Origin of the sequence: Maricaulis sp. W15 (genome assembly GCF_001924955.1) — a bacterium.
Taxonomy (GTDB): domain Bacteria; phylum Pseudomonadota; class Alphaproteobacteria; order Caulobacterales; family Maricaulaceae; genus Maricaulis; species Maricaulis maris.
This window is the reverse complement of sequence record NZ_LQXG01000016.1, coordinates 114,814-224,001: the sequence shown is the minus strand read 5'-3', so window position 1 is coordinate 224,001 and position 109,188 is coordinate 114,814. Positions and strand designations below refer to the sequence as shown.

Genomic DNA, 109,188 nt, shown 5'->3' with positions numbered 1-109,188 from the left:
GCGGCGCCGGTTTGGGCGCGGCTTTGGGCTCACGGGCTTTGCGGGTCGAGGGTTTGCGGCTCATACTGACTTCCTAACGCTGCAAGTCTTCCCGGGCGGTAAACAAAGGTTAACGGCACTGCGACGCTCTGGCCGCTTTTCTCGCCTGTCAAAGCGCCTATTCTGCGGCCATGGACAAGACAGCATTTTTTGATGGCGATATCGTGATCACCGGCGGTGGTCTGGCGGGAATGACGTTGGCCCTGGCGATGGATCAGGCGGGCCTGCATGTCGCGCTCGTCGATGCATTGGAGATCGATGATCAGCTGGCGCCGACCTTCGACGGGCGCGCCTCGGCGCTGGCCTATACATCCTGGCGCATGTTTGAGGCGCTGGGCGTGGCCGAGCATCTCAAACCCTTCACGCAGCGCATCGAGCATATCCTGGTCTGCGACGGTCGCCCCTATGGTGGCGACAAACCCGGTGGCCCGGGGCCGCACAGCCTGCATTTCGACCGTCGCGAAATTTCTGAAGGTGATGATGGCGAGCCGCTGGGCTGGATGGCTGAGAACCGTCATGCCCGTTTTGCCCTGATCCAGGCGATCAAGGCTCGACCTGGCATCACGGTGATCGCCCCGGCCCGCGCCGAGCGTTATGAGACGCGCGGCGACGGGGTAGACCTGTATCTCGACGATGGCCGCATCCTGTCTGGCCAGCTCCTTGTCGCCTGCGACGGCAAGTTTTCACGCCTGCGTCGCCAGGCTGCGGTCCGGACAGCCGGATGGCAGTACGGCCAGAAAGGCCTGGTCGCCACGGTGCGACATGCTGAGCCACACAATGGTGTTGCCTATGAATACTTCCTGCCATCAGGGCCGTTCGCCATCCTGCCACTTCCTGACAATCGCGCCTCGCTTGTCTGGACCGAGCCGGATGCGATTGCCGATGCCCTGAAAGACGCACCGGACGCGGTCTTCCAGGAAGAGCTGGAAAATCGTTTCGGGGATTTTCTCGGCGATGTGCGGGTTGAAGGTTCGCGTTTCGCCTACCCGTTGGGGCTGCGCTATGCCGAGCGTTTCTGCGATGAGCGGATCGCTTTCGTCGGCGATGCGGCGCGCGGCATCCACCCGCTGGCGGGCCAGGGCTTCAACCTTGGCATTCGTGATGCGGCGGCGCTGGCCGAAGTGGCCGGCGAGGCCAAACGCGTCGGACTTGATATCGGCGCCTTGATCACGCTGCGTCGCTATGAAGATTGGCGCAAATTCGACAGCGCCACGCTGGCCGCCGGGACCGACCTGTTCAATCGCCTGTTCTCCAACGATATCGAGCCGGTCCGGCAATTGCGCGGTCTCGGCCTGTCACTGGTCAACAAGATCGGCCCCGCCCGCCGCTTCTTCATGCGTCAGGCCGGTGGCGAGACCGGCGATCCGCCGCGTCTCTTGCGGGGAAAACGCCTCGATGCGGCCTGAACGGGCGTCCAGTCAGAACGGGTTGAGTGTGTAGCCGTCCTGTTGCAGCAGGGCGTGTGCCGTCATCGCTGACAGGGCCATTTCAACACCGGAAAGCAGATCGTCGCGACCGACATCCTGATAGGCCGCGCTCTGGCCGCAAACGATGAGGCGGACACCGTGCGCCTGCAGGGTCGCGATGAGGTCGGCATTGGCGCCGGCAGCGTCGATTGTGACATCGTGCACGGCGCCGCCATGGATCACGACCGCCAGCCGAAGGTTTTCGGCCGCGACACCGTTGGCAACATGCATGTTGAGGAAGCGCGCGGCGCTGGTCAGCGTGCGATTGAGGCCATCGGCCTCGGACCGGGCGGCGCTGTCGAAGGTGACCTGGAAGATGGCGCCTTCGGGCAGGGGTGTCGTCATGTTCACGGTGGCGATCTGGCCATAATCCGGGATCAGCGTACCGGGACCGAAATCATCGGGACCGGCGAAGGCGGGCGCGCTGACGGCCAGGCAGACGGCCGCGATCGGGGCGTATCGGGCGAGACGAAGGAACATGATGACGGACTCCGGAGTGGCTTGATCCAAGCCTAACCGCGCCTGGCGGTCTTGTCCTGCCCGGTGGTCGCCCGTCAGCCGTTGCCGGGCACACCGCGAATGGCATCGACAGCGCGGACGGTGCGCAGGGCATTGGCGGCAAGGGACGGGTGGGCCGGGCCGCCATTGAGATGCGCGATCATCGCCTCGACGTGCGGCAATTGCACCGGATCGGGATTGTCGACCAGCTGGGAGAGGGTTTCGTCCTCCGCCTGGAGGATGACGGGCTCGTCTTCAAACACGGAAAAGCGGATCTCGCCGTGGGAGCCGAGAATCCGGACCTGGTCCTCTCGACCCGCCGCGGCGAAATTCCAGACGCCGGTGCCGGTGGCGCCATTTGCGTGCTGCCAGTTGGCGGAAAAAGCGCTGGGGGCCTTGTAGAGTTGATGTTGGTGCAGGGCTTGTCCGTGCACATTACTCAAGGGGCCGATGAGGTGATCGAACAGGTCGAGGCCGTGACAGGCGAGATCGTCGAAATAGCCGCCGGGTGCGACATCGGGATCAGTGCGCCAATTGTCTGCACCGGACAGGTCGGCGGAATTCGGAGCGCGTGTCAGCGACCAGTGAACATGGCGGACGGCGCCGATCCGGCCCGTCTCGATCCAGCCGGCAACCTGGCGGAAGCGCGGCAGGCTGCGGCGATAGAAGGCGACAAACAGCGGCAGGCCGCGGCTGGAAAACGCGTCGGCGATGGCCTCGGCCTCTTCCAGCGAGTTGGCCAGCGGTTTTTCGATGCAGCACGGCTTGCCCGCGGCGGCGACCTGTCGGGCGATGTCGGGATGTGCGGCGGGCGGGGTGGCGATGTAGACCGCATCAACCGCGTCATTGGCAAGCAGCGCGTCGAGGTCGTCATGCCAGTGATCGACACCGTGGCGGCGGGCATAGTCGGCGGCCTTGTCGGCGCGGCGAGAATACACGGCGACCAGTTCGCTGCCGGCTGCGATCCGGTAGGCCGGACCACTCTTGCGTTCGGTGACATCGCCGCAGCCGACCATGCCCCAGCGCCAGTTCTTGTGGGTCATGTCCGATCCTCCTGCCCCAAGGCGGATGCCCTAATTCATTGTCTTGTCGCATTTTCGAACCGCGACCCCGGTTCCCACGTTCGCTGAAAACGCTTTAGCGGGTCGCTTCGCCGAGCGCGTAGAGATAGTCCCAGGTGAAAATTCCGCTGTCATGACCATCATCAAAGGTGAGCCGGACAGCATAACGACCGACCGGCTCGGCCTTGGTGATACCGACATCCTGTTTGCCGGTGATCAGTTTCTTCTGGCCCGGGCCGTGCCCCTGGACCTCGGCGCTGGGGCTTTCCACGCGCAGGGTTTCATAGGGAATGGAGAAGGCGTTGCCATCGTCAAAGCGCGCATGCAGTGCCTTGTCGGCGCTGGAAAAATCCAGCTTTTCGGGCCAGGGGCGGGACATGCTCAATCCTCGATCTGACGGGCTTCTTCCGGCAACATGATCGGAATGCCGTCGCGCACCGGATAGGCCAGGCCGGCCCCCTTGGAGATCAGTTCGTGCGCATCGCGATCGTAATGCAGGGTTTCGCGCGTGACCGGGCAAACCAGGATTTCCAGGAGTTTTGGATCGACGTCTCGGGTTTCGGTATCGCTCACGATTCAGCTCCTCAGGAAAACAGGATAGCAGAGAGGCGGCGACGCCCGTCGCGGGCCACGTCCGAAGCCGGGCCGGCGGCATCGAAGACTTTCAGCAACAAGGTGCGCGCTGCCTGGTCATTCCATTCACGATCAAGCGCGGTGATGGCGATCAGCTGGTCGACGGCCCCCTTGTGGTCGCCGGCAGCCACCAAGGCTTCGGCGAGATCAAAACGGGCCTGAAGATTGCTGGCGTCCGCGGCGACGGCCTGTCGGAGTGCTGCGGTTTCCGCGTCGTCAACCGGTGCGCCGGTCGCCAGTTCAAGGGCGGCGCGAACGCCATCAATGGCGGGGTCATCGGCCCGGTCCTCAGGGACCTGTGCCAGGATCTGGGCGGCTTTTTCGGTGTCACCGGCTTTCAGCCAGACCCGGCACAGTCCGGCAATGGCGCCGGGGTGTCCGTCGTCGGCCTGCAGAACGGCGGCAAAATCCTGCGAAGCGCCGTTGAGATCACCGGCTTCGATTGCAGCAAGCCCGCGCTCCACAAGGGCGCGCAGATCGGCTTCGCTGGGACCCTTGCCGGAAATCCGCGCGATGAAGTCCTTGATCTGGCTTTCCGGCAGCGCGCCGGTGAAACCATCGACCGGCTGGCCGTTTTTGAATGCGAACACGGCCGGGATCGATTGTACCCGCAATTGCTGGGCGATGCCGGGGTTTTCGTCGATATTGATCTTGACCAGACGGACCGCGCCGCCGGCGTCGAGAACGCATTTCTCGATCATCGGACCAAGCTGGCGGCAGGGGCCGCACCAGGGCGCCCAGAAATCGACCAGGACCGGGACTTCGCGTGACGGCTCGATCACATCCTGCATGAAGGTCTGGTCGGAGCTTTCGCGAACCAGATCGTCTGTCGGAGTGTCCTGTCCGTTGGCGCCGCTGATCAGGGTCATGCCAGTTTCCTTGTCGTTTCCGGATATGTCATTTGTGAGTGTCTAAGTGGCCCCTGGCGCGGTTCGATGCAAGCGGTCACTGCGCCGCATCGGCTGCTGCAGCAAGCGCGCCGAGGTCAAGAATGAGCGGCTCGTGGCCCGTGTCGCAGGCAAAACGCACAAGGTCATCGGCGGAAACGGCGGTGGTGGCGTCATTGCCCAGCGGGTGAAAATTGACGATCTCGTGCGCCAGGAGCGCTGTATCGAGGACAAAGCGGACCTTGCCGCGGGTATCATTCATCAAGGCAAAGGCGGTCACCGAACCGGGTCGCACGCCCAGGGCTTCATGCAGCAAATCCGGACTGCCGAAGGACAGCCGACCGCAGCCGATTGCGCTGTGCAGGCGATTGATCCGGATCCGGGTATTCGCCTGCGCTGAGACCAGCACCAGTTGGCCCTTCTTGTCTGTCAGGAAGAGATTCTTGCTGTGACCGCCGGGCATGTCGTCTTTCATGCCCTCGCCCTCAGCGACGGTGAAGATCGGCGCGTGGTCATGGGTCGTGTGGGCGATGCCCAGCGCATCGAGGCGCGCAAACAGATCGGTCCGGCTGGCTGTCATGCCCCTGTTGAAGCCCGGCTGCAGCGCATGTGCAAGAGGACGGAAACAGACGCTTGCAATCTTCCAAGCTTTGCGCGATATACCCCGCTCCCCGGCGCGGCCTAGCCTCGCCAATCGTGAGCGGGCGTAGCTCAGGGGTAGAGCGTCACCTTGCCAAGGTGAATGTCGTGAGTTCGAATCTCATCGCCCGCTCCATTCTCTCCCCGTAATCAATCCGGCAGACGTCGATACAGGTATCGTCATGTCGCGCGCGTTGCGGCTTGTCGATCAGGACAGGCGGAGTTCGCGCAGGCGGGCATATAGTGCGTGCCGGGCATCAATGGCCGGCTGCGGTTTGCCGCGGCTGAACAGGAGATGGGGCAGCCCGATCCGAAGCGCGGCCGGGGCCTGGATCAACGGGCGGGTTGGTTTTTGCGGGCGGATCGTCATGTCGGCCTCCTCGTCGCTGAGGGGCCATGGTCGCGCCTGAGCAGGGCAAACACAGGGCATCGACAAGGCCATTTTCCGGCCATTGCGTTCATCGCACGATCAGGAAGCGCGGGCCTGGCGGTATCGGCAGGCGGGGCGGATCAGCGCCCGGCGTAGAAGGCCGGGCGCTGGACCATCAGTCTGCGAGAGAGCGCAGCAGGTCGATCACGCGGCGACGGACTGTCTGGTCCTTGATGCCGGCGAAAGCCGAGGCCAAGGCCAGGCCGTCCGGGCTGGCGATGAAATCATAGAGCGTGTCGGGGTCGCCGCCCTTGAGTTCGGATGACCCGTCTTCTTCGAGGCCTTCAAAGAAGTAAGCCACGGGAACTTCCATGACTTTGGCGACATGAAACAGTCGGCTGGCGCCGATCCGGTTGGTGCCGCGCTCATACTTCTGGACCTGTTGGAAAGTCACGCCGAGCTTTTCGCCCAGCTCCGATTGGCTCATTTCCAGAAGGCTGCGCCGCAGGCGCAGCCTGGCCCCGACATGTTGATCAATACTGGTTGGGCCTCGTGCACTCATTGCGTCCTCACGTCTGTGGTTTGATGACTTCCACGTCGCTAAACTCGCTCGGATGACAGAACTCTTCGCGGAACCAAGGATGGAGTCTACGGTTGAACAGTTCGGCAATCCAGTCAGCAACGCACTTTATTCTGGTTATTCCAAGGCTGCCGGGCGAATTCTTGAGCCAGAACCGGACGTCTTGATGGAAGTCGTAGTCAAGAACAACCAGTTCGTCCGGGTACAAGGACGCCAGGTAGGTCGGTGCCATCGCGATACCACCGCCATGACGTATGGTTTCAAATAGCACCGAACTAATGTCCGCAGTGAAGGAATATCTTACAACCTCATCAGTTGCCGTGGCTTTTCGCTGCCACAGGTGGAGCGAAGGGTCATATTGTTCGAGCCGCAAAAAGCGCAGTGTCAGGACATCTTCCAGCGAGCGCGGCGCGCCATAGGTTGCGATAAACTCGCGCGAGGCCATCGGCATGTAGTGCACGCTGCCAAGGGCGCGCGCTTCGGTATCCATCGACTTGTCCGGTGTGAAGGTCAGGCTCAGCGCCGCCGCGGTGTCGCTGGCTGCGGCCGAACGATCATTGATCAGCTTCAGAACAATTTCCGGGTTAACTCTCTGAAATTCAGGGATATGTCGGGCCAACCAATAGGTCGCGAGCCCGTCCGGCACGCGCAATGACACCTGGCCGGCCAGGCTGCGGTCCATGCCGGCAAGTTCGGTCTCCAGGCGTTGGGCCGAGCGCTGCATGGTGACGGCGTAGTCGAGCGCAGCCGAGCCGGCCCGGGTCAGGACAACGCCGTCGGCGCGTCGTTCGATCAGCTGTGCAGACAGGCGACTTTCCAACTGACGCATGCGTTTGGAAACGGTGGATTGCTGGCAGCCGAGCACGGTCGCGGCCGCGCTCATCGAGCCAGTCGTGGCAACGGCGTGGAAGATCTGCAGGTCGTCCCAGTCGAAGACATTACGGCGAAGGTCGTTGTCCAAGTCCCGACTACCCCCCATTCCAACTTTGCTGAAGAAGAGCTAGCCCGGCGGTGTTAACGAAGAATTAACGACTTGGCGGAGTGTGCGTAATGGTGGGTGATGAGCTGCAGTTCAGCTCGACAGAGACAGGCTTCGAGTTTCCACTCGACCGCCTCGACCAGGCCTTTGGTTCCTTGGACTTCAAGCCGGTGCAGCTGTCAGAAATCGATGAATTTCACGCCCTCGCCGACGAGTTGATCGATGGTGAGATCGCGAGTGCGGAAGATATTGGACGGGTGCAGGAATGGACCCGGAGATCCTTGCACATGCGCCGTTGGAATGGGCGACCTGACGGTTTCGTTGCATCAATCCCGCTTAGCGATTCCGGCGTTGCGGCGCTCCTGAGGGGCGAATTTGGTTTTGCCAATGCCCGTCGCGAGTGGGTCTGCGACACCACCGAGAAGGCCTCCGCCCTCCTGTCTTGGGGGCTGGCAGGCCGAACCCCGCACGCGCAAGCCGCCGCGCTGCGTGCGCTCTTGGTTGGTTGGCGTGGCTTCTACGCCGATGTCCGGGTCTATGCGCGGGCCCGCACCACGGAAGGCAAGGCTTTGATGCGACGCCTCAATTTTGAAATTTGTGCCTATCCGGATGGCGCAAGCCCGCTCTATGGCAGCACCGGCTTTCCGCAAAAGCTGGGCGACATGTTGTTGAAGCGCACCGTCCTTGGCGAATGGGAGTCCCGCTCGTGAAAAATGCGATACCCGATAGTCTCAAAGTGACCATCGCACGCACGCTCGACCAGGTCGTGATGGCGATGACGCTGCGCGGCGTTATCTATCTGGGCGAACAATTTGCTCCCTATGCCGAGGAATATGACGGAAACGACTTCGTGGGCGCCTCCCACCTGATCGCCTGGCGTGGCGCTGAACCCGTCGGCGTGCTGCGACTGCGCTTCTTCGCCGACTTCGCCAAGGTCGAGCGGGCGGCCGTGCTGCGTCAGTACCGTCGTTTCGGTGTCATGCGGGTCCTGATGCAGGAGGCGCAACGCTATTCGGCCCGGCGTGGCTACCGGAAAATGCTGGGACACGCTCAGCTCAACCGCGTCAAATACTGGCGCACGCATGGTTTTCGGGTCCGGGCAGATCGGCCGGAATTCGGTTTCTCCGACTATAAATATGTCGAGATCGAACGTGACCTGGTGCCGCCTGCCAATGCGATCACGATGAATGCCGATCCGATGGTGGTGATCCGGCCGGATGGCGAATGGGATCGGCCCGGCCCGTTTGACCTTTCGCTGGCGCGCATGCAAGAGGATGAGGGTGTCCGCAAGCCTGAGGAGGCCGCATGAGCTTCTCTGACCCCTGCCTGATCCTGCTGGATTGCCAGCGCGACCAGGTGACCGGCGCCAACGGCAAGATTGATCCGGACAACCGCCTGGTGCTGGACCGCATCCGCGACCTTCTGCGCCATGCCCGCCAGTCAGGCTGGCGCGTTTGCCACTGCCAATTCCAGGGTGACGGGCCGGCTTCCGGCCGGGCGCCGGTTGATGGACTTCGCCCGACGGCCCAGGAAGCGGTGTTTCAGCGCCGTGGTCTGTCGGCCTTTTCGGATCCCTATTTCCACCAAGTCCTGGCGCGCAGTGCCGGATCGACGGCCTTGCTGGTCGGTTTCTCGGCGCCCTTCTCGATCCTGGCGACCGTGTTCGACGACGCCAACCGCGACAAGGCGATCACGGTGGTGCCGGATGCGGTCGGCGCCCTGGCGGTCGAGCCGCGGGATGTCGCGGAAACCCGGGCCATGGCGTTTGACCTCGTCGGGCGCATGGCGCCACTGATGGATTGGGACAGCCTGACCCGCGACTGGCCGGTCGAGGCGCCGACGGTCTGATCCCGCGATGATGCCCAGCCGGTCGATCACAACTGGGTGATAATGCCGCACTCTGTGCGAATTCACGTGAAATCCACCCGCTCCGGGCTTTAAATCCGGGGCGGGCTTTCTACATGGAAGTCGTAGCGGCAATCCGGTCGGCGCGGTGTCCCCCCATAACCGCCCGTCCGGCTCCGCTTCGCGAAGATCAGACCTCAATGTGCGTCCCCCCAGCCTGCCTATGAGGTCTGCCAGGCGCCGCCGGGTTCCCCTGTCCCTACCCGGCGGCGCCGTTATCGCTACCTTTTTCAGCCCTGAGAAAAAGAATGGCACGTTTGCGTTTTCAACGGCGTAGGCGGGTTGCGCGCATCTCAAACAGGACTAGGGTCGGTGCATAAACATAACAGTCCAGGGAGCGCCACCATGGGGGCGGTCGTCGGAGTCGCGCACGCTTACAGCCGCGCAGATTTCATGGAGGCGGCGCGACAGCGTTGGCTCGAGGTTTTCGGCACCGAATGCGGTGAACCGGGAAACTCATTCTTCTCACAAATCTATGATGACGCGCTCGCCGAAGACCTCGAACGGGTCGGTCCGTGTGACCTGGCGGCGCTCAGCGTTGATTTCTGGCAGCACGGGCACACCCGGCCGGGCGAGGATATTCTCGTGCGGATGCGGACTGTGACCCGAGCTGATGGCGCTGATCTGCCGCGTGACGTGCTCGAGATCATCGGTCGTGACCGACCCTTCATTGTTGATTCGGTGATGGGCGAGATCGGGGCGCAAGGCCACGACATCATTGCCATGTTCCACCCCATCGTGCAGGTCCGTCGCGACAATGCCGGGTCACGGGTTGAGGAAGGCGGGCGGTGTCTCGCCGAGTCGATGATCCAGGTCCACCTCCCGCCGCTCGACGAATTGTCGCGCCGGACTCTCATCGAGGGTGTCACCGCGACACTGGACGATGTCCGCGTCGCGGTCGAAGACTGGACCGATATGCGGGCCCAGATGGATGAGGCGATCGCGCATTTGTCGGCCGCCCGCACCCACGCCGCGCCGGACGAGCTGGTTGAGGCGATGGAATTCCTGCGCTGGCTGCGCGATGACCATTTCGCCTTCCTGGGCTGCCGTGTTTACGACTTCGAAGTCGACGACGGCGGCTCGATGGCCCAGCGCCATCCGCGCGTCCGCCCGGAGACGGGTCGCGGTGTGTTGCGCGATCCCGATCGTCATGTCCTTCGCAAAGGGTCCGAGCCAGCAGTCCTGACACCGGCGATCGAGACTTTCCTGCGTGAACCGAGCCCGATCATTGTCGCCAAGGCCAATATGAAGTCGCGCGTGCATCGCCGCGTCTACATGGATTATATCGGCGTCAAACGGTATCGCGAGGACGGTGCGGTGATTGGCGAGGCGCGCTTTGTCGGGCTGTTCACGGCAGAAGCCTATGACCAGTCGGCCAGTGCCGTACCCCTGATCCGGCGCAAGGTGCGTCGTGTTCTCGAGCGGGCCGGCAAGACGCCGGGCACTCATTCGGCCAAGAAGCTGCGCAATACGGTCGAAAACTTCCCGCGCGACGAACTCTTCCAGATGGATGAGAATGACCTGCTGGAAATTTCCCTCGGCATTCTGCACCTGCACGACCGGCCCCGGACCAAGCTTTTTATCCGACGCGACCAGTTCGACCGCTTCGTTTCGGCCCTGCTTTTCGTGCCGCGTGATCGCTATAACTCGAAAGTCCGTGAACAGGCCGGTGAGCTGATCCGCGAGGCCTTTGGCGGTCGCCTGTCAGCTTTCTATCCGCAATTCGGTGACAGCTCGCTGGCGCGCGTCCACTACATCATCGGTCTCAATCCGTTCGATCACCCCGAACCCGAGACCGGCGAGCTGGAACGCAAGGTGGCCCGCCTGGCGCGGACCTGGGAAGACGATCTGGAAACCCATGTCCGGCGCAATGCCCCGGAGCCGATCCGCTTGCGCATGGGCGCCTATCACGATGCCTTCAAGGCCGGATATCGCGAGCTTTACGACCCCGAGGAGGCGCTCGCGGATGTCATGAAGCTGGAATCACTGGCGGGCTCGGACCGGGTTGCCGTGCGCGTCTATCGCGAGGCGGATGACAGCGACACCGACCTGCGTTTGAAGATTTACCGCATCGGCAGGCCGGTCTCCCTGTCGCGGGTCATGCCCGTACTGGAAAATCTCGGCCTGTATGTCGTCCAGGAGACCGGATTCCCGGTCGATCGCCGCGGCGCCAATGGCGAACCCTTCGACCGCGCCCATATCCATGATTTCGAGATGAAGTCGGAGGCGCTCAAGGGGCGTGATCTCAAGGATCTGGCCCCAAGCCTTGAAGATGCCCTGCTCGCGATCGCTGATGGTACGGCCGAGGATGACGGGTTCAACCGTCTCATTGTCGAGATCGGCGTGACCTGGCGCGAAGCGGCCTTCCTGCGCACCTGCGCCCGATACCGTCAACAGACCGGGCTCGATCCGTCGCAGGCAATCCAGGAGGAGGCGCTGGCGGCCTATCCGGACATTGCCCGCGGTCTGCTGGAGCTGGCCCGGGTCAAATTTGACCCCGACTTCACGCAGGACCAGAAAACCCGGTCGGATGCTGTCTGGGAAGTGTCGGACAAGCTGCGCAAACAGCTCGATGATGTCGCCAGTCTCGACCATGACCGCGCCCTGCGCCGGATCTTCCATCTCGTGGAAGCGACGCTGCGGACGAATTTCTACCAGACCGACGCTGACGGCCGGCCCAAGCCGCGTATCGCCATCAAGATTGCCAGCGAGTTGCTGGAAGAATTGCCGCTGCCGAAGCCTTATCGCGAGATCTTTGTCTGGTCGCCGGCGGTTGAAGGCGTGCATCTCCGCTTCGGACCGGTCGCTCGCGGCGGGCTGCGCTGGTCGGATCGTCGCGATGATTTCCGGACTGAAGTTCTGGGCCTGGTGAAGGCGCAACAGGTCAAGAATGCGGTCATCGTGCCGGTCGGCTCGAAGGGCGGTTTCTATCCCAAGGCCCTGCCACGCAACGGGTCCCGCGAAGAGGTCTTCGAGGCCGGGCGGGAAGCCTACAAAACCTTCATCCGTGGTCTCCTCGACCTCACCGATAACATTGTCGATGACGCTGTTGTCCATCCGGCGGCGACCGAGTGCTGGGATGATGATGATCCCTATCTCGTCGTGGCGGCCGACAAGGGCACGGCGACCTTCTCCGACACGGCCAACGGGCTGGCCACCGACGAGTTCGATTTCTGGCTCGGCGACGCCTTCGCTTCGGGCGGCTCGGCCGGTTATGACCACAAGAAAATGGGCATTACCGCACGCGGTGCCTGGGAATCGGTCAAGCGCCATTTCCGGGAAATGGGCAAGGATATCCAGACCGAACCCTTCACCGTGATCGGCGTCGGCGACATGTCCGGCGACGTGTTCGGCAATGGCATGCTGTTGTCGAAACAGATCCGGCTCATTGCCGCTTTCGACCATCGCGACATTTTCATTGATCCGGATCCGGGCGACCCGGAGACGATGTGGAATGAGCGCAAACGCCTGTTCGACCTGCCGCGAACCTCCTGGCAGGACTACGACAAGTCCCTGATTTCAAAAGGGGGTGGCATTTTCGCCCGGTCAGCGAAATCCATCCCGTTGAGTGCCGAGATCAAGGCGCTCACCGGCCTGGCCAAGGACAGTGCAAGCCCGGTCGAGCTGATCAATGCCTTGTTGAAAGCTGACGTTGAACTGCTCTGGTTCGGCGGCATTGGCACCTATGCCAAGGCAACCTCGGAACAACATTGGGAAGTCGGTGACAAGACCAATGACGGATTGCGGGTCAATGCCGATGAGGTTCGCGCCAAGGTGATCGGTGAGGGGGCCAATCTTGGCTTCACCCAGGCGGCGCGGATTGAATATGGCCGGCATGGCGGACGGGCCAATGCCGACTTCATCGACAATTCGGCCGGCGTCGACAGCTCTGACCATGAGGTCAATATCAAGATCCTGTTGCGGCCGATGGTGCGCAATGGCGACATGACCCGTGAGGCGCGCGACAGCCTGCTCGGTTCGATGACGGATGATGTCGCCAAACACGTGCTTCGTCACAATTACGACCAATCGCTGGCTCTGTCCCTGGCCGAGCATACGGCCGCCGCCGATCTTGATGCGCACGAGCGCTTCATGGCCCGGCTCGAGGAGTTGGGCCAGCTGGATCGTGATGTCGAGGGCCTGCCCTCGGTCGAACAGATGCGCAGCCTTAAGGCCCGAGACCAGGGCCTGACCCGGCCGGAACTCGCAGTCCTGAACTCCTACGCCAAGATCACCCTGTTTGATCAGCTGGTGGCGTCGGATGTGCCGGACGACCCGCATTTCACCTCGATGCTGGTCAATTACTTCCCGAAAGGCCTGCATGAATTCGGCGATGCCATGGACGGGCACCGGCTGAAGCGGGAAATCATTTCCACGGTGCTTGCCAACGAGATGATCAATCTGGGTGGGCCGACCTTCATTCACCGGGCCATCGACTCGACGACGGCGGCGGTTCCCGCGATTGCCCGCGCCTTCGAGGCGGGTCGCCAGATCTTCGGCTTTGCGGAAATCACTGCGGCCATCAATGCGCTCGACAACAAGGCACCGGCAAGCGTCCAGGTCCAGCTGCATGAGGAAATCATCCGTCTGCTGCGACGTCAGACCTACTGGCTTGTGCGGCGTGGCCGGAACCAGAAATCGTCCAAGCCGGATATGATTACCGACGTTATCGAGGCCTATCAGCCCGGCGTGCAGAAACTCCGCTCGGTCGTGCACGAGATCATCTCGACCCATGAGCGCCGTGGCGTGAAGGCGCGTCAGAAGCGCTTCATCGAGGGCGGGGCGCCGGAAGATATCGCGCTGGCGGTTGCGGAACTGCGTCCGCTGACCTCATCGACCGATGTTATCGACATGGCGATGGAATCAGATTGGCCATTAGCATCAACGGCTTACATCTATCACGCGGTCGGCGCCCGTTTCAAGTTCGACCGTTTGCGCGGGCTTGGCCAGGACGTCTCGTCGGAACTGCATTGGGATCGACTGGCCGTGCGTCGCCTGATGGAAGATTTCTACGCCAGCCAGCAGGCCTTCACCGGTTCGGCCATGCGTTTCGCGGCCCAGGCCGGTGGCTCGCTGGCGGCCGGCGTCGAGGACCCGTCGCGAGATTGGGCCGATGCGCTGGTGGAAGCCTGGAACACGATCAACGAGGAAGAGGCTGGCCGCGTCGACTCGGTGCAGCGCCAACTCGACGAGTCCGGAGCCTGGACCCTGTCGAAACTGGCCATTGCCTCGACCCAGCTGGGCGAGATGGCGTCTGTCGTTCAGCCCTGATCGGCGAAGGCCTCATCCAGCCAGGAAACAAGTCGGGCGCGCGCTCTTTGAGCCGCGCCCGCATTGTATTCGATCCGCGGGTCGGGGGGTGGATTGGGTTCGTCAAAGGCGTGTGTCAACCCGTCCCAAACCTCGAAATCGACCGAAGTCCCGGCCGCGTTTGACCGGTCGAACAGGCGCTCACAATCGCGATGTGGCGCGATCATGTCGCGTTCCGCCAGGATGGCGCGCAGCGGAATATGGTCCGGGAAGGCACGGCCATCCGCGCGAACAGGAAAGCCGCAATAGGGATACATCGTCACGGCAAGTCGGACCCCGTCCAGGGGCGCGTCGGGTTGCGGTGCAATGGCTGGCGACGCCCGCCCTTCGGCGGCAAAATCGAGCGCCTCCAGTACCGTCCAGCCACCATGGCTCCATCCGACCAGTGCCAGCCGGTCCGCGTCAATGGCGGGATTGTCGTGCGCCATGGCGATCACCGCCGGGATGTCGGCGGCTCGTTCCTGGCCCCACAGGCGCAGGGCGGTACAGACTTGGCTCATCGCGCCGAAACGGTTGATCCCGCGCGGTGATAGCGAGTCGACGATGATGACGCCATAACCCGCCGCCAGAACATCCTCTGCATAAGCTTGCTGGACCTGACGCAATCCGCCGCAGCCATGCAGCATGATCACGGTTGGCACCGGACCTGTTGTCGCTGGCGGCAGCCGTGTCTCAACATGATCGCGCAGCAACTCGACCTGTGCGTCGAGCGAGCGGGTTGGCGTGGTCACGCCACTCGCATTGCCGGTCGCCGAAGCGGCAAGGGCAGTCAGGGTCAGTGCGGCGATTGCAGAGCCGCCGCGAAGCAGGAGTTTCATCGTCATGTCGGCACGATGCAGCACGGCGACCGGGTTCGGCAATGTTTCGTTGATTCACATGCCGACGACGCGCTGGCCCACCTAGTGGCGGAAGTGGCGCATGCCCGTGAACACCATCGCCACGCCGGCCTCGTCGGCGGCGGCGATGACCTCGTCGTCGCGGATCGACCCGCCCGGCTGGATGATTGCCGTCGCGCCAGCTTCTACGGCGGCGTGCAGCCCGTCAGCAAAGGGGAAGAAGGCGTCGGACGCACACACGGAATCTTTGGTCCGGGGTTCGTCCCAACCATTCTCCGCCGCCGTTGCCTCAGCCTTGCGGACTGCAAGGCGGGCGGCTTCCAGACGGCTGGTCTGGCCCATGCCGATACCGGCTGTCGAGCCGTTGCGGGCATAGACGATGGCGTTCGATTTGACGTGTTTGACGACTTTCCAGCCGAACAGGAGGTCGGCGAGCTCGGCGTCGGTCGGCGCGTGTTTTGTGACGAGTTTGAGATCGCTGGCGGCGATCATGCCGGTATCGCGCTCCTGAACCAGCAGGCCCCCGGCCACGGTCTTGGTCAGCCAACCGCCCTGTTTGGGGTCGGGCATGCCGCCGGTCAGAAGGACGCGCAGGTTGGACTTGGCGGACAGGACTGCAAGCGCGTCCTCGTCGGCGTCCGGCGCGATCACGACTTCGGTGAAAATCTTGACCAGCTCGTTGGCCGTCTCCGCATTCAGCGTCCGGTTCATGGCAACAATCCCGCCAAAGGCGGAAATGGGGTCGGCGGCGAAGGCCTTTTCATAGGCCACGGCCAGGTCATCATGCAGCGCCACGCCGCACGGATTGGCGTGTTTGACGATGACCACGGCGGCCTTGTCGCCAGCGTCAAACTCACCAGCGAGTTCGAAGGCGGCGTCGGCGTCGGCGAGATTGTTGTAGCTCAGCGCCTTGCCCTGGACCTGGCGACCGGTCGCGATGCCGGGGCGGGTCTCCGCGCTGGCGTAGAAGGCGGCGTTCTGGTGCGGGTTCTCGCCGTAGCGCAGGGCCTGGGCGAGGGCGCCGCCAAAGGCGCGATAGTCGGGCGCCGGCTCTTCCAGCGTGTCCGCAAACCAACCCGAAATGGCGGCGTCATAGGCGGCGGTGCGGGCATAGGCCTTGGCGGCCAGAGCCTTCCGCAAGACCAGGGCGGTATGGCCGTCATGCTGTTCCATGTCGGCGAGGACGCGATCAACATCGGCGCCGTCGACGCAGACATTGACCCAGGCGTGGTTTTTCGCCGCCGCTCGGATCATGGCCGGGCCGCCAATATCGATATTCTCGACACAATCGGCATAGGCGCCGCCCTTGGCGACGGTTTCCTCGAACGGGTAGAGATTCACATAGAGCAAGTCGATATGCGGGATGCCATGCTCGCCCATGGCGGCGCGGTCATCGCCATTGTCGCGCCGGGCCAGTAGTCCGCCATGAACGCGCGGGTGCAGCGTCTTGAGGCGACCATCCATCATTTCCGGAAACTCGGTGACGTCGGACACGTCCCGGGCCGGAATGCCGGCATCCTTCAGGGTGCGCAGAGTGCCGCCGGTCGACAGGATCTCAACGCCGGCGTCGGCGAGTTTGCGTCCGCGTTCGATCAGGCCGGTCTTGTCGGAAACGGAAATCAGGGCGCGCCGGACGGGGGCGAGGTCATGGTCTGACATGGAACGGTCTCCGTTGCTTCATTCCGCTGATCCGCGGCGAGGTATCACGGCGGGACGGCAAGTCAATCTTCCAGCGTTGACGGGCGCAGCTTGCACAGGGCTTCCAGCGCTGCCGATGCGCCGTCGCCATCGCCGCCGCTGGCGGCGCTGACGATGGCATCCAGTCCGGCGCTGACGGCCTTGGAATCAAGATCCGGACCGGTCACTGCCCAGACCCCGTCGATCGAGGTCTCGATCGTGCTTTCAAACTCGTAGACGAGGCTTTCATGCCGCTTCTCGCCGGGCCTCAGGCCGATTACCCGGATTGCGCCGGGGGCATCGGGATCGCGGCCACGCAGGCGCAACAGCTGCCGCGCCAGACGCATGATCGACACCGGGCGCCCCATGTCGAGCACATAGAGCGCGCCATTGAGGGCCGGGTCGGCCGCGGTCTGGGCGGCGGCGTCGAGGACGAGACCGGAGGCTTCCTCGACCGTCATGAAATATCGTGTCGCTTCCGGGTCGGTCACGGTCACCGGCTCACCCGCTTCGATCTGGCGCTCGAACAACGGCACCACTGATCCGGTCGACCCCAGGACATTGCCGAAACGTACGACACAGACCCGAGTGTTTGGCGACCGCGATGCGGCGGCGCGGGCGTAAAGTTCGGCGGCGCGTTTGGTCGCGCCCATGACATTGCCCGGGTTGACCGCCTTGTCGGTCGAGATCAGCGCCACGACGCGGGCGCCGTGTTCTTGCGCCATTTCGATCGTGTTGACGGTGCCGATGATATTGGTGCGTGCGGCTTCGCCCGGATTGCGCTCGCTCATCGGCACGTGCTTCAGCGCGGCCGCGTGGAGCACGACGTCGGGCGATTCCTCTCGGAAGACCTGGTGCAGCCGGTCACGATCGCGCACATCCCCCAACACCGCCCGCCAGGCCACGCCCGAAAAGCGTTTTGCGAACTCCAGGTCGATTTCGTAGAGATTGGCTTCCGAGGCATCGAACAGGATCAGCTTTTTCGGACCCAGGGTCGCTGCAAGGCGGGCGAGCTGGGAGCCGATTGTGCCGCCAGCGCCGGTGATCAGAACGGTGCGTCCCTCGATCAACGGCCGGGCCGGCGACAGGTTGGGCGGTCGCGGTGGCCGGTTGAGCAGGTCAGCGGCTTCCACCGGGGAGAAGGCCTCGCGCCCGTCCGAAGGTCGGGCCCGGGACAGTTTCGCGCCGGTGCGCGAGGCAATCCGGATCAACTGGTTGACCAGGTCGGCTTCCGGATGCGCGCCGGCCAGAACCAGCCGCGGTGCGTCCTTTTCAACCTCCGACAGGCGTTTGAGAGCGGCGGGCAGGGCTTCCAGTCCGCCCAGAACCGGGATGCCGCGAATGGCGTGTCCGGTCAGGCTGGCGCCGGGCTCGATCAGCCCTTTGGTCCGGAAGGGCGCCGAGCCGTTGCGGCGACCGAGATCGCGCAAGGCGTCATCGAGTTCGAGATCGCTGCCCACAAGGATGGCGGTTGGCTTCGACCGGTCCTCGATCTGCAAGGCGCCACGCAGCCCTTGGGTCCGCAACGCTGCCACCGACAGGCGCGCCGCTAGAAGGATGAACAGCAGGATCGGCATTTCCAGCAGGATCGAGGTGCGGGGAAAGCCGTCGAGCCGGTTGATGAGGAACAGGATCGGCAGGAAGACCAGATTGGCCAGCACGATGGCCCGCACAATCCGCGCGGCATCGTTCAGCGCGGTATAGCGCCACAGGCCGCGGTGCAGCCCTTCGATCGGAAAGATGATCGCGCATGCCAGCGCAAACACGACAACCGATTGCAGGGCGATATCGTCGGGTGCGGATGTGGGCTCAAACCGGTAGCGCAGCAGGACGGCGGCCCACATCGACGCGGCCCCGGCCGCGAGGTCGAACAGGGCAACTGCCACCATGGACATCTGGCTGCGGATCGACGTCGTCCCCCGCGCCCTGGATGGCGGCTTGCTCATCCGGCTTCCCCCTGTGTGCCACCAACCTGGCCAAGTCGCTGGAAGGCCCAGCGAACCCGGTTCGGCGGCCGATCCCCGGCGCCGAACGGCTCAGCTTCCCCCTGTACTACAATCTGTGTCGCCCGTTGTGGAGGTGCACCGGCAGCAAGATAGACCGACCGCTCCAGCCGGATTGGCCCGCCATCGGTGCGGAACCGCCAGCCATCGCCGTCGGGCTGGACCAGCAGGGCGCTCATATTGTCGCGCGACAGCGAGGCGCGGACATCGGGGTGGAGGTGAAAGCGGATGGCAAAACGGTAACGCACATCGATATCGTCGGGTGGCCCGTCCGAGACCGGACGGAACAGGGCATCTTCGCCGCGCAGGTCGCCGCCATCGGCAGCCAGGAAGACCCGACGCCGGTGCGACAGTCCGTACTCGTTGCGATAGCCCTCATGGATGCCTTCCAGCCAGACACCCATTTCCTCTTCATTGCGCCGGGCCGTGACCGGTCCCGGCGCTGCAGCCAGTCGCGGACCCAGCAAATCACGCTGCCAGCCAGGTGCAAACAGGCGCGAGGAGGAGGTTTCCTCAAGCGTCAGGGTCGAGTGGGCGGCGGTGGCGCGCACCGCTTCGCGCCAACTTGACGGCTGGTCGTCATGCCAGCCGCAATTGACCACAAGCCGCCCGCCGGCGGTGCACAGTTCAAAGGCCAGGGCGCTGGCATGGGCGCCGGTGCTCAAGGCGCCGGGCGGTGCCTTGCCAACATCAAGGATGATTGTCGCACCACCTGCCTCGGCCCGGTGATAGCCGGAATGAGGGGCGAAGCCGAAGGGTTTGGCGCCGGTCTCATCGCGCGAAAGGGCCAGTTTCAGTGCGCCATGATCACATTCACCGCCACCATGGAAGCTGGCGAGGCCGCCATCACTCATGCGGAAAAAGCGCGCCATGGGGGCCAGCCGGTCGATGGCCCGAATAATCTCCCGCGGCACTTCGACGCCGGCCTTTTCGGCGACATCGCGCAGCACGATCAAGTCAATCAGGGCCTCGGTGCCGGCGCGCGGTGAGCGCGAGACATGGCCGCCATCTGGAAGGATCTGCCGCTTGACCTCTTTTTCCAGCGCCGCCAATCCGGCCTTCTGGAGCGCCGCTTGGCGCGGGATGCACAGTCCGGCAAAGCTCAACGCGATTGCACAGCGCAGCCGCACCGCCCCGTCATGGGCCAGCGGGATGGTGCGCTGCAGATAGCGGGCTTGGCGCAACAGGCTGCGTAGCCGGGCATTGCGCGCCTTGCGATCGGACTCGTCCGTTTCGAACAGGGTTTCGCCAACCCGCAGCCAGTTGATGATGCGGGCCGACAGGACACCATGACTCCAGGCGAAGCTGTTCCAGCGACCGAAGGCCTTGACCCAGGCATCAACCAGCTGCCGGGCGGCCGCGGCGCCATTCGTCGCCATTTCGTCGGCGTCGTCTTCATCGTCCTGTTGCGGCGACGGGGCAGCGATCACGTCGCGCAGCCAACCGAAACCGTGCAGTCTGCGGGCGAAAGCCCGGGTCGGCGCCGGCTTCAGCCAGACATTGTCATGCTCCGGATCGATCGACAGCAAGTCGCCCGCCAACTGGAAGCGGCCGGCCAGGATCTCGCCGCCACGCTCTGGCTGGCTGGCATAAAAATCCTCCGGCAGCGGCCCGACCTCGCTCGAAAGCGCGCCGAGATCATGCAGGCTGGAGAACAGGCCCATCGAATGCAGGGTCGAGGAGGCCTCGCGCCGCACCGTCGCCACCATCGCGCCGGCATAGTCGGACAGACGCACCGTGCGGGTCATGGGATCAGGAACGCAATGCTGAGATATTGTCGCGATAGGCGGCGGGACCGCCCTTGAACACCGCGGACCCGGCGACCAGGGCCGTGGCGCCGGCGGCGATGCAATCGCGCGCGGTTTGCGGATTGACCCCGCCATCGACCTCGATACGGGTGGCAAGGCCACGCTGATCGATCCGCGTCCGGATGGCTTCGATCTTTTCGAGCTGATTGGTGATGAAGCTCTGGCCACCGAAACCCGGATTGACGCTCATCACCAGCACCAGGTCGAGCTCGTCGAGCACATAATCAATCACCTCGACCGGGGTCGACGGATTCAGTGCAGCGCCTGCCTTGGCGCCGGTCGCCTTGATCGCCTGGACGGTGCGGTGGAAATGCGGACCGGCTTCCGGATGGGCGGTGATGATGTCGGCGCCGGCATCGGCGAAGTCGCGGATATAGGGGTCCACCGGGGTGATCATCAGATGGACGTCGAACGGCTTTTTGGTGTGCGGACGGAGCGCCTTGATCACGCCCGGACCGATGGTCAGATTGGGCACGAAATGCCCGTCCATGACATCGATGTGAATCCAGTCGGCACCGGCTTCGTCGATGGCACGAACTTCTTCACCCAGCTTGGCAAAATCCGCCGAGAGGATTGACGGGGAAATGATCACGGGAGCGCCCATATTGATCCGATAACAGTGGGGCCTGAGCCGCGCAAGTCGCACGCGGCCGGTCAGGCCGGTTTTACGGTTATCCGGTGCGTTTCACGAACCGGGCGATGAAAAATCCGTCCATGCCGCCCTTGTCGGACCACAGGGCCGGCGTCAAGCGGACCCAGCCGGCCGGCGTGATCGCACTCTCCAACCCGGGCAATTCACCCGGCCTGACCGGCGATTCCTTGAGCTGTTTGTGGCGCCCGGTGATGCGCCCGGCAAGGGTTTCGCCTTCTTCGGGCTGCAGCGAGCAGGTACACAGCACGAATTGGCCACCCGGTTTGAGCATGCCGATGGCGGCCTTGATCATCTCGTCCTGCAGGCGGGCCATGCGCTGCGTGTCGTCCTCGCGCTTGATCCAGCCCGCTTCCGGATGGCGCCGCAGCGTGCCGGTTGCCGTACAGGGCGCATCCAGCAGCACCGCATCAACGGGTTGGCGCGGTTTGAAGGTTCGCGCATCGCCGGCGACCAGGGCGGCCTTCAATCCGGTCCGGCCGAGATTTTCCCGCACACGGTCCAGACGCTTGTCCGACAGGTCCAATGCGGTGACGTCCGCACCGGTCGCGGCGAGCTGCATCGTCTTGCCACCCGGCGCGGCGCACAGGTCGATCACGCTCGCACCGGGTTTGAGGTCCAGCAATGTGGCCGGAATTGCGGCCGCGGCGTCCTGCGCCCACCAGGCCCCGTCGCGATAGCCAGGCAAGGCCCGCACATCGCCGACGCTGGACAGGCGCAGGCTGCCATTTGGCAGGATTTGCGCGTCGAGGCGCTCGGCCCACATCGCCCGCTCCTCGGGATTGCGGACGGACAGGTCGAGGGGCGGTGGGAGCGTAATGGCATTGGCAATGCGGCTCAGCGTGCCCGGCCCGTAGGCCGCGCGCCAGCTTTCACGGAGCCATTCAGGCAGATTGTCGCGCGGCAAGGTCTGTTTGAGGTGCTCGCGGCCTTCGCGGTCAACCTTGCGCAGGACGGCGTTGACCAGGCCTTTCAGCTTGCGGGCATCGTTTCTTTCCTGGGCCAGTTCCACCGTCGACGAGACGACCGCATGCGGTGCGCCATCCATCCACAACAACTGGGTGGCGCCGGTGACCAGCAAAGCTTGGGCGCCTTCTGACGTCTCGTGAAGAGGCCGTGACAACAGCGCGTTGAGCACGGTCCGGGTCTGACCCAGGCGGCGGAATGTGGTCGCGGCGATGGCGCGGGCGAAGGCGCGATCGCGATCGCTCATTGCGTTGAAATCGGGCGTATGCTCCAGCGCCGCCTCAAGCGTGCGGCGTTCCTTCATCACGGCCAGATAGGCAAGGGCCGCAGCGCGGCGCGGGGCAAGTCCGTCACTCATGGCGCGGAGCTAGCACGCAGGTCGTGATCCGTCGATGCCCGGCAGCCGCTGGCTCACCCCCACGGACCACGCTGCGACCAGGGTCCGGGCTGAACGCTGGCGCTGGCGCCAGCCATCTGCCGCAGTCGGTTAATCCGGTTGGCAGTGTCCGGGTGGGTGGAAAAGAGATTGTCCATGCGCTGGCCATTGAGCGGGTTGATGATGAACATGTGGGCGGTCGCCGGATTGCGTTCGGCACCGGCATTCATCGTGCGCCGCGCCGAGCGTTCGATTTTTTCCAGCGCGCTGGCCAGGGCCATCGGGTCGCCGCTGATCTCCGCGCCGACGCGATCCGCTTCATACTCGCGAGCGCGGCTGATCGCACTCTGCACCAGCATGGCGGCCATTGGTGCGAAGATCATCATGGCCAGCGAGCCGATGAGGCCGACACGGTTGTTGCCGCCGAAGAAGAGCGCGAAATTGGCCAGCATGCCGATGGCACCGGCAAGGGTCGCGGTCACGGTCATGGTCAGCGTGTCGCGGTTTTTCACATGAGCGAGTTCGTGCGCCATCACGCCCTGGATCTCGGTCCGGCCCAGCCGTTCCAGCAGACCGGTGGTGGCGGCGACGGCCGCGTGCTGCGGGTCGCGCCCGGTGGCGAAGGCATTGGGCTGGTCGCTCTGGATCACGAAGACGCGTGGAACCGGCATGCCGGCGCGGCGGGCCAGGAATTCGACATCACCGGCATATTGCCGCAACGCGGGGTGGCGCTCATCGGGTCCGATCTCGCGGGCGCCGTGCATGCGCAACACCATGTCGGCAGAATTCCACCAGGCAAACAGGTTCATCGCGGCGGCAACAATAAGTGCCAGCAGCGCGCCGGCCGGACCGCCAAGCAGATAGCCGATGCCCATGAAGAGCGCCGTCATGCCTGCGAGGAGGAGGAAGGTGCGAAGTGTGTTGGCTGTCATTGCAGGGACCTGTGTGTCTTGGCGAGCTGGGCCTCGCGGATTATCTAGATGGGATGACCCAGGATGATCAGCAAGACGGGATCGGCACCGATGCCATTCCCTCCCCGGACCCGGCGGCCAAGATACTCAACCCGGCGGCCGAACGTGCCTTGGCCGAGGCGGCGGAGCGTCGGGCAGTGGCTGAGCGGCAGGCCGCCCAAGCCGAGGCAGATCCCACCGAGCTGGGTGGTCGCAAGGGTCCGGAGCCGACCCGGTATGGCGATTGGGAGAAGAAGGGCATCATCTGCGACTTCTGATCTTGCTGGGATCCTACCCCCTGCCGCGTGACTTGGGCGGCGCCGCTTCGCCTCAGCGGTGCAGGCGCTTCGAACCTGGGAAATCGGCTGCTAGTGTGCCGGAATGACACATCGAGCCGCCCTGATCCCCGTTTTCGCCGCCAGCCTGCTGGCGGTGATGGTGGCAGCGCCCGCTTCGGCCCAGGGCGCGCCGACGCGCGAATGTTCGGCGGAAGATATCCGACAGGCCCTCGCCGGCGACTATGCCGGTCCGCCCTGCCGTTTCACGCAAATGCCGGATGATGTAGCCCCGGCGGTCGAGAGTCGGCCGGCGCCGCAACTCGCTGGCGCGTCGCCTCGACCTGTGCAGCGTGCGCCTGCAACGGCGCTGACACCATCCCGGGCGCCGCGGTCGGGCCGGAGTGCGCCCATGGTGCCAGCGGCGCAATCGGCGCGACCGGCAGGACCGGCACGGTCTGCTCCCGCCGGAGAGCCGGTACGGCTCGACGATACATTCTTCCAGGGCGGTCTTGTCGGGGGTGTCGGTCGGGCGCCCGCGATCCAGTATGGCTATCGCGGCATCATCGTCATCGATGCCGCGGGCCGGGCTGGTGTGTTGTCTGTCGGACAGGTCACGAGCGCGCCGGTCATGCGCATGCAAGCGCGCGGTGCCATGCGCCGGCAGCTGGTCGGACAGTAGTCGGCCTCAGGTCAATCAGGTCTTGGCACTTGTGGTGCGTCAGACCGACGCGATCTCGTCAACAATCGCTTGGGCTGCCGCCTTGGGGTCTGGCGCGGCATTGACCGGGCGGCCGACGACGAGATGGCTGGCCCCGTCGGCCAGGGCGCTGGCGGGTGTCGCGACCCGTTTCTGGTCGCCGATATCGGCGCCGGCGGGCCGGATGCCCGGCGTAACAATCAACAGGTCCTTGCCGAAGCGATCGCGAATCTCACGGGCTTCGTGGGCGCTGGCGACAACGCCGTCGACGCCGGCTTCCAGCGATTGTTCCACCCGCCGCAGGACGAGGTCGCGGGCGCCGTAGGCATAGCCCATCTCGGCCAGCATCGCGTCGTCATAACAGGTCATCACCGTCACCCCGAGGAGTTTCAGATCGCTGCCTTCCCGGCCGGCAACCGCAGCCCGCATGACGGCGGGTTCGGCATGAATGGTCAAAAGGTCGGCGCCGCCGGTGGTGATCGACCGGGTCGCTTTTTCGACCGTGGCCGGAATGTCGTGCAGTTTGAAGTCGAGGAAGACCTGGTTGCCGGTCGCCTTGATCTTGCGGCACAGGTCCATCCCGCCCATCGGGAAAAGCTGGAGGCCGATCTTGTAGAAGTTGACGGTATCGCCGACGGACTCGACAAGAGACCAAGCGGCATCGGTCGTCGGCAGGTCGAGTGCGACGATAAGGCGGGAATCGGCGTGTGACATGGGGCGTTTTTAAGCCGTGTCGACAACCGGAATCAAGCGCGGCCGGTCATGGCGCGGTCACGCCGGCGAAAATGTGGAAGGGGAAGGCCTCGACCAGGCGCCGGGACACTTCGATGCCGCGCACCGGATTGCCCTGCCGGTCGAGCGGCGGACTCCACAGGCCAAAACCACCGACACCGGGCACCACGATCATCAGTCCGCCGGAGACACCTGATTTGGCCGGAAGGCCGACCGTGAAGGCGTATTCGCCGGAATAGTCATACATGCCGCAAGTGAGCATGAGCGAAAGCGTGTTGCGCACGATGCGACCGTCGATGACGCGATGGCCGGTCGTCGGACAGACGCCGCCATTGGCCAGTGTCGCGGCGGTCACGGCCAGCTGTCGGCAATCCAGTCGAATGGCGCAGGCGCGCAGATAAAGGTCAAACGCCGCGGCCGGGTCGGCGCCTTCCGGAAAAGCGTCGTGTTCGTCCATCAGTTTGACGAGGGACAGGTTTCGCCGTGCCGTGGCCCGTTCGCTGTCATAGACGGCCTGGTCAATGTCGACATCGACACCGCCGGCCGCGGAGCCGACAAAGCGCTCGAGCAAACGGGCGCGCGCCTCGACGGTCAGGTTCGGGCGTATCATCGCACTGCACATGATGGCGCCGGAATTGATCATCGGATTGTGCGGCCGGCTGTCGGGATCGAGGGCGAGTTCGTTGAAGCGCCGGCCGGACGGTTCGCGGCCGACATGACGATGGACCTGGCTCTCACCGTTCAGCCCCATGGCCAAGGCATAGATCATCGGTTTGATCACCGATTGCTGGCAAAACGGTGTGTCGGCCTGTCCCAGCGCCAGCTGCTGCCCGTCAATGGTGCAGGCGGCCATGCCGAAAGCGTCCGGGTCCTGTTTCGCCAGTTCGGGAATATAGTCCGCCAAGGCGCCGCCGCGGGTATCGCGGGCATAAGCAAAGATATTCGCCAACCGGCTGGAAAAATGGTCGAACCGCGAAATCGCCAGCGTGCCGTCGAGGGCGTGGTTGATCAGCGTCAGCGCATCGGCCCGGATAACGGCAGCCAGTCGGGCGGGCTCGAGCGGGCCGGCGTCGAGCGTTTTGAGAGCGGCCAAACGCGGCAGCGTGTCCGCTGTCAGACCGGACTGGCTCAGCCAGTTGAGCAGACCGTCCATGTCGGCAATGCCATGCTCGCCTGCCCGCTCGCAGACGCGCGTCGCCAGGGCTTTGTGTGACTCCGGTGTGCCCGCATCGCGCTCATAGCGCGCGGGCCGGGCGACGAAGCGGGCGAAGGGTTCATTTCCGGGTGCAGTCATGGCGCCAGAATGGGCAGGTTTGCGGCGCTGTCCAGCTGCAGCTGCGCCATGATCATGCCCAAACTGATGCGAAACACTTGCCTGCAAGCAAGAGCGGCGCTACGCGCATGGGAATATCGAGAAGGAATTTGCCCATGCCCGCGAAAAAGCCCGTTAAAAAGGTCGTTCTTGCCTATTCCGGCGGCCTCGACACCTCGGTCATCCTGAAATGGCTGCAGGACGCCTACGACGCCGAAGTCGTGACTTTCACCGCCGATCTCGGCCAGGGCGAGGAACTCGACCCGGCGCGCAAGAAGGCCGAGGCGGCAGGTGTGTCCGAGATCTTCATCGAGGACCTGCGCGAGGAATTCGTCCGCGATTTCGTCTTCCCGATGGTGCGCGCCAATGCCGTTTATGAGGGCCTTTATCTGCTCGGGACCTCGATCGCCCGGCCGTTGATCTCGAAGCGTTTGGTTGAAATCGCGCACGCGACCGGCGCTGATGCGGTCGCGCACGGGGCAACCGGCAAGGGCAATGACCAGGTCCGCTTCGAACTGGGCGTCTATGCCCTCGATCCGGATCTGCGGGTGATCGCGCCGTGGCGTGAGTGGGATCTCAATTCTCGTACCAAGCTGATCAGCTATGCCGAAGAGCACGGTATCGAGGTCGCCAAGGACAAGCGCGGCGAGGCACCCTTCTCGGTCGACGCCAATCTCTGGCACACCTCCTCCGAGGGCAAGCTGCTGGAAGATCCGGCCGAGGAAGCCGATGACATCGTCTACCAGCGCACGGACGCACCGGAAGCGGCGCCGGACAAGCCGGAATATGTCACCGTGTCCTTCAAGGCGGGTGATGCGGTGGCGATCAATGGCGAGGCCCTGAGCCCGGCGACCCTGCTGACCCGGCTCAACGCGCTGGGCCGCACGCATGGAATCGGCCGGCTTGATCTGGTTGAGAACCGCTTTGTCGGCATGAAATCACGCGGCATCTACGAGACGCCGGGCGGCACCATCCTGATGGCGGCCCATCGCGGTATCGAACAGATCACGCTGGATCGCGGTGCGGCGCATCTCAAGGATGAGCTGATGCCGCGCTACGCCAAGCTGCTCTATGAAGGTTTCTGGTTCTCGCCCGAGCGAGAAATGCTGCAGGCGGCCATCGATCATTCACAGACCCATGTCACCGGCGATGTCCGGCTCAAGCTCTACAAGGGTTCGGTCAATGTTGTCGGGCGTGCCTCGGAACATTCACTGTACTCGCTGGAGCACGTTACCTTCGAGGAAGACGTTGTCTACGACCAGAAGGATGCCGAAGGCTTCATCCGCCTCAATGCCCTGCGCCTGCAATTGCTGGCGCGTCGCAAACGTCGCCTCGGCAAGAACGACTGACGAGGTTGGACCGAACCGGCCGTCGCCCTGATGAATGAAAAATTCATTTGCCGGGGCGACGCTTTACAGAGCCCCGATGAGCGCTGACGCTATCGGCCGCCGAACAATTCGGGGTTAATTTTGCGTTTAGGGCTTGTCCCTAGCATGACGGATCAGGTCGGTCCGAGCGGAAGATGAGGGCATATGCACTCCATCCTGCTGACAGTGCTGCTGGATATCGTCTTCGCCGCCGCGCCGCTGGCGGCGATCGTCTACATGTATAGGTACCGCCAGACATTGATCGATGCCGAGGCCATCCGGCCGGTGCGGGTGCTGAGCACGGGTCTGGGCATTTGGGTCTTCTATCACTCGCTCGATGCCATTGTACTGCTGTTCGGGCCGTTCTTTGTCAGCGATGCCGGCGTGCCGGCGCTGACCGGTTTCATCCAGAACCGGTTGCGATGGTTCACGGACCTTCTGGCGACCGCGTTTCTTGCTATCGGGTTCATCTGGCTGTTCCGCCGGATGATCGAGATTCTCAGCGGGCTGCAGAATTCGCAACAGGCGCTGGAGCATGAGCTGGACAGCCGCAGCGTGGTCGAAGCCGAGCTGAAGGCGCGAGCGAGTTCCGAGCGGGCGAACAGCCGCTCACGATCCGAATTCATGCTGGGCCTCAGTCATGAATTGCGCACGCCGATCAATGGTATTCTCGGCCTGTCCGGATTGTTGGCCAATACCGGGCTGGATCCGTCGCAACGCAAACTTCTGACCACGATTGAGCGGTCGGCCCAGGCGATGTTGGCGCGGGTCACGGATGTGCTCGATCTGGCCCGTCTGGAGAATGATCGCATCGAGTTGCGCAGCGTCGCATTCCGGCCTGATGAAATGGCCCGGACGGTGATGGGCCTGTTCGAGCCGCTTGCCGGCGAGAAGGGTATCGAACTCAAGCTCGAGACGGGTGATGGGGCGGACCTCCCGGTCGTCGGCGATCCGGTGCGGGTGCGTCAGATTCTCAACAACCTCATGTCCAATGCGCTGAAATTCACACCGGCAGGATCGGTCTCGCTGTCGGTGCGCCACCACCCTGCCGGGGGCGGCAAGTGTCGGATCGAATACATTGTCGCCGATACGGGAGTAGGCATGGACGAGGCGCTGTTGGCGCGGCTGAGCGGACGGTCCGGTACCGAAGCCGGCGGCGATTTTGGTCTGGGCCTGTCAATCTGCCGCCGACTGGCGGGTCTTATGGATGGCGACATGTCGATCGAGAGCCGCCCCGGTGCCGGGACGCGTGTGACAGTTCGCATCCGGGTCCAGGACGAACCGGCCGACGTCGATTAGCGGCTTACCGGTCCGTCACTTCGCGTCTCCGTCTTGTCGCGCTAGGGTGGCGCCGGGAGGACGTTTCATGAAATCGATTCTGACATTGGCCAGCGCTGCGCTTTGCCTGGCCGCCTGCAGCCAGCCGACGCCGTCATTTGCGCATCCGGACCTGCTTGCGCTGGCGCCCGAGGCGGTGCGCGCGGACCTGATCGCCGCCGACCGGCATGTCCTGGTGGTCCGGCACGCGATGAAGATCGCGCCGGACTGCAATGGCATGGAGTGCCCGCTCAGCCCGGACGGTGAAGCGATGGTGGACCGCTTGGCGGGGCTGATCGGGGCGACGCCCATGGACCGGGCCTATGCCAGTGCCGCCTGTCGTACCCGCCTCACGGCCGCTGCCGGTGGAATTCCGGTCGTCGCGCATCAGGCCGTCGACGGGTATGCCGTCGATTGCGCCGAGGGCGAGACCGTGTCGCGCCAGCGTAGCGATGCCTATGCCGACGTCGATGCGGCCATGACCGGCTGGACCCTCGTCGGCGAACATTCCAACACGTCCTGCCTGTGGATGGCGGCCTATGCCGGAGCGGAAGCAGCACAAGCGGCTGGCTGTGACGGTGAGGGGCGTTTGCCCGAAGATGCCTATGGCGACGTGTTCTGGCTGTATGGGCGCGGGGATGAGTGGTCCCTTACCGTCCTGCCGGGCGCGTTCTCCCTGGGCGATTGAGCGCATGCGGATACTTTTCGTCTGCACCGGCAATATCTGTCGCTCGCCGACCGCCGATGCGGTGGCTCGCCAGCGCATCGCCGCGGCCGGTCTTGACTGGCATGTCGACAGTGCCGGGACTGGCGGCTGGCATGTCGGCGAGGCGCCTGACGATCGCGCTGTCGCTGCCGGCGCTGCGCGTGGCTATGACCTGTCGGAACTGCAGGCAGGGGAAGTCGATCCAGCCGACTTCATCCGCTTTGACCATGTCATCGGCATGGATCACAGCCATCAGCGTTTCCTGCGCCGGATGCCCGGTGCCGATCGCGGGGCCCGGGTCAGCCTGATGATGGCTTGGGCGGGTGAGCCTGACGGCGACGTGCCGGATCCCTACTATGGCGGAGAGGACGGGTTTGACGCGGTGCTCGACATGATCGAGCGCGCCGTCGATGGCCTGATCGCCCGGCTCGGCACGGCTCAGAGCAGCGGGTAGTCAACTTCCGGCTCGTAGATGTTGGCATCACCGCGTGATGTCCAGCTGGAATACATCGTGAAATGTGTGACCCGCCAGGGCTCGGTCGCGAACCCGCCGGTGCGCTCGGCAAAGCGGGTCAGCCTGTCGATCGGCGTGCCCTGGAGGTAGGCCAGCGTCATGTGCGGATGGAATTTGCGGTGTTCCGGCTCCAGCCCGGCCTTGCGGGCGGCGCGCTCGCACTTGGCATTGAGCTCGGCCAGCGCCTCGCTGGGGCGAACCCCCAGCCAGAGCGCGCGCGGGTCCAGCTTGCCGAACCAGCCCGATCCGAGCAGGGCCAGTTCGAAGGGCGGCATGGTGATCTGGGCCAGCTCGACATCAAGATCTTCGGCGCGGCGCTCGTCGAGTTCGCCGAAATAGCGCAGCGTGATGTGGAAATTCTCCCGCGGCCGCCAGCGTGCACCGGGAACGCCTTTCTGCAGCCGCCGGATTTCGGCATGCAGATTGTCGGGAACCGGAATGGCGGCAAACAGGCGGATGGTCATGGGGCACCGTGCAGCATCGGCCCCAACTAGGGCGATTTCACCGGCCATGGCAATGCGGACCAAGGTACGGGATTCGCATCCGTCCAGTCCCCCCTTGCCTCTTCGGTGGAAACTTGCCTTCCCCCGGTAGGGACATGATATACTCCCTGCAAAGCGCCTTCGTTTGGCGCGTGTAGACAAGAGAGACGTCCACAATGAACGATTTTTCCCGCACTTATTCCGGCGCCGGCTCGCTGGACATGTCGGTGGATGCCGGCCTGCGCAGCTTCATGCTCGGTGTCTACAACAAGATGGGGCTTGGCCTGCTGCTGTCGGCCGCCATTGCCTATGCCGTCGGAACCTTTCCGCCGCTGACCAATCTGGTGCAATCGCAACCGATTTATTCGATTATCATGTGGGGTCCGCTCGTCCTGCTGATCGGTTCGATGTTCTTCATGCGTAATCCGTCGCCAACGGGTAGTGCGATCTTGTACTGGGCCATCGTGGTCCTTATTGGAGCCAGCCTGAGCTTTTGGGTTATGCTCGCGAGCAACAACGCGACGGTTCAGACCGCTACCGGCGGCAGCTTGTCGGTTGATTTCGGTACAATTGCCCAAGCCTTCGTGATCACGGCGGGCTCTTTCCTGGCCTTGTCCGTGTTTGGCTACACCACCAAGCGCAATCTGATGCCGATGCAGAACTTCCTGTTCATGGCGGTATTCGGTGCCCTGGCGCTGGGCCTGTTGAACGCTTTCTTCTTCCAGTCCGGCATGCTTGAGTTGCTGCTGCAATTCGCCGTCCTGCTGTTGATGGCGGGCGTCGTGGCTTGGCAGACCCAAGCGCTGAAGGTGACCTACTACCAGATCGCTGGCGACCAGCGTTCGATGGCCGTCATGACCAATATGGGCGCGCTGAATCTCTACATCGCCTTCGTGAACATGTTCCAGATCATCCTGTCCCTGCTCGGAAGTCGCGAATAGCGCGCCTGTTTCAGACAGACTCAAGAAACCCCGGAGCGTCGGCTCCGGGGTTTTTCTTTGCCCGCCCGCGGCAGATCGGGACTTAGTCGATGACCTGGAATTTCTTCTTGTCGAACACGGACATCACCTGGGTGAGGTCGTGCCCGCGTTTGAGAATCTGTCCGCCCATGGCGACGACTTTGAACTGACCCTGGCGATTGGCGTCGGCCGGGGTCTTGATCACTGAATACATCGGCATTTCGCTGTGGCGGCGGAAGATCGAGAAGACGGCTTCGGTTCTCAGCCCGTCAATGGCGTAGTCCTTCCATTCGCCCTGGGCGACGAAACGGCCATAGACGCGCAGGATCGTGTCGAGCTCGCGCCGGGTCCACATGACCGGTTCCGGCTTGCGTTTCGCGGAGGGCGACAGGGATTGCACGGACTTTTCTCCCACCGGTTGAATCGGTTCATTCAGCTTACAAACATTTCACGCGCTGCCGCAAAGTCGCCACATTCTGGGCGCGTTGCCGCCATACGGTCCCACCACCGTCTCACCTGTCGGCCGGTCGCAACAATGCCTCCCAGCCTGGTTTTAGACAGCCCCCCCAGCCCCCCGGGTCAAGAGGCTGCGGTCCGGTCGACACCCAAATTCCCCTCATGAAATGGACAACTTGCCTTGCCTCTGGCCAAGCGCGGCGCGTCGCGCTAACGCTAGTCCCGTCAGATCATGAGCTCTGCGAACCATGCTGGTTGCCGATCAACTCATCAAGGATTTCGGGTCCTTTCGTGCCGTCGATGGTGTGAGCTTCACCCTCGAGCGCGGCGAAGTGCTCGGCTTTCTCGGCCCCAATGGTGCCGGGAAAACGACCACCATGCGCATGCTCGCCGGTGGTCTGGAACCCGATGGCGGCCAAGCCGCGATTGCCGGTTTCGACTGTTCAACCGCGCGCCTCGAGGCCCAGGCCCGGCTGGGTTATCTGCCTGAAGGCGCACCGTCCTACCCGGCGATGACACCGCGAGGCTTCGTGATGTTCGGCCTGCGGGCGCGCGGCTTCACCGGCGGTGCGCTCAGCCGCGCCACGGATCTGGCGCTGGAACGGGCCAATCTCGGCGAGATGGCCAGTCAGCCGATCGGCACCCTCTCCAAGGGTTACAAGCGCCGCGCCGCCCTGGCCGCTGCGATTGCCCATGACCCGGCCGTCCTGATCCTCGACGAGCCGACCGACGGGCTTGATCCGAACCAGAAGGACGGCGTGCGCCAGCTGATCCGGGACATGGCTCCGGAAAAAGCCATCATCATCTCCACCCATATCCTCGAGGAAGTCCCGGCGGTGTGTTCACGCGCCATCGTGATTGATCGTGGCCAAGTCCTGTTCGACGGCACGCCGAACGCCTTGGCAGCATCCGGGCCGGACGATACGGTTGAGGGTGCCTTCCGGGCCCTCACCGGGGCGTCGACGGGCAAGGGGGTGGCGGCGTGATCCATACCCTGCATGCCGTCTATCGGCGCGAACTCACGGCCTATTTCCAGACTCCGCTGGCCTATGTTTTCCTGGCGGTCTTTGCCTTTTGTGCACCGGCCTTTGCCTTTCACATCGGCCGCTTCTTCGACACCAACCGGGCCGATCTGGCGCCGATGTTCGATTATCTGCCCTGGCTGTTTGTCGTTCTGATGCCGGCATTGGCGATGCGCGCCTGGGCCGAGGAACGTGATCGCGGCACCTTGGAATTCCTGATGGCGCTGCCGATTCCGCTCTGGGCTTCGACCGGCGGCAAGTTTCTCGCGGCCTGGACGATGGCGGCCATCGCGCTCGGCCTCACCTTCCCGATGTGGATCGCCGTCAACTATCTGGGCGCGCCCGACAATGCCGCCATCGCGACGGGCTATCTGGGTGCCTGGCTGATGGCTGGCGCCTATCTGGCAGTTGGCCAGGCGCTGTCGGCGACCACCTCAAACCAGGTTGTCGCCTTTGTCCTGGGCACCGGTGCGGCTTTCCTGCTGACCATGGCCGGACTGCCCTTCGTGCTGTCAGCGCTGGGCGAGAATGCGCCCGCTGTCCTGTCCGAATTCGTCGCCGGGCTGAGCGCGCTGGAGCATTACAGCGCTTTCCGTCATGGCGTGATCGGCCTGCCCAACCTCGTCTATTTCGTCGGTCTGATTGTCACGGCCCTGACGGTGGCCGGCGTGCTGATCGCGGAACGGCGCGGAGGTGGACGATGAAACGCCCGCTCTTCCTGCCCCTGATGCTGGTCAGCCTGGTCCTGGTCTTCCTGGCCGGCAATGACCTGGCGGGACGCTGGTTCAGTGGTGCCCGGCTCGATCTCACCCAGGACGGCCTCTATCGCCTGTCGGAGGGTTCGCTGGCGGTGATGGACCGTCTTGATGAGCCGGTTGAGTGGCACTTCTATTATTCCCGGGCCGAGGCGGCGCAGTATCCGGCCATTCGGGCTTATGCGACCCGGGTTCGCGAATTCCTGGCCAGCTATGCCGACCGGTCCGGTGGCCGGATACGGCTCAATGAAATCGACCCGGAACCCTTTTCGCCGGACGAAGATGCGGCGCTCGAGGCCGGGTTGACGCCGATGCCGACCGATGGTGGTGACCGCTTGTTCTTCGGCCTGGTGGCCCGCAACTCGGTCGATGATCAGGCTGTTGTTCCGCTCTTCCGTGAAGAAGCCGAAGCCCGCCTTGAATACGATCTGACCCGTCTGATCGCCGATATCGAACGCCCGGCACGGCCACGCCTGGCGGTGCTCACAAGCCTGCCACTCAGCCCCGATGACGGCGCCCCCAACACCTTCATCACCGAGCTGAATGCCGCCTATGAATTGGTCTGGCTGGGTCGCGATTTCGAGACCATCCCCGACGCCAGCGCCTTGCTGATCCTGCATCCGGGCACGCTCAGCGAAGGCCAGACCTATCTCATCGATCAGTTCGCCCTGTCACGCGGCCGGGTGGTAGCCTTCATTGACCCGCTCGCCCACATGGCCCTGCGCCCGGGCGCCGACGGTCTGCCGCCGCTCAATGCCAGGCGGGCGTCCGATCTCGGCCCGTTATTGACACGCTGGGGCCTTGGCTATGATCGCGAGAGTGTCGCCATGGATCGCCAACTCGGCCTGCCGGTCGAGATTGTTGAAAGCGATGGCCGTGCCCGCCGTCGTGCCTATCCGCTCTGGTTCGCCCTAGGCCAAAGTGAGATCAGTCAGACTGATCTGGCAACGGCGACGCTCGATCTGGGTCTGAATTTTGGCTCCCCCGGCTGGCTGGAAATCGGTGGCCTTGCCGACGGGCAAATCACGCCCTTGCTTGCGACCTCACCGGAAGGCGCTGTGCTTGATGCCGACATCGCCGCCGGCGCGCCGGGACCGGACGCCTTGTTGCGGGACTATATGCCCGCCTCCAGCCCGCCCGTTCTCGCGGTGCGCGTGACCGGCATGATTGAAACGGCCTTTCCGGCCGGTCCTCCGGCCGGCGAAATCGCCTTCGATCCGGCTGATCATCGCGAGCTGTCCGACGGGCCGGTCGACATCGCCATCGTCGCCGACGCCGATTGGCTGGATGACAGTTTCTACGTCCGCACCGACCCTGGAACGGGGACAAGTTTTGTCGCCGACAATCTGACCTTGGCGCTCAATCTGATCGACATGGCGGCCGGTGATCCGGCGCTAGTCAGCCTGCGGTCGCGGACGCCGTCTTTGCGCCCGATGACCCGCGTCGAACGCCTTCGCGCCGATGCCGAGGCGCGCTATGTCGCGGCCCAAGACGCGCTTGAAACCCAGATCGCGGACGCGGAAGCGCGGCTCGACCGTTTGTTGGGCAGCGGGCAAGCATCTGCCCTGCTGGCGTCGTCACGGGCCAGTGATCGTGAGGAAGCCATGCGGCTTCGCGCCGAAATCCTGCAGACCCGCGCCGAGTTACGGGCGATCGAACGCGATTTCCGTCGGGATATCGATGCACTCAACGCAGACCTCCAGTTCTGGACGATCGGTGTGCCGCCGGCCCTGGTCATCCTGTTTGGCATTGTCGGCTCGATCGTTCGCCGCCGCCGGAGGCGCACATGAGCGTTCGAACCGACCAGCGCCGCCGCACCCAGCTTGTCATCGCCGCCAGCGCTGCTGTGGTCGTGACGGGCCTTGCCATTGCCGCGGCTGTAATGGATGCCCGGGAAACCTGGCGGCCTGATGTCAGCGGACCGGTCCTGCCAAGCTGGTCGAGCGCCGTGGTGTCGGCGCGGGAGATCGAGATCCATGGCAGCGAGCGCTTCAGCGTTGAACAGGTCGAGGGGGTCTGGCGCATGCCAAGCCGTGATGGCTATCCGGTTCGCCCGGAGCGTTTGGCTGAACTTGACGCCTATCTGGCAGCCCTGACCTATGAGGGCGCGCGCACGGCCAATCCCGCCCGCCTGGCGCGGATCGGCCTCGCTGAACCCGGCCAGGAAAACGGCGGTACCCAGATCAGCGTCCGCGGTGCGGATGGCGCGATGCTGGCTGAAATCCTCCTCGGCGAGACCCGGGGAGAGCGGGTTTATGTACGCCAGCCCGGTCGCAACCGCGCCTATGCGGCGCGGCTCGGCGATGGTGCCGTGGTGCGGCCGGACATGTTGCCGGCCGACGCGTGGCTTGATCTCGACTTTCTGGAGCTGGGCCTCAACGAGATTGCCCGGGCCGATGTCCAACCGGAAGCCGGTCCGGCCTACCGGCTTGAGCGCGCCGCGGCCTCGGCGCGAAATTTCTCACTGCGACAGCCCGGCGGCTGGCAGATGATCACGGCGGCCGCCGGCAATGGTCCGGCTGCGGCACTGGGACGGGTCCGCTTTCGTGAGGTGCGCCGTGCAGACCGGTTGGGCGGTGAGTTCGTCGCCGTCCACACCGCCGAGACCTTTTCCGGGCTTCGGGTCCGGATTGATGTGAAGGCGCTTGGCGCGACGCGCTGGGCACTGATCACGGCTTCGGCCATTACCGATGACGCCGAGACCGAGGCGGCGGCAATCAATGCCCGTGTCGAGGGCTGGGCCTATCTTTTGTCCGACCTCACGGTTGACCGTTTGATCCGGCCGCTTGACCGCATCGCCGACCCGCGCGCGGAGACCGAAGATGCGCCTTAACCAGATCACCATCCCGGTGCGCGAGATCGCCCGGTCAAAAGCATTTTATGAGCGGCTCGGTTTTCGGCTGCTGGTTGATAGTCCGCATTATTGCCGTTTCCTGGCGCCGGAGGGCGAGACGACTTTTTCGCTTCATGTCGAAGCGCCGGTCCAACCCGGTGCGGTCATCTATCTGGAATCAGATGATGTCGATGCAACCGTCGCGCGGCTGCAAGCTGCGGGCTTTGTCTTCGAGACCGAGCCGCGCGATGAAAGCTGGCTGTGGCGCGAGGCCATCCTGCTCGATCCGGACGGCCACAAGATCAAGCTCTATCATGCCGGTGAGAACCGCATCGACCCGCCCTGGCGCGTCAAGCCGCATGATACCGGGACGCGCTGACCGGATTTGATCGGCCTTTGTCATGTTCTCGCTGCGGGCCGGGTTCTAGTGTTTGCGGGCTGGAACCGGAGACAGACATGACCACATTGCGCCATATCGGATTTTTGCTGTTCGACGATCTCACCCAACTCGACTTCACCGGCCCGCTTCAGGTCCTGACCCGGATACCCGGCGCAAAGGTCCATCTGGTCGCCCGGGCGGCCGGCCCGGTTCGGACCGATTGTGGCCCCTTCATCCTCGCCGATACGTCATTCCAGGACTGCCCGCAGCTCGACCTGATTTGTGTGCCGGGCGGGTGGGGTGTCGATGCGGCGATGGAAGATGCCGCGACGCTGGCCTTCCTGCGCCGCCAGGCCGAAGGCGCGCAATTCATCACCTCGGTGTGCACCGGTACCTTCGTGCTGGGCGCCGCCGGTCTGCTGGCAGGTCGCAAGGCGACGACGCATTGGCGCTATCATTCCGCCCTGTCGCGCTTTGGCGCCGAACCGGTCCGGGAGCGCGTTGTCCGGGACGGTAATCTGTTCACCGGCGGCGGTGTCACCGCCGGCATTGATTTCGCCCTGACCATCGTCAAGGAGCTCTATGGCGACGGGGTCGCCCAGGCGGTTCAGCTGGGACTGGAATACGACCCGCATCCGCCGGTTGACAGCGGGACGCCGGAAAAAGCATCTGCGCCCGTTCTGGACGCCGTCGAGAGCCGTTTCGCACCGCGCTGGGAGGCTTTCCTACAAGTCGTCGACCGGGTTGCCGACACGGCTGATGCCTAAGCCGATGCAGGGCTGGTGTCGGTACCGGGTTCTCCGACCCGCATCAAACGGTCGGCGGCGGCGCGGGCGAAGCGCAGCGTCAACGCCTTGCGGCGGGCCGGCGCCAGTGTGAGCACCGGGCTTTCCCGGATGATCGCGCCGCCAAACCCGTCAGCAATGATCAGCCCGGCATCGTCAGGGATGACGTCGCGCGGAAAACGTTCCGACACGGCGAAGTACAGCCGGTCGCAATAGCCGGCATAGTTCGTCCATTTGCTGTCGGCGCGAAAGTCGGCAATGCCGGACTTGATCTCGACAATGATGATCTCGCCCTTGCGCCCGAGCGCCGCCAGATCGGCCCGACGCCCGTCCGGCAGGATGAATTCGGGAATGGCGCTGAACCCCATATGCCAGAGCAGACGCGCCGCTCCGCGCATCAGCGCTTGGGCGTCGTCAATCCGGGGATTGGCGGCGGAGGCGGTATCATCAAGGCTCATGACGTCAGTTTGTTCCATATATGTTCCGGCCGCAAGTCCAGGACTGAATGTCCGGTTTCCAGTGCTCCCGCGCTCCGCCACACTGTGCCGTCAAGACAGGCTGGAGAGCTCATGCCCAAGCACCAAACGGCACCGTCGATCGAGGATTTTGAAGCGCTCGCTGCGAGCGCATTCGAGACACTGCCTGCGGAGATGCGTCACTTGTGCGCAGGACTGGAGATCTTTGTCGCCGACTTCGCTGACGCAGAAACCCTCGCGGCGGTCGGTCTGGATGACCCATTCGAGCTCACCGGCGTCTATATCGGTGTCGATCTGTCGCAAAAATCGGTGGCCAATCCGTCGCCCGAACCGGATCGCGTCATCCTGTACCGGCGGCCGATCCTCGACGAATGGGCCGATCACGGCGAGATTCCGCTCGGTGAGCTGGTGACCCATGTTCTGGTGCATGAAATCGGCCATCATTTCGGGCTGTCGGACGATGACATGCACCGGATTGAGGACGAGGCGTAGCATCAGGCCGGACGGGTCCTGCCACGCGAACACACAAAAAACCCCGCCAGCCAAGCTGACGGGGTTTTCGTGTCGCAATCGCGAAAGGAGAGAGGGACTAGCCCTTCTTCTTCGGCTCGCGCTTTTCGATGCCACGACCGGAGACGCGTTCGGCGATACGGGCCGACTTGCCGCGACGATCGCGCAGGTAATACAGCTTCGCGCGGCGGACCTTGCCCTTACGCTTGATCTCGATCTGCTCGACATTCGGCGAGTAGAGCGGGAAGACCCGTTCGACGCCTTCACCGAAGGAGATCTTGCGAACGGTGTAGCTCTCGTTCAGGCCACCGCCATTGCGGGCGATGCAGACGCCTTCATAGACCTGGATCCGCTCACGTTCGCCTTCCTTGATGCGAACATGGACGCGCAGCGTATCGCCGGCGCTGAAATCCGGAATTTCCTTGTCACCCAGGACGCGGGCGGCTTCTTCTTGTTCAAGCTGCTCGATCATGTTCATCGTGCATTCTCCTTGCGGGCCTTGTACCTCGTCCAGAGGTCGGGGCGACGCGCCTTCGTAATTTTCTCTGCCTGTTCCCGGCGCCACGCCGCGATGCGGCCATGATGCCCCGACAACAGGACCTCCGGGATCTCCCGATCCTCAAACACGCGCGGTCGCGTGTAGTGAGGATATTCGAGGAGATCACCCTCGAAACTCTCATCCTCGGCCGACATCGGGTCGCCCAGCACGCCGGGGAGAAGTCTCACACAGGCCTCGATGAGAACCTGCGCGGGCGCTTCGCCCCCGGCCAGCACGGCATCGCCAACACTGACCTCTTCCATTTCACGGCTTTCGATCACCCTCTGGTCGAGGCCTTCGAAGCGTCCGCAAAACACGACAACGCCCGGACCCGTCGCCCATTCCCGAACCCGGGACTGGGTCAGCGGTTTTCCGCGCGGCGTCAAATAGATCAACGGTCGTTTCCCGCCTTGCCAGCGAGACTGCACCGCATCAATCGCCTCCGTCGCGACATCCGGCCTGAGCACCATACCGGCGCCTCCGCCAGCAGGGGTGTCGTCCACGGAGCGGTGCTTATGACGGGAAAAATCCCGGATGTCCACAGTTTCAAGCGCCCACAACCCATGATTCGCAGCTGTTGCAATCAGCGAAACACCCAGCGGTCCCGGAAAGGCATCCGGGAACAGGGTGAGCGCGGTCGCGGTCCAAGGCAGGGAAGGGCTGGTGGCGTCAGTCATGGCGCGCGGGTGTAGCAGGGATGGGGGCGAGGTGCCAGCGCATCGGCGCCTCCGCTGGGGATCTGGCGCAGCGTTGGCAGCACACTAGACAAAGGGCAGAGCCTCGCTGTCAGCAAATGGTCCAGTGGAGTGAGGTGACCCGCTCCCAATGTCCATTCCGAAAGGCGAAAATCGAAACAACGTCGCGGGCGCGCCGTGTGCTTTCGATGAAGATGGCCTTCTGTCCGAACTCGTCAAACACAGGCCGAGACATTTCGATCAACCTATTGACGGGCAATCCCGGTGCGGAAATCCCACAGGCACCGTAGTGGACATCTGGAATATAGTCAGGGTGTCCCGGACTGAGCAGGCCTCTGCGAGCGATGTCCCGGATGGCAACTGCTTCCTGCTGGCGAAATTCAGACGCGTTCCCCCAATGCGCTTCGAAGCGCTGCGCGCAGTCCGCCAAGCCGCCTTCATTCCAAGAATCCCAAAGTTCCTGGAGCATATGCGGTGGAAATGCCCGCAACGCATCGCCCCATTCATCATTGCGCCATTCATCAGCGCCATCTTGATTCAGGTGAGCCTGAAACTCATCATAACTCGCCCAGTAAAAGCCGTTATTCCGAGCGTACTCCCGGGCGTAGACCGTTTGGCCGTCTGCTTCATTGGACATCCGACCAAGGTCTGAGAGCAATTGACAGGCCCACACTCGACCCGGTCCGTCTTGTGCGACGGCGCTGGGAAAAAGTGAGAGGACAGCCAAAAGACCGACAAAGGCGAATGAAACGCTGAAACGCTGAATCTTGCGGGTCATATGCCCGATAAAGCCACTGCAATGAGACGGATTCAAGACCTGCCGGGCTTGCTGCGCGCCTACTCTCCCGCCTCTTCCTCAGCCTTCGAGCCGATATCTTCCGGCGGATCGATCGTCACCACACCGTCGGCAATCGAGACATGCGGGACGAAGTCGCGCGTGAAGGGGAGCATCCAGCTGCCGTTTCGGTCGGGCGTGCCGGTGATTTCCAGCAGGTCGCCGGAGCCGAAATCATGAACTGCCTTCAGCGTGCCCATCGGGCTGCCGTCGAGCGACTGGACTTTCAGGCCGAGCAGGTCGGCATGGTAGAATTCATCATCCTCGAGCGCTGGCAGGGCCGCGCGTGGGATATAGAGGCGCGTGCCCTTGAGCGCCTGGGCCTGGTCTCGACCGAGCGGTTCGGCGAAGCGGACGATGAAGCCGTCCTTCACCGGACGCGCTGATTTCGGAGTCAGGAAAGGCTTGCCGTCGGCGTCGAGGAATTGGCCATAGGTGAAGGCGTCGGCCGGGTTGCCGGCAAAGCTCTTGGCCTTGCATTCGCCCTTCACGCCATGAGCGCCGGCAAGGGCGGCAATGAAGACGAGATCGTCGGCGGGCGTTGTCATGGCAGCCTAGCTTTCAAAGGGAGGTGGATTCCCCCTCTCCCTCGATCCCTCCCCCCGGGGGGAGGGAAGTCGGGTGTGACATCACAGGTATTGTTCTCCCTCTCCCTGGGGAGAGGGTCAGGGAGCGGGGGAAATCCCGGTGCCGCGAATTCGGGCACCCATTCCCCCGCTCATCCAGGCAGAAAAAACCGTCCTACTCGGACTTTTCTTCTTCGGCAGCAGCTTCAGCGGCCGGGGCCTCTTCGGCCGGGGCTTCTTCAGCAGCAGGCGCTTCGGCAGCGGCCTTGGCTTCCTCGGCGGCAGCCTTGCGTTCGGCTTCCTTCTCGGCCTTCTCGGCAGCGAGTTCCTTGGCTTTCTGGCCCGGCTCGGCCTTTTGCGGGTTGTTGCCGGCTTCCCACTTCCAGGCGTCAGCCTCGATCTGGTGGATGAAACGGCCCACGCGGTCGGTCGGCTTGGCGCCCTTGGCCAGCCAGGCCTTCACTTTTTCCATGTCCAGCTCGACGCGCTGACCATCTTTCGGGAGCATCGGATTGTAGGAGCCGATCTTTTCGATGAAACGGCCATCACGCGGCGAACGGCTGTCGGCAACGACGATGCGGTAGTAGGGACGCTTCTTGGCGCCACCACGGGCGAGACGGATTTTCAGAGACATAGTTCTAGTCCTTCAGGTCAAGATTTATTCGTCGATAATCAAACGCCCGCACGGGAGTAGATTGGGCTCTTCAGCCCATGCGGGTGTGTTGGATGGGTTCGGGAAGCGCAGTGTCACGTGGAAGCACTCGTCCTGATCGTCTTCGAGGCGGTGTCGCCAGCGAGCGATCGACAAACGAGCCGCGCCCTCTGCCTCGTTTATCAGCAATTCTCCCGCCTGCTCCCGCAAGTCGGGGCGCACACGGTCCATTTCAAAGTCAGACTCGCAAGTGACGTGAATGTATCGGGGCAGCAGGGTGTCGCCACGTTCATTCGGGCGAAGCTGGTAGCTCGCCCGGCATTCGTGATGCCCATTCAGCAGCGCCGTAACCGGCAGGTCGTGTTGCGGCATCACAGTAACCAGCGGAGCGAGCGCCGATGTAATAACGGAGATCATGGCTTCTTCGTTCCCGGCAAACCAGGCAGGCCACCGCCCGAAGTGGGCCCACCCAGACCGGGCAGTTGCGTGCCGGACGGGGCCTTGCCGCCGAGCAGGTCCTGGGTGGCGCGGCCCATATCGGCGGGGTTCATGCCGCCCATCTGGCCGCCCATGCCCGGAGGCATGCCGCCGCCCATACCGCCCATCATGCCGGCGAGACCGCCGCGGCCACCCTTGGAGGCCTTTTTCATCATGTCAGCCATCTGACGGTGCATCTTGATCAGCTTGTTGACGTCGGCGACCTGGACGCCCGAGCCGGCGGCGATCCGCTTCTTGCGGCTGGCCTTGAGGATTTCCGGCTTGGCGCGTTCCTGGCGCGTCATCGACTGGATGATGGCTTCCTGGCGGGTCAGCATCTTGTCGTCCATGCCGGCGGCCGCCGCCTGGGCCTGCATTTTCTTGTTCATGCCCGGCAGCATGCCCATGATCCCGCCAAGACCGCCCATGGTCTTGAGCTGGCCGAACTGCTCGCGCAAATCGTCGAGATCAAACTTGCCCTTGGCCATCTTCCTGGCCATGCGGGCGGCTTTTTCCTCATCGACATTCTGCGCGGCTTTTTCGACCAGCGAGATGATGTCGCCGCGGCCGAGGATGCGCCCGGCGACGCGCTTGGCGTCGAAGGCATCCAGCCCATCGGGCTTTTCCGACACACCGAGAAATTTGATAGGCAGGCCGGTGACGTGGCGCATCGACAGCGCAGCGCCGCCCCGGCCGTCACCGTCCATCCGGGTCAGGACTAGGCCGGTCAGTGGCAGGCGGTCATGGAAGCGGCGGGCGGTCTCGACGGCGTCCTGACCGGTCAGTGCATCGGCCACCAGCAGGGTCTCGCGCGGATTGGTGACGCGGGCGATGTCATGCGCCTCGGCCATCATGTCTTCATCGATCGAGGTGCGACCGGCGGTATCCAAGATGACGACGTCAAAGCCCTGCAGGCGGCCGGCATTCATGGCGCGTTTTGCGATGTCGACGGCGCGCTGGTTTGCGACGATCGGCAGGAAGGCGACGTCGATCTGGCTGGCCAGCTGCTGCAACTGTTCCATCGCCGCCGGTCGGCGGGTGTCGAGCGAGGCCAGCAGGACCTTTTTCTTCTGCGTTTCCTGGATGCGTTTGGCCAGCTTGGCCGAGGTCGTGGTTTTGCCGGAGCCTTGCAGACCGGCCATCAGGATGGCAATCGGCGGCTCGCCCTCGAGCGACAGGCCGACCGGCTCGCCTTCGCCGCCCAAGAGGTCGACGAGAGCGTCGTGGACGATCTTGATGACCTGCTGGCCCGGCGAGACGGCGCGGATCACGTCTTCACCGATGGCGCGCTCGCGGATCTGCTTGGTCGCGGCCTTCACCACGTCCAGGGCGACATCGGCCTCGAGCAGGGCGACGCGGATTTCGCGCAGCGCCGCATCGACATCCTTCTCCGACAGCACACCGCGCCCGGTGAGCTTGTCGAAGACGCCGCCAAGTCGTTCTGTGAGTGTGTCGAACATCAAAACCTCAATCCATCGCCATCAAGCAAAGCAAAACAGCCCCGCTGAGCGAAACCTTCGCCGAGCAGGGTTCTCGCCGACCTCCCCCGACCAGTTGGTGCGGATGTGCCGGTAAGACAAGCGTGATGCTTGCATGATGAAGCGGGGCTAGTACGTGCCGTGTGGAAAAGAGTCAAGCCGGTGCGCGTCGGCGCCCGTCGTCTCAGCGCGTTTCGGACACGGTGTCGGCATCGCTGGCGATGATGACGCTATCGCTTTGGCTGAAGCTCAGCCCTGGACGGTCGGGACGGGCCGACAGCATGGCGCCGAACAGGGACGCAAAGATCAGCGCTGCCGTCAGCCACAGAAGGGCTGTCTTGGCGAGCGTGCTGATTGCGAATTGTGCCTTGGCCATGTTGTCCTCTGGGCGGAATGCCCGGTTTTGTACGCACGTTGATTTCAGCGCCGAGTCCCTTAACGGACCCCTACTGGTGGGCGTTTGAAGCGCGTTTAGCGTTAAGACATGCAAAATACGCCTCAAACTGTCTTTCTGGCGTATCGGATGAATGTGGCCTGAATATGGGAGCATGTTTGTCCCGTTCAAGAGGGGTGATGACTGGCCGGGCGCCGGGCCGGTCCTGGGCGCCGGCCTGCCCGCCGGGTATATGAGGCGGACAGGGCCGACGCGGGTTGAGCGGGCACGGTTTTTGGAGGGACAACCCGTGCGCCGCTCGGGGGCATGAGCAACTACGCGGCCTGAGCGGAAGTGGATCACTCGCGGCGGTGTTAATTTGTGTCCCGATCAGTCCGGCTGCGCAGCGCATCCCGGACACGACCAGCTCGCAGGCACAGCCATAGGCCCGCCCAGACATTGCCGATAAGTGGAAGGGGCAGAATCCAGAATAATCTCCAGCGCCAGTCCCGCTCGATGCCAGCGATGAAGAAGGCCGCGATCAAAAAGCCGAAATAAAGGTCACCGAGCGTGACCAGGCCCCAGGGGTGGCTTGTCAGCCAGGCGCCGGCGGCGCCGAAATCACCAGTTTGGACGGCCCATGCAATCAGCGCGGTCAGGCCGAGCGCCCCGACAAGCGCGACAAGACGAGTTATGTTCGGTCCGATACGGGATTTTGACGGGATCATGCCTCTGCTACGCGGTGCTGCGGGCGGTGGATCAGTCCTCGATGGCCGGATCGATACACTGCCGAACCGGTTCACGGCTGTGCTCCGGGAATCGGGCCCGCCAGCAATCCTCGAAGACCGAGCAATAGCAGACTTCATAGCTCATCGCGTGCCGTACTTCGTCGAGCGCGTCCCAGATCGCCCGGCCGCGTGGCTGGGTTTCGGCATCCGGTCGGTCGAAGGCGATGTAGCCAATTTCCTCCTGGGGGGCGAGGAAGCGCCGCTGGACATTGTCGAAGACGAGATTCAGCTGACCGTCCCGGAAGGCATTATACATGTAGGGCATGCGCGCGTCGGTCGGGATTTCGTCAGGAAGACAGCAACGGGCCATGAAGGCCGATGTGTCGCGGATGATCTCGCCGTCCCAATACATGTTGAAATAGCGAATCTCGGCCGGGCCGAGACCGGTATTCTTGACGTTGATCGTCATCACCCAGGTTTCGCGATCATCATCGATATTGCCGCTATCAACCTGGATGACCGGCATCACCGAGGCCTTCATCGTCCGGTCCATGACGATGCCCTGGAAAACGGCCACAAAGAGGGAGGCAAGCGAGATGACGACGACGCTCACGGCCACGATCAGCTCGAGCATGCGATGTTGCGATTTCATGATGACCCCCCGATCCGTGCGGACTGCCAGCCTAGCCTGATTTCGGCATGTTTCCAGCGCTCGCCAATCCGGCCCATCGCTTCGCATCGCGCTCGATCAGATCGGCCGCGTGGGCGACGCCGTTCTCGCTGCGGAGTTGCTCACCCACGGCGGCGCAGCGACGGGTGATGACCTCGTCTTTTGCCAGCCGTCTGAGGGCGCGGGCGAAGCGCCCGGCTGTCAGGTGATCAGGGCGCAAGGCCTTTTGACCGAGCCCGGCCTCACGCAGTCGCTCTGCCCACCAGGGCTGGTCGACCATGAAGGGGGTGACCAGGCTGGCCTTGCCGGCCGTCAGAGCTGCCGCGGTCGTGCCAGCACCGCCGTGATGGACAATCAGGCGACAGCGCGGAAAAAGAAGGTCGTGCGGGGCGCCGTCGATCACCAGCATGTCCGCTTGGGTCGTCGCCGGGAGTTCGGCCCAGCCGCGGGCAATGATGCCGCGCAGGCCTGCCTTGCGAAGTCCGCTGATCGCTGCGGTGACAAGCCGGGTCGCGTCGCCGGTGACCATGGATCCGAAGCCGACATAGACGGGCGGGTCGCCACCCTGGAGAAAGGTCTCGATCTCAGGTGCCAGTGTTCGGGACGTTTCCGGCAGGACCCAGTTACCGGTCAGCACGCTGTAATCATCCCAATCATCCGGGCGCCGCAGGATGTGGGCGGAGTTGGCGGTCAGACGCAGGCAGGGTTCGCCGCGATGCCGGCCATAGTCGAGGCTATTGCCGACCGGGGCGAGGCCAAGCGATTTGCGAAGGGCGTTGAACTTTCTGCGGAAGGGCATCATGCCCAGTCGCAGTGGCGCCCAGCTCAGCGCATTGAGCCAGCGGGCCCGGTTGCGGGCCATCACGCCGGGCATCGGAAAGCAGCGGGTCGGGCTGATAATGGGCAGCGGTGCGCCGAGGATGAAGCCGGCGCCAACCGCTTCCGCACCGCTGGCCGAAAAAAGCGCTTTCGGGTGAGCGATGACCATGTCGGCATCTCGCGTACCCTCGACCGCCTCTTTCAGGCACGCATCGATCATCGGGTCGATCATCTCGGCGCGATGGGTGTAGGCTTTGAGCGGATTGCGGGTCACTCCCAGCGCCTCGGCCCGGCGAAGGAAATCGCCCATGTTGAAGTCGAAAGCCCGGGCCGGCAGTCCGAAGCTTTCAATCCACGCCGTGAAATCGCGTGGCGCCGAGAGCGTCACGGCATGTCCGCGGGCCTGCAATTCCAGCCCGAGGGCCAGATAGGGTTGGACGTCGCCGCGTGTGCCGAAGGTGTGAATAGGGATTTTCAAAACAAATCGGCCCTCCATATCGCCCGTATCAGGGAAGGTGGAGGGCCGGTTCGTTTGGGTTCAATGTGAATGGCAGCGGGCTTAGATAACGGCCGGGTCGCGGAAGCGGTCTTCGTCGAGCTCGCCTTCCCATTTGGCGACCGCGGTGGCGACGGCGGCGTCGCCGGTCACGTTCACGGCGGTGCGCGCCATGTCCATGATCCGGTCAACCGGCAGGATGAAGCCGACGATGATCGCGGTGTGTTCGGGCGTGACGCCGAAGGTCTCAAGGACGATGGCGAGCAGGAAGAGAGAGGCGGAGGGAATGCCCGCTGCGCCGATGGACACGATGGCCGCCGTGAAGGCGATCATCACATAGTTCATGAAGGTGAGATCATAACCGAAGGCTTGCGCCGTGAAGAGCGCGAGAATCCCCAGATAGAGTGCCGTGCCATCCATGTTGATGGTCGCGCCGAGCGGCAGGACCGACCCGGCCACGGACTTCTTCACGCCGAGATTGTCGGACGCGGCCGCAATGGTCACCGGCAGGGTGGCCGATGACGAGGCGGTCGAATAGGCCACGGCGATCGGGTCGGTCATGCCGCGGAAGAAACGCATCAGCGGCAGGTTGAGGATCACGCGGACGAGAATGCCGTAGGTGATGACCGCGTGGGCGATCAGACCGAGATAGACCGCCGTAATGAGTACGAGGATGGACTGCAGCGCTTCGAGGCCTTGGCTGGCCGCGGTGTAACTGACCAGGGCGAAGACCCCGAACGGTGCCACCTCCATCACATAATGGGTAATTTTCAGAACGACTTCCGAGGCCGAGTTGAACAAATCGCCGAGCGGCTTTCCGGCGGCTCCCGTCGACAGGATGGCGACGCCAAGGAAAAGGGAGAAGAAGATGATGGCCAACACATCCCCGTCGGCGAGCGCGGCGATCGGGTTGGTCGGGACGATTTCAAGCAGACGCTCAGTGACCGATGGCGGATCGGTGTTGACCGGCACCGCTTCGACGCCTGCCAAATCCACCCCGGCACCCGGCCGGAACAGGGTGCCGAAGGTGAGGCCGATGACATTCGCGAAAAAGGTTGTCACGAGATAGAGCGCGATGGTCTTGATACCCAGCGAGCCGAGTTTGGATGGTTTGCCCATCGCGATGACACCCGCGACCAGCGTGGTGAAGATCAGCGGAACGATCAGCATCCGGATCAGATTGATGAACAAGAGGCCAACCGGGCGGATGTAGGTGTCAATCCATTGCGTGGCCGCGTCCTGGCCCATCGTGCCGGAGGCTACCAGACCGAACACGACCCCCAGCACCAGTGCTGCCAGCACGCGCTGCCACAATTTGACCTTGAACCACCAACCCATGAAGTCTCTCCCCGATCCATGCACGCCGCATGGGCGCGTTGTTGGGATCGCACACTAGTGGGTGGGCCGACGCGGTCAATCTTTTGGGTTTGTTGGCCGGGAGCGGCCGGACTCAGCCGGCCTTGGCGGTGTAGCTCGCCTTCAGGATCAGCGCTGGCAGGTTGAACGCAACTGCGCCGATGCCAGCCAGGATCAACAGCGATGTGCCGCCGCCGCTGCCAAGCAACAGGCCGAGTGTGATCAGTCCGGCACCGAAAATCGCGGTCCGGGCCGTACGCAGCCAGGAGATGTCGTTATAGCTACGGGCGCGGTCGATCGTGTCTGTTGAAAACCAGACACGCCCGCCACGGACATCATGGTCGGTGCGAGTGGTACGGCGCGGAAGCGGGTCGAGCGTATGATCGATAAGAGACATACGCTCATTATACGGACTTTTTTACAGGATTCAACAACGCTGTTGGCAACCCCGGTTAGCCATCTTTATTCAGCGCTTTGAGGCGAGCATTGAGGCTCACCCCAATTGTCGCGGAAAGGCCGATACTCAGGACTCGGCGGACAGGACTGCTGCGACGGCGTTGACCGTCGCTGCGATCCGGACCGCGGTCTGGATCTGCGTCGTGCTCAGGCCGTGCTTGCGCAATTCGGCCTCGTGGCTGTCGATGCAGAGACCGCAGCCATTGATCGCCGAAACGGCGAGTGACCAAAGCTCGAAATCGGCCTTGTCGACACCGGGATTGGCGATGATGTTCATCCGCAGCTTGGCCGGCAGCGAGCCGTATTCCTTGTTCTTCGACAGGTGGATGAAGCGGTAATAGACATTATTCATGCCCATGATCGCGGAGGCCGCCTTGGCGCCGTTGATCGCTTCCGTGCTGAGATGGGCATCGGCTTCCGCCTTGATTGCGGCGAGCAATTTCGGCTCTCCGACCGCATGCGCGGAGGCGAGGAATGTGCCCCATTTCTTCTGCTCGTCGAGTTCGGTTTCGCGGGCCAGCGAAGACAGGTTCAGCTTCAGGTCCTTGGCGTATTCGGGCAGGTCATTCTTCAGGGTATCAAGCGACATGGCGTCTTCCTGTCTGGTCGGGTGTTGCGGCGTGAAACGGGATTGGTGGCGGACCCTCCAAGGGGTGGGGATGGCCCGCCAACCGGGGCTGGTTACAGCGTGTCGCCGCCGAGCGGGCGGTTACACGGGCACAGCTCGTCCGTTTGCAGGGCGTCGAGGACACGCAGCGTGTCTTCCGGATTGCGACCGACATTGAGATTGGTCACGTAGACGTGCTGGATGACATTGTGCGGGTCGACGATGAAGGTGGCGCGGTAGGCGACGCCAGCGTCGGAACGGATGCCGAGGCTGTCGATCAGCGAGCCGGTCGTGTCGGCAAATTGCCACATGCCGAGCTTGTCGAGATCCGGGTGCTCGCGGCGCCAGGCCAGCTTGCAGAATTCATTGTCCGAGGAGCCGCCCATGACGATCGCGTCGCGATCGGCAAATTCTTCGGCCAGGTTGGCAAAGGCGACGATCTCGGTCGGGCAGACGAAAGTGAAGTCCTTCGGGTAGAAGAAGATGACCTTCCACTTGCCTTCAAAACTGTCCTGGTCGATCGGTTCGAAGGCCGACTCACCATTCTCTTCATGGGCGTTAAAGCCCGGCTTCACGCCTGTGATTTCAAACTCGGGAAGCTTTTCGCCGATACCCAGCATGCTGTCTCTCCTTTGGACGTGGCGGCTTGATTGCCGACCTTGGAATGGCGTCGATATGCTGCGCCGCATATAATAAATCCAATGGATTGTTTTTGGAGAACCTATAGGTATTATCAATACGCATGACCCAACTCCCGACCCTTCGCCAACTACAATTCATCATCGCCCTGGCCGAGCATGGAAGCTTCTCCCGCGCGGCCGAGGCGGTGTTTGTCACCCAGCCCACTTTGAGCGCTGCCATCAAGGAGTTGGAGACGATATTGGGGACGGTTCTGGTTGAGCGCGGCGCGCGCGGTGCCGTCCTGACGCCGGCCGGCGACGCTGTGCTGGAGCGGGCGCGGCGGGTCATGACCGAGGCCGAAGACCTGGTGATCGCCGCCCAGGCAGCTGGCGAGCCCCTGGCCGGCCCCTTCAAGCTCGGCGTGATCCCGACGATCGCGCCCTTCTTGCTGCCGCAAGTATTGCCGGCCCTGCGGACCCGCTTTCCCGATATCGAACTTTTCTTGCGCGAAGATCTGACCGATCGCCTGTTTGACGCGCTGCGAGATCGGCGCCTGGATGCGGCGCTGGTGGCGCTGCCCTATGACGCGCCGATGATTGAAACCCATGCCGTGTGGTCGGACGAATTCCTGTTTGCGGCGCCTCCGGACCATCCCCTGACGCATCGCAAAACCCTGTCGCCTGCCGATCTTGCAGACGAGCCACTTCTCTTGCTGGAGGACGGGCATTGCCTGCGCGATCATGCGCTCGCGGCGTGCTCGACGGGCTCGGCCCGGTCCGACTTTGCTGCGACCAGCCTGCACACCCTCGTCCACATGGTGAAGTCGGGTCTTGGCGCGACTCTGTTGCCGCGTATGGCGGTAGATGCCGGCCTTGTTGATCGCATGGGGCTTGAGGTCCGCGCTTTTGATCCGCCGGTGGCGGGCCGCGAGATTGGCGTGGCCTGGCGCAAGGGCTCGGCCCGTGCCGACGAGGCGATCCAGCTGGGCGACGCGATCCGCGATATCCTGGAAGCCCCGGACGGGGCTTAGCTGGCCCGCCCGGCCTGCGGCATGACGACACGCGACACGGCCTGCCGGACTTGCTAGTTTCTGTCCAGACAGAAATGGGTGAAGGCGACCATGATGAAGCTCTCCGCGCCAATGCAGCGCTTCGTCCTCCACTGGGGAGAAATGGGGGCTCGCTGGGGCGTCAATCGCTCCATCGCGCAGATCCACGCCCTGCTCTATCTCGCTGACGCGCCATTGCATGCCGAGGATATCACCGAGGTGCTGCAGATCGCCCGGTCCAATGTTTCAAACTCGCTCAAGGAATTGCAGGCGCTCGGCCTGGTCCGGCGAGAGCATGTGCTGGGTGACCGGCGCGATCACTTCAGTGCCACACACGAGCCGTGGGACATGTTGATGGCGATCGCGGAGGCCCGCAAACAGCGCGAAATCGATCCGATGATCGAGATATTGCGGGAATGCGCGGAGGCTGCCGAGCAGGATCCTGACACGCCGCGGCTTGCCGTCGAACGCCTGCGTCGGATGGAGGGTTTTGTCGGCAATCTGACCGGCTGGTATGCCCAGATCCGAAAATTGCCCCAGGGCACCTTGCTCAAACTGATGCAGATGGGCAGCCGTATCGCCCGTTTCGTCGGCGGCTGAGGTGACGCCGATGAGCCATCTGTATCAAGCCCTGCTGGGGCGGGACTGGGATAGCCTGCCCGCCGTGACGCGCCTCCTGCATGCGCCGGATCCGGCGATCCTGCTGGAGGGGCATGTCGACATAGAGCGCGGCGGCAATCCCGTGGCCCATCTCGTGGCAATGCTGCTCGGTTTGCCGCGTGCCGGCGCCGGCCAGCCGGCTCTTGTCCGTGTCAGCCGTGACGGCGACGGAGAACTCCTTGAGCGCTGGTATGATGGCCGCCATTTTGCGACCTGGCAGGGCCGCGAGGCCGGGCTATTGGTCGAACGTTTCGGGCCGTTCAGACTGAGTTTTGCACTGGCCATGGATGCGGGCGTGCTGCGTTTTCGTCAGCGTGACGTGGCCCTGTGGGGCATCGCGTTGCCGCAAGTACTGGCCCCGACGATTGTCGCGAGCGAGCGGGGCGATGTGCAGTCACACCGGTTCGACGTGATGCTGCGCCTGCCATTGCTCGGGCAGATCATCCGCTATCGCGGTGAATTGCGGCCGGCGGAAGAATGAGCGTCATTGCTCAGAAAAGCTCGAGGACCTGCTCTGGCGGGCGCCCGATCATGGCCTTGTCGCCATGGATGACGACCGGGCGTTCGATCAGCTTGGGATATTGGGTCATCGCCTTGAACAGGGCTTCCTCATCCTCGACGGCCTTAAGTCCCAGCTCGCGATAATCCGGCTCAGCCTTGCGCAGCCATTCGTGCGCTGAAACAAAGCCCAGCTTCTTCATCACGGCTTTCAGCTCTGCCACGCTGGGGGTGTCGTCCATATAGTCACGGACTTCCAGATCGCCGCCTCGCGCTTCAAGCAAGGCGAGGGTCTGCCGCGATTTTGAACAGCGCGGATTGTGCCAGATAATGGTCGAATCGGTCATTTGGTGTCCCTCAAGAACAGCCATGAAAGCCGGTCTTGTACTGCAACATCAAGTCTGGGCCTGCGTTTCATCTGCATTTTACCGCTCAGGAATCGTTTTCACTCGCCGTCGAGAGCAGCGCTCGCGCCGCTTCCAGGTGCAGGCGTTCCACCATGTTGCCATCCAGCGAAATCACGCCTTTGCCGGCGTTGTCGGGATCAGCGAAGGCCGCGACGATCTTTGCCGCCTGTTCGAGATCCCGGGAGGTCGGACCAAAATAAAGATGGGCGAGATCAACCTGTCCCGGATGGATCAGCGTCTTTCCGTCAAAACCGAGCGCCCGGCCCTGTTCCGCCTCGGCCCGGAACCCTTTCGGGTCGCGGAAATGATTGTAGACTCCATCGAGTACGTAAAGGCTGCGGGCCCTTGCTGCACACACCATGTTGACCAGATGCGGCACCAGCGCGAGCCGGTCCGGCTCGGATGAACAGCGAAGCTCCTTGCACAGGTCATTGGTGCCGGCAATGAGGCCGGCCAGCCCGGTACCAACCGCGCTGGCGATTGAGTTGAGCGCGAGCAGGGCGCGCGGCGTTTCGATCATGGCCCAGATCGGTACCGAAGAGCCGTGTGAACTGAGCGCCGAACGGGCGGCATGCAGATCGCCAACTTGCTCGACCTTGGGCAGGACAATGGCGTCGGCCCGGGCAGTGGCGCGGATATCGGCGGCGCCCCACTCCGTTTCGAGCGAATTGATGCGAACGGCCCTGATTGCGCCCGACACATCCCATTGCCGCATCGTGTCGTCGACAAGCTCGCGCGCCTCGAGTTTTTCATCCGGTCCGACTGCGTCCTCGAGATCCAGGATCAGCAGGTCGGCGCCGACATGGGCCGCCTTCTCGATCGCGCGCGGTTTCGATGCGGGGACAAAGAGGGCGGAGCGGATCAGTCGGCGCATCAAGTCGTTTCCGGGGGCTTCTGCTCGGTGAGGTTTTGGATATAGCATGCTTTCCATGCCGATGGCGCTGATCCTTTCCAGTCATGTCGCCGCTTCCATGGTCGGAGGCGGGGCGTCGCAGCGCGTGCTGAACGCGGCAAAAATCGACACCATGCTGGTCCCGACCGTGCTTTACGGCCGGCATCCCGGTTGGGGCGCGCCAGGTGGTGGTCCCGTCGAGCAGGATCAGTTCGAGGGCATCCTGTCGGGTATTTCGGATCAGGGCCTACTGGATATCACGGATATTGTCCTGACCGGCTATTTCGCGGATGTCGGACAGATTTTCGACGCCGCCGCCGTGATCGATGTGGTGCGCAAGGGGCGCCGGGTCAACAAGGGCGTGAAGGCCTTTTCGCGAGAACCGTTCGTCGTGGTTGATCCGATTATGGGCGATGCGCCGGGCGGACTTTATGTGTCCCCCGCCATCGCGGCGGCCATCAAGGATCAGCTGATCAGTCGTGCCGATCTGGTCACGCCCAACCTGTTCGAGCTTGGCCATATCACCGGACGGCCCCTCACCGATCTCGCCTCGATGGTGCGCGCGGCCCGCGCAATGGCCCGCCCGGTCCTGGTCTCCTCCCTGCCGCGGCACGGCCAGATCGGGGTGCTCTATGTTGATGAGCAGCAGGCTTGGCTGGTCACGCACGACCGCTTGCCCAAAGCCCCCAACGGCACGGGTGATGCGCTGACCGCTGCCTTCATTGCCCACATCATTGCCGGCGATGATGCCAAAACCGCCCTTGAACAAGCCGTTGCCGCAACCGTCAGCCTTGTGATGCGGGCGCAGGAATGGGCGGCGCCCGAATTGCCGCTCGTCGCCGCCGCCGACGTGTTGGTCACGCCGCTGGTCACGCTGGAGGCCGAGGCGGTCCAGACCGCTTGATCGCCGCAGCGGTGCGCGTTAGCCAGAGTGCATGAACACGGACACTCTGCCTGCCCTGAACGGCCATGTCGCCACCGGTTTCGAACCGGTCGCCGACGCCTTTCTTGCCAATTGGACCGATCAGGACGAGATCGGCGCCGCATTTGCCCTCAGCCTCGAAGGCGAACTGGTCGTGGATATCCATGCCGGTTGGGCGGATCGCAAGAAATCGGCGCCATGGCAGGCCGACACGCTGGTTCCGGTTTATTCCACCGGCAAGGCAATTGCGGCGCTGGTTATTGCTCGCCTCGTCGACCGGGGCCTGCTCGCCTATGACGCGCGGGTCGCTGACTACTGGCCGGAATTCGCCGCCGGCGGGAAATCCGCCGTCACGGTCGCCCAGGCGCTCTCGCACCAGGCCGGCCTGTCCGGGATTGCCGAGGAGATGGATGCCGGCGACTGGTTCGATGCGGCCCTGATTGAAGACAGGCTGGCCACGCAGACGCCGCTCTGGGAACTCGGCACTGGGTCGGGTTATCACCCGGTCACTTTCGGCTTCATCACCGACGCGTTGGTGCGTCGGACCGACGGGCGGTCGATCGGTGCTATCCTGCGCGAGGAAGTCTGCGGACCGCGCGGTATTGATTTCCGTGTCGGCCTGCCTGAAAGCGAACATGGACGCACTGCGGAACACGCCATGCCGCGCCAGGTTCCCGATCTTGGGGAGCGCAATCTGCCGCGCGAACTGGCCTTTCTGAAGCCCTGGTCCTCACCGGGTCGGCGCGGGGCAACGGAATGGCGCAAGGCCGAGTTTCCTGCCGCCAATGCCCATGCAACCGCGGCCGCCCTGGCGCGCCTGATGAGGGTCTATGCCGATCACGGCCGCCTGGACGGCAAGCGCTTCATCTCCGAGGCGACGCTGGCGGATCTGGTCAAGGAGCGTGTCAGCGGGCCGGACAAGGTCCTGCCTTTCGACCTGTCATGGGGTGCCGGGGTGATGCGCAATACCAAGCCGGGCTTTTATGGCCCGACCCCGGAGACGGTTGGCCATTCCGGCTGGGGCGGATCCTGCGCCTTTGCCGATCCGGTCCACAATCTGACCGGCGCCTATGTCATGAACCGCCAGCATCACCATCTCGCCGGCGACCCGCGTCCGGTCCGGATCATCAAAGCGGTTTACGGCTGTCTATAGCGCGATCAATGTCGGCTGAGCGGATGAATCAGGCCTGATCTTCAGCCAGCCAGGCCAGCGCTTCCGCACGGTTGGTGAAGACCTCGATCTTCGTCTTCCATCCCTCGCGAGTCATGGCGGACCAGAGTTCCGGGATGATCCGTTTGAGATCATCGGCGCAGACGAGGGCTGTCTTGGGTGAGTGGCCCTGGCGATAGCGCTCATTCCAGCCGCGCATGAAGACCTGGTGGTCTTTCATGGACTGGGGGGTGAAGGTTTCCAGCGTCGCTAGATCATCGATGATCAGCAGCAAATCGAAGTTCGATCGCCAGCCGGGAGCGCCCGGTAGTTCGGCGATCGCATGGCGCAGGTTCAGCATGGTGGTTTCGGCGCCGAACACCAGTTCCGCGACCTTCAGACTGCCAAGTATCGTCCAGCTAGCCTTGCCCATCAGGCTCCCCGGTGCTCGCCCGCCCCGATGATAGACCTGTTCAGCGCCGAAGGTCTAAACGATTTTCCGGCGAGCGGCGTCAGGCAGGGAAACGACGCTGCAGCCAGTCCAGCAGATAGGCATTCAACTCGTCGGGCGCTTCCCACATTGTCCAGTGACCGCAACCCTCAATGATGGCGAATTCGACATCCTTGCACAGGGCCGGCATCCAGCCGGTCAGTTTGGGAGGCAGCATGAAATCCAGTTCGGCCGAGACCATCAGGCAGGGCAGGGCAATGCGATGGTCGACCCCGCCCATGCGCTGCCAGTTGGCGTCGAAATTCCGGTAGAGATTGATGCCGGGCCCGAAGCCGGTCCGGCGATAGGCGTCGGCATAGACGGCTCGGTCTTCCGGGCGCACCACAATCCGCTTCTCGGCCCGCCCTTCAAACTTCTCGAACTGGGCGGGAATATGGGTGATGTCGGGGAAATAATCCTCAAGTTTTCCGATCTTGGGCGGCGAACCGAAGATGAAGGCGAAAAAGTCGTCTTCCTTGCCCTCGAACACGCTTTCGGCATAGCCGGGCTCCTGGAAACGCAGGATATAGTGATCCTCGCCGCCGATCTCGCGGAAGGCATCGGTCGGGGCCTGCGCGCCGCGCGGAAGGTGGGGTGTGTTGACGCCAATCACGCCGTCAAACCGGTCAGCGGCCAGCATGGCCGCATGCCAGGTTATGATCCCGCCCCAGTCATGACCGACCCAGACCGCCTTGTCATGTCCCAGCGCGTCGAGCAGGCCGGTCAGGTCGGCGATCATTGTGTCGATGTCGTAGTTCTCGGCGCCGTCCGGGCAATCCGATCCGCCAAAACCGCGCAAATCCGGCGCGATGACGCGGTAGCCGGCATCGGCGAGAACCTGGATCTGGTTTTTCCAGGAGTAGGCGAGTTCCGGCCAGCCATGGACCAGCAGGAGCGGCTGGCCATCGTCTGGCCCGGAGATATGCACGGAGAGCTCAATGCCATTGCTGGCGATGCGCCGGGGCGCCGGAAAATCACGCATGGATGGGCCTCGTCGCAGCCAGATACGTCTTCCGGATCAAATCATTGCCGGATCCCGGGCAGGAGAAGGCAGTGAGGCGTGCCGGTCAAGGTCAGCGACAGCGTCTCAGGTCTCTTCGGCCAAGGCTTCCAATTTGCGCTCACGACGGATCTGGCTCCAGGTGAAGCAGCCGACACCCGCCCAGATGAAGGCAAAGGTGATCAGGTGGCCGGTTTCGAAGGTCTCACCGCTCATGACGCCGATCGAGAACTGCAAGGTCGGTGCGATGAACTGCAGCAGACCCATCGTCGATAGCCTCAGCCCGCGCACGCCGATCGTATAGAGCAGGAGCGGGATGACCGTCACTGCGCCGGCAGCGACGAGGAGGGCTGTCTGAAGGGGCGTTTCCAGGAAATGTCCGGCGCCGCTCGTTTGCAACCAGGCAAAGGCGATCAGCGCGAAGGGCAGCATGAAAAGCGTCTCCCACAGCAGGCCGACCCGGCCATCCACGGCGGCGACTTTGCGCAAATAGCCATAAGCGGTGAAGGTGGTCGCCAGCATCAGCGAGATCCACGGCACTTCGCCGACAGTGAGGATCTGGTTGGCGACGCCGAGCGCGGCCAGTGAGATCGCGGCAATGCGCCAGGGGCCGAGCGGTTCGCGCAGGATGATCACACCCACCGCGACGCTCATCAGCGGGTTGATATAGTAGCCCAGTGACGCCTGCAGGACATGGCCCGAATTGACCGCATAGATGAAACCCCACCAATTGACAGAGATCAGCGATGACGTCGCGAGCAGGGTCAACAAGGTTCGGCGGTCGGCCAGAACGCCCAGCGCGGCCCGCAAGCGGCCGGACAGGGCGAGGGAACCCGCTAGCAATGGCACCGCCCAGATTACCCGGTGCAGGATGATTTCCAGGGCGCTGGCAAAGTCGAGTGTCTGGAAGAAGAGCGGCGCGACGCCCCAGATCAGATAGCCGGACAGCCCAGCCGCCAAGGCGCGGCGCATATCGTGTGAAGTGTCGGTGGACATGCGGGCTCCTTGGTCGATGTCGTCCACCGCACATAGGGAGCCTGCTTGTCGATGGCGACCCGCTTCCTGTGCATGGCAGGCTTGCGCCGCCGTGCGCAGTCGCGTCAGCGACCGATAAGGCCCTTGTTCAGCAGGCCTTCCGCAATCTGCACGGCGTTGAGGGCGGCGCCCTTGCGAAGATTGTCGGACACCACCCAGAGGGCAAGTCCGTTCTCGACCGTCGGGTCTTCACGGACCCGCGATACGAAGGTGGCGAACTCGCCGACGCTTTCGACCGGCGTGATGTATCCTTCGTCTTCGCGCTTGTCGATCACCATCAGGCCCGGGCTTTCCCGCAGCAGATCGCGGGCCTCGCCGGCCGACATCGGTCCGTCGAGTTCAAGATGGGCCGCGATCGAATGGCCGACAAATACCGGCACCCGGGCGCAGGTCGCGAACAGTTTGATCTTGGTGTCGAGGATCTTCTTGGTCTCCACCATCATCTTCCACTCTTCCTTGGTGGACCCGTCTTCCATGAAGGTGTCGATGTGGGGAATGACGTTGAAGGCGATCTGTTTGGTGAAGACCTGCGGTTCGATCGGATCGTTGACGTAGATACCCTTGGTCTGGGTCCACAACTCGTCCATTGCCGCCTGGCCACCACCGGAGACCGACTGATAGGTTGCGCAATTGACGCGTTTGATGCCGACGCGGTCATGGATCGGCTTCAGCGCGACGACAAGCTGGATGGTCGAGCAGTTCGGATTGGCGACAATGCCCTTCTTCTTCACGCCGTCGAGGGCGCCCAGATTGACCTCCGGCACCACCAGCGGCACGTCCGGATCCATGCGCCAGGCTGAGGAATTGTCGACCACGATGGCGCCGGCCTTGGTGATCTTCGGCGTCCATTCCTTCGACACATCGCCACCGGCGGACATCAGGACGAGGTCGACGCTCGAGAAGTCGAAGGTTTCGGCGTTCTTGCAGCGCAGGGTGCGGTCGCCGTAGGAGAGTTCGACGCCCATCGACTTGCGGCTGGCCAAGGCATGGATGTCATCAGCGGGGAAAAGGCGCTCCGCCAGGATGGTGAGCATTTCCTTGCCGACGGCTCCGGTTGCTCCGAACACTGCTACTTTGACGCCCATTGCGAGATGACCTTTCTGCGTGCCTGTGTTGTCGACTGGCTCTGTCGACTGACGCATTAAACCCGGGATGCGGCGCTGGCTAGTGGCGATGACAGGATTGCGTGCCTCGGTGGGGCAAAATTTTGTCGGAAGGCGGCATGCATGCCAAAATTCTTGGATGGTTTAGCTGTATTTATCCCGATTTCGGGTGTGTTTGTGTTTCGTGGTGGCCGCGAGCCTGATGCGACTTCAACCGGCGGTAAGACGGCTTGAGAAGTGGCGCGGGCAAGGAGGCAGGGTTCTCCTGGGATGCGGTTGGCAATCTGGTGTTACTGCTTGAGCGCGTCCGGCAGGGCCAACGTGTCCGCGAGCTAGAGCCGGCGCCATATGCGCCAGGCGACCAGCGCGACCAGGGCCACCACGATCAGTTCAAGCGCGTTGATGCCTAGGAAGAGCGGCGTGATCAGCCGCTGCATCAATCCCCAAGGACCATCATAGATCGTCTCGCCTTGACGCCAGAAGCCGACATAGACCGCGGCGGCCACGACGAGGGCGACTCCGAAGAACGCAAGGCGGATCATCGTCGCCGGGTTGAAAGACTTACCCGAGCGGGCCTGTTCTTCACGATTGCGGCGGGTGCGATCAAGAAAGCGGCGTCGGGTCATGGCATGTCCTCGCTGGGCAGCGCGTTTTGCCGGTTGGCGGGGCGGGGGCGTGATTGATGGCTCCGACAGGCGCTGTTGATGGAGCAATATCAGAGCGCGATCCCAAAATCGCGCAAGGCTCCGTCGTCTTGATTATGACCCTGCAATCGTGAAGTGCCACAGGAGTTTCATTTGCCTTGAAGGCGAATTCGTGCGCATAAAAGTCGGGACGGGCGGCCGAACTGGCCGGACGGAATACTGATCGCCTACCCGATGCCTGTTCATGTTTTGCGTGGCAGGGTCCCATCGGACCCATAGACTTCAGCCTTCCCCGACTTTCTACGTCCGTAATACCGGTGTCAGGACGCTGATACTGACTTCATTTTATGCCCGGACGCGGGGCATGCATACTGGGAAGGTTCCCTCTAATGGCTACAGGTGTCGTTAAATTCTTCAACCAGAGCAAAGGCTTTGGCTTCATCACCCCGGACGAGGGCGGCAATGACGTCTTCGTGCACATCTCGGCTGTCCAGGCTTCTGGCCTGCCGGGTCTGGAAGATGGCCAGAAAGTCTCCTTCGAAACCGAGCCGGATCGTCGCGGCAAGGGTCCGAAGGCGGTTGACCTGCAGCTTGCCGACTAAGGCAGTTCAGGGATCGCAAGATCTGGATGACGGCGCGGAGCTGCAGCTCCGCGCCGTTTTTCTTTGTCTGGCTTTCTTTGTTCGGCGGGTTCTGCCGGTTTCCGGCTATTCATCGCCCATTGCGTCCCGCACCCGGACGGCGGTCGCCGGGAAATCGGTGAACACGCCATCGACGCCCAGCGCGTAGATGCGACGAAGCTCGTCCTCGATCGTCACGCCATCGGCGACCGGGACATCATCGCGGAAGGTCCAGGGGTGAACGGCCAGGCCCAGCTCATGGGCGCGGGCGATGAAGCCGGTATCTTCGCCCTCCGCCGTGATGACCAGTGCCTTGGACGGCCCGACCCCGTCAGCGAAAGCCGCCATATCGGTGAGTGAAACCGTCGGCTGACGCGGATCAGCCTCGGGATCGAGTTCCTGCATCGGGAAGACCAGCATCAAAAGTTGCGTGTCAATTTCGGCATTGAGGCGGGCAAGGAAGTCCGGCTCGAAACACTGGATCGCGGTCGGCGCGTCGGCCGTGTCGAGACGGCGTTCGCGCAGGATGCGGACCAGTTCCGGTAGAGGGTCCAGCCCCACCGAAACGAAGTGTCCGGGGGCCTTCACTTCCGGCTCTGTACGGACATTGTGGGCCGTCGCGAGATCGAGCACCTCTTCGAAAGTCGGGATCAGAAACCGGTCGTTGAAGCTGGCATCGCGCTGTGCCCACGGCTGACGGGCCCGCAGGGTGCGCAGCTCGGCCAGGGTGAAGTCCTCGACCCACCAGTCGCTTTGCTCGCCCTGCAAGCGTCGGCGGTCAGCAAATTCGGGATGGTCTGCGACATCGGTGGTGGTCGAGAGATAGTGATCATGGCGAACCACCAAAACGCCGTCAGCGGTCATCACCAGATCCGGTTCGATGACGTCGGCGCCCTGTTCGATCGCCAGCGTGTAGGCTTCGATCGTGTGTTCCGGGCGTTCACCGCTTGCCCCGCGATGGGCGATCACTAGCGGTGCTTCGCCGTTGAGGGTGGTCCAGACATGGCCTGTCGGCGACCCGGTGTTCGGTGAACAGGCCACCAGTCCCGCCAAAATCCCAACACCCATAAATATTTGTCGCATTTCCCCCTCCCGTTTTTCAGTTCAGCACACTAGCTTGTGTCGGTATCTCACGGGAGTGACAAATGAGCGACAAGACCCGGTTCGCCCAACTCGCTGACGCGGCCGAGCGTTATGGCGGCTATTCGCTTGATAATTACGCGGTGATCCGCTCGGTCGCGGAAAATCTCGCGACGGGATTTTGCCGCTTCCTCGGCGCTGAGGGCAAAGCGTGTGTCCACCTCGTTCCACCACAGGGCGCCTGGTCGCCGCAGCCGCACAGATCCGGCGCGTTCTCGGTCTCTGGCAGTGGATTTCTGCCGCTGGGGCCGATCAGTTTTGGTCTTGCGGTGCGGGTGTCGCGGACCGGTGATTGGACCCGCCTTGTTCTGACATGCACGAAAAAAGGCCATCACGTCGAAGTCGCGATTGCAGAGGGGCCGGTTTTTGATATCGGTCTGCCGTTGGAGACAGCAGACCTCGATACCGTCTTCCAACGCTTGCATGACCATTTGATCCGCTGGTTCGAAGACCAGGCTGACCTCTATGAGAACGGCGATTATGGCGGTCGGTCCATCGGGTTCGACCTGATTCATGCCGAAGAGGACATTTCCTAGGCGAACAAGCCGCTCATGACGCTGGCGATGAGTTCGTTGCTCGGGTCCAGCAGGCTGGAACCGAACAGGCCGGCGCTACCTAGCAGGCTGACCAGGACGCCGGTTGTGAAGCGTCGGCGCACCATGAAAGTTCCGACCCAGCGGACCGCGATGATGGTGTTGCCGGCCCCGATCAGGGCAACCGGTCCGCCAATCGCCAGGGCTATCAGGAATGAAGTCAGGGCCAGTTGGGCCTCGTGTGGCAGGGTGTCCATTTTTGCCTCCCCGGGTGTGTCGCCTCCGGGGCGACGAATGGAACGAAACGCGCTAACACCTTGGCCATGATAGACACCGGACCTGACCTCACCCTGACCATCGCACTCATCGCCGGTTCAGGTATTGCGGCCCAGTGGTTGGCTTGGCGCCTGCGCTGGCCCTCCATCGTTTTGATGATGGGGGCCGGCCTGATCCTGGGGCCGATCTGGGCCTTTGCGGCGGGTGCGCCATTGGTTCATCCCTCCGCGGTTTTCGGCGAGTATCTGCGCCCGATGATTGCCCTGGCGGTCGCCGTTATCCTGTTTGAAGGCGGCATCACACTGAACTTCCGAGAGTTGCGCGACGCTTCGGGTCCGGTGCGGCGCATGGTGTTTCTCGGCTATCCGCTCGGCTGGGCGGGCGCGGTCCTGGCGCTCCACTATGTTGCCGGCCTTGCCTGGGATTTGTCAGCCATGATTGGCGCCCTGCTCACCACGACGGGGCCGACCGTTGTCCTGCCTCTGCTTCGTCAGGCCAAGCTTCCGGCCCGGATCGCGTCGGTGCTGAAATGGGAGGGCATCGTCAACGATCCGATCGGCGCACTCTCTGCTGTTTTCGTGTTCGAGGCGATCCGCCAGACCGCCATGGGGCAGGACTGGGCCGAGGCCGGTCTGGCGCTGGCCTTCGGTGCCGTGATTGGCGCGGCTCTGGGTTTCGGCTTCGGAACGGGCTTGTCGCGCGCATTCAGGCGCGGCTGGGTGCCGGAACCCATGAAGGCGCCGCTGGTGCTTGCATCGGTTCTGGTCTGTTTCGCGATCGCCGACGCCCTCGCCAATGAGACCGGCCTGGTCGCAGTGACCCTGTTCGGCCTCGTTGTCGCCAACTCGCGCCTGGCTTCGATCGAGGAAATGCGCCGCTTCAAGGAAGGTATTGCCTCCATCCTGGTGGCCAGTGTCTTCGTAGTGCTCGCTGCCGATCTGGCGCCGGCCGACTTGCTCGCCCTGAACAGCTGGCATCTCGCCTTTGTCGCGGTTTTCATCCTGATCGTGCGCCCGCTCTCCGTTGCATTGGCGACGTTCGGCTCGGGGCTGGACCTCAAGGAAACGGCCTTCATCGGCATCATCGGCCCGCGCGGTGTGGTCGCTGCGGCTGCGGCTGGGCATCTCGCTGCCACCTTGATCGATGTCGGCCGCGAGGACGCTGCCATTCTGGCGCCCTTGGTCTTCGTCACTATTTTCATCAGTGTCTTCGGCTGTGGTTTTGCCGTCTCTCCGCTGGCTCGCCTGCTGGGTCTGTCCCAGACCGGCCCGGAACGCCTGCTCATCGTCGGTGCCAATCCGTGGAGCCTGGGTCTGGCCGACGCGCTGAAAAAAGCGAATGTGCCGGTCACCATTGCCGACACCAGTTGGCGCCGTCTGCGGGCTGCGCGGCTGGCCGGTCATGATATCCACTACGGCGAAGTCCTGTCCGAGGCGGCTGACTGGCGGCTGGAGCCGGCACGTTTCTCGGCCCTGCTCGCCGCCTCGCCCAATGACGCCTACAACGCGCTGGTCTGTATTGACTATGGCCCCGAGCTCGGTCGCAGCCGCGTGTTCCAGCTGTCCGGCTTTGACGGGCCGGTCGATGCCGAAAAGGTCGAGGATGATCCGCGTGCGATTGCCTATACGGCGCGTGGTCGGACATTAATCCGGCGCGGCCGCGGTTATGACGGTCTGGCGCGCGACTGGTGGCAGGGTTGGCGCTTCCGCAATACCAAATTGTCGGAGAACTATCCGCTGGCGACCTATCTCGAGGAGGTCGGTGAGACGCCGGATCTGGTGATTGCGCGTCTACCGAACGGGACCTTCCACTTGCTGGGGTCCGGTCGCGAGGCGCCGGCCCAGGCGGGCACGGTCCTGATTCGGTTTGCGCCTCCGGAAGCGGGACATCCAGACGTCGCGACCGGTGAGGTGCCGGATCAGTCGTCGTAAGGCTGCGCGCCGCCAGGCGCGGCACCGCCGCAATAGGGCCAGTTGTCAGCATTGGGATCGCCATGCGGGCAGACGGCGTCCGTTCCCTCATAAATCGCGATGCAGCCTGACAGGCTGACTGTGCCCAGAAGCACGGCAAGGACAAGAAGTGAACGCTTGACTGACATGATGAGGTCCCTCTTTGGCCGCATCGTGCAGTCAGGCTTGAACAAGTGCAAGCCCGCAGACGCCGTCCTTCATGTGGAATTAACCCTGTTGCAGGCAGATGAAATCACCGGTTTTGCGACGAGGATCGAGCATGGCCCGCCGGCCCGGAAAGTCCAAAGCAGCAGAACGCGCCCGTTCAGCGGCCCCCTCGCGGAGCCGCAGACGTCCGGCGCGGCGCAAGCGGTCGCGCGCCGGTGGCTTTCCCTGGCTGCGCATGGCGGCTTGCCTGATCATCATTGGCGGTCTCGTCGTCGGCGGTTGGCTTGTCTCGATTGCCCGCGACCTGCCCGACACCAGCGGTCTTCAGGCGGTTGAGCGGACGGCCACCATCACCTTCCTCGATCACGACGGCGCCCTGATCGCGCGGCGCGGATCGGCGCATGGCCATGAAGTCACGGTTGATGAGCTGCCGTCCTACCTCATCGATGCGGTGCTGGCCGTTGAAGACCGGCGCTTTTACAGCCATCCCGGCGTCGATGTCATTGGCTTGGCGCGCGCGATGGTGGCCAATCTGCGTGCCGGCCGGGTTGTGCAGGGCGGGTCCACCTTGACACAGCAGCTGGCCAAGAACCTCTTTCTGTCGCCCGAGCGCACCCTGCGCCGCAAGGTGCAGGAAATGATGCTCGCCTTCTGGCTCGAGAGTCGGTTTAGCAAGGACGAGATCCTCGAGCTTTATCTCAACCGGGTCTATTTCGGTGGTGGCGCCTACGGTGTTGAGGCCGCTTCCCTGCGCTATTTTTCGCGGCCAGCGAGCGAACTGGGCCTTGGCGAAGCGGCCTTGTTGGCTGGTCTGCTCAAGGCGCCGTCGCGATACAGCCCGGTCAATGATGCGCAACGTGCTGCGGCCCGGGCCACGGTTGTCCTCGACCTGATGGCGCAAACCGGACGGATTACGGAGCAGGAACGGATCGCCGCGGCCCGGACTCCGATCCGGGTTTCGCGTGGTGCGTCCAGCCAGGGTGCGCAATATTTCATCGACTGGGCGGCCGAACAGGTGCGCGGGATCGCCGGCCTCGAGCATGGCGACCTGGTCGTGCATACGACGCTGGATGTCGATGCGCAGCGCGCTGCCGAGCGGGCAATCAGCGATATTCTTGGTGATGACGAACTGGCCTCCGGCGCCGGTGAAGGGGCCCTGGTTTCGCTGGCACATGACGGCGCGGTGCGCGCGATGGTTGGCGGTCGCTCCTATGCCCGGTCCCAGTTCAACCGGGCGGTTCTTGCCCAACGACAGCCGGGATCGGCTTTCAAGCCCTTCGTTTACGCCTCAGCCTTCGAAGCGGGCCTGACACCGGAAGACCGGCGCAATGATGCACCGGTCCGTATCGGTGACTGGGCGCCGCAGAACTATAATGACGAGTATCGCGGCGAGATGAGTTTGCGGGAAGGTTTCATCCGCTCGTCCAATTCGATCGCGGTCCAGATCGCCGAGGAGACCGGTCGTGGCCATGTCGCCCGGCTGGCCCGGCGGTTGGGGATTGAAAGCCCGATGCGGGTCGACCGGTCGTTGGCGCTTGGCGTGTTCGAGGTCACCCCGCTGGAACTGGCCAGCGCCTATGCGCCGTTCGCCAATGGTGGTCTGAGCGCAGGCGCGTACGGGATCGACCGGATTGAAACCGACGCGGGCGATCTCGTTTATGCGGCGCCGGCAAGTGCTGGCCAGCTGGTTCTCGATGCCCGGACCCAGGCCCGCATGCGGGACCTCTTCCTGACCAATGTCCGGCAGGGAACGGGACGTCGCGCAGACGTGCCCGGTCTGACGATCGGTGGCAAAACCGGCACCACCAACGATTTCCGGGACGCGTGGTTCGCCGGTTTCGACAGCCAGCTTGTCACCGTCGTCTGGACTGGCAATGACGACAATTCACCAACCGAGCGCGCGACCGGCGGTGGCCCACCGGCGCGGATATTCCAGGCCTATCTGGCTGCGGCTCCACGGACTGGCCTGGCCGCCCGTCCGGTCCAGGCACTCGCACCAGTCGCCGCCGCGACCATCGAAACGCTCATCCTGCCTGATGCAGATGCCCGACCCGTGCCGGTGGAAGAGCCGGACGAGGATCCGATCGGCGCTTTTCTGTCCGGGCTGGGGGGACGCGACTAGCCGACAATCCCCTGTTAAATGGGCCGTGTTTCAGCGACGTGTCGCAATTGCGGTGTTAAACTGCCGATTGAGGGACTTTGAAACACCCATCGATGAGGGGGTCATTATGAGATACAGCCTGCTTTCTGCCGCGGCCGCGGCCAGCGTCGTTGCCTTCATGTTGCCGGCCGGCAGTGTAGAGGCGCAAAGTCGTGCCGCCGCCGAGGCCGCTATGGCCCGGATGGGCCTGGACGGCACCAATGAATCCGTCAGCTATGCCAGCGCTGATTTTCGCGGTGGCCGCTACATCCTCAATGACGTGACCTTCAGCGATTTCGGTGATGGTGGCGAGAGTGACGGTCCCGATGAAATCCGGGCCGAGCGAATGGTCTTTGACGCGTTGCGCCTGAGCGATGCGGGCGAAGTCCTGTTCGACGGGTTTGCCCTGGAAGGCATCAGCGCCACGGACGAGACCGACGACATGGTGATGCGTCTCGATCGGATTGCCATTGACGGCCCCAATGCTGCGATGACGACTGATTTTGGTCGTGCGGTCGCTGGCGAAGCCGATGAAGACTATGAGCCGGCTTGGAATACTTATGAGTTTGCGGGCTTCAGTGTTGAGGGCCTGTCCGGTTCCGGTTCTGGCGAAACGGGTCCGTTCGAGTTCAGCCTCGCGCAATTTGTCATCGAGAATTACAGCCGGATCGAGCTCGGTCGTTTTGCCATGCTCGGCCTTGCCTTCTCTGGCTCCGATGAGAGCGGCGAACCGGTCACCTTCAACATAGGTGAGGTCTCATTGCTGGGCTTCCAGACCGAGGCCTATGCGGACATGATTGATGCTGCCGCCGCCGGGGCCGATGAAAGCGCGGTCATGGAGGCCTACTACCAGAGCGCCGTCTTCGCGCCGCTGGACCTGTATGACCGCTTTGCAATGCGTGACATCCTGGTTGATGCGGCCGGCGTTCATTTCTCGATGGACTATCTGACGGCGGCAATGGATCGGCAGGGTTCGCGGATCACCAGCACGGCGGAACTCGGTTCGGCGATGTTGATCCCGGACCCTTCCAAGCCTGCCGGTGCGCAACTGGCCATGGGCCTGGGCATGCTGGGCTATGAGCAGCTGGAGCTGCGGATGGTCGCCAGCTCGATCTATGATGAGGATACCGGCCGGGCCTACACCACGGGAGACAATTACATCGAGTTGACCGACGGCTTGCGGCTCGAAATGGGCCAGGACATTTCCGGCTATGATGCCTATCTCGCCAACCTGCCGGTCGCGATGGAGGCACTTCGCGAAAGCGAAGGCGCCGAAGGCCCCGAGATGGACGCCGTCGTGCAACTCATGGCGCCGCTGCTGGTTAATAATCTCTCGATGCGGATTGTCGATCTTTCGATCCTTGATCGGGCGCTCGATGCCGGCGCCGCGGTCCAAGGCATTTCCAAGGATGATCTGCGCATCCAGGCTGGTGCCATGGTCGGCATGGGCCTGATGCAGGCGCCGCCGGAAATCCCGCGACCCGTCCTGGCCGAGTTTTCGACGGCACTGACGAATTTCATCAATCAGGGCGGCAGCCTGACCATCGACATGACGCCGCCGGCCCCGTTGAGCATCGGCGGGATGCTGCAGGACATCGAAACAGGTACGTTCGAGTTCGAGGCTCTTGGTCTGAGCTTTACATCTGACGCGCCCTGATCCGCAGGGCCGCTGACATGAAGAAGGCGCCACCTGTCGGGGTGGCGCCTTTTTCGTTTCCGGACTGATGTGGCCTCAGCGCGCGTCGAGCGCAGCCTGACCGGTCTCATCCATGAATGTCTTCATGCGCGGCGCAATCTGTTCACGGAACCGGCGGCCGTTGAAAACGCCGTAATGGCCGACATCCGGCTGAATCCAGTCGGATTGCAGGTTTTCCGGCAGTTTGTCGCACAGCGTGTGAGCGGCCTGGGTCTGCCCGATGCCGGAAATATCGTCATTCTCACCTTCCACGGTGAGAAGGGCGATGTCCCGGATCGCTGACGGGCTGACCTTGCGGTCGCGATGCATCTGTTCGCCGCGGGCCAGCTTGTGCTCCTGGAAGACATCGGTGATCGTCTGCAGGTAGAACTCTTCCGACAGGTCCATCACGGCGAGGTACTCGTCATAGAATGTTCGGTGCTTGTCGGTGCTGTCACCATCGCCCTCGACCAGCTGGGTGAAGAAGTTCCAGTGTGCGTCGACATGGCGGTCCAGATTCATGTTCATGAAGCCGGCGAGTTGCAGGAAGCCCGGATAAACACGGCGGAAAGCGCCCGGATTAGGGGCCGGCACCGTGTGGATGAGATTTCCGGCGAACCAGTCGAACGGCTTTTCCTCGGCCAGCTTGTTGGGCACTGTCGGCGAGAGGCGGGTGTCGATCGGCGACCCCATGAAGGTCATCGATGCCGGGCGGGACGAGTCGTCATCCTCGGCCATCATGGCAATCGCGGCCAGCGTTGGCGGTCCCGGCTGGCAAACCGCCACCACGTGCACATCAGGACCCAGTACGGCAATCATTTCGCGGATATAGGAGGTGAACTCATCGAGGTCGAAACGACCGTCTGTGAGCGGCACCATGCGGGCGTCCTGCCAATCGGTGATGTAGACCTCGCTGTCCGGCAGGAAAGCTTCCACCGTGCCGCGCAGCAGGGTCGCATAGTGGCCCGACATCGGTGCCACGAACAGGACTTTGCGGTCCGGTGTATCGCCGCGGGCGGCGATCAGGGCGTCATGGTCGCGCTCGAAATGCAAAAGCGAGCACCATGGCTTGCTCCAGACGACGTGTTCCGAAACACCCACGCATTGGCCGTTGATTTCGGTGTGCTCGATCATCCATTCGGGTTTGGCGTAGCGGCGGGTCACGGATTCAAACAGCTCGGCGGCCGCGGCCATGGTCCGGCCGGCCATCGTGTCGCCCATCGGATTCATGGGTGAGCGCATCATCTGACGCGTGGCATTGGCGGCGGCGCGCCAGGGCGTCATCGCCATGCGGTTGAATTCATAGACGCTGTAAAGCATGCGGTCTCCTCGCGTCGGCGCCGAAGGCCGACACTGTTCCGGACGACTATCCGGGATTATCCTCAAGGAAGTCTTGCAGGCGTTGCGCGAGGTCGCGCGGATCGATATTGGACGAGAAGACGTCGACAAATCTGCCGTCATTGTCCATCAGGTAGATGATCGAGCTGTGGTCCATCAGATAATCGCCGCTGCCATCATCCTCGGCGCGCTGATAGACAACACGATAGGCGCGGGCGACCGCGGCGATCTGGTCCTCATTACCGGTCAGGCCGACAAGCCCGTCCGGGAAGGCCGGTGAGCTGACATAGCTGGCCATTTGCTCATGGGTGTCACGCTCGGCATCGACCGTGATCAGGATCGGCTGGATGCGAGCGCGTTCATCGGCGTCGAGCTGGTCCATCGCCGCCGCCATCACCTGCAGCGAGAACGGGCAGATGTCCGGGCAATAGGTGTAGCCGAAATAGATCAGCATGGCCTTGCCGGCATAGCTATCCTGCGTCACCGTCGCGCCCGTGTGGTCGACCAGCTCAAACGGGCCGCCAACCAGCGCTTCACCGCTGGTGCGGACCTCGGCACGGCGCTCCTGACGTTCTCCGCCTTGTGACAGGAGAACGCTGAAGACAATGATCAGGACGATGGTCGGCGCTGCGATCAGCAGCCAGAGCATGGAACGCGGCATTCTCACTCCTTGGCGGGTTCGTCCGAGCTGTTCGGACGCCGACGAAGCATGTTACCCAGTATACGTCGGATTGCTGCGAGTGCGAAGGTAGGGGCAAGCCTGCCGCCTGTCCATCACCGGGCGCGGTCACGCCGCCGGGCGGCCTGATCCATGAGGGAGGCAGTTCATGAGTGAGAGTGACTGGGACCCGTATGGCGGCGATGCCCACCTGACACCGGTCTTTGGCCGTTTGCGGTTGCGCACCCTGGTGATGCTGCGCTGGCTGGCGGTTGGCGGTCAGTCAGTGACCATCCTTGTCGTGCATTTCCTCGCCGGTTTCGAATTGCCGATCGGCTTTTGCCTCGGGCTGATTGCACTCAGCGCCCTGGTCAATACCTGGCTCACCTTGGCCGTGCCGCCGCAGAAATTTGCCCGTGACTGGGAAGCCTTCGCCCAGCTGGGGTTTGACGTTCTGCAAATGAGCGCCCTGTTGATGCTGACTGGCGGGCTGCAAAATCCATTCATCGTGATGCTCGCCGCGCCGATCATCATCGCGGTTGCGGCATTGCCGCCGCGCTGGTCGGGCGGGATCGCCGGCATTGCCCTGGCGGGCACCGGCGCGATGTGGACGTGGAGCTTGCCGCTCCCCTGGTATGGCGGTGCAGCGCTCGACCTGCCCGGCATGTATGTGTTCGGTCTGTGGGCGGCGATCTTCATCTCCGTGGCTTTTACGGCGGTCTATTCCTGGCGGGTGAGCCATGAAGGCAAACGCATGGCGACGGCATTGGCGGCCACCCAGAGCGTGCTGTCGCGAGAACAGCGCCTGTCGGCCCTGGGCGCCCTGTCGGCGGCAGCGGCGCACGAACTCGGAACACCCCTGGCGACTATCCAATTGACCGCGAAAGAAATGCTGCGCGAGATCGAGGCCGGGACGTCGTTGAGCGATGATGCCGAATTGCTGGTGACCCAGGCCCGGCGCTGCCGCGACATACTGAAGCGGCTTGGCGAGGTGCAGGAGGCGTCCGATGTGCGCCATGACCGGATCGAATTTGTTGCTGCCCTGGAGGAGGCCAGCGTGCCGTTGCGCGGGTTGGGGCCGGTGGTTACGGTCGAGCTGTCGGGCGCGAGTGACGGGGAGGCCCCGGTTCTCCGGCGTATCCCGGAACTGCTCTACGGGATCGGCAATTTCATCGAGAACTCCGTCGATTTTGCCGTCTCGCGCGTTGTCGTGGAAGGGCGTTGGGACCGTACCAATATCTATGTGCGGGTGATCGATGACGGGCCGGGCTTTACCTCTGACATCCTGTCCAAGATCGGTGAGCCCTATGTCACGACCCGCTCGGGAACGCCGGGGCAGGGTGGTCTCGGGCTGGGTGTGTTCATTGCCAAGACGATGATCGAGAAAAGCGGCGGTGTGGTGCGTTTTGACAATGCGCCGGCGCCGGGTGGGGCCGTCGTCGCCATCCGTTGGCCGCGCAAACGGGTAGAGGCGCCGCCCGCACTGGGTTAGATATCAGACAAGACAAAGAATTCGCGAGGACCGACGCGTGAGCGAGATCGATTACGAACTTCCCGAGGACAAATCCCTACTCATCCTGGACGACGATGCGCCCTTCCGTACGCGGCTCGGCCGCGCGATGACGGGGCGCGGCTTTGTTGTGTCGGCGGTTGCCACGGTCGACGAAGCCAAGGAGGTCGCAAAATCTAATCCGCCGGCTTTCGCGGTCCTCGATCTGCGTCTGCAGGATGGTGACGGGCTGGATGTGGTCAAGGCGCTGCACGCCTCGCGGGCTGATTGCCGGGTCGTGATGCTGACCGGCTATGGCAATATCGCGACGGCTGTCGCCGCGGTCAAAGCCGGTGCCGTCGACTATCTCTCCAAACCCGCCGATGCCGACGACATCATCAAGGCCTTGTTGGCGCATCCGGAAGACAAGCCGGAACCGCCGGAAAACCCGATGTCCGCCGACCGTGTCCGCTGGGAGCATATCCAGCGGGTTTTCGAGTTGTGTGATCACAATGTCTCGGAAACCGCCCGCCGTCTGAACATGCACCGCCGCACCCTGCAGCGCATCCTGGCCAAGCGCGCCCCGCGTTAGCGGATTGTCGTGTACTCGGGCAGGGCGGGCGCGTGGCTGGGTATCAGCAGGTTTTGCATTCGCCCGGGGTCGACCTGCATATTTATTTGTTCGCCGATCACGACATAGGACATCGGATCCGAACCCTGCAGGTCATTTTCGACACGTGTGAACAGGTCCGGCAATATCTCCGGTTCCAGGATGCGAGTCCGGGCGGTCAGGACAACGCGATTTTCGGTGAAATCCCGGCTGTCGGTGAGCTCGAATGCGTCGTTTTCGACTGTCAGATCATTCATGTACTGGCGATAGCTCGGATCATCGGGAATCCAGTGCGAGGACCCTTCGGGCAGGTTCAGCGTGATGCGGTGCCGGAAGTCGTAAGGATAGGGTAGGGCGAGCGGGTTTTCGCGCGCTTCGAGCGGCGCGCCCAGGATCGCACGCGAGGCCCCGTGTGCGATAAAAATATAGCTCGGCATTTCCGAGTCCGGATGACTGAAGTCGAACAGGTCAAGTTGCATCTCTGCCGTGTAGATGAGGTGTCCGGTCTCCGGATCGTCGGCAAGTTCGGCTCCCCCGATCATGGTCAGGCCATCAGAGCGACTGGCGTAGAAGCGCTCATAATTTGCGAGCGCTGCATCCATGCCGTTCATGCGAATTTCCTGCCGAATGGCGTCAGCCATTTCGCCGCGATAGGTCCAGCGCGTCCGCAGCACCGCGCGATGATCATCCCGTTCGGCACTGGTGATGGAATACTGCTCATCAATGTCAGCCAATGGCATGCGGGATGGGCGAATGCTTATGCGTTCGAGCGCGCCTCGGCCCGCGTCAGCGACGAGCGCAAATCCCCAATCTTGCCGGGCCTGCTCCCGCAGGCCGCCTGATCGTTCAATGTCGGTCGGATCGACCAAATGGCGGCGATTGCCATGACTGACTTCGACGATGACATGATTGAAGGCGAACGGTGTCGGCGGAAGCTTGTCAATTCCACGACCCGTCTCTGTATGGACGAAGGCGGCCCGGGCTTCGATTCCCATCGCATCCAGGAGCGAAATCAAGAGCAATGCCTTGGCTTTGCAGTCCCCTTCGGAGAAGCGTAGCGTTTCCGCCGGGTGGACTGGACGATAGCCTCCCTCACCGAGGAGAATGGCAAAATAGCTGATCTCGTTTTGCACGTGCCGCAAGGCCGCGAGGATGCGCGCCTCATCGTCCTCGTGCTCCGCCTGGATTGTCTGCGCCAGCTCCGCGATCAACGGATCTTCCACAGGTCGATAGAAGCTCTCCCCCCAGCTGGCAACTTCGTGCCAGCTCTCGAACTGTGACGCGAGAAAGAGGGGTTGCGGAAAGCGCCAATGCGGAGTCAGAAACTCCGTCTCGGTTGCCGGCAGGACATCAGGCCCGAATTCCAGGACGGAATAATCGCCTTCCCGGATTTCCGTCATTTCCGGTGCGCCACCGAATGTCACGTGCTGCGGTGGATCGCCTCGCCAGGCGGAGCGCAAATGGACTTGCATGAATTGATCGACCGGAGGGCCGAGATTGATCACCTGGGAGTGACGAAAACCGGTCACGGTCGAATGATCAGTGATGGAGTATTCAACATCGAGCCGGTCGCCGGACCGGGTCCCCGGCACGCGGACCAGACCCGTCACACTGCCATTGAAGATACGCGTTTGGACCGCGCCATCCGGGCGCACGAATTCGACGCGGACCTCATGAGTGACATCCAGGGCTTCTTCGTCGCGAAGGAGCAAGACGCTGTGCAAGGCAACAGTTTGGGTCGTGGGGTCAAATGGAATGAAAACCTGCGACAGGCCGGTCGCACCCGCTTGCGTCGTCGCATCGAAAACCTGCCTGTAATAATGCGCCATCGAACGGGCGCGAGCCTGGGACTGATAATCAAACAATACCGGCCTCAGCCCGTTTTGAGCGGGCTTGTCGACCTCATCCGGCGATGGCACGTCCACAACCCGCACAAAATCAGGTCGGGGCTGGAATGTGATTTCCGGTTCGACCGACGGCGCGAAGCGGATGGGCTCGGTCAACGCCGGATTTGATTGTGCCGTTTCTGAAGGCCTGATTTGGCCGTACAGCCAAAGCGCACTGATCGATGAAACCAGAGCCAGGACGGCTCCGATGAAGACGCGTAACAACATCACACAACTCCCCCAAGTCGCCGTAACTCTAGGGGGTGATCTGCCGGATGTTCAAGCTGCAAGTTGCGCCGCGTTAGCGGGGCGCGCTGTCGCTGGGCGCGACGCGGGCATAGCCGTAAACCGGGCCGCCATTGGCGCCCTGAACGATGGCGACCGTGCCATAGCGGCGGAAGCTTTCACCGGTGAAACTGGCCGGCCCGCCGGACCAATTTCCCAGATATGTCAGGCTCTTGACCATGTTGTAGTGGAGCATGTTCAAGCCTTCGTTTTCGCCGGCCCCGACTTCGACCGTGGCCCAGCCCGGTGCATAGGCGATCAGCCAGACGTCGAGATCTTCTTCGGGTGCTGCGCCATCAAGGGTCACACGGAATGAGCCGAAAGGCCCGTCGGCGACGCTGATGACCGGGCTGTCAGGCATGGCGGACAATCGGGCGCTGACGGCTTCGGCAACGGCGTCCTGCTCCCAGCCTGGCGAGTCGGTGACGCCATCGACCACGAAATGCGGCGTATAGAGGCGCGGCACGTCGAGGCGCGGCAGATAGGTGCGTTGACGCTGGACATATTCCGGGCGGGCATAGGTGTCGGTCCAGCCATACATGTCCCAGTAGGACACCGCATAGGCGAGCACGAAAACATTGGCGCGCTGGTCGAGTTCCCCGAGATAGCGGTTGGCTTCCGGACACAGCCCGCAGCCCTGGCTGGTGAACAGCTCGACCAGGACCGGTCGTTCGTCAGCTGGCGCTTGGTCGTCTTGCGACCAGCCTGCAACCGGCAGGGCAAGCCAGCAAAGGAGGGGCAGGACGAGGGTGGGGAGCCATTTCATGGCATTTAGATAAGCATGCCCGCCCGCATCATCCAATCAAATGGCCGTGACGCGGGCGGGAGCATGATGACTGGTGCCTTACGACGCTGCGAGGTTGCGCAGCACGTAGTGCAGGATGCCGCCATGGCGGAAATATTCCAGCTCGTTCTCGGTATCGATCCGGGCGCGGGCCGGAGCGGTTTTCACCGTGCCGTCCGGGAAGGTGATCTCGACCGTCATCACGGCGCGCGGCTCAAGGCTTTCAATGCCCTTGATCGTAACCGTTTCGTCGCCGGTCATACCCAGGGCTTCCCAGCTGCCGCCATCCTCGAACTGCAGGGGCAGGACGCCCATGCCGATCAGGTTGGAGCGGTGGATGCGCTCGAAGCTCTCGGCGATCACGGCTTTGACGCCGAGAAGGCGGGTGCCTTTGGCCGCCCAGTCACGCGACGAGCCGGTACCGTATTCCTTGCCGCCAAACACGACCAGCGGTGTGCCGGCCGCCTGGTGCTCCATGCAGGCGTCAAAGATATCGACCTGCTTGCCGTCTTTGAGCGTGTAACCACCTTCGACACCGTCCAGCATCTTGTTCTTGATGCGGATATTGGCGAACGTGCCGCGCATCATCACTTCATGATTGCCGCGGCGCGAGCCGTAGGAGTTGAACTCCAGCACCGGCACCTGGCGTTCCTGCAGATAACGACCGGCCGGGCTGTCGGCCTTGATCGAACCAGCCGGCGAGATGTGGTCGGTCGTGATCGAGTCGCCGAACAGACCCATGATCTTGGCGTTGATGACATCGCCCGGGCTTTCCGGATCCATCGTCATGCCTTCGAAATAGGGCGGGTTTTGAACATAGGTCGAGGTGTGGTCCCAGGCATAGGTCAGGCCGCCGGAAACCTCGATACCGCCCCAGGCGTCATCGCCCTTGAATACGTCGGCATAGCGTTTGGCGAACATGTCCGGGGTGACCGAGGTGCGAACGACTTCGGCGATCTCGGCCGAGCTCGGCCAGATGTCCTTGAGATAGACGTCATTGCCGTCCTGGTCCTGGCCCAGCGGGTCGGTGACCAGATTGACCTTCATCGAGCCAGCCAGGGCGTAGGCGACGACCAGCGGCGGCGAGGCCAGATAGTTGGCACGCACGTCCGGCGAGATCCGGCCTTCGAAATTGCGGTTGCCCGACAGGACCGAGGTCGCAACGAGGTCGTTCTCATTGATCGTCTTGGAGATGGCCGGCGGCAGCGGGCCGGAATTACCGATACAGGTGGTGCAGCCATAGCCGACAAGATCGAAGCCGAGCGCGTCGAGATCATCATTCAGGCCGGCCCGCAGCAGATAGTCGGTCACAACCTGCGAACCCGGAGCCAGCGAGGTCTTCACCCAGGGCTTGGTTTTCAGACCCTTGGCCACGGCATTGCGGGCCAGAAGGCCGGCGCCGAGCATGACGGACGGGTTTGATGTGTTGGTACACGAGGTGATGGCCGCAATCGCGACATCGCCATTGGTGAACCGATAGTCTTCGCCCTCGACTGGAGCCGACTTGTCCAGCTCGTCGCCCTTGCCGTACTCGCTTTCCATGATGCGCGCGAAGCCGGCGGCAGCGTTGGACAGTTCAATCCAGTCTTGCGGGCGCTTCGGACCGGACACGGCCGGAACCACCGTCGACATGTCGAGATGCAGCGTGTCGGTGAAGACCGGGTCGGCATCGTATTCCGGACGGAACATGCCTTGGGCCTTGGAGTAGGCTTCCACGAGCGCGACGCGCTTGTCGTCGCGGCCGGTGGCGGTGAGATAGGCGAGGGTTTCGTTGTCGACCGGGAAAAAGCCGCAGGTGGCGCCGTATTCCGGCGCCATGTTGGCGATGGTGGCTTCGTCTTCCAGCGACAGGTGATCAAGGCCGGTGCCGTAGAATTCCACGAATTTGCCGACCACGCCTTTTTTGCGCAGCATTTCCACGACCTTCAGGACGAGGTCGGTCGCGGTCGCGCCTTCCGGCATCTTGCCGGTCAGCTCGAAGCCGATCACTTCGGGGATCAGCATGGAGACCGGCTGGCCGAGCATGGCTGCTTCCGCTTCGATGCCACCGACACCCCAACCCAGAACGGCGAGGCCGTTGATCATGGTGGTATGGCTGTCCGTGCCGACGCAGGTATCCGGATAGGCGATGGTCTCGCCGTTTTCTTCCTTGGTCCACACGGCCTGGGCCAGGTTTTCCAGATTGACCTGGTGGATGATGCCCGTGCCCGGCGGGACGACGCGGAAATTATCAAACGCCTTGGCGCCCCATTTCAGGAATTTGTAGCGCTCGCCATTACGCTCATATTCGCGCTCGACATTTTTCGCGAAGCTGTTGGCTTGGCCGAAATTGTCGACCATGACCGAGTGGTCGATGACCAGGTCGACCGGGACTTGCGGGTTGATACGGTCCGGGTCGGCGCCAAGCTTGGTGGCGGCATCGCGCATGGCAGCAAGGTCGACGACGGCCGGCACGCCAGTGAAGTCCTGCATGACCACGCGGGCCGGACGGTAGGCAATCTCATGGGTCGACTTGCGGGTCGTCAGCCATTCAGCCATCGCCTCGATATCGGCCTTGGTGACAGTCTTGCCGTCTTCAAAGCGCAGCAGGTTTTCCAGGAGCACTTTCAGCGAGCCCGGCAGGCGGGAAACCCCGGCCAAGCCATTCGCCTCGGCGACCTTCAGGTCATAATAGGCATAGGTCTCACCGGCGGCGGTGAGGGTGCGTTTACAGGAAAAACTGTCGAGAGAGGCCATATGCGTCGTCCTCATGGGGTCAGGGGTAAAATACCCGGTGGGGAGGTGGGCCGCAGTTTACGGCCACATGTTTTGGCGGGTTTTAGCCGGACATTCGGTTTGCTGCAATGCGGCGTTCCGTGCGTTGACGGATGGGGCGCTGTCAGGCGACATGCAAAGCCATGCAGACCGAGACCCTGAATTTCCCTGACATGCCCGCGCTGCGCCCGGAAACGCTTCGTATTTCCGGTCTGTCCCTGGCGCGGGGCGAGGTCATGCTGGTGCGCGATTTCGACCTTGAGCTTGCGCCCGGCGAGGCTGTGTTGATGAGTGGCCCCAATGGTACCGGCAAGACGACATTGCTGCGCGCCATCGCCGGTTTTATCCGGCCCGAGGCCGGCACGATTGATATCGGTAGTCATGCACCGGCCGTCGCCGCCGCCGAGGCACTGGCCTGGCTGGGCCATGCCGACGGGCTGAAACCGGGCGAGACGCCGCGCCAGGCGCTGCGTTTTTGGGCCGACATGGTCGGGCAATCGCGCAAGGCGATCCTCCCTGTCATGCGCGCTATGGCAATTGAGAACCTGATCGATCGCCCCGCCGGACGCTTGTCGCGCGGTCAACAACGGCGCACGGCTCTGGTCCGGGTGGCGCTGATGAACCGGCCCATATGGCTGCTCGACGAGCCGGCGGGCCCGCTTGATGGCGGTGGACGGGCGCGACTGGCCGAACTGGTCGCCTGGCACCGGTCGCGCGGCGGCAGTGTTATTGCCGCGACCCATCAGACACTCGATTGGCCCGACGCCAAGCGGATCGATCTGGGAGCGCACCGATGAGTGCCCTGGGAGCTGTCTTTGTGCGGGAAGCGCGCCTGGCCTGGGCCGGCGGTGGCGGTGCTGCCGGTCCGGCAGCCTTCTTCCTTGCCGCGATCACACTGGCCCCCTTGGCCATCGGCCCCGCACCGGACCTTCTGGCGGCGATCGGTCCGGGCATTATGGGCTTTGCGGCCCTGCTCTCGGTCCTGCAATCCGCCGACCGTCTGTTCGGCGATGATCATGGCGATGGTACCGCCGAGCTCTATCTGCTCAGCGGCGTGACCCCGTCCTGGCTGGTCCTGGCCAAGGTGATGGGGCAGGCCGCCGCGACCTTGTGGCCCCTGCCGGTCATCGGTCTTGTCGGTGCCTTGATGTACGGGGTTCCTGTTGCCCCTGCCGCTGTGGGTGCACTGGCCTTGCTCGCCGCTATCCCGGCGCTGTCGCTGATCGCGGGCTTCGCCGGGGCCCTGGCCGCCGGGATCCGCCGCAGCGGACTTCTGATTGCGCTGATCGCCACGCCGATGATGGTGCCGGTGCTGATTTTTGCCGCCGGAGCCGGGCGCGCCGCTTTCGAGGGCGATGAGCGAGCGTTGGCCAATCTGCTGCTGACCCTGGCTGTTTCGCTGGGGGCAACGGCACTGGCACCCTTCGGGATTGCGGCTGCATTGCGCAGTCGCTTGGCTTAGCTCTTGGGACGGCGTCGGCTTGGAGGAATGACTTTGAACGAACTTGCTGTTGTGTTGTTCGGTCTGGCTTTGATGGTTTCAGAACCAGCTGATTCAGACGCGGATAGTGAGCTCGAATTCACCCTGCATGAGCCCGGCTATGAGGCGACTGCGAATATTGATCCGCAGATCGCTCTTGACCGCGATGTTCTCGACGCCATGCAGCGTCGGGCGCGTGAGATCCTGTCGGCTGGGCGCGAAATCAATGAGGGCAATGTCGAGCGATATGATGTCGAATGGGCGTTGATCTCATCAACTCCAGAAGTCATGTCGGTTTTGCGGACCGAATTCCTCTATCAGGGGGGCGCGCACGGCGAAATGTGGCGTGCGGCCGAACTATGGAATCGTGGCACCGGTCGATTGATCGAGTTCGAAACCCTGTTTGCCCCTGAGAGTCTCGATCCGGCCATCGCCGCGATCAATGAGGCCATTGCGACCGATCTTGAACGCCAGAAAATGGTGCGTGGCCGGCATGGTGGTGTTGCTGACCGGATACGCACCGCTACCACATTCATGTCACCCCCAACCTTCGCGCCTTCAACAGAAATCGAGGTATTTGGGGGCCTCACTTTCTGGAGTGGTTCTTATGGTCTTGGGGGATACGCAGAAGGCCCCTATGCGCTCACGGTCCCGCAATCGGTCTTTCGCGAGTTTCTCGCTGAGCCGTTTCGCGCCTGGTTCGGTGGGGACCCTGTTGCCGCTTTGGGTCGCCAACATGCACTGATGTGCGGCACTGTGGCGCTTGTCGGGTGCGAGCAGACTGATTAAGCCGGTGCCATGCTGTCCTACTTCTCCAACCCCCAGCGTTTTGACCAGCTGGCTCGTATCCTGATCCCGATCTTCGGGGCGTTGGCGCTTGTCTTGTTCGGCGTTGGTGTCTGGCTGGCCTTCTTCAACTCGCCGCCGGACTATCAGCAGGGCGAGACCATCCGGATCATGTATGTGCATGTGCCGGCGGCTTATATGGCGATGGCACTTTATGCGGCGCTGGCGGTTGCCAGCTTTGTCTATTTCGTCTGGCGCCATGCGCTGGCCGACACGGCAGCTGAAGTGATTGCGCCGATCGGGGCCGCGTTCACCATTCTGGCGCTCTTTACCGGCTCGCTCTGGGGCAAGCCGATGTGGGGGACCTGGTGGGAGTGGGATGCGCGCATGACCTCGGTCCTCGTCCTGCTCCTGGTCTACCTCGGTTATATGGCTCTGCGGGCGGCGCTCGACGACGCCCAGCAGGCGGCCCGAACCGGCGCCATCCTCGCCATGGCGGGCATCCTCAATCTGGTGATCGTGAAGTTCTCTGTCGACTGGTGGTCGAGCCTGCACCAGCCGGCCTCGGTGATCCGGCTCGACGGGCCGACCATCCATTCCAGCCAGCTCTGGCCACTCGCCATCATGGCGCTGGCCTATACCTGTCTGGCCGGCTGGCTGATCCTCTACCGGCTGCGCAGTCAAACCCTGCGTCGGCGGGTCCGCGCCCTGCAACGTCGGAGGGACCATGTCGCCCGGCAGCGTGAGGAAGCTGTGTCATGAGTGAGTTTCTTGCCATGGGCGGTTATGCCGCCTTTGTCTGGCCGACCTGGGCGGTTTCGGCGCTGGTGATTGGCGCGCTGGTCGTCCATGCCCTGCTCGAACGCAAGGCTGCGCGCGACGCCTTGCGCCGGATCGAGGAAGACGAGGCATGATCCGGGGTGTCCGGATTGCGGCCTGGATCGCGGTTGTCGGTTTGGCCGGAACAATTGGCTGGCGCTATTTCCTCGTTGACCACGCGCCGCCGCCGACTCCCTTGCCAAATCTTGAAATGACCGAACTGGCTGGGCGCCAGGCTTTCGATCCGGCAGCGATTGATGGGCCTTGGCTGCTCAATGTCTGGGGGAGCTGGTGCGCCCCCTGTCATGCCGAACATCCTGTCCTGATGGCGCTACGCAGCGAGGGGATTGCGATCTACGGCCTAAACTGGCGCGACAGTGCGGACGATGCCAACCAATTCCTTGATGATCTCGGTGACCCGTTCCACGCAGTGATGCAGGACCGGGACAATCTGTCCGTCATCGCGCTGGGGGTCGTTGGCGCGCCGGAGACGCTGGTTATCCTGGACGGGCAAATCCTGGCGCGCTGGCCGGGTCCGCTGACAGCCGATGCGCTGCGCCAGACGATCTATCCGGCCATTGACCGGGCCTTGCGCGACTAGGCGGTTGCGGTGTCGGGGGCGTCGGCCCGGTGTTTCTTGGATTTCTTGCCCTTCTTTTCGGCCTTTTTCGCCTTGGCCTTGGCTTTTTCCTTGGCCTTCTTCTTGGCCTTCTTCTTCTTTTCCTTGGCAATCAGCTTGGCCTGCTTGGCTGCTTCCTCGCCCTTTTCAAGCGTTTCGGCGATCCGGCGCAGGGTCTCGATGAAACTGGCGCGTTTGTTCTTGGGCAAGGCTGACAGAATGGCCTTGTCGGCCTCCATGGCGCCCAGCGTTGCGGCCTCCAACAGGGCGCGGCCGCTTTCGGTCAGCTTGACGGCGTTGGCGCGGGCGTCGTCGGCCAGTTTTTCGCGCTCGAGCAGGCCGTTCTTGACCATGCGCGCGACCAGTTCGGCCAGGGTGGAGCGATCGATCCCGGTCGATTTGACCAGCTGGGTCTGGGTCAGGCCCTCTTCCTGCGCGGTGGCGTGCAGGACGGCGAATTGACGCTGTGTCAGCTTGGCCCCGGCCATCGCCTTGGTGAAGCGTTCCGCGGCAAATTGCTGGGACCGGTGGAGCAGGTGTCCCGGCGAGTCTGACAGGTCGAAGCCTTTGGTGTCGTGCTTGTCGTGCGCCATGCCTGCCCCCGGCTGTTCGGGAATTTATCCTAGGGCGGATTTATAACGCGAAAATGACAAATGTCCGAACACGGAGTGTCGGACTCAGGCGTCGTCGTTGCCGTCCACAGGACGCTGATATTTCATTAGCAATGGGAACTGCGCAGCCATGAAAATAACTGACAGGCCGATGACCCCCAGTTTTGCATTTGCCCAAAAATTTTCTGAGAGAATCAGCCCCGAAAACCAGCGCGCGCTCTCGGGGACGGTCGAATCGGTGATGTGACGCCACATCAATTCGTTCAGGAATGCGAGGAATTGGAACCACAAGCCCCAGCGGATCGCGTAGATGGTCCAGACATGATCTGGAAGTTGAAAAATGTGTTTGAAAAACAGCTTCCAGACATTCACGCCAAACGCCATGCTCGTGAAAATCATGAACGACAGAAACAGGTTGATGATGGTGGGCTTGGCGTAAATGAAAATCGGATCTTGCAGGACTATTCCGATCGCTCCGAGGCCCAGCACGATGATTGTGGTCATCACCAACATTGGTGGAATGCGCTTCTCAATCCGGATCGACATCACCAGGGCGATGGTCGCGGCGAGCATGTAGGCGCCGGTGCCGATATAGATGGCTTGGTCGGCGGCAAACATGCGCGCGACATTATAGACGACGATCCAGACCCCGATGGGGCCGGCTTCGATCAGGAGGCGCGAGCTCTGCTCGGACGTTTTCTGGGTCTGGGCCAAGGTCGGTACTCCGTTTGCGGTTTACATCACCTGAAGTAATACGAGCCCGGCAGCAAGACAGATTGCAAGCACGGTGCGCCGTGCACCGAAGGGTTCCTTCAGCACGACCGCCGCCAGGATGGCCCCGAGCACGATGGAAAGTTCGCGCAGCGCCGCCATCGGCGCGACCGGGGCGTTGGCATAGGCGTAAAGCGCCAGGCCGTAGGTGGCGAGATTGAAACCCATGCACATCAGGGCCGGTCTGGTCTCCTGCCGGGCGATTGCCAGGAAGCGACCGCCGCGCCGGAAGATTGCTGTCGGAAGGATGGTCAGGCCGGACAGGACGAAGAACCAGCCGAGATAGATGAAGAGCCGGCCCGAGGTGCGCACGCCGGCGGCATCGATCACGGTATAGCTGGCCGTCATGCTGGCAGCGGCAAGCGCCAGAAGGATGAGTTTCAGCTTGGGCCGGCCATTTTTCTCCGGCCAGGCAAAGCCGATCAGCGCCGCTGTTGCAACGCCGAGCCCCGCCATCTGGCCGAGCGAGACGGTCTCCCGCAGGAAAACGAAGGCGGCAATCGCGGCCAGAGCCGGCGCCGCGCCGCGCATGACCGGATAGGCGAGATTCATCTCGCCCTCGTTGAAGGCGGCGACCAGCAGCATGTTGAAAGCCCAGATCACGACCGCGCCGGCGAGCAGGAAACGCCAGACCTCCCAGGGCGGGATCGGTTGAAACAGGAGCCAGGGCAGAATGAGAACCGCAAGAAAACCTTGGGTCAGGCCGCGAAAGACCAGCCGGTCATTCGCCTGTTTGGTCAGCAGGGTCATGATCGCGTGTGCCAACGCCGAACCCAGCATCGCCAGGGTGGCAAGGGCGATCGGACTGTCCACGCGCTAGCTGTCCAGCCCGGCCAGGGCGCGCGAGAAATCGCGGGCCGAGAAGGGCTGCAGGTCGGCCTCGCCTTCGCCGATCCCGATATAATGGATCGGAAGCTGGAATTTCTCGGCGACCTGGACGAGAGCGCCGCCTTTGGCGGTGCCGTCCAGCTTGGTCATTACCACACCGGTGACCTCGGACGCTTCGAGGAAGGCCTGCGCCTGCGAAACGGCGTTCGAACCGACGGTGCCGTCCAGCACGAGGACGACATGGTGCGGCGCGTCTGGCATGCGCTTCTTGATAACGCGGACGACCTTCCTGAGCTCGTCCATAAGCTCAGCCTTGTTCTGCAGGCGGCCGGCCGTATCGATCAGGACTACGTCATGACCGTCGCGGTCGGCCTGGTCGATGGCATCGAAGGCGAGGCCGGCGGCGTCTGCGCCGATTTCCCGTTTGATGACAGGCGCATCGGCCCGTTCGCCCCAGATGGTGACCTGTTCGATGGCGGCGGCGCGGAAAGTGTCGCCAGCGGCGAGGACCGGGTTGCGACCTTCGCGCTTCAGCTTGACGGCAATCTTGCCCAGCGTCGTGGTCTTGCCGGAACCATTGACGCCGACGAAGAGCACGACTTGTGGCTTGGTGCCGCTCAGGTCGAGCGCCTGCTCCAGCGGAGTAAGGGTCTCCGCCACCACATCGGCCAGGGCTTCGCGGACTTCCTCATCGGTGACTTCCTTGTCGAACCGGTCCTTGGCCAACCGCTCGGTCACCCGCGCGGCCGCCACGGCACCGAGATCGGCGGCGATCAGCACGTCTTCGAGTTCGTCCAGCGCTTCGCGGTCGAGCTTGCGCTTGGTGAAGATCGCACTGACGCTGTCGCCCAGCTTGGACGAGGAGCGTTTCAGCCCCTCCGCCAGCCGGGAGAAGAAACCGGGCTTCTTCTCGCTCATCCGGTAATGACCCCTTGCAGTTCGCGCCCGTCATGCCCCGATATCGCGATATCGACAAGCGCACCGGGGCGCGGGAATTCAGCGTCCGGAATGCGGATGCCAGCGAAATTTCCGGCCCGGGCAAAACCGGGCTTTTCAACGAGGGCAGCTTTTTCGAGGCCGATCATGCCGTCCAGATGGGCGGCCAACGCCTCGTCCGCCTTGGCACGGAGCCGGGTGGCGCGGTCCTTGATCACGGCGCGATCAAGTTGCGGCATGCGCGCAGCCGGTGTGCCGGGGCGCGGCGAGTAGGGGAAAACATGCAGATAGGCGAGCCGACACTCGTCCACGAGCCGGATCGAGTTCTCGAACATGGCTTCGGTCTCGGTCGGGAAACCGGCGATCATGTCGGCCCCGAAGGCGATTTCGGGCCGGGCCGCCTTCAGGCGTTCGCACAGGGCGATGGCGTCGTCGCGCAGATGGCGGCGCTTCATGCGCTTGAGGATCATGTCGTCGCCGGCCTGCAGGGAGAGGTGCAGATAGGGCGCGATCCGGGTCTCGCTGGTAACGGCTTCGAACAGCGCTTCGTCGATCTCGATCGCATCGATCGAGGACAGACGCAGGCGCGGCAGGTTGGGCACGTGTTTGAGGATTGATTGGACCAGACGACCCAATGGCGGCTTGCCGGGCAGGTCATCGCCCCATGAGGTCAGATCGACACCGGTCAGCACCACTTCGCTGTGGCCGCTGTCGACCAGAGTCTTGATCTGGTCGACCACCTCGCCGGCGCCAACCGACCGGGAATTGCCGCGACCATAGGGGATGATGCAGAAGGTGCAGCGGTGGTCGCAGCCATTCTGGACCTGGACATAGGCGCGGGCACGGCCCTCCATGCCCTCGACCAGATGGCCGGCGGTCTCGGTCACGCTCATGATGTCGTTGACGCGGACCTTCTCTGTTCCACCCAGAAGATCAGCGGGCTTGTAGGTTTCCGCTTTCAGTTTTTCATCATTGCCGATCACGCGGTTCACTTCCGGCATGTTCCCGAACATCTCGGGATCGACCTGGGCGGCGCAGCCGGTGACGATGATCTGGGCATCGGGATTGTCGCGGCGGGCGCGGCGGATGTGTTGGCGGGCCTGGCGGACGGCCTCATTGGTCACCGCGCACGTGTTGACGAGAATTGTGTTGGTCAGCCCCTGCTCGCGGGCATGCTTGCGCATGACCTCGCTCTCCCAGGCATTCAGCCGGCAGCCAAAGGTGAGAATGTCGAGCCCGGCTTCGGTCTCGACCGGCCGCGTTGGCGGCGTGTCGGCACCGGAAGCGGCCGGATTGTCATCATGCGCGCTCATGGAGAGCGGATAAGTGGTGGAGTGGCGGCAAATCGTCAAGCGGCGCGGGCAATCAGCGCGCCATCAGCCGTTTTGTCGCCTCGCCGACCAGAACCGCCCAAATGCCCAGCATGGCGTGATAGAGGTGCCAATTGGTGATGCCGAATGTGCTTTCCATCCGGCTGCCTCCGATCAGCACCGAAGCCAGCCCGATCAGGGCAAAGGAAGCCAGCCAGACCAGTCCGGGCGTTTGCCTGCCTTTCACGATCAGCAAGCCGCTGGCGACGGTCCCGAGGACCAAGGCAAGCACCGGGATGAAGCTGATGATCGGATCGGTTCCCGGGAAAAACATCAGGAAGGCGACGGTCGCGGGCAGGCCGTAGCGGATATAGCGGGTGATGCCGGCATCCAATTTGACGGCATTGACCTTCAAAATCAGGCCGACCGAGATCAGAAGGAGGCCGGCCGCCGCTGCAAATGTGCTGGCCAGGCTGTGCGCCAATTCCATTTCATTGACCTGGCCCGAGGCAAAGCGGATCGCTCCGATCAGCGCGGCAAACCCCACCAAACCGAGGCCGAGACGGATCATGCGGACCTTGCCATCGCGGCGATGCGGCCACAGCAGATAGATGCCGAGGATGGCGCCGACCGTGACCAGCGCGTCAGTGAGGGCGAAGGCGATCATTCATCCGCCTCCGCAGTGAGGGCGGTCGCCTGGTCGTCAATCCAGGCCAGCATCTTGGCCTCCAGTGCCGAGAGCGGCATGGCGCCATCGGCGAGCAGATGATCGTGGAAGGCGCGGATATCAAAATCAGCGCCGAGTTGGGCTTCGGCCTGTGCGCGCAGGTCGCGCATTAACAACTCGCCGGATTTATAGGCGAGCGCCTGGCCGGGCCAGGAGATATAGCGCTGAACCTCGGTGCGGACATTGTGCGGGGCCAGGGCCGAGTTCTCCAGCAGGCAGGCTTCGGCCTGTTCCTGGGTCCAGCCCATGTAATGGATGCCCGTGTCGACCACGAGCCGGCAGGCGCGCCACATCTCGTAGGTCAAACGGCCGAATTCCTCGTAGGGCGTTGTATACAGGCCCATATCGGTCGCGAGCGTCTCGGTATAGAGGCCCCAACCCTCCCCGAAGGCGGTGATGTAGCTGTTGCGGCGGAAGTCGGGGACGTCCTCCAGCTCGGCGGCAATGGAGATCTGGTGGTGATGTCCGGGAACCGCTTCGTGCACGGTCAGGGCTGGCAATGTGTAGAGCGGGCGCTGGGTCAGGTCATAGGTGTTGACCATATAGCCGCCGGCGACACCATTCTCGATATCGCCCGGCCAATAGCGACCCGTCGTATAGGTCGGCGCCATGGTGTCAGGCACAGGCCGGACGCCATAGGGTAGGCGCGGAAGATGGCCGAAAAAGCGCGGCATGGCATCGTCGGCCCGCTTGGATATCCAGGCGGCATGCATCAGTAATTCTTCCGGTGTTTCGGCATAGAATTGCGGATCGGTGCGCAGGAAGTTCAGGAATTCGGCGAATGTGCCCTCAAAACCGGTCCGCGAGATCACCTCGTCCATTTCGGAGCGGATGCGGGCAACCTCGTTGAGGCCGCGCTGATGAACCTCCTCCGGCGAGGTATCCAGCGTCGTGTGGTAGCGCACCAGCGTCTGGTAATATTGGCGACCCTCGGCGACCTCTGAAATGCCCAGGCTTTCGCGGGTCTGCGGAATGTACTCGTCGCGGAAGAAGGCGAGCAGGTTTTCATAGGCGGGGATGGCGGCATCCCGGATCGCAGCTTCGGCCTCGGCGCGGACCCGGGCGCGCTCATCGGCCGGCAGGCCTTCGGGCAGGGTATCGATCGGCGCGATCAGCAGCGCGTGCAAGGTGTCCGGATCGCTCAGGGCCTCGACTTGGGAGGCGGCCAGCTCGGCAATCAGGCGCGGTTGGGTAAATCCGTCGGCCAGTCCCCGGCGCATCCAGGCGATATTGGCGTCAAAGAAGTCGGGAATGGCATTGATCCGGGTCACCCAGGCGTCAGCCCGCTCGATCGTGCGCAGTCGGGTCGACGAAGAGGCGTAGGACGGAGCGGAGAAGAAGCCGCTGTCGTTCTGAAAGGGTTGGCGCGCTTCGTCAAACGGCGCCAGCTCGACCCGGAACCGCAGGATGTAGTCGAGCACCGCGTGGGAAATTTGTTCGCTGGGATCAAGCTGTTCGGGTTCAATCGCTTCAAGGCGCGCGAGGAAACCGGCTTCTGCTTCGGCCTGCGTGTCGAGTGTGGCCTCGCTGACATCATACCATTGGCCGGCCGCTTCCAGATCGCCATCCCGGGCGCGGGCACCTGGGCTGTTCTCGCGCTCGAAGGCTTCGAAGTCCTCGATCAGCTGCGAGAATGCGGCGCTGGCGCTGGCAGCATCGGCCTGGCTTGCAGCTTTGGCAGTCGGCGCAGGCATCTCCGCGGTCACGGCAGATGGCACGGCAAGGCTCAACGCGAGCAGCGAAGCGCCGGCGAGCAGGCGGGCGGGTCGTTGAAAAAGCATGGTTCTCTCCCCTGTTGGGCAGAGGATGGCCCGCCGCGACATGGCTCGCAAGTCAGCCCGTCATGCGCACCTTATCCGCGCGGCTTGCGCTGCAAGCCCACGCGCTTGGCCACCATGTTGTTGACCAGCCGCTCCGGCAGGATTTTCGGCAGTGACCAATTGGTCAGACGGTCCGGCACGATCGCATAGCGAAAGCGTGGCTTGGCTTCGGTGAAGGCTCGGAAGACGCGATCCGCGATTTTCGACGGCGGAAAGCCGGCGGGACCATTCTTGGCCATCCAGCCCTGGATCCGCGTCATCGCCTCGAAGAAGGGGCTGTTTTCATAGGGCGTGGTGTCGATCTCTTCCGCCTTCGACCAGATTGGCGTGGCGACGGCACCCGGACCGATCACAATGACCTCGATCCCGTACAGCATGAGTTCGCGCCGCAGCGATTTACTGATGCCTTCAACGGCATGCTTGGACGCGGCATAGGGGCCCAGGAAGGGGGCGCCCATCTCACCGGCGACCGAGGACATCATCACGATGCGGCCCGGCTCGCCTTTGAGGCTCTCATCGACACCGAGCAAGGGGCCGAACGCCTGGGTGACACGGACAATGCCGGTCACATTGACGTCCATCTGGGTCTGGAATTCCTCGATCGGCAATTCCAGCATCGGCCCTGCGACAGCGATGCCGGCATTGTTGGCCAGGCCTTTGAGGGTTTCCCCGTTCAGCGCCTCGCGGACGATCACAGCGGCCGCATTGACGCTCGCCATGTCAGTGACATCGATGATGACGGGAACAAGGCTGGCGCCGAGCTCCGTTTTCAGGCGCTCGCCGTCTTCTGCCTTGCGGACACCGGCGAAAACCCGCCAGCCTTCATCGACGAGACGTTTGGCGCAGGCCGCGCCAATACCGGTGGAGGCGCCGGTTACAACGGCGGTTGATTGGGGCTGGCTCATCGTGAAATCCTTGCAGGCTTGGATGCAATCTAGGCTGCTTGGGCCTGTTGGCCAACGCGATTGCGTACCGAATACCGGAAAAAATGTCCGGATGTTGTCAGCGGTGCGCTTCGCGGCGCGTTGACCCTGACAACTTCAGGCCTATTGTGCTGCACCGACACCGACTTTCCGCGTCGGCGGGGCTGCCGCGCGGGTTCCCGACGCAAGAGTGCCGGGCAAAATAGCGAAGGGCTGCCTCATGTCTTCCGACTGGTCTGATCCGCGTCCGATGTCGCCGCACCTGCAAGTGTGGCGCTGGCACGCGACGATGGCGTCGTCCATTCTTCATCGCGTCACCGGAGTGGCGAATTATATCGGCGCGGTCGCGATCAGCGTCTGGGTCATACTCATGGCCTTCGAAGCCGAGGGCTCCGTCGCCTTCCTGTTCGAGGGCTGGATGGCCTGGGTTACCCGCTTCGGCCTGATCGCCCTGACCTATTCGGTCAGCTATCACTGGCTCAACGGGCTGCGCCATCTCTTGTGGGATGCGGGCAAGGGTTATGATCCCAAGGGTTCGAACCTGCGATCCATCCTGATCATTTTCGGTGCCGTCATCCCGACCGCGCTGATCTGGCTCGATCTGGGGATTTGAGATGAGTGATTACCGCACCCCGACCGCCAAGGTTCGCGGCCTCGGAGCTTCCGGTCACGGCACCAGCCACTGGATCGCCCACCGGGTCACTTCCGTTGCACTCTTCTTCCTGGCGCCGATCTTCGTCTGGATGCTGGCCAAGTCCGGCGCCCCGGCGAACGCGACCGAATTTTTCGCCAGCCCCGCCGGCGCCATCATCACACTGCTCACCCTGACCGCCGGTCTGTCGCACATGCGTTTCGGCATGCAGGTGATCATTGAGGACTATGTCCACAAGCACAGCACCAAGACGCTTTTGATGCTGGGCAATACTTTCCTGACGCTGGGGCTGTGGCTGGTGACAGCCTTTGCCCTGCTCAAACTCGCGCTTTAACGGACGCACGACATGGCCGAATACAATTGGATCGATCACACCTATGACGTGGTCGTCGTCGGCGCCGGGGGCTCAGGCCTTCGCGCTGCTCTGGGCGCTTCCCAGGCCGGTCTGAAGACCGCCTGCATCACCAAGGTTTTCCCGACCCGCTCGCACACGGTTGCGGCCCAGGGCGGGATTTCCGCCTCGCTCGGCAATATGGGCGAGGATGACTGGCGCTGGCACATGTATGACACCGTCAAGGGGTCGGACTGGCTGGGCGATCAGGACGCCATCGAATACCTGTGCCGCGAGGCGCCGGCTGCGGTTTATGAGCTGGAACATTGGGGCGTGCCCTTCTCGCGCACCGAGGATGGCAAGATCTACCAGCGCGCCTTCGGCGGCATGACCAAGAATTACGGCGAAGGTCCTGTCCAGCGCACCTGCGCCGCTGCCGACCGGACCGGCCACGCCATCCTGCACACGCTTTACGGTCAGTCCGTGCGCAATGAGACCGAATTCTTCATCGAGTATTTCGCGCTCGACCTGATCATGGATGATGACGGTGTCTGCCGCGGCATCACCGCCTGGAAGCTGGATGACGGTACGCTGCACCGTTTCCGTGCCCAGACCGTGGTCCTGGCAACGGGCGGCTATGGCCGCGCCTATTTCTCCGCCACTTCGGCCCACACCTGTACCGGTGACGGCAATGCCATGGTGCTGCGGGCAGGCCTGCCGCTCCAGGACATGGAATTCGTGCAATTCCATCCGACCGGCATTTATGGCGCCGGCTGCCTGATCACAGAGGGTGCCCGCGGTGAAGGCGGTTATCTGACCAATTCCAATGGCGAACGCTTCATGGAGCGCTACGCCCCATCGGCGAAAGACCTCGCTTCTCGCGATGTCGTCTCACGCTCGATGACGATGGAAATCCGCGAGGGCCGCGGTGTCGGCGCCAATGGCGACCATATCCACCTCCATCTCGACCATCTCGATCCGGACATTCTGGGCGAGCGTCTGCCGGGCATTTCTGAAAGCGCCCGCGTCTTTGCCGGTGTGGACGTGACCAAGGAGCCGATCCCGGTCCTGCCGACGGTCCACTACAATATGGGCGGCATCCCGACCAATTATCACGGCGAAGTCCTGACCAAGGTCGGCGGCGATGCCGATACGGTCGTGCCGGGCCTGATGGCTGTCGGCGAGGCGGCATGCGTGTCGGTGCATGGCGCCAACCGCCTCGGATCCAACTCGCTGATTGACCTTGTCGTCTTCGGTCGCGCCGCCGGCCTGCGTCTGGGTGAGACGACCAAGGCCGGTGCGAGCCAGCCGGAAGTGAAGGCCGCTGACGGACAGCTTTCGCTCGATCGTCTCGACAAGTATCGCAATGCCGCTGGTGGCACGCCGACCGCCAAGCTGCGGCTGGAAATGCAGCGCTCGATGCAGAACAACTGCGCCGTCTTCCGCACCGGCGAGGTTCTCGCCGAGGGCGTTGAGGCGATCAAGAATGTCTACACCGGAATGCCGGATATCGGCGTGACCGATCGCACCATGGTGTGGAATACCGATCTCATGGAAACCCTCGAGCTGGACAATCTCCTGTCCCAGGCCGCGGTGACCGTGAACGGTGCGGCCAATCGCGAGGAAAGCCGCGGCGCCCATGCCCGCGAGGATTTCTCCGATCGCGATGACGAGAAGTGGATGAAGCACACGCTGGCCTGGTGCGACGAGGCCGGCAATGTGAAGATCGACTACCGTCCGGTTCACACCTACACGATGTCCAACGATATCGAGTATATCAAGCCGAAGGCGCGGGTTTACTAGGCATGGCGCAAACCGCCGGATATTCAGGCACGCCCCTGCCAAAGAAGCTCGGCCTCAAGGACGGGCAGGCGGTGGCATTCCTGAATCTGCCCGAGGCGCATGACGATCTGCGCGTGGCGGCGGTGTTTGACCGTGAGCAGGCGACGGCCGCGGCGGGCGATGAGCTCGACTATGTGCATTACTTCACCAAGGTGCGCGCCACGTTCGAGACCGATCTGCCGCGCCTGCGCTCATCCATCCGGCAAGACGGCATGATCTGGGTCTCCTGGCCCAAGAAGGCGTCGAAAGTCGAAACCGACATGACGGAGGACGTGATCCGCGACGTCGCCCTGCCCATTGACCTGGTCGATGTGAAAGTGTGTGCCGTTGACGACATCTGGTCCGGCCTGAAACTGATGATCCCGCGCGCCAAGCGCGTCGTGAACTGAACGAGGACCCAAATGGTTCAGCTGACACTCCCCAAAGGTTCCGCCCCGAAAAAGGGCAAGACCCATCCGACACCGGACGGGGCGAAGAATACGCGCACCTTCAAGGTCTATCGCTATAATCCGGAAACCGACCAGAATCCGAGCTGGGACACCTACAAGGTGGACATGGATGATTGCGGGCCAATGGTTCTCGATGCCCTGCTGTGGATCAAGAATAATGTCGACGCCTCGCTGGCCTTCCGCCGCTCCTGCCGTGAAGGCGTGTGCGGCTCCTGTTCGATGAATATCGGTGGGCGGAACACGATCGCCTGCACCTCCGGCATCGACGAGTACAAGGGCGAGATCACCATCTCGCCGCTGCCGCACCAGCCGGTCGTCCGCGATCTGGTCCCGGATCTGACGCAATTCTACGCCCAGCACGCGGCGGTGAAGCCCTACCTCAAGACCGATACGCCGGCACCCGAGAAAGAGTGGAAACAAAGCCCCGAGCAGCGCGAAAAGCTGGACGGGCTCTATGAGTGCATCATGTGCGCCTCCTGCTCCACGGCCTGCCCGTCCTATTGGTGGAATGGCGACAAATACATGGGCCCGGCGGCCCTGCTGCAGGCCTATCGCTGGCTCGCCGACAGCCGCGACGAAGCCACGGGCGAGCGTCTCGACGAGCTCAATGACCCCTTCAAGCTCTATCGCTGCCACACCATCATGAATTGCGCCCAGGTCTGCCCGAAGGGCCTGAACCCGGCGGAAGCGATCGGCGAGATCAAGCAGATGATGGTCGAACGCGAAGGCTGACCGGCCCGCAATTGCCGAATTCGATCAAGCCCCGTCTTCTGAACAGGCGGGGCTTTTCGTTGGGGGCCGATCCAACAAAAGCGTAACTGGCGCACCATGGCTGCGGGCGCTAGCTTGGCGCCCATTGGGGGGCAAGCCATGAAATATTTCGCCATCGCTATAGGTCTTGTTTGCGGGTTCACGGCAGTTACGCACGCGCAGGCTCCCTTCTGGTTGCACCCCTATAATTTCTTCGGTGAGGAAACCGCGCTGACCGCATCGGTCAATCTCGGTGATCTCGATGGCGACGGCGATCTGGATGGGTTTGCGGTCAATGGCCGACACTGGATCCAGCAGGACGAAGTGTTCCTCAACAACGGGATGGGCTTGTTCCGCTCAGCTCACGACGCCGGGTCTGATCGAGCGACCGGCTATGAGGCGGCGCTTGCGGACTTCGATGGTGATGGCGACCTTGATGCGGCTGTCGCGCGCGACCTGTTGCCCGTCCTGCTCCTGTTCAATGACGGTCGAGCCAATTTTGACGGTGGGCGAGACCTTGGCCCGGTCGCCCAGGCGAGAAGTATCGCGGCTGCTGACCTTGATGCCGATGGCGACCAGGATCTTGTCCTGGTCCAGCGCGGTGAAACCAATCGCTACTTCCTCAATGACGGCCACGGAGCGTTCGGTCCTGATATTGAACTGCCGGGCGCGTGGCAGACCATTCAGGTCGCAATCGATGACCTCGATGCAGACGGTCGCTCCGATCTTGTCTTTTCCAATCGCGGTGGCGAAGGCGTGGTCCTTTATCGCGGTTTGGCCGAAGGTGGCTTTGCCGTACCCGACTTGCTAGGAGGTGAGTTGGCAATGGAAATTCGGGCAGTCGAGATTGGCGATGTCACAGGCGACGGGCATCCCGATATCATCGCGGGCGGCATGGAAGCGCAAAGCGTAATCTTTGTGAATGACGGCGCCGGCGGGTTCACCCAGATCGAACGTTTCGGGGCGGATACTGATGTCGTATTTGGCCTCGCCCTTGGTGATTTCAATCAGGACGGCCGCACTGACATCGCTATTGCCAATGCCGGCGTCCGCAACCGGGTCTATTTCGGGACACCGGACGGGTTCGAGGCGCTTGAGGTCGGTGACGACCCCTCTGACACCTACAATCTCTCGGTCGGCGATATGAATGGGGATGGCCGGCCCGATATCGTCTACGCCATCTCGGAAGGCTCGAACTACACGCTGATCAACCGGATCGATCCGGACTAGCGCCCCCAGGCCATGCGTTCGCAGATGTCGCGGAACATGTCCGTCACATGGGCGTCGCTGCCGTCGTCCTTGCCGACAAGCATTGGCCGTCCGTAGGCGAGATGGTAGCGAGCGCCGGCCTTGCCCATCAGGCCGTGGAAGATCGTCATGTCCTTCAGCTCCTCATTGATCTGGGCGAGCGCGTAATAGAGGAAGGGCATGCGCTGACGTACGGCCAGGGGGATGACCGGCGCGTCGAACTTTCGAGCCAGGCTGATCGCGGTTGGCTGCCAGGGCTTTTCGCGCAAACCCCAATGCTTCCAGCTCCACTCCGACATCCGACCTGACGGAAACAGGACAATGCACTGGCCGGCCCTGAAGGCATCGATGGCGCGGCGCAGGACTTCGCGGCTCTGATTGCGGTTGCGGTGCTGGTCGCGCCATTCCACCGGGATGATCCGTTCCTCCAAGCCGGGGCAAACCTTGAGGGCATCGCGATTCGCGAAGTAGAGCAGGTCCGGCCTGCGGGCCTTGAGGCTGTCCCACAGTGCAATCCCGTCGGCGATTCCGCCGGGATGATTGGCCACGATCACGCAGGGGCCGGATTCGGGAACATGGTCGAGGCCGTCACACTGCGTGTGCAGGCGCAGATAGTCTGACGCCCATTCAAAACAGTCATGGCCCGACAGGTCGGCGATCGCGTTCGCCATCGCTACGGCACGTCGGTAGCCCAGCATCGGGTAGGCGATGGTTTTGATCAGTGGCCAGAGCGGCGTGTGGATGAGGCGCGGCGCACGATCCTCGATCAACTCATCGACAATATGGGGCCCCGCTGCTGCTGGCGGAGAATCGGGTTCTGTCATGGCCGCAGGAAACTCCCGGAGCGGTGGCGAAGCAATCGGTTTCCATCCTGGCGGCCAACAGGGTTACCGGAAGATTTACGAGTTGGCCCGCGGCTTGCGACGGCCCGGTCAGACGTTAACGCCTTGTTCACGATTGGAACACGCCATGACGATGACCGAGACACTGCCTGCCGGCGAAGTCCGCCGCCTTCCTGCAAAGCGCGCCCGTATCCAGGACGATCTCGTCGCTGACTATCTTGCCACGGTTGTCGCGCCGGGGCAGCGGACCATTCAGATCGGGGGCGGCGATCTCGGTGCGGTTTGCCTCAAACGCGGCGCCCATCACCAGGTGGTGGCGCCCATGGGGGCAATCGAGGCCCTGCAGGCAGCTTGTGACCGTCGCGCAATCCCGACCGACGCCTTGAGTGGTGGCCCTGCGGCCCGGCCCGGCGCGGCTGACGAGCCGTTCGACCTCGCGCTGTTCGGCGCGGAAACCGGGTTTCCGGCGATGGCCGCCAATTGGCGCCATGTGTCCGGCCGGCTGCGCGATGGCGGTATTCTGGTCCTGCTTGGAGCTGATCACGGTGCCTGCGCCCGCTTGGCCGACGCGCTCGAGCATGACCCCAGTTGGGTGCTTGAAAGCAAGATCGGTGGTGAGGCGGCGATTTTCCGCAAGGTCGGGGATGTCAGCGACACGACGGCCTTGGCTGGATTGGCGCGGGTAAGTGATCCGGCGCGGCGCCCGCGCGGTGTGCGCTACGGGCTGGTCAGCCGGCTCATGGACCGCGTCTTCCCGACCCGCCACAAGCTCGCCTGATCGGGCCGGATCGGTTGCCGACCGGACGGACTGTCGCAAAACTTTCACCGAACTTGTATTGAGCGGTCATGCTTCGTCCGTAACCCGGAAGCATGACCGCTCGCAATGCTCTCGCTGGCTTCGCCGCTCTTGCGCACCCCGTGCGTCTCGCCCTGTTTCGTCAACTGTGCGACCAAGCGCCCGAGCGAGTCTCGGCTGGTGAACTGGCCCAGGGTTTCGACATTCCACCGTCGACCATGACCGGTCATCTGCAGGCGCTGGAGCGCGCCGGCTTGATCAAGGCCGAACGCCGGTCCCGCTACATGCTCTATTCGCTGAACCCGGATGGTACGCGGGAATTGGTCAATTTCCTGGTTGAAGATTGCTGTCATAATCGTCCCGATCTGATCGGGAAGGATGATGACGCGCTCGCCCAAGCGTCCTGATCTCACGCGCCTTCACCTGCCCTCACAAGCCGCCAGGCCCGCCCGCCCGACCGCCACCTTGCGGACGATTGCCACCGCCGCGTCGGCCTCGACGTTGCCCGCCGTCGGAGGCGTTGTTGCGACCTGACCGCACATGCGGAGCGCATTCCGGGGTCATTGTTTCGCGCGGCAGGGGCGTGATCGCAAATTCGCCTGATCGCCCGCGCGCCGCCGCCAGCCCGTCCGCGTCCAGCTGCGCCACAATGTCGGCTTCTACGGTGGCGTCGAGGCGATCCAGCCCATAGGTGCGCTCGCGCAGATTGCTGCGATAAATGCTGGCCCAGTACGCCGCCTCGACCAGCGCTTCGGTTGTTCCGATGGCTGCGAAGGCTTCTGCGAGTTCAGCTTGGGCGGCAGGCCAGCCGGCATTGCCGGCGGCCAGCAGTCGGTCAAAACCCTCAACGCGCATTTCGTCGCGGAGAATGGCGGGCGTGGTGTCGTCATGGGACAGGGCAAGCGCGCTATGGCCAGCCAAGTATTGCGCAATTTCGAACCCTTCGCCTTGTTTGGCAATGCAGCGCAGGATCGGGAGGGCGTCGCCGTAGCGCCCTTGGTCGACCAAGCGGGCGGCGCCGTTGAAACCGGAAGGCGGCCTTTGATCCTCACCGCTCGGCCCGCTTGCGCATCCGGCCAGGAAAAAGAGGGCGGCAAACCCGGAAAACGCTCGGTACATGGCATCCACTTTCATTTTGGTGTTTCGGTTACACGGTGTCGGCCGGGAATTCCGTCGCGTGTTTGCGGTTTGTGACGACGAGGTGCTTGGAACGGGTCCGCCCAATCGCTTCATCGGGAGCACTTCCGGCGCGCCCGGGCCCGCGCGACCCGCTGCCGCCCGGCTCGACATCAGCGGGTGGGCATACTAAGTCAGCGCCAGCAACCGGTTCCGGTGAGGACCGGGTCCACACGAGTTTTCCGGGAGCGTAGCGATGACACGCGAAATCCACCATTTCATCAACGGCAAGGCTGCGGTCGGCGTGTCCGGTCAGTTCGGTGACGTTTACAATCCCAACACTGGTGAGGTGCAGGCTCGCGTCCAGTTTGCGACGGTGGACGAGGTCGCAAAGGCCGTTGAGGACGCCAAGGCCGCCCAGATCAAGTGGGCAGCAACGAACCCGCAGCGCCGGGCGCGCGTGTTGATGACCTACAAGGCGTTGGTCGAAGCGGAGATGGACAGTCTTGCTGAGCTTCTGTCGTCTGAGCATGGCAAGGTCATTGCCGACGCCAAGGGCGATCTGATCCGCGGCCTGGAAGTGGTTGAATTCGCCTGCGGCGCGCCGCATCTGCTCAAGGGTGAGTATACCGAGAGCGCCGGTACCGGCATTGACGTCTATTCGATGCGCCAGCCGCTCGGCGTCGTCGCCGGTATTTCGCCGTTCAACTTCCCGGCGATGATTCCGATGTGGTTCATGGGCATGGCGCTGGCGACCGGTAATGCGATGATCCTCAAACCGTCGGAAAAGGATCCGTCAGTCCCGGTCCGGCTTGCCGAGTTGATGATCGAAGCGGGTCTGCCGGAAGGTGTGCTGCAAGTGGTGCATGGCGACAAGACAGCGGTCGACGCGCTGCTCCACAATGACGATATCAAGGCGGTGTCCTTTGTCGGATCGTCCAATATCGCCCACTACATCGCCCAGACATGTGCCCGTGAAGGCAAGCGCTTCCAGGCCATGGGTGGCGCCAAGAACCACGGCATTATCATGCCCGATGCCGACATGGATCAGGTCGTGACTGATTTTCTTGGTGCAGCTTTTGGGTCCGCCGGTGAACGCTGCATGGCGCTGCCGGTTGCGGTGCCGGTCGGCAAGGATACGGCCGATGAGTTCGTGGCCCGGATCAAGGAAGAGGCGGCCAAGCTTCGTGTCGGCGTGTCGACTGATAGCGACGCTCACTACGGCCCCGTGGTTTCGGCGGCCCATCGCGCCGCGATCGAAAAATGGATTCAAACCGGTGTCGATGAAGGCGCCGACCTTCTGCTCGATGGACGCGGTTTTGCGCTGCAGGGGCATGAAAAGGGCTTCTTTATCGGGCCCAGCCTGTTCGACAATGTGAAGCCGTCAATGTCGTCATACCAGGAAGAGATCTTCGGCCCGGTGCTACAGGTCGTGCGTGCCGACAGTCTCGACGAAGCCGCGCACCTGCCGTCCGAACACCAATATGGCAACGGCGTCGCCATCTTCACCCGAAACGGTCTGGCGGCGCGTGAATTTGCCTCGAAAGTCCAGGTCGGCATGGTCGGCATCAATGTGCCAATCCCGGTGCCGGTGGCGTACCATTCCTTTGGTGGCTGGAAACGTTCGGCCTTTACCGACACCAACCAGTACGGCACTGACGGCATCCGTTTCTTCACCAAGATCAAGACGGTGACGCAGCGCTGGCCGACGGGTGACATTGGCGACCAGGCCTTCGTCATCCCGACTATGAACTAGCCGAACTGCCTCGGCGACCGAGATGAAAAACGGCCTCGCAGGAAACCTGTGAGGCCGTTCTTTGGTGTCGTCAGGGCTGGCTCAGCGCCGCCGGCGCTTTGGGTCGCGAGGCCAGCCAGTCGACTGCACTGTCACGATCGGTGAAAAAGCGTGCATGCGCAGGGAGTTCGATGATCTCGCCGTGGACGGCACCGCGGTAGGATTCGTCCCAGACATGCGGGACGATGTAGGCTGTTGGAATTGGCCGGTCCAGCGCAAACAGGAAATTTTCGATGATTTCCGCTGACAGCCGCGGCGAGTTCTGTTGCTCGGCGTCGCTGCAGTCCGCGAGAATTGCCGTGACCTCGCGACGCTGACACAATTCGCGCGCCCGTTCGGTCGCCCAGCCCGCCTCACGGCGTGTCGCCTGGCCACTGGCCCGTATTTCGACAACGGCTCCGCCGTCGATAAGGTCCACCCGTACCGTCATACTCAATACCTACACAGTCTTGTTCTTGTTGCTGTCACACAAACTAGGTTTTTCGAACGCTGTTCGCCAGTATTTCAAAATGAGCAGCGCGTCCGAAACCGCGTGTAAACACAAGGTGTTTCGAAAATTAACCAAGGGTCTTCAACTAATTCAAATGCGTAGAAAATGAGCGTCAAACTGCGATTAGCCGCCCCCTTGCCAAGTCCGGCCCGATAGGACATGGAAAACATACCGTTAACTGTAATCCGGCGTTGAGAGTCCAAAATGGCCACATTCCAGTTCCGCACCATTCCTCACATTCACGCCGGTCGCGGCAGCGCCGGGAAACTCGAGATGATCGCGGCATCGCTGATGGCCGGTGTCGAGCGCGTTGTACTGTTGACCGACAAGGGCGTGCGTCAGTTCGGATTGATCGACCGCGCGCTGGCAGGATTGGAAGCGGCCGGCCGGTCGGTGCTCGTCATTGACGACGTTGTCGCGGACCCGCCTGAAGACATGGTTCTGGCTGCAACCGCACGCGCCCGGGAGTTTGGGGGGCAGCTGGTCGTCGGCTTTGGGGGCGGCTCGTCAATGGATACCGCCAAGCTCGTCGCGCTCCTGCTTGGCAGTGACCAGCCACTCTCCGACATGTATGGCGTCAATCAGGTGACGGGGTCTCGCCTGCCGCTCATCCTGATTCCAACCACCGCCGGCACAGGATCAGAAGTAACGCCGATCTCGGTTGTCACGGTCGGCAAGACGTCGAAAATGGGCGTCAATGATCCAGCTCTTTATGGGGATATGGCGGTATTGGATGCCGAGCTGACGCTCGGCCTGCCACGTCATGTCACCGCTGCGACCGGTATTGATGCCATGGTGCACGGGATTGAGGCCTATACCTCGGCACTCGAAAAAAATCCGGTGTCAGATGCGTTGGCCTTGGCCGGTCTGAAGAAACTGCATGGCGCGATTGAACGTGCTTGCCTTGATGGCCGCGACATCGAGGCGCGTGAGGACATGCTGCTGGGGGCGCTGTTGACCGGTCAGGCCTTCGCCAACGCGCCGGTCGGCGCGGTTCACGCACTTGCTTATCCGCTCGGCGGGATTTTCCATGTGCCGCACGGGCTTTCCAATTCGCTGATGCTGCCGCCGGTCCTGCGCTACAATGCCGCCAGCGCCGAGCCGCTCTACGCACAGCTCGCGGCCCATCTTGATCTTGCAGCGCCGTCAACCGATGCGCTGGTCACCGAGATGGAGCGAATCGCCGATGTGGTCGGCATCGAAACGCGTCTGAGCCAGGTCGGCGTTTCGCACAATGACTTGCCGCGCTTGGCGGAGGACGCGATGAAGGTCGAGCGTCTGTTGAAGAACAATCCACGCCCCATGACGCTCGCGGCGGCCCAGGCCTGCTATGAGGCCGTGCTGTGATTGAAAAACGTGCCCGCCTCGACTATCCGCGCTTTCGCGCCCTGCCGACCCGTTGGGCCGATAATGATATCTATGGCCACATCAATAATGCCGCCTATTACGGCTTCTTCGATACGGCCGTGAACTGTTTCCTGATCGAAGAGGGCGGGCTGGATATCCATGCCGGTCAAGTGATCGGCTTGGTCGTCGAGACAGGATGCAACTACTTCGCGCCGTTGGCCTATCCCGAAACCGTGGAGGCCGGCCTGCGCGTGGTACGTCTGGGCAATTCCTCGGTCAGCTACGAGATCGGCCTGTTCAGGGTAGGCGAGGATCAACCCGCGGCCCAGGGGCGCTTCGTGCACGTCTATGTCGACCGTGACACCCGCCGGCCGGTCCCGCTGCCGGACACAATGCGCGCGGCGCTGGCGGAGATAAGTTGACCGACGGGTTCGCGGCGTCAGGGCGTCGGCTGGAACATGGCTGACGTCTTGGATTGTATCATCCAACGCTGATTGACGCGGTACAGCACGAAATAGTCGATGAAAGTGCGTGACTCGCCCGCGAGCTCGAATTTCACAAAGGCCATCTGGTCGCCGACGATATCCAGGCTGAGAATGCGGCCGGTGTTGGGAGCGGATAGGGGGCCATCTGCCCGCGCGGCAAAGTCGGCAAGTGACATGGCGATCACCTCATCCCCCTCATTAGTACGGCGGACATAGGCGAATTGGCCGTTGTCGAGATTGAAAGCACGTCCCAACCGCTCCGGATTGCCCGTTTGGCGACCCCAGAAATAGTCAGCGATTACCGCGCGGATTTCGTGCTCTGTTTCCGCGAATGACGAGCCGTCATCAACGGATTGGGCGGCGGCCAGCGCTGGCATCGTCGCAAGAGCGATTGCAAGCAGAATGGATCTCATATCGGATTTTCCCTCGTGACGCCCCCCGCCCGAGAATCTTGTTTCTAGCCCAATGTGGTCCCGACGACAGGCTGCGGTTGCGGTTTGGACATCACATTTCTGTGGGGATGGAGTCATGCAGCGGCGGCGACCCATTGACCTGACCACCCGCAGGCCCCAAGCCTGTCGCGCATGACGACGCCGCTTTCCGTTCTTCGCCAGCGTGTTGATGCTGGTCTTCTCAGCCCCGATCCCGAACAGGAGCGGGCTGCTGAGGTGTTGACCGATCTGGCCGCGCGCCTCTCGGCCTGGCGGCCGGATCGCAAATCAATCTTTGGCAGGCGGGAACCGGCGCCCCGGGGTCTATACCTGTGGGGTGGAGTTGGCCGCGGCAAATCCATGCTGATGGACTTGTTCGTCGAAAATGCGCCGGTCGCCCCGAAGCGCCGGGCACATTTTCATGAATTCATGCAGGATGTGCATGCCCGTATCAACGTCTGGCGCAAGCTGGCACCGGACGCGCGCCGCAAACAGCCTGAATATGTGCGCGGTGCCGGGGACGACCCCATCCCGCCCGTTGCCAAGGCTCTCGCTGCCAAGGCACGTTTGCTCGCATTCGACGAATTCCAGGTCACCGATATCGCCGATGCCTCAATCCTGGGGCGGCTGTTCGAGCAATTCTTCGAGCGCGGTGTCGTGGTGGTGGCGACGTCGAACCGCCATCCCGATGATCTCTACAAGAACGGCCTCAACCGCCAGCGTTTCCTGCCGGTGATCGCGATACTCAAGGACCGGCTCGACATCATGGAGCTCGATAGCGGGACAGACTTCCGCCTGCGCCAGCTGGAGGCCGCGCCGGTCTACTACACGCCGCTCTCGGCCGATGCGGAACTGGCCATGAACAAGGCCTGGGAACGCCTGACCTCCGGCGCCGTGCCGCAGCATTGCGTGCTCGATGTGAAGGGGCGCAGTCTTGTCGTCGAGCGCGAAGCCGCCGGCGTGGCGCGCTTTACCTTCTCCGAATTGTGCGCTCAGCCGCTCGGGCCAGCCGATTACCTTACCCTGGCCGACCGTTTCCACACCGTCCTGCTGGAATACGTACCCCGGTTATCGCCGGCCAAACGCAATGAGGCCAAGCGCTTCGTGACACTGATCGACGCGCTCTACGAGGCACGCACCAAGCTGGTCATGAGTGCCGATGCCGAGCCGGTTGATCTCTATCCGGACGGTGATGGCGCCTTCGAGTTCGAACGAACCGCCTCGCGCCTGATGGAAATGCGAACGCACGACTACCTCGCCGCCCAGCGCCGTGAGGATGAGGGCGACGCCGCACCGTAAAAAGGGAATGCCAATGTCACGCTCTATCGGCTTGTCGCCGGAAATCGTCGAATACGTTCGCCGCGCCAATCGCGCGGAACATCCGGCCCTCGCGCGGTGTCGCACGGAAACCGATGCCATGGGTGATGTCTCGCGCATGCAGATCTCGCCGGAGCAGGGCGCCTTCCTGCAAATGTGTGCCCGTCTGGTCTCGGCCCGGATCGCGGTCGAGGTTGGTGTCTTTACCGGCTATTCGGCCCTGGCGACGATCCTGGCCATGCGCGACATGTATGGTGAGACGGCTCGCCTGATCGGTTGCGACATTTCTGAGGATTATACCGGGAAGGCCCGGTCCTATTGGGACGAAGCCGGTGTGACCGACCAGATCGAGCTGCGCATCGGCGATGCGCGAGAGACGCTGGCCGGCTTGGTCGATGCGCGGGGCGGTGCCGTCGACATGATTTTCATCGACGCGGACAAGACCGGCTACGATGCCTACTACGAGGCGGCGCTCAGCCTGGTTCGGCGTGGCGGGCTGATCCTGTTCGACAATGTGCTGTGGGGCGGCAGTGTCGCCGACCCGGACCGGGTCCGGGAGGACGCCGATACAGCAGCCCTCGCGGCGCTCGCGGAGACTTTGCGCGCCGACGCGCGCGTGGATATCGCCTTCACCGGCTTGGGCGACGGAATATTGATGGCGCTCAAGCGTTAAGCTCTTGCGCCCATGCCCTTCAGCCTGTCACCAACGTCCAGGCAAAACTCATGGCCTGCTCCCCTGACATGTCCGAGATAACGGCCGTCATGACATCGCCGTCTCGGCTGTAGGCAATGACGTTGGGAAAGTCGTGATCGGGGTTCTCGAACCGGACCGAACTGGCGCCGCGCTCGACCAGTTCGAAGCAACTCGCCGGGCGTCCGCCGGGTTGGGCGCAGTACCGACCGGTTTCGCCGGCCAGCTCGATGCGCAGGAACTCGAAGCCCACGGCACTGCCTTCAACCCGGGTCCGGTTGACCCCCAGCAGCAGGCCGCCTGCGCTGTCGGTCCAGACTTCCTCAATCACCGGGTCGCCGCCCGTGCTGCGCCAGTGGCCGGCCATCCAGTCGAGCGTGTCGTCCTGGCCAAGTGCGCTCGGAGCCGGGGCGCAGGCAGCGATCACCAACGCGGCAAGAGCGAGGTGGTCGTTGACGTGCGATCGTGCGGGTTTTCGGGTGGTCATTGTGGTGGTCTCCGATGGGGTATCGTCATTATTGACAGCGCAATCGGCCGCCGTCTTGAATGATCCGGACAAGGAGGCGCGATGAGCGAGGCGATGTATGAGTTCCGGCCCGCCGGCGAGGGCTTGGCTGACCGCATTGATGGTGTCTGGCATCTCTCCCGTGACGGCGATGACACGCCCCGGATGATCGCCCCGGACGGGGCATGCGAGATCATCCTGCACCGATCAGAACCGCCGCTCGAACGGGGCGGCGACGGCTGGACCCGTCAGCCGGAGGCATTTCTCTACGGACCCTTGAACCGGGTGTTGGTCCTGCGCCAGAGCGGGCCGATGGATGTCGTGGGAATACGATTGCACCCGTGGGCCGTCGGCGCGCTGGGGGCGCGTCCGTCGGCTTGGCGAAACCGGGCGGTGCCACTTGCGGAGATACTTGGTGTAGAGCCAAGCCGGCACCTTCTTGAATTCGCTCGTACCGCCTCGTCGCCCGCCGGATTTCTTGATCTTGCCGGGAATGAGCTCGACTGCGTTCTGCAGCCGCCGCTGGTCCAGACTTGCGTGCGTCGGCTTGTTGAGGCGCTGCAAGGTGGTGAAGTGACGGGTTTGGCTGGCCTTGCGGCGATGGCCGGAACCAGCGAACGGACGGTCGGGCGTCGGTTCGAGCGGGCTTGTGGTCTGACGGCGGGAGACATGATCCGGATTTTTCGTTTTCACCGGGCCCGCGATGCGATCAAGGCCGGATTGCCGCTGACCGAGGTCGCCGCCGATGCGGGCTATGCCGATCAGGCTCATATGACCCGCGAGTTTCGCCGTTTCGCCGGCATTACGCCAGTGCCGGCCCGCAATCCGGCGCCCTTCGATGTTTTCTATCCAGGCGAGCTGAAGGATGCGGAGACGCACAGTAAAATGTAACCTTGACGACACTCGATGTCACCTATAGGTAACTTGTAACGTAAAGGTTACAAGGAAGTGCCGTCATGGAAGACCAAGTCTCCAAACTTATCCGCCAGCGCGACAGGGTCCTCGCCCTCGCCGCTGTGAGTTTCCTGTTCTGGCAGGGCGCGCAATTGGCTGAGAACATTGTTGAAGAGGGCGGTTGGGACCTCGGGCCCTATGAGCTGGTGGTCCAGCTTGTGCTCGTGGCCGGCGCGCTTGGATGGGCGGGCGCGTCCTTCCTGTTTTTGCTCTACGCGAACAGGGTTCGGCGATCCGAGACGCAATCGGTCATTCAGGATGAGTTGTTCTGTCACAACCAGCGCATCGCAATACGCTGTGGCTTTGTCGCGCTCATCGGCGCGACGTCGGTATTGCTCGCCGCCGACCTCTTCATCGGGTTTTCGGCCACGATTGCACTCCGCGCATTGCTGATCACTGGCATAACTGCGCCGTTGGTGACTTTCCTGATTTTGGGTCGGGACAATCTGGAGGATGATGCGTGAGCAGCGAGTTGGCCAACAGGCTGAAGGAGCTGAGGGCCCGTGAGGGCCTCACTCAGGCCGAGCTGGCCGAGCGGGTCGGCGTCACCAGGAAGACCATCAATACGGTCGAAAACCGGGTCTTCGTGCCCTCGACCATTCTTGCGCTCAAGCTTGCCGCGGCGCTGGGGGTTGCGGTCGAGGATGTCTTCCAGCTGGACGGCTGAATCCGGTCGGGCGGCGTCCTGCGATCCGCTGCGGCGATATCACCGCCTTGCCGAACCCGCCGCGCAGCGCTAGACCGCTGGCCAAATGCTTGAACACCCCCACAAGAGGAGCTCCTCCATGGCCCGTAACAAGATTGCGCTCATCGGATCCGGCATGATCGGTGGCACCCTGGCCCACATCGCAGCGCGTGAAGAACTGGGCGATGTCGTCTTGTTCGACATTGCCGAAGGCGTGGCCAAGGGCAAGGCGCTGGATATCGCTGAAGCCAGCCCGGTTTTCGGCAAGGACTCCAAGCTCGCCGGCTCGGACGACTATGCCGCGATCGCCGGCGCCGATGTCTGCATCGTCACCGCCGGTGTGCCGCGCAAGCCGGGCATGAGCCGCGATGACCTGCTGGGCATCAATCTGAAGGTCATGAAGGCTGTGGGCGAAGGCATTGCCAAGCACGCTCCGGACGCGTTCGTGATCTGCATCACCAACCCGCTCGACGCGATGGTCTGGGCGCTGCGTGAATTCTCCGGCCTGCCGCACAACAAGGTCGTCGGCATGGCCGGCGTGCTCGACAGTGCCCGCTTCCGTCACTTCCTGGCCGACGAGTTCGAGGTTTCAGTCGAAGACGTCACGGCCTTCGTGATGGGCGGACATGGTGATACGATGGTGCCGCTGCTGCGCTATTCCACCATCGCCGGCATCCCGGTTCCGGACATGGTCAAGATGGGCTGGTCCACCGATGAGAAAATGGACGCCATCATCGACCGCACCCGCAAAGGCGGCGGCGAGATCGTGGCCCTGCTCGGTACCGGTTCGGCCTTCTATGCCCCCGCCGAGAGCGCCATCGACATGGCCGTTTCCTACCTGCGTGACAAGAAGCGCATCCTGCCGTGTGCCGCCTATTTGTCCGGTCAGTTTGGCCAGGACGACCTCTATGTGGGTGTGCCGGTCGTGATCGGCGCCGGCGGTGTCGAGAAAGTGGTCGAGATCGAACTCAATGCTGACGAACAGGCGATGTTCGACAGCTCGGTTGAGTCCGTGAAGGGGCTCGTGGCCGCTTGTAAAGGGCTGGAGCCGTCGCTGGCCTAGGTGAGGCGGAAGACTTGAGAAAGCCGCCGGCCTGACGGGTCGGCGGCTTTTTTGTGTCTACAGCCCGCCGGCGAAAGTACCCGCCGTGTTCAGTCGCATCAGCTCGAATCCGAGCACCAAGAGCGTGGTCAACCAGGCGAACGGGACCCAGAGGAGGACTCCCGCCGCAGGTGAGGCTCGCCCGACGAGACCGGTTGCGAACAGGCCGTAGATCCACATGGCCATGGCGGCCAGGAAGCCCAGGGCAGGGTCGCGCAGGCCGAAGAAGATACAGACTTGCGCCGACATCCCGGTCAGCAACAGGACGATCAACAAGCTGCCAAGCAAACGCATCCCGTTTTTGCCGCTGCGCTGGACGATCCAGAGCGCAATGACCGTGCATACGGGGATAAGCAGGCCGATCAAATTCATGACAGCGAAGCTCGGTGCCCAGTTGGGCGCGTCCAACGCATTGACCCAGTCGACGGCACCGGTCGCGTGCAGCCATCCTGACAGCCCGCCAGCCAGGGAGGCCGCACCGATCATGTAGACCAGCAGGGTAATGACGCCGGGACCGTGCCGCTTGTCGGCCATGGATGTTTCAACTCACTCTGACTTGCCCTGTCCGGTGCAAGTTTCAAACCACGCGCCCGTCGACCTGGTTTTCGGGCGGACCGCGAGCCTATCGATATAGTGGCGAGCCGCATAACTGCAGACGCTCATAATCAATGCGTGAATACTGTCGCTCGGTTTTAACTTGACCGCCCCGGCGTGAACTCATCGAGTGGCGCAATGACCCAGATCCAGCTCGAGACTGATCGTCTCATTTTGCGCCAACCCGATCTTTCCGACTTCGAACCGCTCTGCGATCTCATGGGCGACGCGGAAACCACCCGATTCATCGGCGGAACGCAGGAGCCGGCCCATGTCTGGCGCGGCTTGTGTGGCATTGTCGGCCATTGGGCGTTGCGCGGATACGGGTTTTTCTCGGTGATCGAGAAGGGCAGCGGTCAATGGTTGGGCCGGGTCGGCCCGTGGTATCCGCACGGCTGGCCAC

At 63.0% G+C, this 109,188-nt stretch carries 121 protein-coding genes and 1 tRNA gene (2 of these 122 cut by a window edge); 56 read left to right on the top strand and 66 right to left on the bottom strand.

Annotated features, from left to right (window positions below):
* A protein-coding gene (locus AWH62_RS09115) for a DNA translocase FtsK (protein ID WP_075190163.1) crosses the window boundary here: on the bottom strand, nt 1-64 show its 5' portion. Its footprint begins 2,366 nt before the window's first position; only the first 64 of its 2,430 coding nucleotides appear in the window; the start codon lies at nt 62-64; its stop codon lies off the left edge, out of view.
* Nucleotides 65-170: 106 nt separating this feature from the next.
* Between AWH62_RS09115 and AWH62_RS09110 the strand changes: the two genes are divergently transcribed.
* The gene (locus tag AWH62_RS09110) at nt 171-1,445 is read left to right on the top strand and encodes a UbiH/UbiF/VisC/COQ6 family ubiquinone biosynthesis hydroxylase (protein WP_075190162.1); all 1,275 of its coding nucleotides are present in this window, start codon (nt 171-173) and stop codon (nt 1,443-1,445) included.
* Nucleotides 1,446-1,457: 12 nt separating this feature from the next.
* Here AWH62_RS09110 and AWH62_RS09105 read toward each other — a convergent pair whose 3' ends face one another.
* The 6 genes from AWH62_RS09105 to AWH62_RS09080 form a co-directional block, all read right to left on the bottom strand.
* A complete protein-coding gene (locus AWH62_RS09105) occupies nt 1,458-1,985 on the bottom strand; it encodes a DsrE family protein (protein WP_075190161.1) in 528 nt (175 codons plus the stop codon).
* 74 nt (nt 1,986-2,059) lie between these two features.
* Entirely contained in the window at nt 2,060-3,046 is a 987-nt protein-coding gene (locus tag AWH62_RS09100) for a Gfo/Idh/MocA family protein (RefSeq protein WP_075190160.1), read from the bottom strand.
* A gap of 94 nt (nt 3,047-3,140) precedes the next feature.
* Complete coding sequence (locus AWH62_RS09095) at nt 3,141-3,443, bottom strand: gamma-butyrobetaine hydroxylase-like domain-containing protein (protein WP_075190159.1); 303 nt, start codon at nt 3,441-3,443, stop codon at nt 3,141-3,143.
* A 2-nt stretch (nt 3,444-3,445) separates the two neighbouring features.
* Nucleotides 3,446-3,637, bottom strand: a complete 192-nt coding sequence (locus tag AWH62_RS09090; protein WP_075190158.1) for a Trm112 family protein — start codon at nt 3,635-3,637, stop codon at nt 3,446-3,448.
* Nucleotides 3,638-3,648: 11 nt separating this feature from the next.
* Nucleotides 3,649-4,566 carry a thioredoxin gene (trxA, locus tag AWH62_RS09085; protein ID WP_143742994.1) on the bottom strand — a complete coding sequence of 306 codons (918 nt, stop codon included), beginning with the start codon at nt 4,564-4,566 and terminating at the stop codon, nt 3,649-3,651.
* A gap of 76 nt (nt 4,567-4,642) precedes the next feature.
* Entirely contained in the window at nt 4,643-5,164 is a 522-nt protein-coding gene (locus AWH62_RS09080; RefSeq protein ID WP_075190157.1) for a prolyl-tRNA synthetase associated domain-containing protein, read from the bottom strand.
* A gap of 120 nt (nt 5,165-5,284) precedes the next feature.
* Between AWH62_RS09080 and AWH62_RS09075 the strand changes: the two genes are divergently transcribed.
* Nucleotides 5,285-5,359 (top strand) — tRNA-Gly (locus AWH62_RS09075).
* A 72-nt stretch (nt 5,360-5,431) separates the two neighbouring features.
* On the opposite strand, the gene AWH62_RS17005 is transcribed toward AWH62_RS09075, so the two are convergent.
* The 3 genes from AWH62_RS17005 to AWH62_RS09065 form a co-directional block, all read right to left on the bottom strand.
* On the bottom strand, nt 5,432-5,593 hold the full coding sequence (locus AWH62_RS17005; RefSeq protein WP_158025600.1) for a hypothetical protein: 162 nt from the start codon (nt 5,591-5,593) through the stop codon (nt 5,432-5,434).
* Between the two features lie 175 nt (nt 5,594-5,768).
* Nucleotides 5,769-6,155: a helix-turn-helix domain-containing protein gene (locus AWH62_RS09070; RefSeq protein ID WP_075190156.1), complete on the bottom strand. Its 387-nt coding sequence runs from the start codon at nt 6,153-6,155 to the stop codon at nt 5,769-5,771.
* 7 nt (nt 6,156-6,162) lie between these two features.
* Nucleotides 6,163-7,134 carry a LysR family transcriptional regulator gene (locus AWH62_RS09065; protein ID WP_158025599.1) on the bottom strand — a complete coding sequence of 324 codons (972 nt, stop codon included), beginning with the start codon at nt 7,132-7,134 and terminating at the stop codon, nt 6,163-6,165.
* 89 nt (nt 7,135-7,223) lie between these two features.
* Here AWH62_RS09065 and AWH62_RS09060 point away from each other — a divergent pair, with 89 nt between their 5' ends.
* The 4 genes from AWH62_RS09060 (at nt 7,224) to AWH62_RS09045 (ending at nt 14,328) form a co-directional block, all read left to right on the top strand.
* Complete coding sequence (locus tag AWH62_RS09060) at nt 7,224-7,862, top strand: hypothetical protein (RefSeq protein WP_075190154.1); 639 nt, start codon at nt 7,224-7,226, stop codon at nt 7,860-7,862.
* The gene (locus AWH62_RS09055) at nt 7,859-8,461 is read left to right on the top strand and encodes a GNAT family N-acetyltransferase (RefSeq protein ID WP_158025598.1); all 603 of its coding nucleotides are present in this window, start codon (nt 7,859-7,861) and stop codon (nt 8,459-8,461) included. The genes AWH62_RS09060 and AWH62_RS09055 overlap by 4 nt, the downstream gene beginning before the upstream one ends.
* Nucleotides 8,458-9,000: a cysteine hydrolase gene (locus AWH62_RS09050; protein WP_075190152.1), complete on the top strand. Its 543-nt coding sequence runs from the start codon at nt 8,458-8,460 to the stop codon at nt 8,998-9,000. The genes AWH62_RS09055 and AWH62_RS09050 overlap by 4 nt, the downstream gene beginning before the upstream one ends.
* A 450-nt stretch (nt 9,001-9,450) precedes the next feature.
* Nucleotides 9,451-14,328 (top strand): NAD-glutamate dehydrogenase, encoded by a 4,878-nt coding sequence (locus AWH62_RS09045; RefSeq protein WP_233128281.1) that lies wholly within the window; start codon nt 9,451-9,453, stop codon nt 14,326-14,328.
* On the opposite strand, the gene AWH62_RS09040 is transcribed toward AWH62_RS09045, so the two are convergent.
* The 7 genes from AWH62_RS09040 to htpX form a co-directional block, all read right to left on the bottom strand.
* Nucleotides 14,319-15,227 carry a dienelactone hydrolase family protein gene (locus AWH62_RS09040; protein ID WP_075190150.1) on the bottom strand — a complete coding sequence of 303 codons (909 nt, stop codon included), beginning with the start codon at nt 15,225-15,227 and terminating at the stop codon, nt 14,319-14,321. The two genes, AWH62_RS09045 and AWH62_RS09040, sit on opposite strands and share 10 nt — an antisense overlap.
* 39 nt (nt 15,228-15,266) lie before the next feature.
* Complete coding sequence (gene purH / locus AWH62_RS09035; RefSeq protein WP_075190149.1) at nt 15,267-16,862, bottom strand: bifunctional phosphoribosylaminoimidazolecarboxamide formyltransferase/IMP cyclohydrolase; 1,596 nt, start codon at nt 16,860-16,862, stop codon at nt 15,267-15,269.
* A 62-nt stretch (nt 16,863-16,924) separates the two neighbouring features.
* Entirely contained in the window at nt 16,925-18,826 is a 1,902-nt protein-coding gene (locus AWH62_RS09030; RefSeq protein WP_083635101.1) for an SDR family NAD(P)-dependent oxidoreductase, read from the bottom strand.
* Entirely contained in the window at nt 18,823-20,631 is a 1,809-nt protein-coding gene (locus tag AWH62_RS09025) for a heparinase II/III family protein (RefSeq protein ID WP_075190147.1), read from the bottom strand. Before AWH62_RS09025 ends, AWH62_RS09030 begins: the two co-directional genes overlap by 4 nt.
* 4 nt (nt 20,632-20,635) lie before the next feature.
* Nucleotides 20,636-21,295 carry a ribulose-phosphate 3-epimerase gene (gene rpe / locus AWH62_RS09020; RefSeq protein WP_075190146.1) on the bottom strand — a complete coding sequence of 220 codons (660 nt, stop codon included), beginning with the start codon at nt 21,293-21,295 and terminating at the stop codon, nt 20,636-20,638.
* Between the two features lie 67 nt (nt 21,296-21,362).
* Entirely contained in the window at nt 21,363-22,664 is a 1,302-nt protein-coding gene (locus tag AWH62_RS09015; protein ID WP_075190145.1) for an RsmB/NOP family class I SAM-dependent RNA methyltransferase, read from the bottom strand.
* Nucleotides 22,665-22,717: 53 nt separating this feature from the next.
* Entirely contained in the window at nt 22,718-23,614 is an 897-nt protein-coding gene (gene htpX / locus AWH62_RS09010) for a zinc metalloprotease HtpX (protein ID WP_075190144.1), read from the bottom strand.
* 53 nt (nt 23,615-23,667) lie between these two features.
* On the opposite strand from htpX, the gene AWH62_RS09005 reads away from it, so the two are divergent.
* Both AWH62_RS09005 and AWH62_RS09000 read left to right on the top strand, forming a co-directional pair.
* Entirely contained in the window at nt 23,668-23,910 is a 243-nt protein-coding gene (locus tag AWH62_RS09005) for a DUF1674 domain-containing protein (protein ID WP_075190143.1), read from the top strand.
* A 103-nt stretch (nt 23,911-24,013) separates the two neighbouring features.
* Entirely contained in the window at nt 24,014-24,589 is a 576-nt protein-coding gene (locus AWH62_RS09000; protein ID WP_075190142.1) for a hypothetical protein, read from the top strand.
* Nucleotides 24,590-24,628: 39 nt separating this feature from the next.
* Here the strand turns inward: AWH62_RS09000 and pyrF are convergent, their stop codons facing one another.
* Together pyrF and glsA are read right to left on the bottom strand one after the other, a co-directional pair.
* Nucleotides 24,629-25,321 carry an orotidine-5'-phosphate decarboxylase gene (gene pyrF, locus AWH62_RS08995; RefSeq protein WP_075190141.1) on the bottom strand — a complete coding sequence of 231 codons (693 nt, stop codon included), beginning with the start codon at nt 25,319-25,321 and terminating at the stop codon, nt 24,629-24,631.
* A 46-nt stretch (nt 25,322-25,367) separates the two neighbouring features.
* On the bottom strand, nt 25,368-26,633 hold the full coding sequence (glsA, locus tag AWH62_RS08990) for a glutaminase A (protein ID WP_075190140.1): 1,266 nt from the start codon (nt 26,631-26,633) through the stop codon (nt 25,368-25,370).
* Nucleotides 26,634-26,767: 134 nt separating this feature from the next.
* On the opposite strand from glsA, the gene AWH62_RS08985 reads away from it, so the two are divergent.
* The 4 genes from AWH62_RS08985 to AWH62_RS08970 all read left to right on the top strand — a co-directional run bounded on the left by AWH62_RS08985 (nt 26,768) and on the right by AWH62_RS08970 (nt 30,495).
* The gene (locus AWH62_RS08985) at nt 26,768-28,000 is read left to right on the top strand and encodes an argininosuccinate synthase (protein WP_075190139.1); all 1,233 of its coding nucleotides are present in this window, start codon (nt 26,768-26,770) and stop codon (nt 27,998-28,000) included.
* A gap of 183 nt (nt 28,001-28,183) precedes the next feature.
* Nucleotides 28,184-29,317 carry a HAMP domain-containing sensor histidine kinase gene (locus AWH62_RS08980; protein ID WP_075190138.1) on the top strand — a complete coding sequence of 378 codons (1,134 nt, stop codon included), beginning with the start codon at nt 28,184-28,186 and terminating at the stop codon, nt 29,315-29,317.
* Between the two features lie 67 nt (nt 29,318-29,384).
* A complete protein-coding gene (locus AWH62_RS08975) occupies nt 29,385-30,023 on the top strand; it encodes a histidine phosphatase family protein (protein WP_075190137.1) in 639 nt (212 codons plus the stop codon).
* A 4-nt stretch (nt 30,024-30,027) separates the two neighbouring features.
* Nucleotides 30,028-30,495: a low molecular weight protein-tyrosine-phosphatase gene (locus tag AWH62_RS08970; RefSeq protein WP_075190136.1), complete on the top strand. Its 468-nt coding sequence runs from the start codon at nt 30,028-30,030 to the stop codon at nt 30,493-30,495.
* On the opposite strand, the gene thpR is transcribed toward AWH62_RS08970, so the two are convergent.
* A complete protein-coding gene (gene thpR, locus AWH62_RS08965) occupies nt 30,480-31,019 on the bottom strand; it encodes an RNA 2',3'-cyclic phosphodiesterase (protein ID WP_075190135.1) in 540 nt (179 codons plus the stop codon). The genes AWH62_RS08970 and thpR overlap by 16 nt on opposite strands.
* Nucleotides 31,020-31,213: 194 nt before the next feature.
* On the opposite strand from thpR, the gene AWH62_RS08960 reads away from it, so the two are divergent.
* Complete coding sequence (locus AWH62_RS08960; RefSeq protein WP_075190134.1) at nt 31,214-31,978, top strand: Bax inhibitor-1/YccA family protein; 765 nt, start codon at nt 31,214-31,216, stop codon at nt 31,976-31,978.
* A gap of 82 nt (nt 31,979-32,060) precedes the next feature.
* Here AWH62_RS08960 and AWH62_RS08955 read toward each other — a convergent pair whose 3' ends face one another.
* Complete coding sequence (locus AWH62_RS08955) at nt 32,061-32,396, bottom strand: DUF2794 domain-containing protein (RefSeq protein WP_075190298.1); 336 nt, start codon at nt 32,394-32,396, stop codon at nt 32,061-32,063.
* 304 nt (nt 32,397-32,700) lie between these two features.
* On the opposite strand from AWH62_RS08955, the gene AWH62_RS08950 reads away from it, so the two are divergent.
* The 6 genes from AWH62_RS08950 (at nt 32,701) to AWH62_RS08925 (ending at nt 38,208) form a co-directional block, all read left to right on the top strand.
* Nucleotides 32,701-33,438 (top strand): ABC transporter ATP-binding protein, encoded by a 738-nt coding sequence (locus AWH62_RS08950; RefSeq protein ID WP_075190133.1) that lies wholly within the window; start codon nt 32,701-32,703, stop codon nt 33,436-33,438.
* Nucleotides 33,438-34,178, top strand: coding sequence for an ABC transporter permease (locus AWH62_RS08945; RefSeq protein ID WP_075190297.1), 741 nt, complete (start codon nt 33,438-33,440; stop codon nt 34,176-34,178). Before AWH62_RS08950 ends, AWH62_RS08945 begins: the two co-directional genes overlap by 1 nt.
* Nucleotides 34,175-36,019 (top strand): GldG family protein, encoded by a 1,845-nt coding sequence (locus AWH62_RS08940; RefSeq protein WP_075190132.1) that lies wholly within the window; start codon nt 34,175-34,177, stop codon nt 36,017-36,019. Before AWH62_RS08945 ends, AWH62_RS08940 begins: the two co-directional genes overlap by 4 nt.
* A complete protein-coding gene (locus AWH62_RS08935) occupies nt 36,016-37,062 on the top strand; it encodes a DUF4340 domain-containing protein (protein ID WP_075190131.1) in 1,047 nt (348 codons plus the stop codon). The genes AWH62_RS08940 and AWH62_RS08935 overlap by 4 nt, the downstream gene beginning before the upstream one ends.
* On the top strand, nt 37,052-37,441 hold the full coding sequence (locus AWH62_RS08930) for a VOC family protein (RefSeq protein WP_075190130.1): 390 nt from the start codon (nt 37,052-37,054) through the stop codon (nt 37,439-37,441). The genes AWH62_RS08935 and AWH62_RS08930 overlap by 11 nt, the downstream gene beginning before the upstream one ends.
* Nucleotides 37,442-37,518: 77 nt before the next feature.
* The gene (locus AWH62_RS08925; RefSeq protein ID WP_075190129.1) at nt 37,519-38,208 is read left to right on the top strand and encodes a DJ-1/PfpI family protein; all 690 of its coding nucleotides are present in this window, start codon (nt 37,519-37,521) and stop codon (nt 38,206-38,208) included.
* On the opposite strand, the gene AWH62_RS08920 is transcribed toward AWH62_RS08925, so the two are convergent.
* A complete protein-coding gene (locus AWH62_RS08920; protein ID WP_075190296.1) occupies nt 38,205-38,684 on the bottom strand; it encodes an MmcB family DNA repair protein in 480 nt (159 codons plus the stop codon). The two genes, AWH62_RS08925 and AWH62_RS08920, sit on opposite strands and share 4 nt — an antisense overlap.
* Before the next feature lie 111 nt (nt 38,685-38,795).
* Here AWH62_RS08920 and AWH62_RS08915 point away from each other — a divergent pair, with 111 nt between their 5' ends.
* On the top strand, nt 38,796-39,194 hold the full coding sequence (locus AWH62_RS08915) for a metallopeptidase family protein (RefSeq protein WP_075190128.1): 399 nt from the start codon (nt 38,796-38,798) through the stop codon (nt 39,192-39,194).
* Between the two features lie 97 nt (nt 39,195-39,291).
* Here AWH62_RS08915 and rplS read toward each other — a convergent pair whose 3' ends face one another.
* From rplS to AWH62_RS08840, 15 genes are all read right to left on the bottom strand, one after another.
* On the bottom strand, nt 39,292-39,690 hold the full coding sequence (rplS, locus tag AWH62_RS08910; RefSeq protein WP_075190127.1) for a 50S ribosomal protein L19: 399 nt from the start codon (nt 39,688-39,690) through the stop codon (nt 39,292-39,294).
* On the bottom strand, nt 39,687-40,427 hold the full coding sequence (trmD, locus tag AWH62_RS08905) for a tRNA (guanosine(37)-N1)-methyltransferase TrmD (RefSeq protein ID WP_075190126.1): 741 nt from the start codon (nt 40,425-40,427) through the stop codon (nt 39,687-39,689). The genes rplS and trmD overlap by 4 nt, the downstream gene beginning before the upstream one ends.
* A gap of 109 nt (nt 40,428-40,536) precedes the next feature.
* Nucleotides 40,537-41,223 carry a hypothetical protein gene (locus AWH62_RS08900; RefSeq protein ID WP_075190125.1) on the bottom strand — a complete coding sequence of 229 codons (687 nt, stop codon included), beginning with the start codon at nt 41,221-41,223 and terminating at the stop codon, nt 40,537-40,539.
* Nucleotides 41,224-41,282: 59 nt separating this feature from the next.
* Nucleotides 41,283-41,828 carry a ribosome maturation factor RimM gene (gene rimM / locus AWH62_RS08895; RefSeq protein ID WP_075190124.1) on the bottom strand — a complete coding sequence of 182 codons (546 nt, stop codon included), beginning with the start codon at nt 41,826-41,828 and terminating at the stop codon, nt 41,283-41,285.
* 193 nt (nt 41,829-42,021) lie between these two features.
* Nucleotides 42,022-42,480: a 30S ribosomal protein S16 gene (rpsP, locus tag AWH62_RS17205; RefSeq protein WP_075190123.1), complete on the bottom strand. Its 459-nt coding sequence runs from the start codon at nt 42,478-42,480 to the stop codon at nt 42,022-42,024.
* 24 nt (nt 42,481-42,504) lie between these two features.
* Nucleotides 42,505-42,915, bottom strand: a complete 411-nt coding sequence (locus tag AWH62_RS08885) for a hypothetical protein (RefSeq protein WP_075190122.1) — start codon at nt 42,913-42,915, stop codon at nt 42,505-42,507.
* On the bottom strand, nt 42,912-44,435 hold the full coding sequence (gene ffh / locus AWH62_RS08880; RefSeq protein ID WP_075190121.1) for a signal recognition particle protein: 1,524 nt from the start codon (nt 44,433-44,435) through the stop codon (nt 42,912-42,914). The genes AWH62_RS08885 and ffh overlap by 4 nt, the downstream gene beginning before the upstream one ends.
* A 202-nt stretch (nt 44,436-44,637) precedes the next feature.
* Nucleotides 44,638-44,829 (bottom strand): hypothetical protein, encoded by a 192-nt coding sequence (locus tag AWH62_RS08875; RefSeq protein ID WP_075190120.1) that lies wholly within the window; start codon nt 44,827-44,829, stop codon nt 44,638-44,640.
* 371 nt (nt 44,830-45,200) lie between these two features.
* Nucleotides 45,201-45,554 carry a hypothetical protein gene (locus AWH62_RS08870; RefSeq protein WP_075190119.1) on the bottom strand — a complete coding sequence of 118 codons (354 nt, stop codon included), beginning with the start codon at nt 45,552-45,554 and terminating at the stop codon, nt 45,201-45,203.
* A 31-nt stretch (nt 45,555-45,585) separates the two neighbouring features.
* Complete coding sequence (locus tag AWH62_RS08865) at nt 45,586-46,206, bottom strand: hypothetical protein (protein WP_143742992.1); 621 nt, start codon at nt 46,204-46,206, stop codon at nt 45,586-45,588.
* A 31-nt stretch (nt 46,207-46,237) separates the two neighbouring features.
* Complete coding sequence (locus AWH62_RS08860; RefSeq protein WP_158025597.1) at nt 46,238-47,521, bottom strand: glycosyltransferase; 1,284 nt, start codon at nt 47,519-47,521, stop codon at nt 46,238-46,240.
* An 81-nt stretch (nt 47,522-47,602) separates the two neighbouring features.
* Nucleotides 47,603-48,877, bottom strand: coding sequence for a dicarboxylate/amino acid:cation symporter (locus tag AWH62_RS08855; RefSeq protein ID WP_075190116.1), 1,275 nt, complete (start codon nt 48,875-48,877; stop codon nt 47,603-47,605).
* Nucleotides 48,878-48,989: 112 nt separating this feature from the next.
* Nucleotides 48,990-49,292 (bottom strand): hypothetical protein, encoded by a 303-nt coding sequence (locus AWH62_RS08850; RefSeq protein ID WP_075190115.1) that lies wholly within the window; start codon nt 49,290-49,292, stop codon nt 48,990-48,992.
* A gap of 126 nt (nt 49,293-49,418) precedes the next feature.
* Nucleotides 49,419-49,940, bottom strand: coding sequence for a carboxymuconolactone decarboxylase family protein (locus tag AWH62_RS08845; protein WP_075190114.1), 522 nt, complete (start codon nt 49,938-49,940; stop codon nt 49,419-49,421).
* Between the two features lie 92 nt (nt 49,941-50,032).
* On the bottom strand, nt 50,033-50,578 hold the full coding sequence (locus AWH62_RS08840) for a peroxiredoxin (protein ID WP_075190113.1): 546 nt from the start codon (nt 50,576-50,578) through the stop codon (nt 50,033-50,035).
* A gap of 122 nt (nt 50,579-50,700) precedes the next feature.
* Here AWH62_RS08840 and AWH62_RS08835 point away from each other — a divergent pair, with 122 nt between their 5' ends.
* The 3 genes from AWH62_RS08835 (at nt 50,701) to AWH62_RS08825 (ending at nt 52,768) form a co-directional block, all read left to right on the top strand.
* The gene (locus tag AWH62_RS08835; RefSeq protein WP_075190112.1) at nt 50,701-51,609 is read left to right on the top strand and encodes a hydrogen peroxide-inducible genes activator; all 909 of its coding nucleotides are present in this window, start codon (nt 50,701-50,703) and stop codon (nt 51,607-51,609) included.
* A gap of 93 nt (nt 51,610-51,702) precedes the next feature.
* Complete coding sequence (locus AWH62_RS08830; protein WP_198928881.1) at nt 51,703-52,227, top strand: MarR family transcriptional regulator; 525 nt, start codon at nt 51,703-51,705, stop codon at nt 52,225-52,227.
* A 10-nt stretch (nt 52,228-52,237) separates the two neighbouring features.
* Nucleotides 52,238-52,768 carry a DUF4166 domain-containing protein gene (locus tag AWH62_RS08825; protein ID WP_143742991.1) on the top strand — a complete coding sequence of 177 codons (531 nt, stop codon included), beginning with the start codon at nt 52,238-52,240 and terminating at the stop codon, nt 52,766-52,768.
* 10 nt (nt 52,769-52,778) lie between these two features.
* Here the strand turns inward: AWH62_RS08825 and arsC are convergent, their stop codons facing one another.
* Nucleotides 52,779-53,132, bottom strand: coding sequence for an arsenate reductase (glutaredoxin) (gene arsC / locus AWH62_RS08820; RefSeq protein WP_075190109.1), 354 nt, complete (start codon nt 53,130-53,132; stop codon nt 52,779-52,781).
* 85 nt (nt 53,133-53,217) lie between these two features.
* On the bottom strand, nt 53,218-54,066 hold the full coding sequence (locus AWH62_RS08815) for a CoA ester lyase (RefSeq protein WP_075190108.1): 849 nt from the start codon (nt 54,064-54,066) through the stop codon (nt 53,218-53,220).
* Between the two features lie 46 nt (nt 54,067-54,112).
* On the opposite strand from AWH62_RS08815, the gene AWH62_RS08810 reads away from it, so the two are divergent.
* A complete protein-coding gene (locus AWH62_RS08810; protein WP_083635097.1) occupies nt 54,113-54,988 on the top strand; it encodes a PfkB family carbohydrate kinase in 876 nt (291 codons plus the stop codon).
* A 31-nt stretch (nt 54,989-55,019) separates the two neighbouring features.
* A complete protein-coding gene (locus tag AWH62_RS08805; RefSeq protein WP_075190107.1) occupies nt 55,020-56,159 on the top strand; it encodes a serine hydrolase domain-containing protein in 1,140 nt (379 codons plus the stop codon).
* 28 nt (nt 56,160-56,187) lie between these two features.
* Here the strand turns inward: AWH62_RS08805 and AWH62_RS08800 are convergent, their stop codons facing one another.
* From AWH62_RS08800 to AWH62_RS08780, 5 genes are all read right to left on the bottom strand, one after another.
* Entirely contained in the window at nt 56,188-56,589 is a 402-nt protein-coding gene (locus AWH62_RS08800; protein ID WP_075190106.1) for a hypothetical protein, read from the bottom strand.
* 79 nt (nt 56,590-56,668) lie between these two features.
* Entirely contained in the window at nt 56,669-57,628 is a 960-nt protein-coding gene (locus AWH62_RS08795; protein ID WP_075190105.1) for an alpha/beta fold hydrolase, read from the bottom strand.
* 105 nt (nt 57,629-57,733) lie between these two features.
* Nucleotides 57,734-58,642, bottom strand: a complete 909-nt coding sequence (rarD, locus tag AWH62_RS08790) for an EamA family transporter RarD (RefSeq protein ID WP_075190294.1) — start codon at nt 58,640-58,642, stop codon at nt 57,734-57,736.
* 104 nt (nt 58,643-58,746) lie between these two features.
* The gene (locus AWH62_RS08785; RefSeq protein WP_075190104.1) at nt 58,747-59,766 is read right to left on the bottom strand and encodes an aspartate-semialdehyde dehydrogenase; all 1,020 of its coding nucleotides are present in this window, start codon (nt 59,764-59,766) and stop codon (nt 58,747-58,749) included.
* A gap of 350 nt (nt 59,767-60,116) precedes the next feature.
* Nucleotides 60,117-60,410 (bottom strand): hypothetical protein, encoded by a 294-nt coding sequence (locus tag AWH62_RS08780; protein WP_075190103.1) that lies wholly within the window; start codon nt 60,408-60,410, stop codon nt 60,117-60,119.
* 407 nt (nt 60,411-60,817) lie between these two features.
* Here AWH62_RS08780 and AWH62_RS08775 point away from each other — a divergent pair, with 407 nt between their 5' ends.
* Nucleotides 60,818-61,030 (top strand): cold-shock protein, encoded by a 213-nt coding sequence (locus AWH62_RS08775; RefSeq protein ID WP_075190102.1) that lies wholly within the window; start codon nt 60,818-60,820, stop codon nt 61,028-61,030.
* Between the two features lie 105 nt (nt 61,031-61,135).
* On the opposite strand, the gene AWH62_RS08770 is transcribed toward AWH62_RS08775, so the two are convergent.
* Nucleotides 61,136-62,131: a glycerophosphodiester phosphodiesterase family protein gene (locus AWH62_RS08770; RefSeq protein WP_075190101.1), complete on the bottom strand. Its 996-nt coding sequence runs from the start codon at nt 62,129-62,131 to the stop codon at nt 61,136-61,138.
* 62 nt (nt 62,132-62,193) lie between these two features.
* Between AWH62_RS08770 and AWH62_RS08765 the strand changes: the two genes are divergently transcribed.
* Nucleotides 62,194-62,724 carry a hypothetical protein gene (locus AWH62_RS08765; protein ID WP_075190100.1) on the top strand — a complete coding sequence of 177 codons (531 nt, stop codon included), beginning with the start codon at nt 62,194-62,196 and terminating at the stop codon, nt 62,722-62,724.
* Here the strand turns inward: AWH62_RS08765 and AWH62_RS08760 are convergent.
* A complete protein-coding gene (locus AWH62_RS08760) occupies nt 62,721-62,978 on the bottom strand; it encodes a hypothetical protein (RefSeq protein WP_075190099.1) in 258 nt (85 codons plus the stop codon). The genes AWH62_RS08765 and AWH62_RS08760 overlap by 4 nt on opposite strands.
* A 66-nt stretch (nt 62,979-63,044) precedes the next feature.
* Between AWH62_RS08760 and AWH62_RS08755 the strand changes: the two genes are divergently transcribed.
* On the top strand, nt 63,045-64,928 hold the full coding sequence (locus AWH62_RS08755) for a sodium:proton antiporter (RefSeq protein ID WP_075190098.1): 1,884 nt from the start codon (nt 63,045-63,047) through the stop codon (nt 64,926-64,928).
* On the opposite strand, the gene AWH62_RS08750 is transcribed toward AWH62_RS08755, so the two are convergent.
* Nucleotides 64,916-65,095: a hypothetical protein gene (locus AWH62_RS08750; protein WP_075190097.1), complete on the bottom strand. Its 180-nt coding sequence runs from the start codon at nt 65,093-65,095 to the stop codon at nt 64,916-64,918. The two genes, AWH62_RS08755 and AWH62_RS08750, sit on opposite strands and share 13 nt — an antisense overlap.
* Nucleotides 65,096-65,226: 131 nt before the next feature.
* On the opposite strand from AWH62_RS08750, the gene AWH62_RS08745 reads away from it, so the two are divergent.
* Together AWH62_RS08745 and AWH62_RS08740 are read left to right on the top strand one after the other, a co-directional pair.
* Nucleotides 65,227-67,236 carry a transglycosylase domain-containing protein gene (locus AWH62_RS08745; protein ID WP_075190096.1) on the top strand — a complete coding sequence of 670 codons (2,010 nt, stop codon included), beginning with the start codon at nt 65,227-65,229 and terminating at the stop codon, nt 67,234-67,236.
* Nucleotides 67,237-67,342: 106 nt separating this feature from the next.
* Nucleotides 67,343-68,911 carry a hypothetical protein gene (locus AWH62_RS08740; protein ID WP_075190095.1) on the top strand — a complete coding sequence of 523 codons (1,569 nt, stop codon included), beginning with the start codon at nt 67,343-67,345 and terminating at the stop codon, nt 68,909-68,911.
* A 75-nt stretch (nt 68,912-68,986) separates the two neighbouring features.
* On the opposite strand, the gene AWH62_RS08735 is transcribed toward AWH62_RS08740, so the two are convergent.
* On the bottom strand, nt 68,987-70,249 hold the full coding sequence (locus tag AWH62_RS08735; RefSeq protein WP_075190094.1) for a polyhydroxyalkanoate depolymerase: 1,263 nt from the start codon (nt 70,247-70,249) through the stop codon (nt 68,987-68,989).
* Nucleotides 70,250-70,295: 46 nt separating this feature from the next.
* Entirely contained in the window at nt 70,296-70,928 is a 633-nt protein-coding gene (locus AWH62_RS08730; RefSeq protein WP_075190093.1) for an SCO family protein, read from the bottom strand.
* A 166-nt stretch (nt 70,929-71,094) separates the two neighbouring features.
* Here AWH62_RS08730 and AWH62_RS08725 point away from each other — a divergent pair, with 166 nt between their 5' ends.
* Together AWH62_RS08725 and AWH62_RS08720 are read left to right on the top strand one after the other, a co-directional pair.
* Nucleotides 71,095-72,417 (top strand): ActS/PrrB/RegB family redox-sensitive histidine kinase, encoded by a 1,323-nt coding sequence (locus AWH62_RS08725; protein WP_075190092.1) that lies wholly within the window; start codon nt 71,095-71,097, stop codon nt 72,415-72,417.
* A gap of 37 nt (nt 72,418-72,454) precedes the next feature.
* Nucleotides 72,455-73,006: an ActR/PrrA/RegA family redox response regulator transcription factor gene (locus AWH62_RS08720; protein WP_075190091.1), complete on the top strand. Its 552-nt coding sequence runs from the start codon at nt 72,455-72,457 to the stop codon at nt 73,004-73,006.
* Here AWH62_RS08720 and AWH62_RS08715 read toward each other — a convergent pair.
* The 3 genes from AWH62_RS08715 to acnA all read right to left on the bottom strand — a co-directional run bounded on the left by AWH62_RS08715 (nt 73,003) and on the right by acnA (nt 78,715).
* Nucleotides 73,003-75,027, bottom strand: coding sequence for a DUF3857 domain-containing transglutaminase family protein (locus tag AWH62_RS08715; protein ID WP_158025596.1), 2,025 nt, complete (start codon nt 75,025-75,027; stop codon nt 73,003-73,005). The two genes, AWH62_RS08720 and AWH62_RS08715, sit on opposite strands and share 4 nt — an antisense overlap.
* Nucleotides 75,028-75,211: 184 nt before the next feature.
* Nucleotides 75,212-75,961 (bottom strand): thioredoxin family protein, encoded by a 750-nt coding sequence (locus AWH62_RS08710; RefSeq protein WP_075190089.1) that lies wholly within the window; start codon nt 75,959-75,961, stop codon nt 75,212-75,214.
* Between the two features lie 78 nt (nt 75,962-76,039).
* Nucleotides 76,040-78,715 (bottom strand): aconitate hydratase AcnA, encoded by a 2,676-nt coding sequence (gene acnA, locus AWH62_RS08705; protein WP_075190088.1) that lies wholly within the window; start codon nt 78,713-78,715, stop codon nt 76,040-76,042.
* 161 nt (nt 78,716-78,876) lie between these two features.
* Between acnA and ccmA the strand changes: the two genes are divergently transcribed.
* Genes ccmA through AWH62_RS08675 form a run of 6 tightly spaced genes read left to right on the top strand, consistent with a single transcriptional unit; the run spans nt 78,877 to nt 82,419 of the window.
* On the top strand, nt 78,877-79,530 hold the full coding sequence (gene ccmA / locus AWH62_RS08700; RefSeq protein ID WP_158025595.1) for a heme ABC exporter ATP-binding protein CcmA: 654 nt from the start codon (nt 78,877-78,879) through the stop codon (nt 79,528-79,530).
* Entirely contained in the window at nt 79,527-80,195 is a 669-nt protein-coding gene (locus AWH62_RS08695) for a heme exporter protein CcmB (RefSeq protein WP_075190087.1), read from the top strand. The genes ccmA and AWH62_RS08695 overlap by 4 nt, the downstream gene beginning before the upstream one ends.
* 3 nt (nt 80,196-80,198) lie before the next feature.
* The gene (locus AWH62_RS08690) at nt 80,199-81,002 is read left to right on the top strand and encodes a hypothetical protein (protein ID WP_143742989.1); all 804 of its coding nucleotides are present in this window, start codon (nt 80,199-80,201) and stop codon (nt 81,000-81,002) included.
* A gap of 9 nt (nt 81,003-81,011) precedes the next feature.
* A complete protein-coding gene (ccmC, locus tag AWH62_RS08685; protein WP_075190085.1) occupies nt 81,012-81,761 on the top strand; it encodes a heme ABC transporter permease CcmC in 750 nt (249 codons plus the stop codon).
* Complete coding sequence (gene ccmD / locus AWH62_RS08680; protein WP_075190084.1) at nt 81,758-81,913, top strand: heme exporter protein CcmD; 156 nt, start codon at nt 81,758-81,760, stop codon at nt 81,911-81,913. The genes ccmC and ccmD overlap by 4 nt, the downstream gene beginning before the upstream one ends.
* Nucleotides 81,910-82,419, top strand: a complete 510-nt coding sequence (locus AWH62_RS08675) for a hypothetical protein (RefSeq protein WP_075190083.1) — start codon at nt 81,910-81,912, stop codon at nt 82,417-82,419. The genes ccmD and AWH62_RS08675 overlap by 4 nt, the downstream gene beginning before the upstream one ends.
* Here the strand turns inward: AWH62_RS08675 and AWH62_RS08670 are convergent.
* From AWH62_RS08670 to AWH62_RS08635, 8 genes are all read right to left on the bottom strand, one after another.
* Nucleotides 82,416-83,030 (bottom strand): MarR family winged helix-turn-helix transcriptional regulator, encoded by a 615-nt coding sequence (locus AWH62_RS08670; RefSeq protein ID WP_075190082.1) that lies wholly within the window; start codon nt 83,028-83,030, stop codon nt 82,416-82,418. The genes AWH62_RS08675 and AWH62_RS08670 overlap by 4 nt on opposite strands.
* A gap of 84 nt (nt 83,031-83,114) precedes the next feature.
* Nucleotides 83,115-83,762: an inner membrane-spanning protein YciB gene (locus AWH62_RS08665; RefSeq protein WP_075190081.1), complete on the bottom strand. Its 648-nt coding sequence runs from the start codon at nt 83,760-83,762 to the stop codon at nt 83,115-83,117.
* A 21-nt stretch (nt 83,763-83,783) separates the two neighbouring features.
* Nucleotides 83,784-84,632 (bottom strand): DMT family transporter, encoded by an 849-nt coding sequence (locus tag AWH62_RS08660; RefSeq protein ID WP_075190080.1) that lies wholly within the window; start codon nt 84,630-84,632, stop codon nt 83,784-83,786.
* Between the two features lie 3 nt (nt 84,633-84,635).
* Nucleotides 84,636-85,565 carry a signal recognition particle-docking protein FtsY gene (gene ftsY, locus AWH62_RS08655; RefSeq protein WP_075190079.1) on the bottom strand — a complete coding sequence of 310 codons (930 nt, stop codon included), beginning with the start codon at nt 85,563-85,565 and terminating at the stop codon, nt 84,636-84,638.
* The gene (gene mtaB, locus AWH62_RS08650) at nt 85,562-86,896 is read right to left on the bottom strand and encodes a tRNA (N(6)-L-threonylcarbamoyladenosine(37)-C(2))-methylthiotransferase MtaB (protein WP_075190078.1); all 1,335 of its coding nucleotides are present in this window, start codon (nt 86,894-86,896) and stop codon (nt 85,562-85,564) included. Before mtaB ends, ftsY begins: the two co-directional genes overlap by 4 nt.
* 52 nt (nt 86,897-86,948) lie before the next feature.
* Nucleotides 86,949-87,560 carry a hypothetical protein gene (locus tag AWH62_RS08645; protein ID WP_075190077.1) on the bottom strand — a complete coding sequence of 204 codons (612 nt, stop codon included), beginning with the start codon at nt 87,558-87,560 and terminating at the stop codon, nt 86,949-86,951.
* A complete protein-coding gene (locus tag AWH62_RS08640) occupies nt 87,557-89,401 on the bottom strand; it encodes a DUF885 family protein (RefSeq protein ID WP_075190076.1) in 1,845 nt (614 codons plus the stop codon). Before AWH62_RS08640 ends, AWH62_RS08645 begins: the two co-directional genes overlap by 4 nt.
* Before the next feature lie 71 nt (nt 89,402-89,472).
* Nucleotides 89,473-90,345: an SDR family oxidoreductase gene (locus AWH62_RS08635; protein WP_075190075.1), complete on the bottom strand. Its 873-nt coding sequence runs from the start codon at nt 90,343-90,345 to the stop codon at nt 89,473-89,475.
* 238 nt (nt 90,346-90,583) lie between these two features.
* Between AWH62_RS08635 and sdhC the strand changes: the two genes are divergently transcribed.
* The 6 genes from sdhC (at nt 90,584) to AWH62_RS08605 (ending at nt 95,617) form a co-directional block, all read left to right on the top strand.
* Entirely contained in the window at nt 90,584-90,976 is a 393-nt protein-coding gene (gene sdhC, locus AWH62_RS08630; protein ID WP_075190074.1) for a succinate dehydrogenase, cytochrome b556 subunit, read from the top strand.
* Nucleotide 90,977: 1 nt separating this feature from the next.
* Nucleotides 90,978-91,349: a succinate dehydrogenase, hydrophobic membrane anchor protein gene (sdhD, locus tag AWH62_RS08625; RefSeq protein WP_075190073.1), complete on the top strand. Its 372-nt coding sequence runs from the start codon at nt 90,978-90,980 to the stop codon at nt 91,347-91,349.
* A gap of 12 nt (nt 91,350-91,361) precedes the next feature.
* Nucleotides 91,362-93,149 carry a succinate dehydrogenase flavoprotein subunit gene (gene sdhA, locus AWH62_RS08620; RefSeq protein WP_075190072.1) on the top strand — a complete coding sequence of 596 codons (1,788 nt, stop codon included), beginning with the start codon at nt 91,362-91,364 and terminating at the stop codon, nt 93,147-93,149.
* Nucleotides 93,150-93,151: 2 nt separating this feature from the next.
* On the top strand, nt 93,152-93,577 hold the full coding sequence (locus AWH62_RS08615) for a DUF3052 domain-containing protein (RefSeq protein WP_075190071.1): 426 nt from the start codon (nt 93,152-93,154) through the stop codon (nt 93,575-93,577).
* 12 nt (nt 93,578-93,589) lie between these two features.
* On the top strand, nt 93,590-94,369 hold the full coding sequence (locus AWH62_RS08610) for a succinate dehydrogenase iron-sulfur subunit (protein ID WP_075190070.1): 780 nt from the start codon (nt 93,590-93,592) through the stop codon (nt 94,367-94,369).
* Between the two features lie 138 nt (nt 94,370-94,507).
* Nucleotides 94,508-95,617 (top strand): VCBS repeat-containing protein, encoded by a 1,110-nt coding sequence (locus tag AWH62_RS08605; RefSeq protein WP_158025594.1) that lies wholly within the window; start codon nt 94,508-94,510, stop codon nt 95,615-95,617.
* Here the strand turns inward: AWH62_RS08605 and AWH62_RS08600 are convergent.
* On the bottom strand, nt 95,614-96,459 hold the full coding sequence (locus tag AWH62_RS08600; RefSeq protein ID WP_075190069.1) for a 1-acyl-sn-glycerol-3-phosphate acyltransferase: 846 nt from the start codon (nt 96,457-96,459) through the stop codon (nt 95,614-95,616). The genes AWH62_RS08605 and AWH62_RS08600 overlap by 4 nt on opposite strands.
* 145 nt (nt 96,460-96,604) lie before the next feature.
* On the opposite strand from AWH62_RS08600, the gene AWH62_RS08595 reads away from it, so the two are divergent.
* A complete protein-coding gene (locus AWH62_RS08595) occupies nt 96,605-97,255 on the top strand; it encodes a hypothetical protein (protein WP_075190068.1) in 651 nt (216 codons plus the stop codon).
* A gap of 92 nt (nt 97,256-97,347) precedes the next feature.
* On the top strand, nt 97,348-97,680 hold the full coding sequence (locus AWH62_RS08590; RefSeq protein ID WP_075190067.1) for a helix-turn-helix transcriptional regulator: 333 nt from the start codon (nt 97,348-97,350) through the stop codon (nt 97,678-97,680).
* A 22-nt stretch (nt 97,681-97,702) separates the two neighbouring features.
* Here AWH62_RS08590 and AWH62_RS08585 read toward each other — a convergent pair whose 3' ends face one another.
* Nucleotides 97,703-98,392, bottom strand: coding sequence for a hypothetical protein (locus tag AWH62_RS08585; protein WP_158025593.1), 690 nt, complete (start codon nt 98,390-98,392; stop codon nt 97,703-97,705).
* Nucleotides 98,393-98,645: 253 nt separating this feature from the next.
* On the opposite strand from AWH62_RS08585, the gene AWH62_RS08580 reads away from it, so the two are divergent.
* Complete coding sequence (locus AWH62_RS08580) at nt 98,646-100,145, top strand: CoA-acylating methylmalonate-semialdehyde dehydrogenase (protein ID WP_075190065.1); 1,500 nt, start codon at nt 98,646-98,648, stop codon at nt 100,143-100,145.
* A 70-nt stretch (nt 100,146-100,215) separates the two neighbouring features.
* Here the strand turns inward: AWH62_RS08580 and AWH62_RS08575 are convergent, their stop codons facing one another.
* Nucleotides 100,216-100,614 (bottom strand): hypothetical protein, encoded by a 399-nt coding sequence (locus AWH62_RS08575; protein WP_075190064.1) that lies wholly within the window; start codon nt 100,612-100,614, stop codon nt 100,216-100,218.
* A gap of 264 nt (nt 100,615-100,878) precedes the next feature.
* Here AWH62_RS08575 and AWH62_RS08570 point away from each other — a divergent pair, with 264 nt between their 5' ends.
* Nucleotides 100,879-102,021 (top strand): iron-containing alcohol dehydrogenase, encoded by a 1,143-nt coding sequence (locus tag AWH62_RS08570; protein WP_075190063.1) that lies wholly within the window; start codon nt 100,879-100,881, stop codon nt 102,019-102,021.
* Entirely contained in the window at nt 102,018-102,443 is a 426-nt protein-coding gene (locus AWH62_RS08565) for a thioesterase family protein (RefSeq protein WP_075190062.1), read from the top strand. The genes AWH62_RS08570 and AWH62_RS08565 overlap by 4 nt, the downstream gene beginning before the upstream one ends.
* A 17-nt stretch (nt 102,444-102,460) precedes the next feature.
* Here the strand turns inward: AWH62_RS08565 and AWH62_RS08560 are convergent, their stop codons facing one another.
* A complete protein-coding gene (locus AWH62_RS08560; protein ID WP_158025592.1) occupies nt 102,461-102,919 on the bottom strand; it encodes a nuclear transport factor 2 family protein in 459 nt (152 codons plus the stop codon).
* A gap of 171 nt (nt 102,920-103,090) precedes the next feature.
* Between AWH62_RS08560 and zapE the strand changes: the two genes are divergently transcribed.
* Nucleotides 103,091-104,236: a cell division protein ZapE gene (zapE, locus tag AWH62_RS08555; RefSeq protein ID WP_075190060.1), complete on the top strand. Its 1,146-nt coding sequence runs from the start codon at nt 103,091-103,093 to the stop codon at nt 104,234-104,236.
* Nucleotides 104,237-104,249: 13 nt separating this feature from the next.
* Nucleotides 104,250-104,927: an O-methyltransferase gene (locus tag AWH62_RS08550; protein ID WP_075190059.1), complete on the top strand. Its 678-nt coding sequence runs from the start codon at nt 104,250-104,252 to the stop codon at nt 104,925-104,927.
* Between the two features lie 19 nt (nt 104,928-104,946).
* Here the strand turns inward: AWH62_RS08550 and AWH62_RS08545 are convergent, their stop codons facing one another.
* Nucleotides 104,947-105,432: a DUF6265 family protein gene (locus tag AWH62_RS08545; protein WP_143742988.1), complete on the bottom strand. Its 486-nt coding sequence runs from the start codon at nt 105,430-105,432 to the stop codon at nt 104,947-104,949.
* Nucleotides 105,433-105,513: 81 nt separating this feature from the next.
* On the opposite strand from AWH62_RS08545, the gene AWH62_RS08540 reads away from it, so the two are divergent.
* From AWH62_RS08540 to mdh, 4 genes are all read left to right on the top strand, one after another.
* Entirely contained in the window at nt 105,514-106,341 is an 828-nt protein-coding gene (locus AWH62_RS08540; RefSeq protein ID WP_075190057.1) for an AraC family transcriptional regulator, read from the top strand.
* Between the two features lie 65 nt (nt 106,342-106,406).
* On the top strand, nt 106,407-106,868 hold the full coding sequence (locus AWH62_RS08535) for a hypothetical protein (RefSeq protein WP_075190056.1): 462 nt from the start codon (nt 106,407-106,409) through the stop codon (nt 106,866-106,868).
* On the top strand, nt 106,865-107,071 hold the full coding sequence (locus AWH62_RS08530) for a helix-turn-helix transcriptional regulator (protein ID WP_075190055.1): 207 nt from the start codon (nt 106,865-106,867) through the stop codon (nt 107,069-107,071). The genes AWH62_RS08535 and AWH62_RS08530 overlap by 4 nt, the downstream gene beginning before the upstream one ends.
* Before the next feature lie 118 nt (nt 107,072-107,189).
* Nucleotides 107,190-108,152: a malate dehydrogenase gene (mdh, locus tag AWH62_RS08525; protein ID WP_075190054.1), complete on the top strand. Its 963-nt coding sequence runs from the start codon at nt 107,190-107,192 to the stop codon at nt 108,150-108,152.
* A 57-nt stretch (nt 108,153-108,209) separates the two neighbouring features.
* On the opposite strand, the gene AWH62_RS08520 is transcribed toward mdh, so the two are convergent.
* Nucleotides 108,210-108,725, bottom strand: coding sequence for a TspO/MBR family protein (locus tag AWH62_RS08520; protein ID WP_075190053.1), 516 nt, complete (start codon nt 108,723-108,725; stop codon nt 108,210-108,212).
* A 198-nt stretch (nt 108,726-108,923) separates the two neighbouring features.
* Between AWH62_RS08520 and AWH62_RS08515 the strand changes: the two genes are divergently transcribed.
* Nucleotides 108,924-109,188, top strand: partial view of a GNAT family N-acetyltransferase gene (locus AWH62_RS08515; RefSeq protein ID WP_075190052.1) — the start only. It continues 278 nt past the right edge of the window; only the first 265 of its 543 coding nucleotides appear in the window; it begins with the start codon at nt 108,924-108,926; its stop codon lies beyond the right edge, outside the window.

Coding starts and splice junctions, on each gene's coding strand:
- AWH62_RS09060 (WP_075190154.1), top strand. CDS start 7,224: ATGGTGGGTGATGAGCTGCAGTTCAGCTCGACAGAGACAGGCTTCGAG.
- AWH62_RS08575 (WP_075190064.1), bottom strand. CDS start 100,614: ATGACGGTACGGGTGGACCTTATCGACGGCGGAGCCGTTGTCGAAATA.
- AWH62_RS08590 (WP_075190067.1), top strand. CDS start 97,348: ATGACCGCTCGCAATGCTCTCGCTGGCTTCGCCGCTCTTGCGCACCCC.
- AWH62_RS08855 (WP_075190116.1), bottom strand. CDS start 48,877: ATGGGTTGGTGGTTCAAGGTCAAATTGTGGCAGCGCGTGCTGGCAGCA.
- AWH62_RS08580 (WP_075190065.1), top strand. CDS start 98,646: ATGACACGCGAAATCCACCATTTCATCAACGGCAAGGCTGCGGTCGGC.
- AWH62_RS08755 (WP_075190098.1), top strand. CDS start 63,045: ATGATAGACACCGGACCTGACCTCACCCTGACCATCGCACTCATCGCC.
- AWH62_RS09015 (WP_075190145.1), bottom strand. CDS start 22,664: ATGAGTGACGGACTTGCCCCGCGCCGCGCTGCGGCCCTTGCCTATCTG.
- ffh (WP_075190121.1), bottom strand. CDS start 44,435: ATGTTCGACACACTCACAGAACGACTTGGCGGCGTCTTCGACAAGCTC.
- ccmC (WP_075190085.1), top strand. CDS start 81,012: ATGCTGTCCTACTTCTCCAACCCCCAGCGTTTTGACCAGCTGGCTCGT.
- AWH62_RS08960 (WP_075190134.1), top strand. CDS start 31,214: ATGAACGATTTTTCCCGCACTTATTCCGGCGCCGGCTCGCTGGACATG.
- AWH62_RS08805 (WP_075190107.1), top strand. CDS start 55,020: ATGAACACGGACACTCTGCCTGCCCTGAACGGCCATGTCGCCACCGGT.
- rpe (WP_075190146.1), bottom strand. CDS start 21,295: ATGGGCGCTCCCGTGATCATTTCCCCGTCAATCCTCTCGGCGGATTTT.
- AWH62_RS09070 (WP_075190156.1), bottom strand. CDS start 6,155: ATGAGTGCACGAGGCCCAACCAGTATTGATCAACATGTCGGGGCCAGG.
- AWH62_RS08675 (WP_075190083.1), top strand. CDS start 81,910: ATGATCCGGGGTGTCCGGATTGCGGCCTGGATCGCGGTTGTCGGTTTG.
- rpsP (WP_075190123.1), bottom strand. CDS start 42,480: ATGTCTCTGAAAATCCGTCTCGCCCGTGGTGGCGCCAAGAAGCGTCCC.
- AWH62_RS08750 (WP_075190097.1), bottom strand. CDS start 65,095: ATGTCAGTCAAGCGTTCACTTCTTGTCCTTGCCGTGCTTCTGGGCACA.
- AWH62_RS08615 (WP_075190071.1), top strand. CDS start 93,152: ATGGCGCAAACCGCCGGATATTCAGGCACGCCCCTGCCAAAGAAGCTC.
- sdhD (WP_075190073.1), top strand. CDS start 90,978: ATGAGTGATTACCGCACCCCGACCGCCAAGGTTCGCGGCCTCGGAGCT.
- AWH62_RS08740 (WP_075190095.1), top strand. CDS start 67,343: ATGAGATACAGCCTGCTTTCTGCCGCGGCCGCGGCCAGCGTCGTTGCC.
- AWH62_RS08875 (WP_075190120.1), bottom strand. CDS start 44,829: ATGGCCAAGGCACAATTCGCAATCAGCACGCTCGCCAAGACAGCCCTT.
- AWH62_RS09050 (WP_075190152.1), top strand. CDS start 8,458: ATGAGCTTCTCTGACCCCTGCCTGATCCTGCTGGATTGCCAGCGCGAC.
- AWH62_RS08745 (WP_075190096.1), top strand. CDS start 65,227: ATGGCCCGCCGGCCCGGAAAGTCCAAAGCAGCAGAACGCGCCCGTTCA.
- acnA (WP_075190088.1), bottom strand. CDS start 78,715: ATGGCCTCTCTCGACAGTTTTTCCTGTAAACGCACCCTCACCGCCGCC.
- AWH62_RS08825 (WP_143742991.1), top strand. CDS start 52,238: ATGAGCCATCTGTATCAAGCCCTGCTGGGGCGGGACTGGGATAGCCTG.
- AWH62_RS08545 (WP_143742988.1), bottom strand. CDS start 105,432: ATGACCACCCGAAAACCCGCACGATCGCACGTCAACGACCACCTCGCT.
- mtaB (WP_075190078.1), bottom strand. CDS start 86,896: ATGAGCGCGCATGATGACAATCCGGCCGCTTCCGGTGCCGACACGCCG.
- AWH62_RS09005 (WP_075190143.1), top strand. CDS start 23,668: ATGACCCAGGATGATCAGCAAGACGGGATCGGCACCGATGCCATTCCC.
- AWH62_RS08520 (WP_075190053.1), bottom strand. CDS start 108,725: ATGGCCGACAAGCGGCACGGTCCCGGCGTCATTACCCTGCTGGTCTAC.
- AWH62_RS09080 (WP_075190157.1), bottom strand. CDS start 5,164: ATGACAGCCAGCCGGACCGATCTGTTTGCGCGCCTCGATGCGCTGGGC.
- ccmA (WP_158025595.1), top strand. CDS start 78,877: ATGCAGACCGAGACCCTGAATTTCCCTGACATGCCCGCGCTGCGCCCG.
- AWH62_RS08980 (WP_075190138.1), top strand. CDS start 28,184: ATGCACTCCATCCTGCTGACAGTGCTGCTGGATATCGTCTTCGCCGCC.
- AWH62_RS09045 (WP_233128281.1), top strand. CDS start 9,451: ATGGAGGCGGCGCGACAGCGTTGGCTCGAGGTTTTCGGCACCGAATGC.
- AWH62_RS08870 (WP_075190119.1), bottom strand. CDS start 45,554: ATGATCCCGTCAAAATCCCGTATCGGACCGAACATAACTCGTCTTGTC.
- AWH62_RS08840 (WP_075190113.1), bottom strand. CDS start 50,578: ATGCTGGGTATCGGCGAAAAGCTTCCCGAGTTTGAAATCACAGGCGTG.
- AWH62_RS08950 (WP_075190133.1), top strand. CDS start 32,701: ATGCTGGTTGCCGATCAACTCATCAAGGATTTCGGGTCCTTTCGTGCC.
- AWH62_RS08585 (WP_158025593.1), bottom strand. CDS start 98,392: ATGTACCGAGCGTTTTCCGGGTTTGCCGCCCTCTTTTTCCTGGCCGGA.
- rplS (WP_075190127.1), bottom strand. CDS start 39,690: ATGAACATGATCGAGCAGCTTGAACAAGAAGAAGCCGCCCGCGTCCTG.
- AWH62_RS08785 (WP_075190104.1), bottom strand. CDS start 59,766: ATGGGCGTCAAAGTAGCAGTGTTCGGAGCAACCGGAGCCGTCGGCAAG.
- AWH62_RS08900 (WP_075190125.1), bottom strand. CDS start 41,223: ATGACCCGCAAGATTCAGCGTTTCAGCGTTTCATTCGCCTTTGTCGGT.
- AWH62_RS08725 (WP_075190092.1), top strand. CDS start 71,095: ATGAGTGAGAGTGACTGGGACCCGTATGGCGGCGATGCCCACCTGACA.
- sdhA (WP_075190072.1), top strand. CDS start 91,362: ATGGCCGAATACAATTGGATCGATCACACCTATGACGTGGTCGTCGTC.
- AWH62_RS08595 (WP_075190068.1), top strand. CDS start 96,605: ATGACGATGACCGAGACACTGCCTGCCGGCGAAGTCCGCCGCCTTCCT.
- AWH62_RS08915 (WP_075190128.1), top strand. CDS start 38,796: ATGCCCAAGCACCAAACGGCACCGTCGATCGAGGATTTTGAAGCGCTC.
- trxA (WP_143742994.1), bottom strand. CDS start 4,566: ATGACCCTGATCAGCGGCGCCAACGGACAGGACACTCCGACAGACGAT.
- AWH62_RS08930 (WP_075190130.1), top strand. CDS start 37,052: ATGCGCCTTAACCAGATCACCATCCCGGTGCGCGAGATCGCCCGGTCA.
- AWH62_RS08795 (WP_075190105.1), bottom strand. CDS start 57,628: ATGCGTGATTTTCCGGCGCCCCGGCGCATCGCCAGCAATGGCATTGAG.
- AWH62_RS08845 (WP_075190114.1), bottom strand. CDS start 49,940: ATGTCGCTTGATACCCTGAAGAATGACCTGCCCGAATACGCCAAGGAC.
- AWH62_RS08760 (WP_075190099.1), bottom strand. CDS start 62,978: ATGGACACCCTGCCACACGAGGCCCAACTGGCCCTGACTTCATTCCTG.
- AWH62_RS08695 (WP_075190087.1), top strand. CDS start 79,527: ATGAGTGCCCTGGGAGCTGTCTTTGTGCGGGAAGCGCGCCTGGCCTGG.
- AWH62_RS08940 (WP_075190132.1), top strand. CDS start 34,175: ATGAAACGCCCGCTCTTCCTGCCCCTGATGCTGGTCAGCCTGGTCCTG.
- AWH62_RS08600 (WP_075190069.1), bottom strand. CDS start 96,459: ATGACAGAACCCGATTCTCCGCCAGCAGCAGCGGGGCCCCATATTGTC.
- AWH62_RS08730 (WP_075190093.1), bottom strand. CDS start 70,928: ATGCCGCGTTCCATGCTCTGGCTGCTGATCGCAGCGCCGACCATCGTC.
- AWH62_RS08645 (WP_075190077.1), bottom strand. CDS start 87,560: ATGATCGCCTTCGCCCTCACTGACGCGCTGGTCACGGTCGGCGCCATC.
- AWH62_RS08605 (WP_158025594.1), top strand. CDS start 94,508: ATGAAATATTTCGCCATCGCTATAGGTCTTGTTTGCGGGTTCACGGCA.
- rarD (WP_075190294.1), bottom strand. CDS start 58,642: ATGTCCACCGACACTTCACACGATATGCGCCGCGCCTTGGCGGCTGGG.
- zapE (WP_075190060.1), top strand. CDS start 103,091: ATGACGACGCCGCTTTCCGTTCTTCGCCAGCGTGTTGATGCTGGTCTT.
- AWH62_RS09095 (WP_075190159.1), bottom strand. CDS start 3,443: ATGTCCCGCCCCTGGCCCGAAAAGCTGGATTTTTCCAGCGCCGACAAG.
- AWH62_RS08975 (WP_075190137.1), top strand. CDS start 29,385: ATGAAATCGATTCTGACATTGGCCAGCGCTGCGCTTTGCCTGGCCGCC.
- AWH62_RS08885 (WP_075190122.1), bottom strand. CDS start 42,915: ATGATCTCCGTTATTACATCGGCGCTCGCTCCGCTGGTTACTGTGATG.
- arsC (WP_075190109.1), bottom strand. CDS start 53,132: ATGACCGATTCGACCATTATCTGGCACAATCCGCGCTGTTCAAAATCG.
- AWH62_RS08610 (WP_075190070.1), top strand. CDS start 93,590: ATGGTTCAGCTGACACTCCCCAAAGGTTCCGCCCCGAAAAAGGGCAAG.
- AWH62_RS08985 (WP_075190139.1), top strand. CDS start 26,768: ATGCCCGCGAAAAAGCCCGTTAAAAAGGTCGTTCTTGCCTATTCCGGC.
- AWH62_RS08970 (WP_075190136.1), top strand. CDS start 30,028: ATGCGGATACTTTTCGTCTGCACCGGCAATATCTGTCGCTCGCCGACC.
- rimM (WP_075190124.1), bottom strand. CDS start 41,828: ATGACAACGCCCGCCGACGATCTCGTCTTCATTGCCGCCCTTGCCGGC.
- AWH62_RS09105 (WP_075190161.1), bottom strand. CDS start 1,985: ATGTTCCTTCGTCTCGCCCGATACGCCCCGATCGCGGCCGTCTGCCTG.
- ftsY (WP_075190079.1), bottom strand. CDS start 85,565: ATGAGCGAGAAGAAGCCCGGTTTCTTCTCCCGGCTGGCGGAGGGGCTG.
- sdhC (WP_075190074.1), top strand. CDS start 90,584: ATGTCTTCCGACTGGTCTGATCCGCGTCCGATGTCGCCGCACCTGCAA.
- AWH62_RS08865 (WP_143742992.1), bottom strand. CDS start 46,206: ATGAAATCGCAACATCGCATGCTCGAGCTGATCGTGGCCGTGAGCGTC.
- AWH62_RS08770 (WP_075190101.1), bottom strand. CDS start 62,131: ATGCGACAAATATTTATGGGTGTTGGGATTTTGGCGGGACTGGTGGCC.
- AWH62_RS08835 (WP_075190112.1), top strand. CDS start 50,701: ATGACCCAACTCCCGACCCTTCGCCAACTACAATTCATCATCGCCCTG.
- AWH62_RS17005 (WP_158025600.1), bottom strand. CDS start 5,593: ATGACGATCCGCCCGCAAAAACCAACCCGCCCGTTGATCCAGGCCCCG.
- AWH62_RS09000 (WP_075190142.1), top strand. CDS start 24,014: ATGACACATCGAGCCGCCCTGATCCCCGTTTTCGCCGCCAGCCTGCTG.
- AWH62_RS08710 (WP_075190089.1), bottom strand. CDS start 75,961: ATGAAATGGCTCCCCACCCTCGTCCTGCCCCTCCTTTGCTGGCTTGCC.
- AWH62_RS08775 (WP_075190102.1), top strand. CDS start 60,818: ATGGCTACAGGTGTCGTTAAATTCTTCAACCAGAGCAAAGGCTTTGGC.
- purH (WP_075190149.1), bottom strand. CDS start 16,862: ATGTCAGACCATGACCTCGCCCCCGTCCGGCGCGCCCTGATTTCCGTT.
- AWH62_RS08540 (WP_075190057.1), top strand. CDS start 105,514: ATGAGCGAGGCGATGTATGAGTTCCGGCCCGCCGGCGAGGGCTTGGCT.
- AWH62_RS08535 (WP_075190056.1), top strand. CDS start 106,407: ATGGAAGACCAAGTCTCCAAACTTATCCGCCAGCGCGACAGGGTCCTC.
- AWH62_RS08815 (WP_075190108.1), bottom strand. CDS start 54,066: ATGCGCCGACTGATCCGCTCCGCCCTCTTTGTCCCCGCATCGAAACCG.
- AWH62_RS08925 (WP_075190129.1), top strand. CDS start 37,519: ATGACCACATTGCGCCATATCGGATTTTTGCTGTTCGACGATCTCACC.
- AWH62_RS08560 (WP_158025592.1), bottom strand. CDS start 102,919: ATGAGATCCATTCTGCTTGCAATCGCTCTTGCGACGATGCCAGCGCTG.
- AWH62_RS08635 (WP_075190075.1), bottom strand. CDS start 90,345: ATGAGCCAGCCCCAATCAACCGCCGTTGTAACCGGCGCCTCCACCGGT.
- AWH62_RS08765 (WP_075190100.1), top strand. CDS start 62,194: ATGAGCGACAAGACCCGGTTCGCCCAACTCGCTGACGCGGCCGAGCGT.
- ccmD (WP_075190084.1), top strand. CDS start 81,758: ATGAGTGAGTTTCTTGCCATGGGCGGTTATGCCGCCTTTGTCTGGCCG.
- glsA (WP_075190140.1), bottom strand. CDS start 26,633: ATGACTGCACCCGGAAATGAACCCTTCGCCCGCTTCGTCGCCCGGCCC.
- pyrF (WP_075190141.1), bottom strand. CDS start 25,321: ATGTCACACGCCGATTCCCGCCTTATCGTCGCACTCGACCTGCCGACG.
- AWH62_RS08920 (WP_075190296.1), bottom strand. CDS start 38,684: ATGAGCCTTGATGATACCGCCTCCGCCGCCAATCCCCGGATTGACGAC.
- AWH62_RS09025 (WP_075190147.1), bottom strand. CDS start 20,631: ATGACCCGCACGGTGCGTCTGTCCGACTATGCCGGCGCGATGGTGGCG.
- trmD (WP_075190126.1), bottom strand. CDS start 40,427: ATGACTGACGCCACCAGCCCTTCCCTGCCTTGGACCGCGACCGCGCTC.
- AWH62_RS08640 (WP_075190076.1), bottom strand. CDS start 89,401: ATGCTTTTTCAACGACCCGCCCGCCTGCTCGCCGGCGCTTCGCTGCTC.
- AWH62_RS09030 (WP_083635101.1), bottom strand. CDS start 18,826: ATGAGCAAGCCGCCATCCAGGGCGCGGGGGACGACGTCGATCCGCAGC.
- AWH62_RS09110 (WP_075190162.1), top strand. CDS start 171: ATGGACAAGACAGCATTTTTTGATGGCGATATCGTGATCACCGGCGGT.
- AWH62_RS08570 (WP_075190063.1), top strand. CDS start 100,879: ATGGCCACATTCCAGTTCCGCACCATTCCTCACATTCACGCCGGTCGC.
- mdh (WP_075190054.1), top strand. CDS start 107,190: ATGGCCCGTAACAAGATTGCGCTCATCGGATCCGGCATGATCGGTGGC.
- AWH62_RS08550 (WP_075190059.1), top strand. CDS start 104,250: ATGTCACGCTCTATCGGCTTGTCGCCGGAAATCGTCGAATACGTTCGC.
- AWH62_RS08780 (WP_075190103.1), bottom strand. CDS start 60,410: ATGACCCGACGCCGCTTTCTTGATCGCACCCGCCGCAATCGTGAAGAA.
- AWH62_RS08810 (WP_083635097.1), top strand. CDS start 54,113: ATGCTTTCCATGCCGATGGCGCTGATCCTTTCCAGTCATGTCGCCGCT.
- AWH62_RS08670 (WP_075190082.1), bottom strand. CDS start 83,030: ATGGCGCACGACAAGCACGACACCAAAGGCTTCGACCTGTCAGACTCG.
- AWH62_RS08830 (WP_198928881.1), top strand. CDS start 51,703: ATGAAGCTCTCCGCGCCAATGCAGCGCTTCGTCCTCCACTGGGGAGAA.
- AWH62_RS08800 (WP_075190106.1), bottom strand. CDS start 56,589: ATGGGCAAGGCTAGCTGGACGATACTTGGCAGTCTGAAGGTCGCGGAA.
- AWH62_RS08735 (WP_075190094.1), bottom strand. CDS start 70,249: ATGCTTTACAGCGTCTATGAATTCAACCGCATGGCGATGACGCCCTGG.
- AWH62_RS08850 (WP_075190115.1), bottom strand. CDS start 49,292: ATGTCTCTTATCGATCATACGCTCGACCCGCTTCCGCGCCGTACCACT.
- thpR (WP_075190135.1), bottom strand. CDS start 31,019: ATGACCATCCGCCTGTTTGCCGCCATTCCGGTTCCCGACAATCTGCAT.
- AWH62_RS09100 (WP_075190160.1), bottom strand. CDS start 3,046: ATGACCCACAAGAACTGGCGCTGGGGCATGGTCGGCTGCGGCGATGTC.
- AWH62_RS08935 (WP_075190131.1), top strand. CDS start 36,016: ATGAGCGTTCGAACCGACCAGCGCCGCCGCACCCAGCTTGTCATCGCC.
- htpX (WP_075190144.1), bottom strand. CDS start 23,614: ATGACAGCCAACACACTTCGCACCTTCCTCCTCCTCGCAGGCATGACG.